Origin of the sequence: Crossiella sp. S99.2 (assembly GCF_023094165.1) — a bacterium.
In the GTDB taxonomy this organism is placed as follows: Bacteria; Actinomycetota; Actinomycetes; order Mycobacteriales; family Pseudonocardiaceae; genus Crossiella.
On the sequence record NZ_JALMDK010000009.1, the window covers coordinates 313,846 to 405,922 of the forward strand.

Sequence of the window (92,077 nt, forward strand, 5' to 3'; positions counted from 1 at the left end):
TCGATCGTGGCCGCCGCCGTCACCGGTGTCGCCCTGCTGTTGGTCCATCGGGACCCCCCGTTCGGCGTAGGTCCGCTGACCGAGGTCACCGTCGGACTGGTCGTGCTGTCGGTGATGCCCAACGCCTTCCGCAGGCTCGCCCCGGTCCCGGTGCTGCTGCTGACCAGCGCCGGTTTCTCGGTCTACGTGGTCTGCGGGTACCCCGATGTGATCAGTCCGTTCGGGGTGTGGCTGGCCCTCTACACGGTGGCCGTGCACCGCCCGGCCCGGTTGTCCGTGCCGGTGATCCTGACCGTGATCCCGCTGATGGTGGTGGTGCTCGCGCTGGCCAGGGACTCCTGGGTCACCCTGTTGCAGGGGATGTTGCACGCCAGCGTGGCCTGGTTGCTCGGCGCGAGCAGGCACAGCCTGACCCAGCGCAACCGGCAGCTGGCCGAGCTGGCCGTGGAGATGCACGCCGACCGGGAGCGGCAGGCCCAGCGCGCGGTCACCGAGGAACGGGTGCGCATCGCCCGCGAACTGCACGACGTGGTCGCGCACCACATGTCGGTGATCTCGGTGCAGGCCGGGCTGGCCCGCTACGTCTTCGACACCGACCCGGCCACCGCGAGCACCGCGCTGGGCACCATCGCCGACACCAGCCGGGAGGCCCTGGACGAGATGCGCCGGGTACTGGCCGTGCTGCGGTTGCCCGCCGACGACGACGCGCCGGAACCGGAGTTCGACCCGCAGCCCGGCCTGGACCAGATCGAGACCCTGCTGGAGCGGGTGCGTGCCGCCGGGGTGTCGGCCGAACTGGTGGTCACCGGCCTGCGCCGCTCGCTGCCGCCCGGCCCGGACCTGTGCGCCTACCGGGTGGTGCAGGAATCGCTGACCAACGTCATCAAGCACGCCCTGCCCGCCTCGGCCACCGTGCACCTGGAGTACCGGCCGCGGGAGCTGACCGTGCGGATCGCCGACGACGGCGACGGTGCGGCGGCCGTCGCGTCGGGGTCGCCGGGCCATGGCCTTGCCGGAATGCGGGAACGGGCCCGGCTCTACGAAGGTAGCCTCTCCGCTGGCGTGCGCGCGCACGGCGGGTTCGAGGTGGAGCTGCGACTGCCGCTCACGCCGCTGGAGTAGCCACCGGGGCGACTGGGATGAGGTGCGCAGTGACGACCACCGTCCTCGTCGTGGACGACCAGGTGCTGGTGCGCGCCGGTTTCGTCGCCCTGATCACCGCCGCCCCCGGACTGGAGGTGGTCGGCGAGGCGGCCAACGGCCAGGAGGCGATCGAGCTGACCGCCGCGGCCACCCCCGACGTGGTGCTGATGGACCTGCGCATGCCAGGGATGAGCGGGGCCGCCGCCACCGGGCGGATCCTGGCCGAGCAGTCGGGGCCCAAGCCGAAGGTGCTGGTGCTGACCACCTTCGACCTGGACGAGTACGTCTACGCCGCGCTGCGCGCCGGGGCGTCGGGCTTCCTGCTCAAGGACACCCCGCCGGAACGCCTGCTCGCCGCCATCCACACCATCGCGGGCGGGGACATGCTGTTCTCGCCCAACATCACCCGCAAATTGGTCGAGTCCTACGCCCACCGCGGCGCCCAGAGCTGGGAGCCGATCCCCGAGCTGTCCCCGCTGACCAGCCGCGAGGTCGAGGTGCTGCGCCTGGTCGGGCGCGGGCTGACCAACGGCGGCATCGCCGAGGAACTCGCGGTCAGCGAGGCCACCGTGAAGACCCACCTCAACCGGGCGATGGCCAAGCTCAACCTGTCCAGCCGGGCCCAGGCCGTGGTGGTCGCCTACGAGACCGGATTGGTCACCCCAGGTCAGCGGCGCTGAGGGCGGGCTTCATCCTGGGCAGACACGGGTGCGCGGCATACTGGCCGCCGTGTCCGCTCACCGGGTCGTCAGCGTCACCGCCTCGCTCCTCCTCGTGCTCCCGGTCGCCGGTTGCGGCCTGTTCGGCGCCGAACCCAAACCCGAGGACTCGGCCAAGACCTTCCTGTCCGCCTTCGCCGGTGGCGACACCACCACCGCCGCGAACAGCACGGACGAGCCCAAACCGGCCAAGGAACTGCTGGACCGGGTGCGCGCCGCGCTGAAGCCGACCGCGGTCAGCACCACCGTGCAGCAGACGCTGGTAGCCGCGGACGACTCCACCACGGCGAGTGCCACTTACGACGTGAAATGGGATCTCGGCGCCGGTCGCACCTGGGCCTACCAGGGCAAACTGGAGCTGCGCCGCACCGAGAAGACCTGGCGGGTGCACTGGGCGCCCAACGTGATCCACCCGAAGCTGCAACCGCAGCAGACCCTCGCGCTGCGCGAGCAGCAGCCGCAGCTGGCGCCGATCCTGGACCGGGACGGCGGCGCGCTGCTCAACCCGGAGAAGGTCGTCGCGGTGCTGCTGGACCGCAAGGCCGCCGGTGACCTGCCCAAGGCCGCGGGCGCGCTGGCCGCCGCGGTGTCCCGCTTCGACAAGTCGATCACCCAGCAGAGCGTGACCGACGGCGCGAACAAGGTGCCGGAGGGCCAGGCCTACACCGTGGTCAGCCTGCGCGACGCGGACTACCAGCAGGTCAAGGGCGCCATCTACGACCTGCCAGGGGTCCGCTTCAGCAGCCAGTCGCGGCTGCTGCCCCCCGCGGGCAAGGAGTTCGCCTCCCAGGTGCTGCCCGGGGTGCGCAAGACGGTGGAGGACCAGGTCGCGGGCACCGCGGGCTGGCGGGTGGTCACCCTCAACGCGGGCGGCACCGAGGTCGAGGCCCTGCAGGAGCAGCAGGCCCAGCCGGCCAAGGCGGTCACCCTGACGCTGAGCCGGGGCGTGCAGGCCGCGGCCGAGGACGCGCTGGAGCCGATCAAGAACCAGGCCATGCTGGTCGCCTTCCAGCCCTCCACCGGCGATGTGCTCGCGGTGGCCCAGAACGCCGAGGCGGACAAGGGCGGCTCGCTGGCGCTGACCGGCAACTACCCGCCGGGCTCCACCTTCAAGGTGGTCACCGCGGCGGCCGCGTTGCAGGCGGGGGCGGCCACCCCGGACACGGTGCTGCCCTGCCCCGGCACCTGGACCCTGCAGGGCCGCAAGATCCCCAACAACGACGAGTTCGACCTGGGCAACGTGCCGCTGCACCAGGCATTCGCCGCCTCCTGCAACACCACCTTCGCCGAACTGGCCAGCAAACTGCCGGCCGACTCGCTGACCAACGCGGCCAAGCAGTTCGGCGTCGGCGTGGACTTCGACCTGGCCGGGGTGCGCACCCTGACCGGCAAGGTCCCGCCGGCCGAGCCGGTGGTGGAGCGGGCCGAGGACGGCTTCGGCCAGGGCAAGGTGGTCACCACCCCGTTCGGCATGGCCCTGGTCGCGGCCACCGCGGCCCGCGGCGCCATGCCCACCCCGAACCTGCTGCGCGGCACCGAGACCAAGGTGGTCGGCGGCCTGCCCGCCCCGCCGCCCGCGATCGCCGACCAGCTCCGGCCGATGATGCGCGAGGTCGTCCTCAGCGGCACCGCGAAGAAGCTGAACCGGCTCGGCGAGGTGCACGGCAAGACCGGCACCGCGCAGTTCGGCGACGGCACCCACTCGCACGGCTGGTTCATCGGCTTCCGCGGTGACCTGGCCTTCGCGGTGCTGGTGGTGGACGCGGGCGCGTCCGGCCCGGCGGTGGACGCGGCGGCCCGATTCCTGGGCGCGGTGCGCTAGCCACGCCAACTCCGCCTTCGGCCGGACGAACGTTCGACTGTTGGGCCACTTGGGTGAACTTGGGATTCTGACGGATATCCATCCGATTGACCCTTGCGGGCGCTTCTCATGGCTTCTGCTTCTTGTGTGTGATGACGAGGCGGGCATTCGGGTTGGTGCCTTCGTCAAAACAGCGGTTCCGCGGCTCGCTGGCCATGCCTGACGTGTCGGTGGCGTCCACCTGCCGAGGTGCAGGTGTCGACGGTCACGGTGGGCGGGGAGCAGGCCGCCGGTGGCGCGATCAATACGGCTTGGTGTGCGAGGACTGGCATGCTGGGGTTCGAGCTGATCGCGGCGCGGGTTGAGGTGGCGTCAATTTCCTTCAGTCTGAAATTGGGTAGAGCCGGAAATTGACGTGCGGCTACTTTCGTGAACCTGTGAAATCACGTGTTTCCGCGTAGCTGGGGCGAGTTGACCCCGGTTGTGTTGTCTGTGAGCGGAGCGCACAGTGGCACCACGTCGACCAGTCAGCGAGGAGTCCCGGAATGAAAAATCGAAATGCGGCAGACCTGGAAATTCAAGTGAAGTTCTCCGCCGGTCGAGCCTGGCGGAAATGTGTTCCGGCCGTGCGTCGAGGGCTGTTGCCCGCGGTGTGCGTCCTGTACGTCCTGTTCGGGGACTTCGGAGTCTCGGTCGAGTTCCTAGTCAAATAGGACAACAGTGCGCGGGTGCTGCGGCCAGCTCCTTTGGGGGCTCGGTCGCAGCATTTTTTTGTCAGGTCGAGAGAACTCGGGTGAAGGTGTCGATGTGCGGCGCCGGTGAGCGCGTAACCGCGATGCCGTCAGTTTCCACCCAGGCGTGGAAACGGCATGGGTCCTCGGCGACCCCGATGACCCAGCGCAGTCCTTGCCGGGACAGTGCCGCCGTGATGACGCAGCCCAGCGACCGTTCCAGGCAGGCGGCCCGGCCGGGGTACCGGTCAGCTGCCGCCTCCACCGCCGCGACCGTCACCAGGGCTTCTGACTGGGACGTGGCGCGTGCGCACCACCTGCTGGTAAGGGCACCGACGATCCGGAAGGTCAGGTGGAACGGGAGCCGCAACAGGCAGAACGCCGCGAGGAGTCCGATATGCGCTAGGAACAGCATCCACCGGGACGGCCTCGCCGCCGCGGCTGCCATGGACCCGAGCGGCTTGCTCTGGGCGATCATGGGCAGGTGTTCCGCAGTGGGCACGCCGCTCCGGAGTGAGAGGAGGCCCTGTTCGGTCAGGTCGGTGAACAGGAGCCGGGCATTGCGCCGGAATTCCTCCGGAGTGAGGCGCGGATGCTGGTTCGCCAGGGTATCGGCGGCTCGATCGCTGTCACCTGTGCGCAGTATTTCCTGCCACAGTGTGGTGGCCAAGTGATTCAGCACGTACCAATGCCCGGACCTCAGGTTGAGTGCGAATGTCGCGCCACTGGCACTGCTGGTGATGCGTATATGGCGGGGAACGCAGAGATGCGTTGCGCCGGATCGGGTCACATCAAGCTCCTGAGCCAGAGGTCGTAGGCGATCAGTCGATTCAGCGCCGGAAAGGGCGTGCCGATCCCCATAACCGCCCGATCGATCGATTGGACGATTGATCCCGGCTCGATCAATCCCATATCCGCGAGCGGGGACTCGGCGAGTCGTTTTCGCAGTCCGGCGGCCTCGGCTCGTACGCCCCGGTAGTCCTCGCCCAGGTAGTTGCCCTTGGAACCGCGATCCAGCGCGGCCGAGGGCACCACGTCGCGCATTGCTGCGCGGATCAAGGGCTTGAACACCGTTCCGGTCGCGCGCCGGTACGCGGGCAACGCGGTGCAGGCGCGGATGACGTCATTGTCCAGGAACGGCGCCTGGGGCCACACCTCGTACGGACGGGCCATTTCGCTCAGCTGCTGTTGGACTGCCCCGGACCGCCGCAGGTCGTGCCGCGCGGTGAAGTCGGCGACTCCACCGTTCTGCACGACCTGCACCGCGTGGTCCGCGTGATCATGCACGAACTCCACCAGCGCGCGGCGCGCGCCGGTGGTGAGCCATGAGGACTCCAGACCTGGCGGAGGCCACCAGGAGATCGCGTCCACCCAGCTCGGGTGGTGGGCATCCGAGCGGCCCAGCCGGCGGGCGTACCCGCGTAGTGCTCGGTGCATCGGCGTCCTCGACAACCGGATCGCCCGGGACAACACCCGAGCCGGGGATTCGTTCCGCAGCCGGGCCCACGCGCCCGAATCCGCGAGCAACTGGCGCAGCCGTCCCGCGCTGGCGAGATCGCCCAGATAGGAGGGTGGCGCGACCACCAGCGCATCGGCCCCCTCCCCGCCGAGGTGCACCCTCCCGCCGGTGGCCGCCACCGCCCGTAGGCGGAGGTGGTTTCGTTCGTGCGTGGCCGCCGCGAAGTCAGGCAGTCCGGTGGGGGGCGGCGCGCCGAGATTCCGGTACGGCAGGCTCGCGCTCGTTCCCGGCACGATTTCCAGGCGGATCGTCGAGTTCAGGCCCGCGTTGCGCACCGCGTGGCAGAGGTCGTCAGCAGGCGCGTCGGGATAGTGGTAGACGAAAGCGGTCAACGGGGCCGACAAGTGCCGGGCCGCGAGAAAGGCGATCGAGGTGGAGTCCAGTCCGCCACTGAAGTCGGTGCTCACCTGTTCGATCGCGGTCCGGCTCGAGACGGCGATCTCCAGCGACTCGCGTAACGCCACCGCTCCCGCACGCGGTGCGAGCCGCCGATCCGGCGAGAGATCCGCATAGGTCCAGCGCGAGACCGCTCCGGCGGCCGTCACCTGGAGCGCTTCGCCCGCCTCCAGCCGGTGCAGCCCATGAACCGGTGTCGCGCCATGCGTGAGCATCGGCACCGCACCGCAGAAGATCTCCGCGCTGGTGACGAGCGGATCGGCCTTGAGTTTGACGCCCGAAGCCACCGCGGTGGGCAACGGGCTCGTGCCGAAGACCAGCCGCTCGCCTGGGTGGTAGTACAACGGGTACTGGCCGGCGAGATCGACGAACGCGACGAGTTTCTCCGCGGTGAGCACGATCGCGAGGAAGCTGCCCGGCCACCGGGTGAGGAGTTCCAACCGATCCCTCCGCACGGCTGTGTCCAGGTCGGCGCGTAGCCGGGCGTCGTCAGCGGTGCAGTGCCCGATGAGCAGCAAGCGCGCCTCGGGGCAGGTGAGTGCGAGGAACTCACGGGGGCGCCAGCTACCCCAGGTGACCGCGGCGGACAGACCTGGCCAGACCGGTGTCGCGCCGATCGGGGCTGTCCCGGTGACGCTGCCCGGTGCCGCGGGGAAAGAGCCCAGAACGCACGGTGCGTGGCCGCCCATGGACATGGATGCCATGAATCTGTTACCAGTAGTATTGCGAGTTTGCGTCCGCGTTTCCGCTGGACGAACTGCCCAGCGTTATGTGCCGGACATGGCCGAGATCGATCACCAGTGGCAGTTCGCTGTGTTGCTCGGTTTCGTTCGTCGCAGTGTTCGCTGTTGGCCGATCCGGTGTTGTGTCCTGTCTCGCGCGAGCTTGCCGGAAGAATCTCATGATCATACCTTCGATCGGAGCGTGCTGGAATTCGCTGGCGGCACCATGTGAGCAGATTTGCCTGGTTGTTGGCAAGTCCGGCCGGCGGGTGGCCCCGATCGAGTGGCGAGCTTTTCGGCAGATCTACGATGCAATTGATGAGACCGATTTTTCGGTATGAACGGTCATGGTCGAATCCGGTCCACCGGAACGTTCATTTTGACGATCTGGACTGGAGTCCGAGTATGAGCGCGCCCTGAGCCTCGGCGAACGGGCTCAACGCGCTGGTGCGCAGCTCGAAATCACCGTCCTGGTGCACCGTGCCCGTGAGGGCGTACCGCGTCAGTTCCTGGCGGCAGGTGTCCAGCACCAGGTGTCCCGCCTCCGCGAGTTCGCCGCCGAGGATGATGTGCCGCGGGTTGATGAGGTTGCACAGCTGGGCCAGCGCGAAGCCGAGCACCCGGCCGGCGTCGTTGAGGATGCGGCCGCACACGGCGTCACCGTTCTGCGCGTTGTGCACGAGTGCGCTCAGGGTGGACGGGATGTCCCGCGAGCTGCCCCGCTGAGCCTGCTTGGCCTTAGCCACGAGCGATTCGGCGCCCACGATGGTGTCCAGACAACCGCGTCCGCCGCACAGGCACATCTCGCCATCGGGCTCGATGGTCAGGTGTCCGAGTTCGCCGGCCATGCCGCGCTGCCCGCGCAGGAGGATCGAGCCGATCATGATGCCCACGCCGACGCCGGTGGACGCCTTCACGTAGGCGACATGCTCGATAGCCTCGTCGGAGCCGTATGTCTGCTCGGCCAGCGCGCCGAGATTCGCGTCGTTGTCCATGGCCACGGGCACCCCGAGCTTCGCGCTGAGTTCCTGCGCTGGCCGGTCCTCCGCCCGCCACGGCGCGAGCACGGGAGGGGTGAACGTGCCGGTCAGCGGATCGACCATCCGAGGTACGGCCAAGCCGGTGGTCACCACGTCCGTCATCTTCTGGCCGGTCTCCTCGACCGCGTCCTGGATGAGGTTCAGCACATCGGGCAGCAGCAGGCGCAGACCCCGGTTCATGCCGGGCGTCTCCCTGCGCTGGACCACCTGGTCGAACGAACTGGTCACCGGCCTGGCCACCACCGAGATGTGGTTGAACCCCAGATCCACCCCGACCACGACACCGCGTAGCTGCCGCAGCTGGACTTTTCCGCCACGCGACTTGCCTGAACTTCCACTCCCTTTTTCGGTCTCCACCAGGCCCTTGTTGGTCAACTCCTTTATCGCCGCGGAAACAGAAGCCGCCGACAAGTCGGTTCGCCGGGCGAGGTCTGCCTGCCGGTCAGGCTTGACCATGATTTCGATGATCATCTTTTTGAGTTTCGAATCACTGCCTTGAGAGGGGAGATCAAGTATTGCGCGTGCGTCGCCCATGGCGCCGACCTCTCCGCAAAATTGCGGTTCCTGAAATTGATCTCGATGCCCGAAGGCTAGCATCGAATCGTTCAATCTGAAGAGCGTCACCGTTCAGATGTCTGCCTGATGCGGGATCGACGTCTGGTGGCTAACGGAAGGCGGTCCTAGGGAGATCGGTTGAATTCTACCCGGATGGCCGAATCCGGAGAGAGGAGATTGCCGATCGGCCGGGGTTCGGCTGAGGCGACCTCCGGTCCCGGACCGGCCGGTCCGGTCCGCGCGCGAAGCCCGGCGTCGTAGGCTGGAGGGCATGCCCGTCCGTGCCCCACTGAAGCCCGGCCAGCTCTCGCCGCGGCGTCCCGTGCCCGCTCACATCGATCGTCCCGAGTACGTGGACAAGCCGGCGCCCCAGCGCAACACCGATCCGTGGGTGCAGCCGCCGGAGATCATCGAGGCCATGCGGGTGGCCGGGCGGCTCGCGGCGCAGGCACTGGCCGAGGCGGGCAAGGTGTGCGTGCCGGGCGCGACCACCGACGAGGTCGACGCGGTGGTGCACGAGTTCCTCTGCGACAACGGGGCCTACCCGTCCACGCTGGGCTACCGGAACTACCCGAAGTCCTGCTGCACCTCGCTCAACGAGGTCATCTGCCACGGCATCCCGGACACCACGGTGATCGAGGACGGGGACATCGTCAACGTCGACGTCACCGCGTTCATCGGCGGCGTGCACGGCGACACCAACGGCACCTTCCTGGCAGGCAACGTCGCCGAAGAGGCCCAGTTGCTGGTCGAGCGGACCAGGGAGGCCACCCACCGGGCGATCAAGGCGGTCAAGCCGGGCCGCCAGATCAACGTGATCGGCCGGGTCATCGAGGCCTACGCCAACCGGTTCGGCTACGGCGTGGTGCGCGACTTCACCGGGCACGGCATCGGCCGCTCCTTCCACAGCGGCCTGGTCGTGCTGCACTACGACGAGCCCAGCATGGACACCGTGCTGGAGCCGGGCATGACCTTCACCATCGAGCCGATGATCACCCTGGGCACCATCGACTACGACATGTGGGCCGACGGCTGGACGGTGACCACCAAGGACAAGAAGTTCACCGCGCAGTTCGAGCACACCGTGCTGGTCACCACCGACGGTGTCGAGATCCTGACCCTGCCTTGACCGGCGGTGGCCTGCTGATCGCGGGCACCACCTCCGACGCGGGCAAGAGCGTGCTCGTCGCCGGGCTGTGCCGCTGGCTGGCCCGGCGCGGGGTGCGGGTGGCGCCGTTCAAGGCGCAGAACATGTCCAACAACTCGGTGGTCACCGCCGACGGCGGCGAGATCGGCCGGGCCCAGGCGGTGCAGGCCGCCGCGGCCGGGCTGGCGCCCTCGGTGCGGTTCAACCCGGTGCTGCTCAAACCGGGCAGCGACCGCAGTTCGCAGGTGGTGTTGCTGGGCAAGGTGATCGGCGAGGTCACCGCGCTGTCCTACCGCGAGCGCAAGACACACCTGGCCGCCACCGTGCTGGCCACCCTGGACGGCCTGCGCGCCGAGTACGAGGCGGTGATCTGCGAGGGCGCCGGGTCGCCGACCGAGATCAACCTGCGCGCCAACGACATCGCCAACATGGGCCTGGCCCGTGCGGCGAACCTGCCGGTGCTGGTGGTCGGCGACATCGACCGCGGCGGCGTCTTCGCGCACCTGTTCGGCACCCTGGCCCTGCTCGACCCGGCGGACCAGGCCCTGGTCAGCGGCTTCGTCATCAACAAGTTCCGCGGCGACCCCGCCCTGCTGGACCCGGGTCTGCGCCAGCTCACCGCGCTCACCGGCCGCCCGGTGCACGGTGTGCTGCCCTGGCGGGAGGAGCTGTGGCTGGACGCCGAGGACTCGCTCTCCTACGCCGCCGACGGGGTGGTCGGCCGTCCGGCCGCGCCGGTCGGCGAGCAGTGGCTGCGCGTCGCCGTGCCGCGCCTGCCCCGGATCTCCAACGCCACCGACGTCGAGGCGCTGGCCGGTGAACCCGGTGTCTCGGTCCGCTTCGTCACCGAGCCCTCCCGCCTGGCCGACGCCGACCTGGTCGTCCTGCCCGGCTCCAAGTCCACCGTCGCCGACCTGGACTGGCTGCGCCGCACCGGCCTGGCCGCGGCCATCACCCGGCACGCGGCCGCCGGCCTGCCGGTCACCGGCATCTGCGGCGGCTACCAGATGCTGGCCGCCACCTTGCACGATCCGGTCGAGTCCAGGGCGGGCACCGTCGACGGCCTCGGCCTGCTCGACCTGGACATCGAGTTCCACCCGGACAAAACCCTGGCCAACCCGGCCGGCGCCGCGCTCGGGCACCCGGTGCGCGGCTACGAGATCCACCACGGCCGCCCGGCCCGCCGCGCCGAGCACCTCGCCCCGCTGATCACCCTGCCCGACGGCACGGGGGAGGGCGCGCTGCACGGACCGATCGCGGGCACGCACTGGCACGGCCTGTTCGAGAACGACGGGTTCCGCCGCGACTTCCTGACCTGGGCCGCGACCAGGGCAGGCCGCACCGGCTTCACCCCGGCCCCGGACACCGATTTCGCCGCCGCCCGCGCCGCCCAGCTGGACCTGCTGGGCGACCTGGTCGCCGACCACCTGGACACCGACGCGGTGCAACGCCTGCTGGAATCCGGCGCACCGCGAGGACTCCCGGCCATCCCACCCGGCGCACCGCCCAGTTGCTGACCCGAAGGCGCGAGCGAGCGCCCCGGCTTCGCCCGCCGGGGGCGTAGAGTGCGGGTACCGGAGGCAGGCCGAATTCAGCGCTCTCGCTGAGCAAACCTCGGGCGTACGCCGAACCCGGCGCCTGAGCGCTGCCGGAGATGGGATGACCGACATGACGTCGGGATCCACGCAACGCCAGGACTTCCAGCCCCCCGCCGCCGGCGCCGTCCAGCACGAGCCACGAGTCCAGGTGAAGCCGGTGGACGCGAGTCCCGGTTTCCTCGACGGCGGCTGGTGGCCCAACAGCATGGACCTCGGCCGGGCCCTGCCCGCACTGCTGTCCGCGCTGCGGGAACGGCTCGGACCGGTCAGCCGGGTCACCTACCACCTGGAGCACTGGCTGCCCGCGCCCCGGCGGCTCACCGTCGGCGGCCGGGTGGTGCGGCTGGAGGGCTATCGCTCGCCCGATCCGCGCACCATCACGGTGACCGGCCAGTCCGGGCAACGGCTTGTGCTGCTGGTGGTGCCGCCGGAGACGACCGAGTCCGAGGCCCGCCGCGTGCTGGACCTGACGGCCGGGGCGGACAACCGGGACAGCGCCGCGAGCCTGCTCGGGGTGATCAGCCCGGCGGAGCAGGACTGACCACCGCCGCGCGGGGACGGCCCGGGGTCAGCCCAGTCGCTCGTGCAGGAACGCCACCACCTGGTCTCTGGCCGCCATCGCGGCGTTGCCTTCCCGCACTTCCCTGGTCAGCACCGAATGCGCGTTCGACTTGAACCCGTCCGCGTTGCCCGGCCGCGAGTCCAGTTCCACCACCCGGAACGCCTCGCCCAGCCGGTCGGTCAACGTCCGGAACCGCTCGCCCGGGACCAGCCGGTCCGCGCTGAACCGCAACCCCATCAGGCACAGCCCGGACTCCACCGTGCGCGCCGCGATCCGGGACAGTTCCGCCTCCGACATGCCCGGATCCGCCTTGCGCCGGGCCCCCAGCGGCAGCGGCAGTGACGGCTGACTGCCCACCGGGGCCAGCACCACCTCATCCACCGCCGCGGCCAGCGCGAAACCGCCGGTGAAGCACATGCCGATCACGCCGACGCCGGGTCCTGGGGTGCGCTCGTTCAGGTCCCGCGCGACCGCGCGCAGGTAGTCGCTGAACGGCCGTTTCGCGTTGGTGGCGAAGGCCCGGAACTCCGCGGACACACACGCCTTGGCCGCCACCGGCAGCCCGGTGCGGGTGCTCTCCGGCGCGCCCGGCGTGCCGAAGGCGGACACGATCAGCACGGTGAACCCGTTGTCCACCAGGTGATCGGCGAAGCCCAGCACCGAGGGCGTCATGCCGGGGATCTCCGGCAGCACCACCACACCGGGGCCGCTGCCCTTCTCGAAGCAGTCATAGGTGGAACCGGCCGCGGTGAACGGCGCGCGCCGCCACCCGGTCAGGTCCGTCTCGGGCGCCCCGGCGGTCATGGCAACTCCTCGGTGTGGTCGGACCCGGCTTGGCCGCAGTCTGGCCAGCTTGATCACGGTTGTACACCAGCGGCGGGGCGGCCGTTCGCGCACACCGCGGGCACCCCCGCTGCTCCATTCGGCGGTTTGCTGTCACGTTCCAGAACCAAGCCCCGCCGAGCCGTTGACGCGGCCGTAGCCCGTCTGTAACTCTTGCCTCCCGCCGCGCAAAAATCTGACATTGCACCGGTAATTCCGTACAGAGTCCCGTGAATTCCTGCGCAACGCCGCGCATGACCTCCTCCCTGGCTGCCCTGCCGTGGGGATGAGAAACAAGAGGACCGCAATGAGAGTGCAGCGCTCCCTGTCCCGACCCGTCGCCTTCCTAGCCACGTTGTGCCTGGTCATCCTGGGTGGTCCCGTAGTGGCCACCGCCGCCCCCGCAACGGATCTCGCGGTCCGGCAGCCGGTGGCGGCCAGCAGCGCCGAGGCCGCGCACACCGCCCGCGCCCTCACCGACGGCGACCAGGGCACCTACTGGCAGAGCGCGGGCGCCGCGCTCCCGCAGTGGGCCCAGGTGGACCTCGGCGGTGCGTCGGTGATCGACCAGGTCAAGCTGAAACTGCCCGCGGGCTGGGCGAAACGCACCCAGCGACTGGCCGTGCAGGGCAGCAGGGACGGGGTCGGCTTCGACACCCTGCTCACCTCCCGGGCGCACACCTTCGACCCGGCCGCCGGCAACACGGTGAGCATCGACCTGCCCGCGACCACCACCCGCTACCTGCGCCTGGAGGTCAGCGCGAACTCCGGCGACCGGGCCGCGCAGCTGGCCGAGGTCGAGGTCCGCCGGGCCACACCGTCCACAGTGGACATCGCAGCGGCGGCCACCTTCACCGCGAGCAGCCAGAACCAGAACTACACCGCGGCCAACGCGGGCGACGGTAATCCGGGCAGCTACTGGGAAAGCGTCAACAACGCCTTCCCACAATGGATCCAGGCCGATCTGGGCGCCTCGATCAGCGTCAACCGGCTGGTGCTCAAGCTCCCGGCGAACTGGGAGACCCGCGCGCAGACCCTCACCGTGCGCGGCAGCGAGAACGGCGACACCTTCACCGAACTGCTCGCCGGCCGGGCGCACACCTTCAGCCCGCAGGCACAGAACACGGTGACCATCACCTTCAACGCCACCACCACCCGGTACCTGCGGCTGGAGATCACCGCGAACACCGCCTGGCCCGCCGCGCAGCTGGCCGAGTTCGAGATCTACGGCCCCACCACCGGCGACACCCAGGCCCCCACCGCGCCCGGCGGGCTCGCGCACACCCAGCCCGGCGTGGACCAGATCCGGCTGACCTGGACCGCGGCCACCGACAACGTGGGCGTCACCGGCTACGACATCTACGCCAACAACACCCTGCGCAGCAGCGTGGCCGGGAACGTGCTGACCTACACCGACACCCAGCCGGTGAACGCGACCGTCACCTACCACGTGCGGGCGCGCGACGCCGCCGGCAACGCCTCACCCAACAGCAACACGGTCACCCGCACCGGCTCGGACGCGGGCACCAACCTGGCCCAGGGCAAGCCGATCACCGCCTCCTCGCACGTGCACACCTTCGTCGCGGGCAACGCCAACGACAACGACGTGCGCACCTACTGGGAGGGCGGCGCCGGCTACCCGAACACACTCACCGTGTCGTTGGGCGCCAACGCCGACCTCAGCTCGGTGGTGCTCAAGCTCGACCCCAGCACCGCCTGGGGCCGCCGCACCCAGACCCTGGAAGTCCTTGGCCGGGACCAAAGTGGCGGTGCGTTCACCTCGCTCGCCGCCTCCGCTCAGCACGTCTTCGACCCCGCAGCCGGCAACACGGTGACCATCGGGGCCCGCGGCCGGGCCGCGGACATCCAGCTCCGCTTCACCGGCAACACCGGCGCGCCCGCCGGTCAGGTGGCCGAATTCCAGGTGCTCGGCGTGCCCGCGCCGAACCCGAACCTGACCGTCACCGGCAGCTCCTGGACCCCGGCCACCCCGGTGGAAACCGATCCGGTGCGCCTGAGCGCCACCGTGCGCAACGCGGGCAGCGCCGCCGCGGGCGCCACCAGCGTCGGCTTCTACCTGGGCGACACCAAGGTCGGCACCGCCGCCGTGGGCGCACTGGCCGCGGGGGCGAGCAGCACCGTCACCGCCGACCTCGGTCCGCGCGACGCGGGCAGCTACCCGGTGACCGCCAAGGTCGACGAGGACAACAAGGTCCTCGAACAGAACGAGACCGACAACAGCCACACCAACGCCAGCCACCTAGTAGTGAACCCGGTGTCCAGCTCGGACCTGGTCGCCGCCGCGGTGAGCTGGACCCCGAACAACCCGTCCCCCGGCGCCGCGGTGAACTTCGCGGTGTCCATCCGCAACCAGGGCAGCATCGCCTCGGCCGCGGGCGCGCACGGCATCACGCTGAACGTGCTGGACGCCAACGGGACCGTGGTGCGCACGCTCACCGGCACGCACAACGGCGTCATCACCCCGGACAGCACCACCGCCCCGGTGAACCTGGGCAGCTGGCCGTCCGCGGCCGGACGGCACTCGGTCCGGGTCGTGCTCGCCGATGACGCGAACGAGCTGCCGGTCAAGCGCGCCAACAACACCAGCACCCAGGCCCTGTTCGTCGGCCGCGGCGCGAACATGCCGTATGACATGTATGAGGCCGAGGACGCGGTCACCGGCGGCGGCGCGTCCGTGGTCGGCCCGAACCGCACCATCGGCGACCTCGCCGGCGAGGCATCCGGCCGCCGCGCGGTCACCCTCAACAGCACCGGCAGCTTCGTCGAGTTCACCACCAGGGCCGCCACCAACACCCTGGTGACTCGCTTCTCCATCCCGGACTCCGCCGGTGGTGGCGGTATCGACGCCACGCTCAACGTCTACGTCAACGGCCAGCCACACCAGCCGCTGAACCTGACCTCCAAGTACTCCTGGCTCTACGGCGCGGAGGCCAGCCCCGGCAACTCGCCGGGCGCGGGCGCGCCCCGGCACATCTACGACGAGGCGCACCTCAAGCTCAGCGGCACCATCCCGGCCGGCAGCAAGATCAGGCTGCAGAAGGACAGCGGCAACAGCACCAACTACGCGATCGACTTCATCAACACCGAGCAGGTCGCGCCGATCGCCAACCCGGACCCGGCCAAGTACACCGTGCCCACCGGGTTTGGCCACCAGGACGTGCAGAACGCGCTGGACAAGGTCCGGATGGACACCACAGGGAATCTCGTCGGGGTGTACCTGCCCGCCGGTGACTACCAGACCAGCAGCAAGTTCCAGGTCTACGGCAAGGCGGTCAAGGTCACCGGCGCCGGACCCTGGTTCACCAGGTTCCACGCACCCTCCACTCAGGACAACACCGATATCGGCTTCCGCGCCGAGGGCACCGCGGGCGGCTCCTCCTTCGCCAACTTCGCCTACCTCGGCAACTACACCTCGCGGATCGACGGTCCCGGCAAGGTGTTCGACTTCAGCAATGTCGCCGACATCGTCATCGACAACATCTGGAACGAGCACATGGTGTGCCTGTACTGGGGCGCCAACACCGACCGGATCACCATCAAGAACTCCCGGATCCGGAACATGTTCGCCGACGCGATCAACATGACCAACGGCAGCACCGACAACCACGTGGTCAACAACGATTCCCGGGCCAGCGGCGACGACAGCTTCGCGTTGTTCTCCGCGATCGACGCCGGTGGCGCGGACATCAAGAACAACGTCTACGAGAACCTGACCTCCACGCTGACCTGGCGGGCGGCCGGCATCGCGGTCTACGGCGGCTACGACAACGTCTTCCGCAACATCTACGTGGCCGACACCCTCGTTTACTCCGGGATCACCATCTCCTCGCTGGACTTCGGCTATCCGATGAACGGGTTCGGGCCGGGACCGACGAAGTTCGAGAACATCTCCATCGTCCGGGCGGGCGGCCACTTCTGGAACGGCCAAACCTTCCCCGGCATCTGGGTGTTCTCCGCCTCCAAGGTCTTCCGCAACATCCGGGTGTCCGATGTGGACATCATCGACCCGACCTACAGCGGGATCATGTTCCAGACCAAGTACACCGGCAGCTCCCCGGAGAACCCGATCACCGACACGGTGTTCACCAACGTCTCCATCTCCGGGGCGCGCAAGAGCGGTGACGCCTTCGACGCCAAGTCCGGCTTCGCCCTGTGGGCCAACGAGCTGCCCGAACCCGGTCAGGGTCCGGCGGTCGGCTCGGTCACCTTCACCAACCTGCGGCTGTCCGGCAACCACACCGACATCCGCAACACCACCTCCACCTTCACCATCAACCGCAACTGAGCAACCCAGTCAAACGGGCGCGGCCGTGCGTACTCCGGCCGCGCCCGTTCTCCTGTGCGGCAACAACTTCAGCGCAACAGGGCGGTGAACACCGCGCGGATCCGGGGCAGGTTCTCCCGGCCGCGCCGGGTGGCCAGGTGGATCGAGTTGGTCACCGGCTTGGCCGGGTGGTGCAGCACAGTGAGCACGCCGGCGGCCAGGTCGTCCTCGACGAAGTACCGCGGCAGCACCGCGAGTCCGGCCCCGGCGCGCACCGCCGCGGCCACCGCGCGCACATCCGGCACGGTCAGCACCGGCGTGGGCGGGCGTTGTCCCCAGCACTCCCGGAAGTACCGGCGCGCCATCGGCATCTCCTCGGCGTACCCGGCGAAGGGCCTGCTGTCCCGCCGCGGGTCATACGGCGGCTCCCCGGCCCGGCCCACCAGCACGAACTCCTCGTCCACGAAGTGCACCAGGTACAGCTTGCGGGTGGGTGCGCCGCCGACCTGGGTGAGCACCGCGATGTCCAGCTCGTCCCGCAGCACCGCGGGCACCAGCTCGGCGGCCAGCCCGGTCCGGCAGCGCACCAGCAGCCCACTGGCCAGCACCGGCGGCAGCGCGGGCACCACCAGCGCGGCCAGCGCGTCATGCGGGGCGCCCAGGAACACCATCGCCGCCTGCCCGTCGCCGGCTGGGCGCAACGCGTCCACCGCGCGCTCCAGGGCGTCGATGTGGTCGGCGATCTCCGCTGCCAGGGCGTGCCCCGCCTCGGTGGGCTCGATGCCCCGACCGGCTTTCATGAACAGTGGCCGTCCCGCCACCGCCTCCACCGTGCGCAGGTGCTGCGAGACCGAGGGCTGGGACAGCGTCAGCGCGTCCGCGGCCTTGGACACCCCGCCGGTGCGGTAGACGGCGAGGAAGGAGCGCAGCGCCACAAGTTCGGCCCGGGTGGACATGGCAACAGCGTAGATGGGTGACCCGCGACACCATAGATTTTCTGATGGGTTGACCGACGCATCGAGATGGCCCGGCGGGTGCGGGGACGATTGACTCGGAGGCACAGAACTTCCTGTCCCCCAAGGAGATTCGATGCTTCGCCGGACCATCGCAGCCCTGCTTGTCGGTTCCCTGTCGATGCTCACGCCGACGGCCTCGGCCGCGCCACCGCGCAGTACCCTGACCGCCCTGCCCGGCAACGAGGTCTTCCCGGAGAGCATCGCGGTCGACCACCGCACCGGCGTCTACTACGTCGGCTCGGTCAAGGACGGCACCCTCTTCCGCGGCAAGGTCGGCAGCCCCGACGTCACCGTGTTCTCCCCGGCCGGCGCGGACGGCCGGACCATCGCCAACGGCCTGGCCCTGGACGGCGACCGGCTGATCGTGCTCGGCCGCCAGAGCGGCAAGGCGCACGTCTACGACACCCGGACCGCCCGCCTGGTGATCACCCTGCACAACGGTGAGGCCAGCACCTTCCTCAACGACCTCACCGTGCACCCCGGCGGCGGCTACTACGTCACCGACTCGATCAACCCGTGGCTGTACCGGATCCAGCGCACCGGCGACAGCTACCGGCTGGAGAAGTTCCTCGACTTCACCGGCACCCCGCTGACCTACACCACCGGCGCGGGCGCGGCCGGGATCAACGTCAACGGCATCGTGTCCACTTCGGACGGTCGCTACCTGATTGTCTCCAAGCGCAACGAGAACGCCCTCTACCGGATCACCCTGGCCACCAAGCAGGTAGTGAAGATCGCCACGCCGCCGGGCGCGCTGGAAACCCAGGACGGCCTGCACCTGACCGGCCGCACCCTCTACGCCGCGCAGAACCTGCCGCGCAACGTCGCCGTGCTGCACTTCGCCGCCGACTTCGCCTCGGCCGCCCTGACCGGCCACCTCAGCGACCCGAGTTTCCGCTTCCCGACCGGCGTCGCCCGGCACGGCAACCGGCTCCTGGTCGTCAACGCCCAGTTCGACTCCAAGGGCAGCCCCGCCGCCGTGACCGGCCCGAACCCGCCGGTCCTGCCCTTCGGCGTCACCACCCTGCCCCTCTCCTGAGCCGAGGAAACCCCTGTGTCCGAACACGAATTCACCCGCCGCCAAGCCCTCACCGCCGGACTCGGTGCGGCCGCGGCAGCCACCCTCGGCTCCGCCCCCGCCAACGCCCAGCCCGGCGCGACCGCGCTCGGCTCAGCCGCCACCGCGCCCCGCCCCACTCCCGATGCCCCCGCCGACCTGGTGCTGCACAACGGAAAAATCACCACCCTCGACCCGAACCACCCCCGCGCCACCGCCCTGGCCATCCGCGACGGCCGCATCCTGGCCGTCGGCGAGGACGCCACCACCCACCTCGGCCCGCACACCCGGGTGCTCGACCTCCGCGGCCGCCGGGTGGTGCCCGGCCTCAACGACTCGCACACCCACCTCACCCGCCAGGGCCTGAGCTACACCAACGAACTCTCCCTGGCCGGGGTCCGCTCGGTCACCGACGCGCTGCGCGTCCTGCGCGCCGAGGCGGCCCGCACCCCGGCGGGCCAGTGGATCCGGGTGGTCGGCGGGTTCAGCCAGTTCCAGTTCGCCGAGCAACGGCTGCCCACCCTGGCCGAACTCAACGCCGCCGTGCCGGACACCCCGGTGTTCCTGCTACACCTCTACGACCGCGCCCTGCTTAACCAGACCGCGCTGCGCGTGCTCGGCTTCGACAAGAACACCCCGGAACCACCCGGCTCGCAGATCCAACGCGACGCCGCGGGCAACCCGACCGGCCTGCTCATCGCCAAACCCAACGCCACCCTGCTCTACTCGACCCTGGCCAAGCTGTCCAAGCTCGACCCGGACAGCCAGTACCGCTCCACCCGCGCCTACCTGCGTCACCTCAACGCCCGCGGCGTGACCAGCGCGAACGACGCCGGCGGTGGCGGGCAACGGTTTCCCGAGGACTATTCGGTCATCGACCGGCTGCACGCCGAGCACAAACTCACCGTCCGGATCGGCTACCACGTCTTCACCCAGCAGCCCGGCGGCGAACTCGCCGACTACCAGCGGATGGCCACACTCACCCACCCCGGCGCGGGCGACGACTTCCTGCGAATGATCGGCGCCGGCGAGCTGCTCGTCTACTCCGCCGGCGACTACGAGACCTTCTTCCAGCCCCGCCCCGACCTGCCGGTGACCATGGAATCCGACCTGGCCAAGGTCCTGGAGTTCCTGGCCGGGCAACGCTGGCCGTTCCGGCTGCACGCCACCTACGACGAGTCGATCAGCCGGTTCCTGGACGTCATCGAACGCGTGCACACCCCCGGCACCAGGTTCGTCCTGGACCACGCCGAGACCATCTCGCCACGCAACATCGACCGGGTGGCCGCGCTCGGCGGCGGCATCGCCATCCAGCACCGGCTGGCCTTCCAGGGCGAGGCGTTCGCCCAGCGCTACGGACCCGCCGCCACCCGGAACGCGTTGCCGGTCAACCGGATGCTGCGGGCCGGGATTCCGGTCGGCCTCGGCACCGACGCCACCAGGGTGGCCAGCGACAACGTCTGGCAGGCCCTGCACTGGCTGCACACCGGCCGCACCGTCGGCGGCCACACCGTGCTCGGCCCCGACTCCCGGCTCTCTCGCGAGGAAGCCCTGCGCAGGCTGACCGTGGGCAGCGCCTGGTTCAACGGCGAACAGCAGGTCAAGGGCAGCCTCGCCCCCGGCAAGTTCGCCGACCTCGCGGTGCTGTCCGAGGACTACCTCACCGTGCCAGCGCCGCGCATCCCGGCGATCACCTCGGTGCTCACCGTGGTGGGCGGCCGGATCGTCTACGGCGCGGCCGAACACGCCGCCTTCGACCCGGGTCCGGGCTGACTCCCAGCAACGGCGGCCAGATCGCCTGGCTGCTCCCGGTCTCCCTCGCCCGGACCGGCTTCCGGGCCGCGACCCTGCTCGGCCGCACCCCCGCCCACCCGACGAGTTGGCCCAACTCGTACGCCACGTTGGCCCAACCGGGCGTACGAGTTGGCCCAAGTCGGCGTGCGGTAGCTACACCGCCAGCCGGACGTCGTAGTCCAGGATCCACCGGTTCAGGCCCAGCAGTGATTCCACTGTGCGCCGGGTCGCCGAGTCCGAGCCCACCGCGTTCAGCGGCGAGTCGAGGAGCTGCTGGATGTCCTTGCGTGGCACCAGTTCGCACACCGGCGCGGCCGAATCGGTGAGCACCGTGGCCAGCTCCTCGCGCAGCGCCTTCTCATACCCGGCGTCCTGGGTGGAGGGGTACGGGCTCTTCTTGCGCTGCACCACCGACTGCGGCAGCACGTCCGCGGTGGCCGCGCGCAGCAGGCTCTTCTCCTTGCCGTCGAAGGTCTTCATCGCCCACGGCGCGTTGAACACGTACTGCACCAGGCGGTGATCGCAGAAGGGCACCCGCACCTCAAGCCCGACCGCCATGCTCATCCGGTCCTTGCGGTCCAGCAGGATGTTCACGAACCGGGTCAGGTTCAGGTAGCTCAGCTCCCGCATCCGCGCTTCCAGGCCGGTTTCCCCGGCCAGTCGCGGCACCTCGGTCAGGGCCTCCTGGTAGCGCTGTTGCACGTAGTCGCGTAGCTGAAGCCGTTGCGCCAGCCCGGAATAGACCGATTCGGTCTGGCTGTGCGCCCGCGCGGCGATCCACGGGAAGGTGCCGCCGTTGACCGCGGCGGGGTCGTGGAACCACTTGTAGCCGCCGAAGACCTCATCCGCGGACTCCCCGGACAGCGCCACCGTCGACCGGCCGCGGATCGCCTGGAACAGCAGGTACAGCGAGAAGTCCATCTCGCCCATGCCGGTGGGCAGATCGCGGGCGTGCAGGGCGGCCGCGCGCACCGCCGGGTCCATCAGATCGTCGTTGTCCAGCACGATGTTGGTGTGGTCGGCGGCCACGTGCGCGGCCACCTCGGCCACGAACGGCGCGTCCGGGCTGTCCCGGAAGGCGTCGGCGTGGAAGTTGTCGGTGTATCCGGCGAAATCGATCGAGAACGAGCGCACCGGCCCGGCGCCCTGCGCGGTCAACGCCTTGGCGGCCAAGGCGGTCAGCGCGCTGGAGTCCAGGCCGCCGGAGAGCAGCGTGCACAGCGGCACATCCGCGATGAGCTGCCGCTCGACGATGTCCTCCAGCAACTCGCGCACGGTGCCGACGGTGGTGTCCAGGTCGTCGGTGTGCTCGGTGGCCTCCAGCTGCCAGTACCGGGACTTGCCGATTCCCTTGCGGGACACCGTGACCACCGACCCCGGCCGCACCTCGAACAGGCCGCGCAGGATGCCCAGCTCAGGGGTCTTGACGAAGGCGAGCGCCTCGCGCAGCCCATCCGCGTCCAGCACCGCCTCGGCCAGGGGATTGGCCAGGATGGCCTTGGGTTCGGAGCCGAAGAGCACGCCGTCGGCGGTGGGGTAGTAGTAGAGCGGCTTGATGCCCATCCGGTCCCGTACCAGCAGCAACTCCTCGCTGCGCGCGTCCCAGATCGCGAAGGCGTACATGCCGTTGAGCCGGTCGACCAGCGCCGGGCCCCATTCCAGGTAGGCGGTGAGCACCACCTCGGTGTCGCTGGCGGTGCGGAAGTGGTGGCCGCGGCGCTGGAGTTCGGCGCGCAGTTCGCGGAAGTTGTAGACCTCGCCGCTGTAGCTGAGCACCGCGGCGGTGCGGCCGTCCTGTTCGGCCACCATCGGCTGGCGGCCGCCTTCGAGGTCGATGATGGCCAGCCTGCGCTGGCCGATCGCGGCGTGCCGATCCAGCCAGAGGCCGGAGTCATCGGGGCCGCGGCAGGCCATGGTCTCGGTCATCGCGGCGGCGGTGTCCTGCTCCTGGGTCAGGTCGCGCTGGTAGCCGACCCAGCCGGCGATTCCACACATGAGATCCCCCTTCATCGCTGAAATTGGTGGGATGTCTCCGACGGTAAACCAGATGGTTGCGCCGCGCAACTGTCTGTCTGGTGTTCCGGACCTACAGGTGGAAGGGTGGTTTCGTGACGAACCGGGCCGAACCGACGACACCGGACAGCGCGCTGACCACCGCGCTGGAACACGAGCTGACCGTGTTCACCCGCAAGGCCTTCTGGCGGTTCTGGACCACCAGGTATCCCGAGGTCGTAGGCCTGGATCAGACCACGTACCCGTACCTCGCGGTGATCACCGCGCGCCCCGAGCTGACCGTGGGCGAGCTGTCCCGGATGTTCAACGTGGACAAGTCCACGGCCAGTCGGCATGTGGCCAAGCTCACCGGCGGTGGTCTGGTCCGGGTGGTGGACAACCCGCCGAACGCGCGCACCCAGCCGCTGCAGGTCACCGATGAGGGCAGGCGCCGGGTCGCCATCGTGCAGGCCGACCGCGCCGCCTGGCTGCACGGTGTGCTGGCCGACTGGCCCGAACAGGACCAGCGCGATCTGGCCCGCCTGGTCGCCCGGCTCAACGCCGATCTGGACGCCCGCGAGGCCCGCCTGCGCACCCGGTAGGCCCGAATCGCCCCCTCGGTGACCCGGCCCCGTCCCGGACCCGGATCGCCGAAGGGGCGCTCAACCTCAGTGCTCGGCAGAACCGAGGGTGGAGAGCAGTTCCTCGATGAAGCCGCCCGCCTCGCGGGCCGCCCGGTCGGGGTCCCGGTCCCGGACCGCCGCCAGCAGGTCCTGGTGGGAGATGTGCCGGTCGCTCTCGGCCTCGGAATCAACCGTGGTCGCGACGCTGGCCTTCACCGCCTCGGTGAACCCGCGGTACAGCTCGGTGAGCACCGGGTTCTGCGAGCATTCGACGAGCATCAGGTGGAAGGCGGTGTCGGTGACCACCATCCGATCCCATTCCCCGGCGGCCAGCGCCGCATCGCGTTCGGCCAGGGCCTCGGTCAGCCTGCGCAGGTCTTCCTCGCTGCGGCGGACCGCCGCCAGCCGAGCGCCCTCGACCTCCAGGGCGTGCCGCACCTCCAGCACATCGCGGAGTTCGGCGTCGCACAGCCTGCGCACCGCGCCCGACAGTTCACTGGTCGCGCGCACGAACGTGCCGTCGCCCTGCCGCACCTCCAGCAATCCCGCGTGCGCCAGCGCCCGGACCGCCTCCCGGACGGTGTTCCTGCCCACGCCCAGCGCCGTCACAAGCTCGGGCTCGGCGGGAATCCGCCGCCCGATCGGCCATTCGCCGCTGGTCACCAGCGTGCGCATCTGGTCGATCACCTGCTCGACGAGGCCGGTGCGTCGGGTAGTGGCCAACGGCACAGTCTCATCCTTTCATCCGGACATCCCATGTTTGCCTATAGTACTTGCGTGACCGTGACGCCGACCCTCCCTGACGACATCCGGTCAACGGATCAGACTGCCAGCTCCGACCGCTCTCGTGCAGCTACGGTCGTCGGCGGCAGCCTGCTGTTGATTGTCGGAATCGTGCTCGCCGCGCTGAACCTCCGTCCCGCCGTGACCAGCCTCGCCGCCGTGCTGGCGGAGGTGCGTGATTCTCTGGGCGTCTCGGCAGTCTGGGTCAGCGCGGTCACGGCTGTGCCTACGGTGTGTTTCGGTTTCGCCGGTCTCGTCGCGCCAACGCTTGCGCGGCGATTCGGCGCCCTCCGCGTGGTCGGTTTCGCCCTTGCCCTGCTCGGCCTGGGACTCGCGTTGCGGGTGCTGGACGGACCAGCGGTGCTGCTCGGCGGCACGCTCGCCGCCTGCTCCTCGATCGCGGTGGCCAACGTGCTGATCCCGGTGGTCGTCAAGGAGTCCTTCCCCGGCCGCCTCGGTTTTGTCATGGGCGTCTACAGCGCCGCGCTCTCCGCCGGTGGCGCCGCCGCCGCTGCCTTCACCGCCCCACTGGAACGCTGGGTCGGCGGCTGGCGGCTCGCGGTCGGCCTGTGGGCTGGCCTCGCGGTGATCGCGGTGATCGTCTGGGCGGTGGCCCGCCGCCGCGCCCAGCCCCTGGAACAGGCCGCCCTGGCCCACGACGCCGAGGAACAGGCAGCCCAGGCCACCGCCCCGGCCGCCGCCGCGACCCCGGACGTCATCGCCCCGGCCACCATCGCCCGCCCCACTGACTCCCCGGCCGTCGCGGCCACGTCCGCGACTGTCCAGGCCGCCACCGACCAGGCCGCTCCCGCCCCGGCGGCCGCCGCCCCGGCCGCCGCGTCCACCACCGCGGCCGCCGGGCGCACCACCAGCCTGTTCCGCAACCCGCTGGCCTGGGCCGTCACCGGCTTCTTCGGCATCCAGTCGCTGGTCGCCTACACCTGGATGGGCTGGCTGCCCGAGATCCTGCGCGATGTCGCCGGCGTCGACCCGACCACCGCCGGCGTCATGCTCGGCGCGCTGATGGTCATCGGCGTGCCCGCCGCGCTGATCATCCCGCCGCTGGTCACCCGCCGCCGCGCGCAGTCCGGCTGGGCGGTCGCGATGACCGCGACCTCGCTGCTCGGTGTGCTGGGCCTGCTGTTGCTGCCCACACTGTCCCCGGTGCTGTGGGTGGTGCTGCTCGGCGTCGGCATGGGCGGACTGTTCCCGCTCGCGCTGACCTTCATCACGCTGCGCTCGCGCACCGTGGCCGACACCGCCGAGCTGTCCGCGATGGCGCAGAGCCTGGGCTACCTGATCGCCGCGATCGGCCCGTTCGGCGTCGGCATGCTGCACGGCTGGACCGGCGGCTGGACCGCCTCGCTGCTGCTGGTCCTGCTCGCCATGACCATCCAGCTGCTGATCGGCTACCTGGCCGGCCGCCCCCGCTACGTCTGAGCCCACCCGCGACCGCGGCGCACGCGGTCGCGGGTGGCCCGGCTCAGATCTTGAGCAGCGCGTTCTCGATCAGCTCCGGCATGGCCGGGTGGATCCAGTACTGCCCGCGCGCCATGGTCCGCGCGTCCAGCCCGAAGTGCATGGCCTGGATCAGCGGCTGGATCAGCGTGGAGGCCTGCGGGCCGATGATGTGCGCGCCCAGCAGCTGCCCGGTGACCGGGTCCGCGATCAGCTTGCAGAACCCGGTGGTGTCCTCCATCGCCCAGCCGTAGGCGATGCCCGCGTACTCCTGGGTGACCGCCACGTGCGCCAGCCCGGCCGCCTTGGCCTGGTCCTCGGTCAGCCCGACCGAGGCCACCTGCGGCGAGGAGAACACCGCGTGCGGCACGAACCGGTGATCGGTGGTCCGCGGCGACTCCGGGTGCAGCAGGTTGTGCTGGACGATCTTCGCCTCGTGGTTGGCCACGTGCTTGAGCTGGTGCGGCGAGCTGACATCGCCGAGGGCGAAGATGCCCTCGACCTCGGTGCGCTGGTGCTGGTCCACCACGATCCGGCCGTCCGCGTGCGTGCGCACCCCGGTCGCCTCGACCTCCAGCAGCTGCGCGTTCGGGATCCGCCCGGCCGCCACCAGCAGCTCCTCGGCCTCCACCACCTCGGCGCCCTCGGGACCCTCCAGGTGCAGCCGGACCACGCCGTCCACCCGCTCCGCGCGCAGTGCCTTGCGGTTGAGCCGCACGTCCCAGCGCTGGCTGACCAGCTCGGTGAACCGCGCGGACACGTCGGCGTCCTCGGCCCGCAGCAGTGCCCCGGACCGGTTGACCACGGTCACCTGCACGCCGAAGGAGCTGAACACGTGCGCGAACTCGGTGGCCACGAACCCACCGCCGAGGATCACCATCCGTGCCGGCAGCTCTGCCAGCCGCATCACGGTCTCGTTGGTGTGGTAGCCGACCTCGTCGATCCCGGCCACCGACGGCACCACCGGACGGCTGCCCGCCGCGATGACGAAGCGGTCCGCGGTGATCGTCACCCCGGTGCCGGTGTCCAGCTGCTTGGGCCCGGTGAACTTCGCCTCGCCGCTGTAGACGGTGACGTTGGGGCACTCCTGCGCGCGATAGCGCTGACCACCGGCCGCGATCGGGTCGATCCGGCCGAAGACGCGATCGCGCACCTCGGCCCAGCGCACGCCGTGCAGTTCGAGGTCCACGCCCAGCTTGGCCGCGGCCTTCGGGCTGCTGGCGAGTTCGGCGGGGTGCACGAACATCTTGGTCGGGATGCATCCGACGTTGAGGCAGGTGCCGCCGAAGACGCCCTTCTCCACGATCGCGATGTTCCAGTCGTCGAACCGCTCGTCGATGATCGAGTTGCCCGAGCCGCTGCCGATGATGACCAGGTCGTAATGAGGCACGCTATCCATCCTGCCTGTCGCTGCTTCGCCGCCGGTCATCGGCGGGGTCGGGGAGTGCCGCGGACACCCGGGCGTCGATCACCTGCAACCCGGACAGCCGTCCGGAGATTCCCCGCTGATCCCGGCCGAGGACCGCGGACACACCGTGCACCAGCAACAATCCCAGCGCCACCCACCAGGCGATCTCTGCCCCCGGGACCTCGGTAGGCGTCACCGCGAGCCCCAGCAACCCGGCCACCCCACCCAGCCCGACCAGCCACCGGACCAGCATCGCCACCACACCCGGCCGCCGCTCCGCTTCCTCCCCGGCCGCCACCGGCCGCAGCCGCACGATCACCTGCCCCGGACTCGCCCCGCGCGCCGCCACCGTCAGCACCAGCAACCCCACCCCGGGCGCCCACCACTCCGCCCACGCCGGCACCCACGGCCCCGCGAACCCGGCCACCCCCGCGAGCAGCGCGCACACCTGCCCGGCCCACCACACCAGCAGCAGATCGCACACCATCGCCAGCAACCGCCGCCAGCGCGTCACCGGCCGCGGCAACCCCGCGTCCGCCACCGCCCGCTGCCCCGGCACCAGCCGCAGCAACGGCGCGAACAACACCCCGATCGCCGCGCCGCTGGTGTTGGAGATCAGATCGTCCACGTCGAAGATCCGGAACGGGCAGGGGTAGATCCACCAGATCCCGGTCAGCTGGGTCAGCTCGACCAGCAGCGACACCCCGAACCCGATCAGCACGGTGCCGACGAACCCGCGCCGGAACAGGTGCCGCAGGAACATGCCCAGTGGCACGAAGAAGGCCACGTTCAGCGCGAAGGAACGGAAACTGCCGTCCGCGGCCACCCTGGGCAGATCCCGCCAGGTGCGCACCGCCGGCCACTCGGTCAGCACGTGCAGCGGCTGCCACTGCGGCCGCACCCAGCCGTAGTACTGACAGAAGTCCGGGCCCACCGGCGGCATCGGCACCATCACATAGGCGATCAGCGCCAGCAGATACAGCAGGAACCCGAAGGCCAGCGCCACATCCCCGGCGCCGAGGTCGCCGCGCCTGCGGTAGCGCACGGCGACGTAGGGCACGAACAGCACCAGCGCCAGCGTGACCGCGGAGATCGCCGCGACCCAGGCCGGTAAGACCCGGACTCCCACCGGTCAGTGCGCGAAGACCGGGCTGATCACGGCCCGGGCCAGGGTGTGGAACACCAGGTTGAAGCTGACCACCGCAGGGGTCGCCGAGGCGTCCACGCCGAGGGTCTGCACATCCAGCGCGTGCACCGCGAACATGTACCGGTGCGGGCGGTCCCCGGCAGGCGGCGCGGCCCCGCCGTACCCCTCGGCACCGAAGTCGGTGCGCACGTGGAAGGCGCCGGCCGGCAGTCCGGAGCCGTCGGCCCGGCCCGCGTCCGCGGCCAGCTCGGTGACCGAACCGGGCACGTCGACGACCAGCCAGTGCCAGAACCCGGACGGGGTCGGCGCGTCCGGATCGAAGCAGGTCACCGCGAAACTCTTGGTCTCGGCGGGGAAATCACGCCAGCTCAGCTGTGGGGAGCGGTTCTCGCCGGAGACGCCCATCCCGTTGAACACCTGCGCGCTGGGCAGCTGCTCGCCGTCGGTCACCTCGGTGGAGGTGACGGTGAACGAGCCGACCTTGGGCAGCAGGCTGTACGGGTCGGGGGCGACGGGACGTTCGAGGCTCATCGGCACTCCAGAAGGGGATGTCACGGGTCACGGTCACCGCGGCTGCGGTCACCCTATCGACCCCTGCACTACCCCGTCGCAGGCTAGGATCATCCTGTCGCGACTGGCGTGTTCGGGTGGACTCAACCACCGGGGAGCGGCACGGTTCGGTGTGCGCCGTACGCCTGGGCGCAGCCGGTATTCGTTGCCGTGCCGCGAGGAGGAACCGTTCATGCATCAGCCCGCCCTTCCCCACCTCAGCCACGCCGATCCGGTGCTCGCCGAACTCGTGCAGGCCGAGGCCGGTCGCCAGTTCGAGAAGCTCCGCATGATCGCCTCGGAGAACTACGTCTCCGAAGCCGTGCTGGAGGCCACCGGCACCGTGCTGACCAACAAGTACTCCGAGGGCTACGCAGGCCGCCGCTACTACGAGGGCCAGCAGCTCATCGACCCGATCGAGACCATGGCCGTGGACCGGGCCAAGGCGCTGTTCGGCGTGGACCACGCCAACGTGCAGCCCTACTCCGGTTCCCCGGCCAACCTCGCCGTCTACCTGGCCTTCGCCAGCCCGGGTGACACGGTGATGGGCATGGCGCTGCCCTCCGGCGGCCACCTCACCCACGGCTGGAGCGTCTCGGCCACCGGCAAGTGGTTCCGCAGCGTGCAGTACGGCGTGCGCAAGGAAACCGGCGTGGTGGACCTGGACCAGGTGCGTGACCTGGCCCGCGCCGAACGCCCGAAGTTGATCTTCTGTGGCGGCACCGCGATCCCGCGCACCATCGACTTCCCGGCCTTCGCCGAGATCGCCAACGAGGTCGGCGCGATCCTGGTCGCCGACATCGCGCACATCGCCGGCCTGATCGCCGGCGGCGCGCACCCCAGCCCGGTCGGGCACGCCCAGGTCATCACCACCACCACGCACAAGACCCTGCGCGGCCCGCGCGGCGCGATGCTGCTCTCCGACGCCGAACACGCCAAGGCCCTGGACAAGGCGGTCTTCCCCGGTCTGCAGGGCGGTCCGCACAACCACACCACCGCGGCCATCGCGGTCGCCCTGGGCGAGGCGTCCGGCCCGGCCTTCCGCGACTACGCGCACGCCGTGGTCGCCAACGCCAAGGCGCTGGCCGCGGCGCTGACCGAACGCGGATTCGAGCTGGTCTCCGGCGGCACCGACAACCACCTGATCCTGGCCGACCTGACCGGCAAGGGCATCGGCGGCAAGCCCGCGGCCAAGGCACTGGACCGGGCGGGCGTGGAGCTGAACTACAACACCGTGCCGTTCGACCCGCGCAAGCCGTTCGACCCCTCCGGCATCCGGCTGGGCACCGCGGGCATCACCACCCGCGGGCTGGGCGTGGCGCAGATGCCGCAGGTCGCGGAGTGGATGGACCGCGCGGTCACCGCGGCGGGCAACGGAGACGAGCAGGCCATCGAGGCGATCGCGGCCGAGGTCGCCGAGCTGATGGCCGGCTACCCGATGCCGGGCTGGGCCCCGCAGGTCTGAGCCGACACAGGAAGCGGGGCCCCACCAACACTCTGGTGGGGCCCCGCTTCAGGTCAGCTCAGTGCCGGTCAGTACTTCTCCGGGGAGCGCATGAACAGTGCGAGCAGCAGATAGAGCAGGAACTGCGGTCCAGGCAGCACGCACGAGATCACGAACGCCAACCGCACCGTGCCGGGCTTCCAGCCGAAGCGCTCGGCGATCCCGCCGGCCACGCCGAAGAACACACTGTTGCGCGACCGGGCCAAGCGTCGCGACCTGATCGGGGCGGACATCGTGAGTACCTCCTGGAGTCGGGCCGCTCGCTGCGGCCGCTTCCCCATTCACTTTCCCCGTTTCCCGGCGTCTGCACCTCGGGGTACACCCCTGATATTCGACTCCGGGTGACCGCGGCCACATCCGCCCAGGTCAGAGCGAGGTGCGCGAGGTCAGCCAGTCCCTGGCCGCGGCCAGCGCCCGCTCCCGCACCGTGGGCGCGGACAGGAACACGTCGTGCAGCGCGTCCGGCACCGGCGTCACCGTCACCTCGCCGGCCAGCTTCGGCGCCCACCGGGCGATCTGCTCGACATCCAGCACGGTGTCCGCGTGCCCGGCCGCTTCCTCCCACGCCTTGCGGTGCAGCAGGCTCTTGTCCGAGCACAGCACCAGCACCGGCGCGCCGACGTCGATCCCGGCGTGCACCCGCGCGTGCCCGCGGCGCACCGCGCGCAGCCAGCCCGCGCGCACCGGGAAGTGCTCGATCGGCTTCCAGGCCAGGTTGTAGTCCCATTCGCCGTGGTGGGCGGCCAGCAGGCTGTGCGCGTAGGTCGGCGGCAGCGAGGGCTTGATCACCAGCTTCGGCAGCCAGCGGCCGATCAGCCGGACCAGCGCGGTGCCGATGACCCGGTTGAACCAGCCCTCGGCCAGGTCCAGCCACGGGCTGTTCAGGATCAGCGCGTCCAGCGGCAGGCGGCCCCGGCGGGCCTGCGCCCACAGCGGGGTGATCAGCCCGCCGGTGGAATGCGCCAGCACGACCAGCCGCTCGTGCCCGTCGGCGCGGATCAGCTCGGCGGCGGCGTCCAGCTCCTCGAAGTGCTGGGCCAGGTCGGTGACGAAGTTCGGTAGCTGACCTGGGCGCAAGGACCGGCCGTAGCCGCGTAGATCCAGCGCGTAGAAGTCGTAACCGAGTTCACTGAAGAACTCGGCGACGTGCGTCTGGAAGAAGTAGTCGCAGAATCCGTGCACGTAGAGCAGCGCGCCCTTGCCCGGCGACTTCGCCGGGTAGTGCACCAAGGTGGCCACCGTGTCCACATTCCGGACCGCGGCCAGCTTGATCGTTCGCGCGGTATAGGGATTCCCCAGCAGGTCCGCTGTCACGATCACAGTCTGCACCACAAACTCCAATGTGGACTGGCCGCCGGTCCACCCCGCTTCCTAGTCTTCCTCCATTCAGATTTCGCACCGCCGCGAAGCCCGAAGTGGCCTTCGAGGAGCAGCCGATGACGCGCCAGCGACCATGGATGCCCGAGCGCGACACCCGGCTGACCGGGCGGTCCGCCGAGCTGGCGATGGTCCGCGACCTGCTGGACGACGTGCGTGGCGGGCTGCCGCGGGCGGTGCTGGTGACCGGCACCGCGGGCATGGGCAAGTCCAACCTGCTGCGCGCGGTGGCCGAACTGGCCGAGGAAGCCGGGCTGCTGGTGCTCAGCGCGCAGGCCGCGCCGGTGGAACGCGATTTCGCCTTCGGCGTGGTCCGGCAGCTGCTGGAGCCGGTGCTGCTCACCGCGCCGGCGGAGTGCCGGGAGCGGCTGCTGGCCGGACCGGCGGTGCTGGCCGAACGGGTGCTCGGCTGGGAGGGCCTGCCCGGCGCCGCGGAACGCCCGGCACTGGACACCTACGCCGCCCTGCACGGACTGTTCCGCTTCACCGCCAACCTGGCCGCGACCGCGCCGCTGGTCATCGCGGTGGACGACGTCGAGTCCACCGACCCGCCCTCGCTGCGCTGGCTGGCCTATCTGCGTCGTCGCCTGCACGGCCTGCCGGTGCTGCTGGCCATGGCCAGGGGCGCCGGCCGCGAGGTCGCCGACCCGGTCGCGCTCAACGACCTGACCACCGCCAGCCTGCCGCTCGCGCTGACCGGCCTGGCCGGAGCGGACTGCGCCGATCTGGTCGCCGCCGTCTTCGGTGAGCCGGTCGCGCCCGAGTTCGCCGCCGCCTGCGCCGCGGCCACCGGCGGCAACCCGTACCTGCTCGGCGAGCTGGCGCACTCGATGTATGCCGCCGGTATACCGCCGACCGCCGAGTATGCCGCCGGTATACCGGAGTTCAGCGAACGGCACCTGGCCCAGCTCCTGCTGCCCCGGGTGCACGCCCAGCCCGCCGAGGTGACCCGGCTGGCCCGCGCGGTCGCCGTGCTCGGCGCGGCCGAACTGGACCTGGCTGCCGCGGTGGCCGGCCTCAGCCCGGCCGAGGCGGCCGAGGCCGCCCGCGAGCTGACCGGCCTGGGCATCCTCGCCGACGGCAAACCGCTGACCTTCGCGCACGGCCTGGTCGCCACCGCCCTCGGCGCGGAGGCCGGCCCGGCCGACCGGGAGACCGCGCACGCCAGGGCCGCCGCGCACCTGCACGCCACCGCCGCACCGGCCGAGCAGATCGCCGCCCACCTGGCCGCCACCCCGCCCGGCGCGCTGGCCGGCGACTGGATCACCGACACCCTGGTCAGGGCCGCCCGTGGCGCCGCCGCCAACGGCGCCCCCGACCTGGCCGTGCGCTGCCTGCGCCGGGCCCTGGCCGAACCCCAGCCCACCACCCAGCGGGACGAACTCCGGCTCGAACTCGCCCTCACCGAACTCCAGATCGACCCGGAACCCGGCATCCGCCGCCTGACCCAGCTCACCGGCGAGGACCTCGACCCGGTGCTCGGCGCCAGGGCCGCGCACGCGCTGGCCCAGGAACTCGGCGAGGCCGACCGGCACACCGAGGCCATCGCCCTGCTGGAGGCCGCCGTGCCCAGGGTCGAACCGCACGACCCCGAACTGGCCAGGCAACTCCGGCTGTCCGTGCTGTGCCTGCAGGTCGACGACTGCCACGTCCAGCCCGACCTGCCGCACCGCCTGGCCGGCCTGCGCGGGGCGCCCGGATCCATGCGGGCCAGCCGGTTCGCCGACACCATGCTCGCCTTCCAGGCCGCCATCGGCGGGCCCAGCGCCGCCGAGGCCGACCAGCTGGTGCTGCGCGCCTGGGCTCAGCGCGGCCTCGCCCCGGCCACCGGACCGAGCGCCGAGCTGGCCGAACGCTGGGAGTTCGCCTACCTGATCGCCGCCCTGTTCGTGCTGGAACGACTGGACCTGGCCGAGGCGCACTGCACCGAACTGCTCACCCAGGCCCGCAGCCTCGGCTACTCGCTGCGCGCCGCCGCCGCACTCGGCCTGCGCGCCCAGGTCCGCTGCCGCCGCGGCGCGCTGGCCGAGGCCGAGACCGACGCCCGCGCCGCGCTGGCCGTGCTCGACGAACTGCGCAGCGGCACCCGCAGCTCCACCATCTTCGCCGTCTCCACCCTGGTCGAGATCCTCCTGGAACGCGGCCAGATCCCGGCCGCGGCCGAACTGCTGCACGCCCGCGGCCTGGCCGACGAACTGCCCACGGGCTGGCGCTACAACTACCTGCTGCTGGTCCGCGGCCTGCTGCGGGCCGCCATGGGCGACCTCAGCGGCGGCCTGGCCGACCTGGAACAATGCGGAAAGCGCTTTCAGGACCGGGGCGTGACCGACCGCGCGGTGCTGGTGTGGCGCTCCTGCGCGGTCCCGCTCTACCTGATCACCGGCCGGCGCGAACGCGCAGAGCAACTCGCGGCCGAGGAACTGGCACTGGCCCGGCGCTGGGGTGGCGCAGGCCCGCTCGGCGTGGCACTGCGCACCGCCGCGCTGACCGCGCCCGAGGCCGAGCGCCTCGACCTGCTCACCGAGTCGGTGCGCCTGCTGGAGACCTCCCCGGCCCGCGCGCAGCTGGCCCGCTCACTGGCCGAACTCGCCCTGCACCTGGGCGCGCGCGGCAAGACCACCCAGGCCGGCGCGCTGTTCCGGCGCGCGCTGCGGCTGGCCGAGGACTGCGGGGCGGAGGTGCTGGCCGACGCGGTGCGCGCACAGGCGGCCGGACTGACCGAAGCCCGCCGCGGCGGCGAGCCGGTCGACGGCGGCGAACTGACCCCGCACGAGCTGCGGATCGCCGAACAGGTGGTGAGTGGGCGGACCAACCGGGAGATCGCGCAGGGTTTCCTGGTCACCTCGCGGGCGGTGGAACAGCACCTCACCCGCATCTACCGGAAGCTGGGCATCGCCCGCCGCTCGCAACTGGCCGCCGCCCTGCTGAGCAGGAGCGGCGGCCAGTCGTGGGTTCGGCGCGCGCCAGGTGGCGATTAACCGATCGAGATCAATCCGGCCAGGCCGCGAATCTTGATCTTGATGCCCAGGATGTTGATGCTCAGCGCGAGGCCGATGTTGACCCGCGCGCCGATCTTGATGGAACCGAGGCTGACCCGCACGCCGCCCTTGAGGATCGTGCAGCCGGACCCGACCCTCAGTGTGACGATGGCTCCGGTCTTGAGCTTGACCTTGATCCCGGCCTTGAGGACCGCGACCACCTCTGCGTCCTCGTAGTCGTAGTCATCGTGGTCGCCCGCGACGGCCGTGCTCGTGGCCGGTGCGGTGGGGGTGGCTGCCATCGCCGGTGCGGCGATGAGGAACAATCCGGCGGACATCGCTGTGGCGGCAACGACGGCGACGGTTCGTCTGGTGAAGGATCGCATTGTCCTGGCTCCCTCGGTTCCTAACGTGAGTCCTGATCGGGCTCAACTGCCAGTGAACATTCATCACTAGGGAGATGGCAGGGTGGATGGGGCATTCTCACCATATTCGTCATTACCGACAGGTATGCAAACGGCTGAGAGTGACCGAGGTCCACCAAATCGGTTGACCACGGTCACTCTCAGCGGTGGTTCGGTTGCGATATTTGGGTCAGCGGCCGATCACCAAGCTGGCCAGCAGTGTGCCGGCGATGCTGATGCCCTTGACGTTGACCTTGCCGCCGACGGCCACGGTGCCCTCGATCCTGGTGTTCTTGCCCAGCGTCACGTCCACGGTGGAGCCGGAGGTCAGCTTCAGCTTGAGCTTCTTGGTGGTCGCCTCCAGCACGGTGGCGCCGCTGAAGCTGAACTCGGCGGACTGCGCGGTGGCGGTGCCGGCCGGGGCGGCCGAGGCGATGCCGCCGGTGAGCAGCAGGCCGGCGGACAGGGCGAGGGCGGAGGTGCCTGCGGCCAGAATCCGGGTGACGTTGCGCATTGTTACCACTCCCATTCCTGGTGTTTCACATGAGCTTTGTCTTTGGCTTTGTCGGGTCGCGGTCCGACAAGAGGAATGAGATCAGCACTCGGCAATGAGCGGCAAGACTGATCACCGAAGCGGCAAAGAACCGGAATGGCACTTCGGGATGGGCGTAGTTCGCGGTATCAGGAAAACAAACGCGCACTTCGGTTTACCGTAGTGAACTGCGCCGTCCAGCGCCGCCGGTTGCGCCACGTGGTCGATTCGGACTTCCGAAGTTCCCGACCCTGAGTTTCCCCTGAGTTGTCCCTGAGACCACGGCGAGGTCGCGTGCGCGTCTGTACGCTCGAATCCAGTACCGCTTATTTCACCGACTAACGGGGGTTGACGATGGCGGACGACGCGGCCCAGGTGCCTGTGGCGACGGGGCGCACCCGGTTCCCACAGATCAGCCCGAGGGCCTACGAACACCCGGCCGATCGGGGCGCCCTGGCCACCGCACGCGCGGTGCCCGGCTTCCCCGCGGTCCTCAAGGCGATCTACGGCGCCATTCCGGAGCGCAGTGAGCGCCTGCTCGCCCTGGCGACCTCGATCAAGGTCTCCGAGACCCAGTATCCAGAGCTGCACCGGCTCCGGGCGGAATGCGCCACCGTGCTCGACCTCGAGCAGGTGCCCGACCTCTTCATCACCCGCGACCCGCACCCGAACAGCTACGCGATGGGGATGGACGAGCCGTTCATCGTCATCACCACCGGGCTGGTCGAGCTGCTCGATGAGGAAGGGCTCCGGTTCGTCCTCGGCCACGAGATGGGCCACATCCTGTCCGGGCACGTCCTGTACTACACGATCCTGCGCCGGCTGATCGGCCTGGCCGCGGGCATGTCCTGGATGCCGGTCGGGTACTGGGGCCTGCGCGCGATCATCCTCGCGCTGCAGGACTGGCACCGCCGCTCCCAGCTCTCCGCCGACCGCGCCGGCCTGCTGTGTGTGCAGGACCCGGCCGTGGCGCTGCGGGTGCACATGATCCTCTCCGGGGTCACCGATCCCTCCAAGATCGACACCGCCGAATACCTCAAGCAGGCCGCCGACTACGACGGCGTCGAGGACGTGCGCGACAGCGTGCTCAAGCTCATCCACCTGGACGGGCTCACCCACCCGCTGCCCGTGGTGCGCGCCGCCGACCTGCAGCAGTGGGCGGCGACCGATCAGTACCGCGACATCCTGGCCGGGGAGTACCCGCGCCGGGAGGACGACAGCACGACCTCGAACTGGAAAGACGACGTCAAGGGCGCGGCCAAGTCCTACAAGGAGGCCATCGTCTCCTCGGCGGACCCCCTGGCCAAGGTCCTCAGCGAGGTCGGCAGCATGGTCTCGGACACCGCGGGCAAGGTGTGGAACTCCTTCACCGGCGGCAACCGCGGCGACAGCGACAGCTCCGGCGGCGGCTCGGACAAGGGCTCCGGCCCCTCGGCAAACTGACCGGTTAATCCGGCAAGTCGCGAACCGCCCGCCAGGCCCCAGGCCCGGCGGGCGGTTCGCTGTGTCCAGTTTCCAGCCGCCCCGCGCGCACTCGCACCTGGCCCTCGGCCACCGCTTGTCAGCCGCCCCGCCGCCCCGCGACCGCCCTCAGTCTCCGGTCGCCGAGAAATGCATCAGGTCCTTCGGTGAGCGCCAGGTCCCGCCCCAGGTCCAGCCGATCGCGCCGAACGCCTGCACCACCGCGTCGCCGGAGTGGATCATGCCGGGCTTGCGCTGCCGCCGGTCCACATAGGCCGAGGCCAGCTCCGGCAGCACCAGATCCCCGCGCAGGTACGGGTTGGCGAACGGGTTCACATCCACCGCCAGCCCCTTGGCGTGCGCCGACCACCGGGTCTGGCCGCGGGCAGGCCGGCAGACGAAGCCGTTGGTGTTGTTGCCGTCCCCGGTCGGCGCGGCGTCCAGTTCGGGCTTGGCCGTCACTCGCATCTCCTCGATCGGGAACCGCGCCGCGTACAGCCGCTCGAACACCTTGCGCACGTTCTCCGCGACCCCCGCCGCCACGATCAGCTCGCCGGTGTGCGGCCGGTCGTCGAAACCCCAGAAGGACAGCGTCAGGTACCGCAACCCGTCCGCGCCGACCGGGCAGGCCGGTTGCCAGGTGCTGCGCGCGAGCACCTCCGCGGGCACCGGGCCCAGCGTCGCCGCGAACTGCCCGTCCCTGGGCGGCGCCAGCCGGTCCGCGGTCGGCAACCGGCGCTGGGCCAGTTCCGGCGGGGTCGGCAGCACCTGCCCGAAACCGTCCGGCCTGCGCGGCAGCGGCCGGGCGCCGACTGTCCACACTGGCGGCGGGGGAGCGGTGCGCGCCTCGCCACTGGGCGGCGGGCTGCTCGGTGGCGACGTGCTCGGCTGCTCGAACCGGAAGGTCACCGGCGGCCCCGCACTGCTCGGGCTCACCGGCGCCGCCGCGCCCTGGCAGGCGGTCAGCGTCGCCGCGAGCACGAGTGCCACCACCGGTCCGATCCAGCTTCTGCTCCCCACCCGTTCAGGATGGCACGTTCACCGAATGCACCCGTTTGGCGTAGTAATCGATCGACCGAACGACCGAGTATGCTCTCCCGTGCGTGCGCTGGGTGTCCGACTCGTCGCACTGCGTTCATCTCCCGGCGGTGCGGCCGGGGCCACCCGTCGTGAGAGGTAAGCCGATGACGAACACCGAACCGCCGCGCAACCGGTGGTGGCTGCTGGCGCCCGCGGCGGCGCTGGTGCTCCTCGGCGGACTGGTCTACTCGGCGCTGAGCCCGGCGGCCGAGCCGTCGGCCCAGGCCGGGGACGTCCGGCCGCTCTCGGCCCGGATCGTCGGCGGCACCACCACGGCCAGCGAGAACCACCCGTGGGCGGTCTACCTGGTCGGCCGCGCGGGCAACCAGTACTGCGGCGGCACCCTGGTCACCCCGACCAAGGTGCTCACCGCCGCGCACTGCGTGGTCAATCGCGCCCCGGCCGACGTGCGGGTGGTCGCGGGCCGCACCGACACGCAGAGCCGCACCACCGGCGAGGTGCTGGCGGTCAACCGGATCTGGACGCACGAGAAGTTCGAGTCGGTGTTCAACGGCGACGACGTCGGCGTGCTCACCCTGGCCGCGCCGGTCTCCTACCCGACCCTGCCGCTGGCCGAGTTCGGCGACCCGCGCTACCGGCCGGGCACCAAGGCCACCGTGGTCGGCTGGGGCGCCACCCGGGAAGCGGGGCCGACCTCGCGCTACCTGGTGCAGGCGCAGGTGCCGGTGCTGCCGGACGCCAAGTGTCAGACGCCCTACCGCACCTACACCCCGGCCAAGATGTTCTGCGCCGGGTACGAGGAGGGCGGCATCGACGCCTGCCAGGGCGATTCGGGTGGTCCGCTGGTCGCCGAGGGGCGGCTGATCGGCATCACGTCCTGGGGCGAGGGCTGCGCGCAGAAGGGCAAGCCGGGCGTGTACACCAAGATCGGCAACTACCTGGACAAGATCAACGCTCAGCTCGGTCAGCGCCGCGCCACCCGCTGAGTTTCAGTTCAGTCCGTTACCAGCGGGTTTCCGATCATTACGGGTTTCCGCAACAACAGATTAACGCCGCCTTCCTGAGCTGGATTCCGCCTGCTCACAGGTGGCCCGGACGGTCACTAACTGTTTAGGCCGAATGGGTCACGACGAAGGAAGGTTGTCGCCGCAAACACTCCTCGCGTTGCCTACAGCGCACCCGGCCACCGTGGGCCGGGACCTCGTACGAGGGCACGAGGAAGGAGTGACCGTTGGCGACCACCCTGCATCGCCTGGTCAAGTTCATCGGGGTCGCGGCAGCCGCCGTGACCCTCGGCCTGGCGCCCGGCGCCATGGCCAGCGCGGCGCCGCCGCCGGAGCCGACCATGGATCCGTTGATCGTCGGCGGCACCGCGGCGACCACCCAGCAGTACCCGTGGACCGTCGCACTGCTGCTCGACGGCACCCAGTGGTGCGGCGGCACGCTCGCCGCGCCGAACAAGGTCGTCACCGCCGCGCACTGCACGTCCGGCAAGGCCGTCTCGCGCTGGCAGATCGTGGCCGGCCGCACCGACCTGCGCACCAGCGAAGGCCACACCGCCAAGGTGACCAAGGTCTGGCAGCACCCGAACTACCGCAGCGTGACCCAGGGCGATGACGTCGCGGTCATGACGCTGGACCGCAACCTCAACTACACCACCCTGCCGCTGGCCAAGTCCACGGACTCGGCGCTGTACCAGGCGGGCACCCAGGCCCGCGCGCTCGGCTGGGGCGACACCACCGGCAACGGCGACTACTCCGACACGCTCCGGCAGGTCGTCGTACCGCTGACCTCCGATCAGACCTGTTCGACCGCGTACTCGGAGTACAAGAACGCGTCCATGGTCTGCGCGGGCTTCCCGCAGGGCGGCAAGGACACCTGCCAGGCCGACTCCGGTGGTCCGCTTGTGGTCAGCGGCAAGTTGGTCGGAATCACCTCTTGGGGTGAAGGCTGCGCCCAGGCCGGCAAGCCCGGTGTGTACGCCAGGGTGTCCAGCTACTACACCCAGCTCACCACGCAAATCAGCTCCTAACAGGCACGGAGTGGCTCGCCGCCCGAACGGTCCACATCGAACGGCCGTTGTGTGGCGGGTCACTCCTCTGTTGCTCTTGGTATGCGTCTCCCACTCGTTCGAGGGCACGAGAAAAGGAGCCCCACCATGGCGGTAACCCTGCGTCGCCTTGGCCGAATGCTCGGCGTCGTCGCCGCGGTCGCGGCGGTCACGCTGACCTCCGCGGCAGCTGTGAACGCCTCCCCGGCCCCGTCGACCTCCGATGTCGACCCGTTGATCGTCGGCGGCACCCGGGCAACGATCAGCCAGCACCTGTACACGGTGTACCTGGCCTCCGGCAGCACCGGATCCGGCCAGTTCTGCGGCGGCACCCTGGTCGCGGCGAACAAGGTCGTGACCGCGGCGCACTGCACGAAGGGCCGTTCGCCGGCCAGCACCTTCGTGGTGCACGGCCGAGAGGACAAGCAGAGCACCGCCGGCACCGTCGCCAAGGTCACCAAGATCTGGGTGCACCCCAGCTACACCAGCGCCACCGCTGGTTTCGACGTCTCGGTGCTGACCCTGGACCGCAACATCAGCAGCCCGACCGTGCCGCTGGCCACCCCGTCGGACACCGCGCTCTACGCCGCGGGCCAGAGCGCGCTGATCCTGGGCTGGGGCACCACCAGCTCCGGCGGCTCCGCCTCGCGCTACCTGCTCAAGGCGAACGTGCCGGTGACCTCGGACCAGACCTGCAAGACCGCGTACCCGCAGTACAGCAACACCTCGATGGTGTGCGCGGGCCTGCCCCAGGGCGGCGTGGACACCTGCCAGGGTGACTCCGGCGGCCCGCTGATCGTCGGCGGCAAGCTCATCGGCGCCACCTCCTGGGGCCGCGGCTGCGCGATGGCCAACTACCCCGGCGTCTACGCCCGGATCGCCCCCTACCACGCGGTGCTGACCCAGCAGATCACTTCCTAGCCCTGCCGCGAGGCCACAACTGAATATCCCTGCACCCCGATGGGGCGGTCCGTTCGCGGGCCGCCCCATCGGGCTGTGCCCGGCTTGTCCGGACCCGGTCACTCACGTGGGTTGCGTTCGCCGACTCGACTTGTCCACCCGGTCGGCCGGGGCTGTCCTGGACACGGGGCGGCGAGCAGACGGGAGCGGACAATGTGGTCTGGCACGCGTATACGGCTCGGCGAATTCCTCCAACGCGCTCTGGCCCAGCGCGGTCCCGCCTGGCCTGGGTCTTCAGGTCGCCGCGCACCCCTCGGCGTCGTCTTCGCCGCGCTCCTGCTCACCCTCGCCGCACCGGCCCCCGCGCTGGCCGAGCCACCCGCCGCACCCGGCCCCACCGACTCCCGAGTCGTCGGCGGCATCCGCGCCTCGATCCTCGAGTTCCCGTGGACGGTCGCGATCACCAAGTCCGACGGCACGCCCCTGTGCGGTGGCACCCTGGTCGCCCCGGCCATGGTCCTCACCGCCGCACACTGCGCGGTCGGCCGACAGCCGAAAGATCTCCTGGTCATCGCCGGCCGCGAGGACCTGCTCACCCTGGGCGGCGAGATCCGCGCGCTCACCGGGATCTGGATCCACCCGTTCTACACCGACGTGCGCGCGGGCGACGACGTCGCCGTGCTCCGCCTCGCGCTGCCGCTGTCCCAGCCGCCCCTGCCGCTGGCCACTCCGGCGGACACCCTGCTCTACGGCCCCGGCACCTACACCCTCGCGCTCGGCTGGGGCCGCACCGCCGAGGGCGGTTTCCCGTCCCGCTACCTGCTCAAGGCCGCGCTGCCGATCGTCGGCGACCCGCTCTGCCAGGCGGTGCTGGCCGGGTTCGAGGCGAGTTCGATGGTGTGCGCCGGGTACGCCAACGGCGGTGTGGACACCTGTCAGGGCGACTCGGGCGGTCCACTGATCGCCGGCGGCAAACTGGTCGGCGTGACCTCCTGGGGCATCGGCTGCGCGCGGCCGTACCAGCCAGGGGTGTACGTGCGGGTCAGCACGTACCAGCCGCTGCTGGACCTGGTGCTCAGGTCCTAGCAGCGGCCGGCGGGTCGTGCTCAGTCGTCCAGCGCCTCACGTGCCTGGAGAACCGCGTTCAGCACCCAGCTCACGAAGGCCACGATGATCGCGCCGAAGAACGCGGGCCAGAACCCGGTCACCTGGAACGGCAGGTCCAGCTTGTCCGCCAGCCAGCCGGTCAGCATGAACAGCAGGCCGTTGACCACCAGGCCGATCAGCCCGAGGGTCAACAGGTAGAACACGCAGCCAACCAGCTTCACCACCGGCTTGATGACCGCGTTGACCAGACCGAAGACCAGGCCGACCAGCAACAGCGTGCCGATCTTCTCACCGACCGAGACCGGACCTGGTCCGATGTCGATGCCGGGCAACGCTGTGGACACCCACAGCGCCACGGCGGTGATGACTACCTGGAGGATGAAGAACACGGGCGGCTCCCTGGGTCGGACGGCGGCGGGCCGTGCGGCTCAGCTGCCGAGCACCAGCCCGACCGACATGCTCAAGAAGGCTACCGCGCAGAAGGCGTCCAGCCCGTTCAGCACCACCGGTCGCGCGAGCCGTTCCTGCAACCGGCTCGCCGCCAGCACGATCGCCAGCTCCCAGCCGAAGGCCAGCACCATGAACACCGCGGCGAGCACGCCGAGCTGGAGCACCGGGTTGCCCGCGGCGCCGATGAACTGCGGCAGGAAGGCCAGGCAGAACAGCAGCATCTTCGGGTTGGTGATGTTGCACAGGAACCCGCGCAGGAACGGCCCGTTGCCCGGCCGCTCGTCCGCCCGCTCACCCGCGGTCGCGGTGCGCAGTTCGCCACGGGCCAGCCACAGCCCGCGCGCGATGGAGAAGGCCAGGTAGCCGAGGTAGGCCGCGCCCAGCCAGCGCAGCGCGGTGAGCACACCCGGCGAGTGGCTGATCAGCAGGCCGAGCCCGGAGACCACCAGCGCGACGTGCACCAGGGCGGCGGAGTGGATGCCGGCCAGGGCGAGCAGTCCGGGGCGGGTGCCCTGCCGCAGCGAGGTGCGCAGCAACAGGAACGCGTCCACCCCCGGCGTCAGCACCACGACGGCACAGGCGATCAGGAACGCAGGCAGTTGGGTCAGGTCCAGAGACATGTCGCCTCCCTCGCGGCAGCAGGACGAACCATGGGTTCAGAGCAGAGTCAACGGGCAATCTTTCGCCTTGATGGGATATTAACAGGAAGACTTGCGGTCATTGACGCGGAAACTACGTGTGTTCCCTCACCCCGGCCGATCTTGGGAACTTTCCGCGAGGTGATAGGAACGGCAGGTGAGCACCCTGTACCGAGCCACCGGTGACCAACTGGACGCGAGCACCCTCTACGCCCTGCTGCGCCTGCGCGTGGACGTCTTCGTCGTCGAACAGGAAAGCCCCTACCCGGACCTGGACGGCCGTGACCTGGACCCGGTCACCCGGCACCTGTGGTTCGCCGAGGCCGACGGCACGCCACTGTCCTACCTGCGCCTGCTGGTCGAGCCCGACGGCGCGACCATCCGGGTCGGCCGCGTGGTCACCAGGGCGGACGTCCGCGGCAAGGGCCTGTCCCGCGAGCTGATGCGCGAGGCGCTGACCGACATCGGCGAGGCCCCGTCCGTGCTGGACGCGCAGACCACGGTGACCCGCTTCTACGCAGGTTTCGGCTACCGGATCACCGGCCCGGAGTTCCTCGACGGCGGCGTCGCGCACGTCCAGATGTCCCGCCCCTGACCACGAGAACGGCGCCCTGACCACCCCCTCGATGGTCAGGACGCCGTTCGTCTTGTCGGCTGGGTCTAGAGCCCGCGGGCCAGGAAACCGCCGGTGGAAGGCGCGAAGAAGGGTGTGAATCCCTGGCAGTCCAGCACCGGAGCAGACCCGGGCACACCCCACAGCCAGCCGATCCGGTCCCCGCGCGCCCTGTCGTAGACGGAGAAGGACACCTTGAGCCCGACGTGCGCGGGATCCGCGCTCGCCTCCACCACCCCGGTGGCCATGCCCACCCGCCCGCCGACCGCCAGGCAGGTGATGCGACCGCTGAAGTCGGCGACCAGGCCGCCGTCCGGCTTGTGGTGGGTGACGTGGAACCGCCCGCTCGCGGTGTCCGGCGTGGCCCCCGGCTCGACCCGGGCCGCCACCGAGAACATCAGCGGATCGCCGAGGAACTCGGGGTCCTTGCTGGTGCCGCGCACCGTGCCCGCGAGCAGGTGACCGCGATCCCGCTCCGCCGCGACCGCCAGCCCGGAACCCCCGGCAGCCGACTTCTCAGCACCGTCGCCCGCTGCCACCGCGGTCTTGTCCGCACCCCCGGCAGCCGACCTGCCTGCCGCGTCCGCCCCGGGTACCGGCCCCCGCACTGACAGATCTCCATCGCTGAGCCGCAACACCGGCGCCGTGCCCTGCAGCGGACTCACCGGCTGCCCGAAGAACCCCCACACCCAGCCGATCCGGTCCCCGTGCCGCCCCTCGTCCTGCACGGTCAGCGACACCGGCTTGCCCACGAACTCCAGCTGCGGCGCCCCCGGGTGCTCGGCCCAGGTGATCTTCCCGTTCACCACGCCGACCTGGCCGACCGCGTGCAGTCCGGTCACCTCGCCGGAGAACCGGGCCAGCAGCGACCCATCCGGCTTGTGGTGAGTGACCTTGAACGTCCCGCTCGGCTTCATCGGGTCGGTGGCACTGGCCTGGATCTCGAACCGCACCGGATCACCGGCCATCGGACCGAACTCGGGTCCGAGCTGCCCGCCCGCCGACCCGCGCACACTCATCGGCGCCTCGGCCGCGAACGCCGGCGCGGCGACTCCGCTGACAACTGCCGTGGCGGCCAGTCCGGCCACCAGGAATCTGCGTGCTGTCCTTGTCATGCCCCGAGAATCGCGGCCCGGCCGCGTCCCCGGGTCCCGCCGCGGCGTGATGGTGCTCCCCCGCCCGAGGGAGCACCATCAGCCCGGATCTCCGGGGCCGATTCCGGGTCGGCCCTGAGACCCTGGTCCGTTGCCGCTGGTCAGCCGCCGTTGCTGGGCTGGTAGGCGGGCTGGTGGTGGCTGCGCGCGGTGCTGGCGGTGATGCGGGAGACCGCGTCGACCATCTTGCGGCCCAGCGCGACCCTGGCCCGCAGCGCCGGGTGGGTGGTGCTGAAGTCGTTCAGGTTGGCCGCAGGGTCACCGCGGAACTCGCCGGAGGCGAACAGCGAGTAGGTAACCATCGGTTTACCCGCGGTGTCGAAGACGATGCCCGCCTCGTTGCGCCCGTCGTTGAACCAGCCGGCCTTGGTCGCCACCCGGCCGCGTTCGGCGGAGTTCAGCTCCAGCCGGACGCCGTCGGTGAAGGCGGCCATCGAGCGCAGCAGGGTCAGCACGTACTCGGTCGAGGCGGCCGAGAGCAGCGTGCCGTCGACCAGCTTGCGCAGCAGCGTGTGCGTCTCGCGCGGGGTGGTCTTGCCCAGGAAGAACCGGTTCGGGTTGGCCACCGGCTTCACCTGGGTGTGCGTGAAGCCCTTGGCGCGCAGGATCTCGTTCAGCTCGGCCGCCGGGCACACCAGCCCGCACAGCCGGACCGCGGTGTTGTCGGAGACGGTGAGCAGGTTGGCCATGGCATGGCCCAGGGTCACCGAACTCGGGTAGGCCCCGTCGAAACCGAAAATGCCGTCGCCGTCCTTGCTGACGATCGCGCTGGTGACCTCCACCCGCTGGTCCAGCGTCAGCAACCCGCGGTCGATCTTGTCCAGCACCGCCGCGGCGACCGCGATCTTGTTGACGCTGTAGGCCTCGACCACGCGGTCCGCCTCGGCCTCCACCGCAGGGACCGGGGTGCCGTCGGGATCGGTGACGCTGATGAACGAGGACCAGGTGCCACCGGCCCGCAGCGACTCCCGCCGGTACACCCGCTCGATCCGCCTGCGCGCGTGCGCCGCGGAAGTGGGAATGACGCTCTCGTCGTCGACGGGCTCGTTCTGCGCCGCCGCGATCGTGGTGGAACCCAGCATGGCGCCCGCCGCTGCCACAGTCCCCAGACCGAGCGCGCGCCTCCGGTTGATGGTCATGCGCGGCAGCCTAGGGCCATTCGAGTGACAAGCAAGGAAAACATCAGTCCTGTGCCGGACTCAGCCCTCGCGGACACACCGGACGGAGCAGCGCGGGCGGATGTTCGCCTCCCGGCGCTTGCGGCAACTGTCGTCAGCGGCCCGCCGCACCTGGTGGCAGCGGTCCCGCCGTCGCGCCGGCCGCTCCTGTCCTCAACGGGCCTGCCGCGCGGCGGCCGGAGCGTTGCGCGTGATGATCTCCACCGCCCGGTCCAGGTCCGCCGCGGACAGATCCGCCCGCGCGGTGAGCCGCAGTCGCGACACCTGGTCCGGCACCGACGGCGGCCGGAAACAGCCGACCGCGACCCCGTCCGCCCGGCACCGGCCCGCCCACTCCACCGCCTCGGCGGGCGAGGGCGCGCGCACCGACACCACCGCCGCGGTCGGCGAACTCACCGCGAACCCGGCCGCCGCGAACCGCCCGGCCAGCTCCCGCGCAACAACCCGGGCCCGCGTGGCCAGTTCAGGCTCGGCCCGCAGCACCCGCAACGCGGCCAGCGCCCCGCCCGTGCAGGCCGGGGCCAGTCCGGTGTCGAAGATGAACCCGCGCGCGGTGTCCACCAGGTGCGCGATCACCCGTCGCGGCCCGAGCACCGCCCCGCCCTGACTGCCCAGCGATTTGGACAGCGTGGTGGTCACCACGACATCCGCCGCCCCGGCCAGCCCCGCCGCGTGCACCCCGCCGCGCCCGCCGTCGCCGAGCACGCCGAGCCCGTGCGCGTCGTCCACGATCAGCGCCGCGCCGTGCGCCCGGCAGGCGTCGGCCAGCTCGGGCAGCGGCGCGAGATCGCCGTCCACCGAGAACACCGAATCGGTCACCACCAGGGCACGCTTCTTCACGCGTTCGGACAGCAGCCTGGTCACCGCCGCCGGATCGCGATGCCCGGCGCCGGCCACCTCGGCGCGGGACAACCGGCAGCCGTCGATCAGCGAGGCGTGGTTGTGCGCGTCGGTGACGATCAGCGTGCCCGGCCCGGACAACGCGGTGAGCGCGCCCAGGTTGGCCAGGAACCCGGAGGAGAAGACCAGCGCCGCCTCCGCGCCGCAGTGCTCGGCCAGCTCGTGCTCCAGCTCCGCGTGCAACTCGGTCGACCCGGTGACCAGCCGCGATCCGGTCGCCCCCGCGCCCCAGCGGCGGGCCGCGGCCGCCGCGGCCTCGGTGACCCGCGGATCGCGGGTGAGGCCGAGGTAGTCGTTGGAGGCCAGGTCCAGCGCGGCGGCCTCGGCGGCGCGCGGCCGCAGCGAGCGGGTCAGGCCCGCCCGGGAGCGAGCCTGGGAGCGGGTGTCCAGCCAGGCGAAGACGTCCGGGGTGGTCGAGGTCACCGCCGGAGTGTCGCATTGGCCGGGCTACCGTTTTGGACGTGCGGGCGACGACGGGTTCTCTGGACGAGCTGGACCTGTTCGGTCCGCGGTTCGTCGGCGACCCATGGCCGAGCTTCGCCGAACTCCGCGAACGCGCACCCGTGCACCACGACCAGCGCACCGGCTTGTGGCTGGTCAGCAGGCACGCCGACGTCCGCGCGGTGCTGGCCGATCCGGACGGGTTCATCCCGGACAACGCGCTCACCGCGATCACCCCGATCCCGCCGCCGCAGCTGCGCGTGCTGGCCAGGGCCCGCTTCTCGCTGCCGCCGACCCTGGCCAACAACGGCACCGACAGCCACACCGGCCTGCGCCGCCTGGTCGCCTCCTACTTCACCCCCGGCCGGGTCCGCGACGCCGAACCCCGCATCCGCGCCCTCGCCAACTACTACCTAGACCGCCTCCCGGCCACCGGCTCGTTCGACCTGGTCAGCGGCCTGGCCGCGGAGCTGCCCTGCCGGGTGCTGCTCGAACTGCTCGGCCTCGACGAGGTGGACCTGCCGGTGCTCAAGGCGTGGAGCGCGGCCTCCCTCGAACTGTTCTGGGGCCGCCCCGACCCGGACCGCCACCAGGCCCTGGCCGAGGCTGCGGGGGAGTTCCACCAGTGGCTGGCCGCCCGCATCCGCGCCGCCACCCCCGGCAGCCCGGATCTGTTCGGTCAGCTCGCCGCGCACCGCGCGCCCGGCGACCGCCCACTGCGTGTCGCCGAGGCGGTCGGGGTCTGCTATTTCCTGCTCATCGCCGGTCAGGAGACCACCAGCCAGCTGCTCAGCACGCTGCTGCACCGCCTCATCCCGCGCGCCGACCTGTGGCCCCGGTTGGCCGCGGGCGAGCCCGGCTTGGCCGCGGCCTGCGTGGAGGAGGTGCTGCGTCACGAACCACCGGTGAACACCTGGCGCCGCATCGCCGCCCGCCCGGCCACCCTGTCCGGCGTCCCGGTGCCCCGCGGCGCGCACCTGCTGCTCCTGCTCGCCGGCTCCGGCGCGGACCCGGACGTCTTCCCCGACCCCGAGCAGTTCTGCCCGGCCCGCCCCGAGGTCCGCCGGCACCTGGCCTTCGGCCACGGCCGCCACTTCTGCCTGGGCGCGGGACTGGCCAGGGCGGAGGCGAGCGTGGTGCTCACCGAGGTCGCCCGCCGCCTGCCCCGCCTGGAACTCCTCGAAGCCGAACCGCCCATGCTCGGCCTGCTCTCCTTCCGCGCCCCGCTGCGCGTGCTCGCCCGCCGCGCCTGACCACGCGGATGCCCTCTCGCCACGTAACCAGACGGTTAATCGGCGTCTGATCGCTAGAATGCGGACCGCCAGTCCGGTTACCGCAAGGAGTAGTTCCGTGGCCGAGCGCGCCGACGCCGCCCGCAACCGCCAGGCGATCCTCGCCGCGGCCGAGCGGCTCATCATCGAGCGCGGCCCGGACGCGGTCACCATGGACGAGATCGCGCTGGCGGCCGGGGTCGGCAAGGGCACGTTGTTCCGCCGCTTCGGCGACCGCAGCGGACTCATCCACGAACTCCTCGACCAGTACCGGGACGAGGTAACCAACCAGGTGGATACGGCCTGCGCGGCCGCGGCGGATCCGGTGCACCGGCTGCTGGCCTGCCTCGGCGTCCTCTTCGACGAGAGCAGGCGACTGCGCCCGCTGATCGCCGCCCTGGAAGCGCAGTCCGCGCCCGGCGCCTGCTGCCGCCCCGGCGATGGCCGGCACGGCCTGCTCGCCGAGCTGATCACCCAGGCCAACCCGGCGCGCGCGGGCTCCGCGGACTTCCTCGCGCACGCGCTGCTCGCCGCGATGCGCGCCGAGCTGGTGCGGCATGTCACCGAGGACCTGGGCACGCCGATCGAGCAGGTGCGCGCCGACCTGCTCGCGCTGGCCAGGGCAAGCGTGATCAGCGAGACGGTCGCGACCACCTGATCGTGTGCGACGATGCGAACTGCTTTGTCAGCGAGGGGTGAGCGAGGAACCCGGTGCGAATCCGGGACGGTCCCGCCACTGTGACCGGAGCCCGCCTCCGGGAGTCAGGAGACTCGGCCCCTCGATCCTCCGGACCCGGGCGTGGACACCCGAGGAAGGACCGCGCGCATGACCGTCGGCTACCCGTTCTCCGCAGTGGTCGGACACCCCGATCTCCGGCTCGCCCTGTTGCTCAACGCGGTGCACCCGGGCATCGGCGGGGTGCTGGTCCGCGGCGAGAAGGGCACCGCCAAGTCGACCATCGTGCGTGGCCTGGCCGCGCTGCTGCCCGCGGTCGCCGTGGTCGAGCACTGCCGCTTCGCCTGCGACCCGGCCCGCCCCGACCTGAACTGCCCGGACGCCCCGCACGACGGCGCGGCCACCAGCCGCCCGGCCCGGCTGGTCGAACTCCCGGTCGGCGCCACCGAGGACCGCCTGGTCGGCTCACTCGACCTGGAACGCGCGCTCACCGAGGGCGTGCGCGCCTACCAGCCCGGCCTGCTCGCCGGCGCGCACCGCGGCGTGCTGTACGTGGACGAGGTCAACCTGCTGCACGACCACCTGGTCGACCTGCTGCTGGACGCTGCCGCCATGGGTCGCGCGCACGTCGAGCGCGAGGGCGTGTCCATCTCACACGCGGCGAGCTTCCTGCTGGTCGGCACGATGAACCCGGAGGAGGGCGAACTGCGGCCGCAGCTGCTCGACCGGTTCGGCCTGACCGTCACCGTGCTCGCCGCCCGCGACACCGACACCCGCACCGAGGTCGTCCGCCGCCGCCTGGCCTACGAGGCCGACCCGGCGGGCTTCGCCGCCCGCTGGACCCCGGACGACGCCGACCTGGCCGCGCGCATCGCCACCGCCCGCACCGCCCTGGCCGCGGTGACACTGCCCGAGGTCGAACTGCGCCGGATCGCCGCGCTGTGCGCCGCCTTCGAGGTCGACGGCATGCGCGCCGACCTGGTGGTGGCCCGCACCGCGCTCGCGCACGCCGCCTGGCGCGGCGCCGCGGCGGTGGACGCCGGCGATGTCGAGGTCGCCGCCCGGCTCGCGTTGCCGCACCGCAAGCGCCGCGACCCCTTCGACGAGCCCGGCCTGGAGGAGGAGCAGCTCCAGCAGGCCCTCTCCGCCGCCGCTGACGAGGCCGAACCACCGCGGCCCGAGCCCGAGGACGACCCGGACGGCCCCGGCGGCGGCCAGGACCACGGCGAGAACTCCGCCCCGCCGCAGGGCGAGCAACAGTCCACTTCGGACGGTGAGCGGTCCGGGCCGGACACCTCGCGGCCGAGCGGCTCCGGTGGCGGCGAACAAGCCCCCGCCACCCCCGCACCCGCCTTCCGCGCCCGGCTGCTCCAGGTCCCCGGCCTGGGCGAAGGCGCGCCCGGACGACGTTCCCGGTCCCGCTCGGAGTTCGGCCGGGTGGTCCGCGCGTCCACAGTGGACGGGCACGGGCTGCACCTGTCGGCCACCGTCGCCGCGGCCGCCCCGCACCAGTCCACCCGCGGCCGCACCGGCCCCGGCCTGCTGCTGCGCGGGGAGGACGTGCGACGCGCGGTCCGCGAGGGCAAGGAGGGCAACCTGGTGCTCTTCGCGGTGGACGCCTCCGGCTCGATGGCCGCCCGCAAACGCATGTCCGCGGTCAGCGGCGCGGTGCTGTCCCTGCTGCGCGACGCCTACCAGCGGCGGGACAAGGTCGGCCTGGTCACTTTCCGCGGCAACTCCGCCGAGCTGACCCTGCCGCCGACCTCCTCGGTGGACGCGGCCGCCGCCCGGCTCAAGCGGCTGCGCACCGGCGGCCGCACCCCCCTCGCCGACGGCCTGCTGCGCGCCCGCAAGACCCTGGCCGCCGAACGCCTGCGCGATCCGCGACGCCGCCCGCTGCTGGTCGTGGTCACCGACGGCCGCGCCACCGTCGGCGTGCACGGCGACCCGGTCCGCGACGCCCTGCGCGCCGCCGCCCTGCTCGCCGCCGATGGCGTGGCCGCGATCGTGGTGGACTGCGAACACGGCCTGGTCCGCCTCGGCCTGGCCGCCCGGCTCGCCCACGCCCTGGGCGCGAACTGCCTGACCCTGGACGAGTTGTCAGCCGACCGGGTGGCCGGCGTCGTGCGCGCCGCCCGCGCGGCCTGAGCCGGGAGGACATCCGATGCCGCAAGGACAACCGACCAGTGTGCCCGCCGACGGGATGACCACCCGGCAGCGCCGCAACCGGCCGCTGCTGGTGGTGCACACCGGCGAGATGAAGGGCAAGTCCACCGCAGCCTTCGGCATGGCGCTGCGCGGCTGGAACCAGGGCTGGTCCATCGGCGTGTTCCAGTTCGTCAAGTCCGCCAAGTGGAAGGTCGGCGAGGAGGAGGCCTTCCGCGCGCTCGGCAGGCTGCACGAGCAGACCGGCGAGGGCGGCGAGGTCGAATGGCACAAGATGGGCGAGGGCTGGTCCTGGAGCCGGAAGAAGGGCACCGAGACCGACCACGCCGAGGCCGCCCGCGAGGGCTGGCGGGAGATCGCCCGCCGCCTCGGCGAAGCCCGGCACGGCATGTACGTGCTGGACGAGTTCACCTATCCGATGCACTGGGGCTGGATCGACGTCGAGGAGGTCGTGGCCACCCTGCGCGACCGCCCCGGCCACCAGCACGTGATCATCACCGGCCGCTACGCCCCGCCCGCGCTGCTGGAAGCCGCCGACCTGGTCGCTGAGATGACCAAGGTCAAGCACCCGATGGACGCCGGGCAGAAGGGCCAGCGGGGGATCGAGTGGTAGCCCGGCTGGTCATCGCCGCCCCCGGCTCCGGCGCGGGCAAGACCACGGTCGCCACCGGCCTGATGGCCGCGCTGCGCCGCCGCGGACTCCGGGTGGCCCCCGGCAAGGTCGGCCCCGACTACATCGACCCCGGCTACCACGCGCTGGCCACCGGCCGCCCCGGCCGCAACCTGGACCCGGTGCTCTGCGGCGAGGACCGGGTGCGCCCGCTGTTCGCCCACGGCGCGCGCGATGCCGACATCGCGATCATCGAGGGCGTGATGGGCCTGTTCGACGGCCGCCTGGGCACGCCAGGCCACGGCTCCACCGCGCACGTGGCCACCCTGCTGGACGCGCCGGTCGCGCTGGTCGTGGACGCCCGCGGCCAGAGCCGCAGCCTGGCCGCGCTGCTGCACGGCTTCCGCAGCTACGACCCGGCCGTGCGGATCGCCGGGGTGCTGCTCAACAAGGTCGGCTCCGACCGGCACACCCAGGTACTCACCGAGGCCTGCGCCGAGGTCGGCCTGGACGTGCTCGGCAGCCTGCCGCGGGACCCGGCCTTCGAGTTGCCCTCCCGGCACCTCGGCCTGGTCACCGCGGCCGAACACGGGCGCGCGGCCACCGAGGTGGTGGACGCGCTCGCGGACAAGGTCGCCGGCGCGGTCGACCTGGACGCGGTGCTCCGCCTCGCCCGCTCCGCCCCGCCCCTGCCCCCTGCGGCCTGGGAACACGGCCTGGAACCCGGCCCGAGCCGGCCGGTGATCGCCATCGCGGGCGGCTCCGCGTTCACCTTCGGCTACACCGAGCACGCCGAACTGCTCACCGCCGCCGGCGCCCAGGTCGAGGTGTTCGACCCGCTCCGCGACGAGGCCCTGCCCGCGGGCACCACCGGACTCGTGCTGCCCGGCGGCTTCCCGGAACAGCACGCCGAGCAGCTGTCCGCCAACGCCCCGCTGCGCGCCGCGGTCGCCGCCCTGGCCACCGCGGGCGCGCCCGTGCACGCCGAATGCGGCGGGCTGCTCTACCTGGCCCGCGAACTCGACGGCCGCCCGATGTGCGGGGTGCTGCCCGCCGCCGCCCGGATGACCCCGCGCCTGACCCTCGGCTACCGGGACGCGGTCGCGATCGGCGATTCGGCGCTGCAGCAGGCCGGAACGCGCCGCACCGCGCACGAGTTCCACCGCACCGAGTTGATCCCCGCATCGGGTGCCCCCGCGGCCTGGGCCTGGCGAGCGGACGAGGGCCCCCGCGCCGAGGGTTTTGTGCTCGACGGCGTGCACGCGTCCTATCTGCACACCCACCCGGCCGAGGATCCAGGCTCGATCGCCCGGTTCGTCAGCCGCGCCGCGACCTTCGCCGCACGCCAACCCTGAACGCCGGATCGAGGGTCTGGCCTCCAGTCCATTCGCGCGCGGCTATCGATTGCCCGACACACACAGTCACCACTGTCCTAGGTGGACCGTCACAGGTCCGGCGATTCGGCGCAGCGGCGGCTACGTGACGTGGCGATCTTGGTCTAGCGGGTACCGGGCTGCACGGGCCGGGGATCGCAGGCGGTAACGTCGTCGCCTACTCGCCGGACGCTCGGAGCACACCGACTCGCGACACCGGCGCCAAGTCCGAAGTGGACAGAGAAGTCCTTCCGCCTGCCGCGGGAGAGGGGAACTGCTGTGAGTGGTCGGATCTCGTTCATCGGCGCGGGGCCCGGTGCCGCCGACCTGATCACGCTGCGGGGCGCGCGGCGGATCGCCGAGGCGGACATCGTGGTGTGGTCGCCCGCGGTCGTCGACGCCGACTGCGTGCGCGAACACGCCGCCGCCGAGGCCGAGCTGATCGACTGCTCCCGGGTGAGCCACGAACAGGTTCTCGACGTCTACCGCCGGGCCGCGGTGAAGAAGCTGTCCGTGGTGCGCCTGCACTCCGGCGACGCCACGCTCTGGGGCGCGGTGCAGGAGCAGTACGACGCCGCGCAGAAGATCGGCCTGGAGGTCGAGATCGTCCCCGGCGTCTCGACCCTCTCCGCCGCCGCGGCCGCCGCGGGCCGGGAACTCGGCCCGGTCTCGGCCGCCGCGCCGGTCGTGCTGACCAGGCCCGAGGGCGATACCGGCGCGCTGCCCGACGGCGCGAAGCTGCGTGAACTGGCCGCGCACGGCGGCACCATGGCGGTCGCGTTGTCCGCGGCCCGCACCGAACAGCTCGTCGAGGAGCTGCGCGCGGGCGGGTACGCCGAGGACACCCCGGTCGTGGTGGCGTACAAGACGAGCTGGCCGGACGAGCTGCTCGTGCAGACCACGCTCGGCGAACTGCTGGGCACGGTCAAGGAGCACAAGCTCTGGCGGCAGACGCTGTTCCTGATCGGCCAGGTGCTGCGCGCCGGTGGTCAGCGGTCCCGGCTGTACCAGCCCGGGGCCCGCCCGGCGAGCTACCGCCGCAGTGATTTCACCGCCCGCCGCGCCGAACGCCTGGCCGCCGGGCAGCCACCCGAAGCCGTGGTCGAGGCCGAGGCCCCCGCCACCCCGAACACCTGGTGGTCCGGCCGCGACCAGCTCGAGTCCACCCGGTCCTCCCGGGCAGGCGCGCGCTACCGCACCGGCGCGTCCAAGCGCGCCGCCGCCGCGGCCGCCACCCGCTCCGGCCAGGTCACCCTGGCCCTGCACGACGAGCAGAACCGCGCCGCCAAGTCTGGTGCTTCCAGATCCGGCGCGGGAACGAACGGCGCGGCCACGAACGGCGTGAGCCCGAATGGTTCGGCCACGAACGGCGCGGCCACGGCCGCCACGAGCGCGCACGCCGCGCACCCGACCGGTGCGGGCCAGACCGGAGCCGGCTTCACCAGCGCGCCCGCGCCCGCCGCGAAAACCACTGCGGCACAGCAGGTTCCGGCCCACCACGGCACCGCCCCCGCGATCCAGCGACCCCAGGCCGACAACCCGGCCGGGACCCCGCGGATCGAGACGGTCAAGGTCGCGGTCGAGGTCGAAGCCCCCAAGACCGAATCGCGGGCGGCCACCCCGGCCCAGCCCGCGGTGAAGGCGCCGACGGCGGGCAAATCCGCCGCAGGCAAGAGCAAGGCGAAGTCCACCGCCGCCCGGCGGACCAAACGGACTCCGCGAAGCAGCTGACCCGATGACGGCGGACGAGGACTTAGCGGAACGCACGGCGTTGTCGCCGCGCGCCCGCCGCCACTCGGGTACTTCAACGGTTCATCGGCGAGCCGCGCCAGCGGATCCGGCCCGGCGTTGCCATGATCGACTTCAGGTCGGCCGGTGGTGGCCGTAACCGAGGCGGAGTGGGTGGCGACATGACGGTCACTGTGGTCGGCGTCGACGGCGGTCCCCTGGTCCCCGACGCGCAGAAGGCCCTTGCCGACGCGCGGCTGGTCATCGGCAGGCGTCGGCTGCTGGAACTCCACGCGCCCGAAGGGGCGCGCCGGATCGAACTCGGTCCGCTCGGGCCCGCGCTGACCGCGCTCGGCTCGCTCACCGACGAGGACGGCCCCGCCGTGGTGCTCGACCACGGCGACCCCGGGTATTTCGGGATCCTGCGGGAGATCCGGGCCCGCAACATCCGCGCCCAGGTGGTGCCCGCGCTCTCCACCGTGCAGCGCCTGCTCGCCCGCATCGGCCGTTCCAGCGACGACGTCACCGTGGTCAACGCCCAGGGCCGCGAACTGCGCAAGGCGCTCAACGTCTGCCGCGCCCGCCCGGCGGTCGCGGTGTTCACCGAGGGCGTGGCCGGTCCGGCCGAGATCGGCGCGGGCCTGCTGGGCTGGCGGCGCACGCTGATCGTGGCCGAGGACCTGGGCGGCCCGGACGAGAACGTCACCTCGATTTCCCCGGCCAAGGCCGCGAAACGGCGTTGGAAGGACCCGAACCTGGTGCTGTGCCTCACCGATCCCGGCCTGGTGCCGGAGCCGGGCTGGTACCTCGGCGGCGAGCCGGTGCCCGCGGTCGGCGGCTGGGCGCTGCCCGAGGAGGCATTCGCCCACCGCGACGGCATGGTCGCCTCCGCCGAGGTCCGCGCCCTCGCCCTGGCCCGGCTCGCGCCGCGGCCCGGGATGCTGGTGTGGGACGTCGGCGCGGGTTCGGGCGCGCTGGGTGTCGAATGTGGACGGTTGGGCGCCGCGGTGATCGCGGTGGAGCGCAATCCGGTGCACACCATGCGGATCGTGGCCAACGCGGTCAACCACGGCGTGGACGTCCGGATGGTCGAGGGCGAGGCCCCCGCGGTGCTCTCCGGCCTGCCCACCCCGGACGCGGTCTACGTCGGCGGCGGCGGTCCCAAGGTCGTCGAGGCTTGCGCCGCGGTCGGCGCGGAACGCGTGGTCGTCGGCCTCAACGCGCTGGACGAGGTCGCCGCCTGCCGCAACGCGCTGCGCGGCGGCGGTTACCAGGTCGACGGTTGCCAGCTCAGCGCCGCCCGGCTGGGCACCCTGGCCGACGGATCGAGCACCCTCACCGCGGTCAACCCGACGACCCTGCTGTTCGGCCGCCGCGAGGACGCCGGATAGCGTTGCCGTGTGATCGGGCTGTTCGCGGCGAGCGCCGCCGGAAGGCAAGCCGCCGCCGAACTCGCGGGCCGCCTCGGCCCGGCCGCCGTGCTCGCCGACGGCCCGATCCGCCCCGCGCTGGAACGCCTGTGGCCCCAGCTGGACGCCGCGGTGTTCCTGCTCGCCACCGACTCCACCATCCGCCTGCTCGCCCCACTGCTGCGCGAACGCCACAACGACCCGGCCGTGGTCTGCGTCGACGAGGCGGAACGATTCGCCGTAGCCCTCATCGACGGCCCGGCGGGCAACGCCCGCGACCTCGCCGAGCAGGTCGCCGAGATCCTCGGCGGCACCGCAGTCGTCACCGCCGCCGAACACGCCACCGGCACCACGCCACTGGACGACCTGGTCGAACTCCTCGACGCCGCCGTCGACGGCGACCTCACCGCCTGCGGCGCCGCCGTGCTGGCCGGCGAACGCGTCCGGCTGGCCAACCCCCTCGGCTTCCCGCTGCCCGCCCTGCCGGCCAACGTCCTGCTCTCCGACACCCCGCTCGGCGATGAAAGTCCACAGTGGACAGTCCTGCTGGACGACCGCCTGCCCAACCCGGAACCCGAAGGCCACGTCCTGCGCCTGGTACCCAGGACCCTGGTCGTCGGCATCGGCGCCGGCAGCGGCGTGTCCACCACCGCCGTCACCACCGCGGTGGCCGCGCTGACCGACGAACACCGCCTGGACCACCGCGCCGTGCTCGCCTTCGCCACCGTCGAGACCAAGGCTGCCGAACCTGGCATCGTCGAAGCGGTCGAGGACCACGGCTTCTGGACCGCCCGAACCGCCCGCCTGCTGCGCTACCCCGCCCCCACCCTGGCCACCATCCAGGTCCCCAACCCCAGCCCCCAGGTGCACGCCACCACCGGCACCCCCAGCGTCGCCGAAGCCGCCGCCCTGCACGCCGCCACCACCCTCGCCCAGGGCGCCCCCACCGAACTCGCCGCCGAGAAAACCCCGCGCGGCAACGTCACCGTCGCCGCCGCCCGCATCCGCCCGCGAGGCCGCCTGGCCGTCATCGACCTCGGCCCCGGTCACCCCGACCTACGCGTCCCCCGAGCCGAAGCGGAACTCCGCAAAGCCGCCGTGGTGGTCGGCACCGAACAAGACCTCGCCCAGGTCCGCACCCTGGTCCGCCCCGGCACCGAACTGTGGTCCAGCGGCAACCCATACGAAGCAGCCACCCAGGCAGTGGACCTGGCCACCGCCGGCCGCGCCGTGGCCCTGCTGAGCCCAACCTCCCCCGCCACCGGCCCGGAAATCACCCTGGTGGCCGTCCCCGGCCTGTCTCCAATGGCAGTCGCGGCCACAGCCTTGCGAAGTGCCCCAACCCTCGCCGCCCCACACCCGAATCCGGCCGTGCAGCCGAGCACGCCACACCAGCCACCCGAGGCATCGCACTCGCCCGCAGACCCCGATGCCGCCGCAGCACCGCATAGCGGCACCACCGCACCAGGCGGCCACATCGAGCTGCTGCTGTCCGCGGCCCAGCCCTGGCCCGAACAAGAACAGCGTCTGCGTGGACTCGCCGCGAGCGACCTGCCGCTCTGGCTGAGCCCCACGACCGCCTGGCAAACCCTGGCGACCGAGGTCCGCACCGTGTTGCTGGAATCCCGCGGACCGGACACCCCAGCCGGTGTGGTCCGCAACCCGGGCCGGCCAGATCAGACCGCCCGGTGGATCCCGCTGGCCGAGCTGGACCCGGCCGAGTTCGACGCTAGCACCGCCGTCGTGATCGGTGTCGCGACTATCCACAGGGCCCCCGGACACTGAGAAATCCGGCCCGAAGTGAACCGGCCGCGTGCACGAGTTCAACCGAATGTGTACCCAGGACAGTCGAACTCGCTGGTTCGGTCAATTCTGTGGCCGTGACCGTCCGGTAATCGTCGCGGATCGTGTTTCCACAGGTCCCGGAAAATCCAACTTCCGTGCAGTTGACCAGCCTGTTGGCCGCGTGTTGGCATTGACTTAGCACCGGGACGTAGTCGGGCCAGACTCGGGGAGGTCGAGAAACGGGCCTGTCACGGCAGGCAAGTGGTGGCCACTACAGCACGAGTGGTGGCGAAGGGATTATCCGAAGCCCCCCGACGCCGCGGTGCCAGAGAACGGAGTACGAAGCACGAAGTGGTAGTTCCGCGAGAAGTTCGCGGCGGGCGGTCAAATCCGCATCCAGTGTGCTGATCGCGCCGAAGAGAGACTGCTCTGCCTGCCCCATCCGCCGCCCGGGGCAGGCAGAGCTTTTTCTGTTTCCGAATTCGTTTCAGGTCTGATTGATCGGCTCCGCGGTGGCGGATTCGGCCGGTCTCGCCGCCGCGGCGCCAGCCGCGCTCGCCGCCTGGGCCGCCTTCATCGCGGCGTACTGGGCCTGCGCCTCCGGCGGGGCGTGCCGGTGCGCCCAGTCGCCGAGCAGGATCACCACGTCGGCCAGCTCGCGGCCCTTGTCCGTCAGCCGGTACTCGATGCGCACCGGCCGGGTCGGCTCCACGTGCCGGGTGACGATGCCCTCGCTCTCCAGCTCCTTGAGCCGGATCGACAGCAGCCGGTCGGTCAGGTCGGGGATGGTCTCGGTCAGCTCGGAGAACCTGGTCCGGCCGGCCAGCATGGCGCGCACGATCGCCCCGGTCCACCGGCGACCGAGCACCTCCATGGCGTCCTGGAACTGCGGACAGTAGGGGGTGATCTGGTCCATTTGTGCAGCTTACCTCCGATTAGCGCCTTCCGCTTGACAAGCTAACCTTCGATCAGGAAGCTTATGGAAAGTAAGTCAGTCGGGAAAAACTTGTGGAGGACGCACGTGAGCACCCTGTTCGACGAGGCGAAGATCGGCGGCCTTGGACTGGCCAACCGCATCGTCCTGTCCCCGATGACGCGTAACCGTGCCGACCGGGACGGGGTGCCGACCGACCTCATGGCGACCTACTACGCCCAGCGGGCCGGCGCCGGCCTGATCGTCACCGAGGGCACCCAGCCGTCGGCGATCGGCCAGGGCTACGTGACCACGCCTGGGCTGCACACCGACGAGCAGGTCGCGGGCTGGCGCAAGGTCACCGACGCGGTGCACGCCGAGGGCGGCCGCATCTTCATCCAGATCATGCACACCGGCCGCATCGGCCACTCCTCGCTGCACGACGGCGAACTTCAGGTGGCACCGTCGCCGGTGCTCGCCGAGGGGCAGACCTTCACCTATGAGGGCCTGGTGGACAACGAGACGCCGCGTGAGCTGACCACCGCCGAGGTCGAGCAGACCGTGGCCGAGTACGTCCAGGCCGCGCGCAACGCGATTCGCGCCGGCGCCGACGGCGTCGAGCTGCACGGGGCGAACGGCTACCTGATCCACCAGTTCCTGGCCAGCGGCAGCAACCAGCGCGCGGACAAGTACGGCGGCTCGGTGGCCAACCGAATTCGGTTCGCCGTCGAGGTGGCCACCGAGGTCGCCAAGGCGATCGGCCCGGAGCGCGTCGGCCTGCGCATCTCGCCGGCGAACACCTTCAACGGGATCAGCGAGACCGAGACCGAGGAGCTGTACCCGGCGCTGCTGCGCGAGATCGCGCCGCTGGGCCTGGCCTACCTGCACATCGTGGAGAGCGCGGGCCGCGAGTTCACCCGCACGCTGCGCGCGCAGTGGCCGGGCGTGGTCATCCTCTCCCCGAACAACGACGGCGCGCCGACCGGCAAGGAACACGGCGAGCAGGCGATCGCCGACGGCGCCTGCGACCTGGTCGCCTTCGGCAGGCAGTTCCTGGCCAACCCGGACCTGCCCGCGCGGTTCCGCGCCGGCGCTGACCTGAACGAGGCCGACCCGGCCACCTTCTACGGCGGCGACCACCGCGGCTACACCGACTACCCGGCCCTGACTGCCTGACCGGGCGAACAACGAGAGCGGGGCGGTGGTGAGGGTCGCCCCGCTCTCACCGTTTCCTGCTGAGGAATATTCCAATCAATGATCGATATGGTCATCACCACAGCTCGGTGACGTCATCGTGGACTTCACCGCGGCCCGGGGCATGCTGTTTCCCATGCACGCAGAGCACCACTATCTGGCCGGACTCGACCTCACCGGCCGCCGGGTCGTCGTCATCGGAGCCGGCACCGTCGCCCAGCGCCGCCTGCCCCGGCTGGTCGCGGTCGGCGCGGCGGTGGAGGTCATCGCCCCCGAGGCGACGCCCGCGGTGGATGCCATGGCCCAGGCCGGCGAGATCACCTGGACCCGCCGCCGCTACGCCGAGGGCGATCTTGACACCGCCTGGTACGTCTTGGCTTGCGCGGACGACCCGGAGGTCAACGCCGCGGTGGTCGCCGAGGCCGAGACGCGACGGGTGTTCTGCGTGCGCGCCGACATCGGTGTCAAGGGCACCGCGGTCACACCCGCGATGGGGGAGCACGACGGACTGCTGTTCGGGGTCTTGTCAGGTGGCAGGCCACTGCGCTCGGCCGCGGTGCGCGACACCGTGCTGGACGCGCTGCGCACCGGCCAGCTCGACGACGCGCACGCGGGCACCGACCCGCGGGTGAGTGCCGGTGAACTGCCCGGCGTGGCGCTGGTCGGCGGCGGCCCCGGCGATCCGGAGCTGATCACCGTGCGCGGCCGCAGACTGCTGGCCAGGGCCGACGTCGTGGTCGCCGACCGGCTCGCGCCACGCGAGTTGCTGGAGGACCTGCCGCCACAGACCGAGGTCGTGGACGCGGCCAAGATCCCCTACGGCCGTGCAGCCAGCCAGGAGTTCATCAACAAGACACTGATCGACAACGCCCTGGCCGGGAAGTTCGTCGTCCGTCTCAAAGGCGGTGACTCCTACGTCTTCGGCCGCGGCTTCGAGGAACTGATCGCCTGCGCCGAAGCAGGCGTGCCGGTCACCGTCGTCCCCGGGGTGACCAGCGCCTTCGCCGTGCCCGCCCTGGCCGAGGTGCCCGTGACGCATCGCGGGGTGGCGCATGAGGTGGTCGTGGTGTCCGGGCACGTCGCGCCGGACGACCCGCGCTCCCTGGTCGACTGGTCGTTGCTGGCGCGGCTGCGCGGCACCCTCGTGCTGCTGATGGCGGTGGAACGGGCCGAGGTCTTCGCCACCGCGCTGATCGAACACGGCCGCCCCGCGGACACCCCGGTCGCGGTGATCCAGGAGGGCGCGACCCGGAGCCAGCGCGTGCTGCGCTGCACGCTGGACGGCCTGGGCGCGACGATCCGGGACGAGGGCATCCGACCGCCGGCGATCATCGTGGTCGGGCCGGTCGCGGGCCTGGCCGCGGAGCTGCCGGGCCGGTCGAGCTGATCGCTGTCGTGCCGGGGCTGCTGGGAGGCTGAGGGCGCGGCCGGGCCTGGGGGAGTGCCGGGGCGGGTCTCGGGAGTGGGCCGAGGTTGGTGCGTGGGGACGCGACGGGTGGCTCCGCGCATGCTCGGCGACCGTGCGACCGTGCGACCGTGCGATTCAGCGACGGAAGGACTGCGCGACCTGACGACCGCGCGACCTGACAACTCGGCGATGGGACGGCTCGGCGATTGCGTGCGGTGGCTTGGCGCTCTACCGCAGGACGTGACTCGGCGCTCCGCGACCGCGCGAACCAGTCGACCGCGCTGGTACGACGTGAGCCAGCCCCGTCCCAGGCACCCACCTCTCGGGCGAGAGCACCCGCAGTACCGGAAGCCGAAAAACGGGGCGGCCCCGGCACCATCGATCTGGTGCCGGGGCCGCCCCGTTCGTGCTGTTGCTACTTGTCAGCGACCCGCGCTCGGGCGGTGGGTGGCACCGCCGGTGTGGCGGCGCTGCTGCCAGCCGCCGCTGCTGCTGCTGCTGCGGTTGCCGCTCGGGCGACCGTCGCCGCCGCGCCAGCCTTCGCCGCCCGCGCGCCGGTTGTCGCCGCCGGAGCGGTAGCGGTTCTCGCCGGTGCTGCCGGAGCCCGCGCTGTGCCGGTTGTCCGAGCGAGGAGTGTCGTAACGACCCTCACCGCGGTTGTCGGCGCGGTAGCGGTTGCCCTCGCTGCGGTAGCGGTCGCCGCCGCCGGCGGTGCGCTCGCCCGCGGTGCGGTTCTCGCCGTAGCCGCGGTTCTCGCCGTAGGAGCCGCTGCCTGCGCGGTTCTCCGAATAACGGTTACCTGGGTAACGGTTCTCCCGGTAGCCGCCCTCGCGGGGGGCGCTGTCCCGGGAGGCGTTGTCGCGGTAGCCGCCCTGGCGGGGGCCACGGGTGTCGTCGGTGCGGCGGAAGTCGCCGCCCCGGCTGTCGGTGCTCCGGTTGTCACTGCCGCGGTAGCCGCCGCGGTCGTTGGACCGGTACTCGCCACCGCCGCGGTACTCGCCGCGGTTGGCCGAGTCGGACCGGCCCTCGCCACTGTCGCGGAAGTCGCGCCGGGCCTCGGTGTAGTCCCGCCGGGACGCGCCACCGCGCTCGTCGGTGCTCGGCTTGAAGCGGTTCGGCCGGCCACCCTGGCCACGGTCGTTCCAGTTGCTCCGGCCGCGGTAACCGCCGCCGCCCTCGCCGCGCTCCGGCCGGTCGCCGAACTTGCGGCGGCCCACGGGACGCTCCGGCTCGTCCGGGATCGGCTCGCCGCTGGGCTCGCGGGCGCCGGTCAGTTCGATCAGCGCCTGGTCGCCGGGGCGGACCTTGGTGGTCACCGGGCTGACGCCGGCCTTGCCGGTCATCGCCTGCACCGAGCGGCGCTGGTTGTGCAGCACCAGGGTGACCACGGTGCCCGACTCGCCGGCCCGCGCGGTGCGGCCCGCGCGGTGCAGGTAGTCCTTGGGGTCGGCAGGCGGGTCCACGTGCAGGACCAGGCTGACACCGTCGACGTGGATGCCGCGGGCGGCGACGTCGGTGGCGACCAGCACCGGGGCGATGCCCTCGCGGAACTCGGCCAGCGTCCGGGTGCGGGCGCCCTGGGTCTTGCCGCCGTGCAGCGCGCCGGCGCGAACGCCCAGGCTGCGCAGCTTCTTGGTCAGGCGGTCCACGGTGTGCTTGGTGCGCACGAACATGATCGTGCGACCGTCCCGCGCGCCGACCTCGGCCACGATGGTGTTCTTGTCCTCGGCGGAGATCAGGAGCACGTGGTGGTCCATGGTCGTCACGCTGGCCGAGGAGGGCGCGGTCGAGTGCGTGACCGGGTTCTTCAGGTACTGGCGGACCAGCTTGTCCACGTCACCGTCGAGGGTCGCGGAGAACAGCAGGCGCTGACCATCGGCGGCGACCAGGTCGAGCAGCTCGCGGACCTGGGGCAGGAAGCCCATGTCGGCCATCTGGTCGGCCTCGTCCAGTGCGGTCACGGTGACCTCGGACAGGTCCGCGGTGCCCTGGCGCACGTGGTCGGCCAGCCGGCCGGGGGTGGCGATCAGCAGGTCGACGCCGCGGCGCAGCGCGCTGATCTGCTTCGGGAACGAGGTGCCACCGACGACCATGCGGCAGGTCAGGCCGAGCGCGTCGGCGTAGTCGGTGAGCGAGTCCTGGACCTGCATCGCGAGTTCGCGGGTCGGCACCAGCACCAGGCCACGCGGCTGGCGCGGCTTGGCGTGCGAGCCGGCCAGGCGGGTCAGCATCGGCAGGCCGAACGCGAGGGTCTTGCCGGAACCGGTCTGACCCCGTCCGAGCACGTCCTTGCCGGCGAGCGCGTCGGGCATCGCGGCGGCCTGGATCGGGAACGGGGTGGTGATGCCCTTGCGCGTCAGCGCCTGCACGACCGGGAGCGGCAGCCCAAGCTCGCTGAAGGAAGGAACCGCCTGCTCGACGACGCCCTCGGCGTCCTCAGGGCGAACGGGACTGACAGATGTGTCAACGGACACAGATGACCTCCGAGACATGGCACGTCTCGGGGATGCCCCACGCCATGGATGGCGTTTCGGGAGCTGATCGCAAGGACGAGCCCGGCGCGTTGCGCGCCTCTGGTGGGTGGTGTGGCACCACGGGCCGTTCAGTATGGCTGGGCGGCGACCAGTGGTCGTCCGCCCGATCGCGGTACCTGATCAGTGTAGCTGGTGTCCGGAGAAGCTCCGCACCGATCCAGCTCCTAGTGAGCGAGCTAACGTCCGCACAGGTCAGCGCGGGGGTGGACCGGTGGGCGCGCGGAGTCCACGAAGCGGACCGCGGCGCCCACCGGTTGGACTCCGGTGCCGCGCGGGTCAGCGGATGCCGGCCTCCCTGGCCAGCAGGTCGGACAGCCAGTCCGGATCGGCCACGCCAGGGGACATGCCGCGGCTGACGAACCAGTCGCACACCCCGCGCACATCGCGATCCAGGTAGCCGCCCGCCGCCGGGTTGGCGACCAGGTCCACCGCCTGGGGCAGGTCGATCAGCATCAACCGCCCGCGGTGCACGAGCAGGTTGAACGCGGACAGGTCGCCGTGGGTCAGGCCCTGGGCGGCCAGGTCCAGCAGCGCCTGCACCAGTTGCCGCCACAGGCCGCGCAGCTCGTCCGGGTCCGGGCGGAGCTGGGCCAGCCGGGGCGCTGCGGTGCCGTCGGGTTCGCCGAGGAACTCCAGCAGCAATTCGGTGTTGGCCAGCTGCACCGGATACGGCACCGGCGCCCCGGCCAGCCACAACCGGCTGAGCACGGCGAACTCGGCGACCGCCCACTGTTGGCTGATCACATCGCGGCCGAAGGAGGTGCGCTGCGCCATCGCGCGCATCTGCCGGGACTCGGCGACCTTGCGACCGTCCAGGTAGCCGGCGTCGCGGTGGAACATGCGGTGCTCGCGGGCGCGATACCGCTTGGCGGCCAGCAGACAGGAGGTCCCGTCCGCGCCGGTCCGCTCGATCAGGTGCACATCGGCTTCCTTGCCGGTCTTGAGCACACCCAGCTCGACGTCGGTGGTGTCCGGGTCGGTGACCAGCCAGTCCGGCACGGGGCCGGGGCCGCGTTCGGAGCGGGACAGCTCCTCGAAGCGCCGCCGCCGGGTCGCGTCGCGCGGTTCCTCGTCGTCGAAGCGCTTCTTGCGGCGCGGGGTGCGGGATGAACTGAAGGCGTTGTCGTACTCGTGCCTGCGCACGCTGGGTCTCCTAGGTGACTACACCCCAGCCGTGCGCGAGCGAAAGCGTCAGCGACCGGCGGGGAGAACGGGCGGGCAGCGGCGAACCGCGCCCAGGGCGATGGCAAGTTCCATCGATCCCACCTCCTCGACCCAGCCGGTATGACCACCGGCGCCGGTGCGTGCGACAGCAGCATGACGACCACAACGGTGGCGCACAACCGAATTTCCGCGGCGGCGGATCAGCCGCTGACCACCACGTCCAGGGCCAGCTCCCCAGCCCGCTCCACCCGCAGGCCCGCGGCCGCCGCGACCTTGCGCACACCGTCCACAGTGGACGGTTCGGACCTGGTCACCGCCAGCGCCCGCGCCAGCCTGCCCTTGTGCGACTTGTTGTGGTGGCTGACCACGGTCCGCTTGCCGCGCGCGGCCTCGGTCAGCACCCGCACCGTCACCGCGTCCGGGATCTTCGCCAGGTTCGCGTACACACCCGACCGCAGATCCACCACCAGCCCGGACACCGTGGTCAACGCAGGCTCCAGCGCGGGCCGCCACAGCGCGCCCAGCGGTCCGATCGCGGGCAGCACACTGCCCCCGGACAACCGGTAGGCCGGAATCCGGTCGTCCGCGGCGAGCACGCCGAACAACGCCGAGGCCACCGCCAGCCGCGCGTTCGCCCGCGCCAGCTCCGCCTTGCCGAACCCGGGCACGTCCAGCGCGTCGTAGAGCACCCCGGTGTAGCGGGACAGCGCGGGCATGGTCGGCGCCCGCCGCAGTTCGGCGTTGCGCTCCACCTCGGCGGACTGCCGCGCGGAAATGCCGAGCGCGGCCAGGCTCGCGGGCACGTCGGCGGCCAGTTCCACCAGCGCGTCCAGCAGCTTCTCCCGCACCGGGTTCAGCTCGGGCGCGAACAGCCCGTCCACCGCGAGCGCGGGTCCGTCGCCGCCGGGGGCCTTGGTTTCCGAAGGAGGGAGCAGCACCAGCACGAACGCACCCTATCCGGGCCGGGGCCCGGCGAAATTCAGTCGTCACCTCCTTGGGTGGTCCCTACCTTCCTTACTCATGCAGACCTTCGGCGCGGACCTCAGCCATCGCCCGCTGACCGAGGCCGACACCCCGGCCTGGGCCGCGCTGACCGCCGCCACGCAGAAGGCCGACCCCGGCGGCGAGGAATACTCCGCGAGCGAACTCGCCGAGGAACTGGCCGTGCCCGGCTTCGACCCGGCCACCGACTCCCTCGGCGTCTTCCACGGCGAGACGCTCGTCGCCGTCGGCTCGGTCTATCGCAAGCCCACCGGTGAGCCCAAACTCTGGTACCGCCTCGATTGCGCCGTGCACCCCGGACACCGCCGCCGCGGCATCGGCACCGCCTTGCTGCGCTGGCAGCGCGACCGTGCCCGGCGGATGCACGGGGACGGCGGCAGCGCCCTGCCTGGCTTTGTCACCGCGGGCCGCCACGCCGACGACGCCGACCACGAGAAGATCCTCACCGCCGCCGGGATGGAACCGGTGCGCTGGTTCTTCGACATGGCGTGCGACCTCACCACACCCCTGGTCACCGCGCCGGTGCCCGAGGGCCTGCGCTTCGAGGACCATTCGGTCAGCGCGGACGAGGCGGTCCGGCTCGCCTACGTGGAGACCTTCGGCGACCACTGGGGCAGCCCCGAAGCCGACCCCGGCTACTGGCAGCACAACTTCGTCGGATCCGGCATCTTCCGCCGCGACCTGTCCCGCCTGGCCTACGACGGCGACCAGATCGCCGGATACGTGCTCTGCTTCCGCGGCGAGCACGACCGCGACGACCAGGGCCGGGAACGGGTCTGGCTCGGCGACATCGGCGTGCGACGGCCCTGGCGCCGCCGCGGCCTGGCCGCCGCGCTGATCGCCGACGTGCTCGCCCGCTGCGCCGCCGCCGGATTCCCACGCGCCGCGCTCGGCGTGGACACGGACAACCCGACCGGCGCGCTCGGCGTGTACCGGCGCGCCGGTTTCGAGGTCGTGCACCGCTGGGTCACCCACGGCGAACGGCTGCCCGCCCCGGCTGACCACACGCGACCGACCGAGGGCTGACGACCGCGAAGCCGGTCCTCAGCCCAGTTCGGCCGGGTCGCCGTGGTTGGCGATGCAGAACTCGTTGCCCTCCGGATCGGCCAGCACCGTCCAGGTCAGCCCCGGCACCTCGTGTGTGGCCAGCACCCGGGCGCCCAGCCCCACCACCCGCTCGATCTGCGCGTCCGGATCGGGTCCGGTGAGGTCGATGTGCACCCGGTTCTTGCCGGCCCGCTCCTCGGGGACCCGCTGCAACCCGATCCCAGTGGCGCCCGGACCCGGTGGCGCGAGCACCACGTAATCGCCGTAGTCCGCGGCGACCGAGGCGCCCAGCACCTGAGTCCAGAAACCGGCCTGCGCCTGCGGATCCGCGCAGTCGATGGTCACCATGCCGATGCTCAAACCCACTGTCCGCTCTGTCATGGCGCGCACGCTAGACCCTGCCACCGACAACCCGCCTGCGCTGCGCGGATACCCTTCACTACGCTTTCCCGCGCGTCTTGTCAGCGCACGTCCACCCGATCCCGAAACCCCAGGAGTCCCGTCGTGATCACCAGGATGTCGTCGTTGTTCCTGCGCACGCTGCGCGAGGATCCGGCGGACGCCGAGGTGCCGAGCCACAAGCTGCTCGTGCGCGCCGGCTACGTCCGCAGGGTCGCGCCGGGCATGTTCTCCTGGCTGCCGCTGGGCTACCGGGTGCTGCGCAACATCGAGAAGGTCGTGCGCGAGGAGATGGACGCCATCGGCGGCCAGGAGGTGCACTTCCCCGCGCTGCTGCCCCGGGAGCCCTACGAGGCCACCGGCCGCTGGACCGAGTACGGCGACAGCCTGTTCCGGCTCCAGGACCGCAAGAAGGCGGACTACCTGCTCGGGCCCACCCACGAGGAGCTGTTCACCCTCATGGTCAAGGGCGAGTACGGCTCCTACAAGGACTACCCGGCCGTGCTCTACCAGATCCAGAACAAGTACCGGGACGAGGCGCGGCCCCGCGCGGGCATCCTGCGCGGCCGCGAGTTCGTCATGAAGGACTCCTACTCCTTCGACCTGGACGACGAGGGCCTCAAGCGCTCCTACGAGCTGCACCGCGAGGCCTACATCCGGATCTTCGACCGGCTCGGCCTCAAGTACGTGGTCGTCTCCGCGGTCTCCGGCGCGATGGGCGGCTCGGCCTCCGAGGAGTTCCTCGCCGAGAGCGAGACCGGTGAGGACACCTTCGTGCGGTGCCTGGAGTCCGGGTACGCGGCCAACGTCGAGGCCGTCACCACGCCGGTGCCGCCCGCTCGCGCGCTTGAGGGACTGCCCGCGGCGCAGGTCCACCACACGCCGAACACGCCGACCATCGAGACCCTGGTCGACTTCCTCAACGGCGCCTCCCTCGGCCGCGAGTTCACCGCCGCGGACACGCTGAAGAACGTCATGGTCAAGGTGCGCAAGCCCGGCGACGCCGACTGGGACCTGCTCGCCGTGGGCGTGCCCGGCGACCGTGAGGTCGACTTCAAGCGCCTGGAGGCCTCGGTCTCGCCGCTTGAGGTCGCGCTGCTCGAAGAGGCCGACTTCAAGGCCAACCCCTGGCTGATCAAGGGCTACATCGGTCCGAAGGCCATCCAGGACAACGGGGTCCGCTACCTCGCCGACCCGCGCATCGTCACCGGCACCGCCTGGGTCACCGGCGCGGACCAGGCCGACCACCACGTGATCGACCTGGTGGCCGGCCGCGACTTCACCCCCGACGGCGTGATCGAGGCCGCCGAGATCCGCGAGGGCGACCCCTCGCCGGACGGCGCCGGCGTGCTGGTCGCCGCGCGCGGCATCGAGATCGGCCACATCTTCCAGCTCGGCCGCAAGTACGCCGACGCCTTCGGGCTGGACGCGCTCGGCCCGGACAGCAAGCCGGTCCGGATCACCATGGGCTCCTACGGCATCGGCGTCTCCCGCGCGGTCGCCGCGGTGGCCGAACAGCACTACGACGGTCGCGGGCTGATCTGGCCGCGCGAGATCGCGCCCGCCGACGTGCACGTGGTCATCGCGGGCAAGGACGAGACTCTGCGCGAGGGCGGCGAATCGCTGGCCGCCGAGCTGGACGCGCAGGGCGTGCGGGTGATCCTGGACGACCGCACCGCCTCGCCCGGGGTGAAGTTCGCCGACGCGGAACTCGTCGGCGTGCCCACCATCGTGGTGGTCGGGCGCGGGCTGGCCAACGGCGTGGTCGAGGTCAAGGACCGGCGCACCGGCGAGCGCGAGGACGTGCCGCGGGACGAGGTCGTGGCCACGCTGGTCGCCCTGGTACGCGGGTGAACCTGGCGTGACACCCGGGCACCAGGTAGACCTGCGTAGGTGACTGCGCAGCTACCCCTGGACGCCAACGGCGTGGACGAACTGGCGGCCCGTCTGCGAGCGGGGGGCATCGACCTGATCGCACTGTCCTTTGTGGACAATGCGGGCATTGTCCGGGTCAAGGCGGTGCCCTCCCGCAAGCTGGCCGCGGCCGTCCGGCACGGGGTCGGCGCCTCGCCCTGCTTCGAGACCTTCACCTGTGACGACCGGCCGCTGGTCGGCAAGTACCTGGGTGGGCCGGACGGCGACCTCCGGCTCATCCCGGACCTGAACCGGCTGGTGCCGCTGGCCGCGCAGACCGGGTGGGCGCTGGCCCCGGCCACCAAGTTCACCCAGGACGGTGAGGTCTTCACCGCGTGTCAGCGCAGCTTCGCCGCCCGGCAGGTCGCCGCGGCGGCCGAGCTTGGCCTGGAACTGCGGATGGCCTTCGAGACCGAGTGGCAGGTCGGACTGCCCGACACCGGCGCGGAGTTCGTGCCCGCCTTCGAGGGGCCGGGCTACGGGCTGGCCCGGTTGTCGGCGGTCGCCGACTACGCGCGTGACCTGGTGCAGGTGCTCGGCCGGCAGGAGATCGAGGTCGAGCAGTTCCACCCCGAGTACGCACTTGGACAGCTGGAGCTGTCCATCGAGCCGAACGATCCGGTGGCCGCCGCCGACGACGTGCTGCTGGTCCGGCACACCATCCGCCGGATCACCGCGGCGCGCGGCTGGCGGGCCAGTTTCGCGCCGACCGCGGTCGCCGGCCGGTCCGGCTCCGGCGCGCATGTTCACCTGTCCGTGCACACCAAGGGTGGACCGGCGTTCGCGGGCGGGTCCGGCCGACACGGTCTGCGACCGGTGGGCGAGGCGTTCCTGGCCGGGGTGCTGCGCGAACTGCCCGGACTGATCGCGATCGGCGCCGGGAACCCGGCCAGCTTCCTGCGGCTGCAGCCCTCGTTCTGGGCCGGCGCCTGGCAGTGCTGGGGCCGGGAGACCAGGGAGGCGGCGCTGCGGTTCATCACGCCCTCGGCCGGTCAGCGGCCGAGCGCGGCCAACGCCGAGATCAAGTGCTTCGACGCCACCGCCAACCCGTACCTGGTGGTCGGCGGCATCATCGCGGCCGGCCTGGCCGGGGTCCGGGCCGAACTGACCCTGCCGCCGGAGATCACCGGCGATCCGGTCACCATGACCGAGGACCAGCGCGCGGCGGCGGGCGTGCACCGGCTGCCGACCTCGGTGCTGGAGGCCGCGGACGCGCTCGAAGGCTCCGAGGTGCTGGCCGAGGCACTCGGCGCGCCACTGCACGACGCGATCCTCACCGTGCGCCGCGGCGAGGCGGAACGCTTCGCCGACGCCGACGCGGAGGAGATCGTCACGCGCACCCGCTGGCTGTTCTGAATGATCACCGACGAGGTGCCGCTGCTCGACCACCACTGCCACGGCGTGGTCGACGCCGACCTGGACCGCCCCGCCTTCGAGGCGCTGCTCACCGAGGCGCCCACCGCGCACCCGGGACGCAGCGGGTTCGACTCGCTGCTGGGCGCGGCCGTGCTGCGCTGGTGCGCGCCGCTGCTCGACCTCGAACCGCACTGCGATCCCGAGCGTTACCTGGCCCGGCGCTGGGAACTGGGCTGGTCGGAGGTCAGCAGTCGGCTGCTGCGCGCCGCCGGGGTCGGCACCTGGCTGGTCGACACCGGCTACAGCTCGGTATCGCTGACCACCCCCACTGAGCTGGCCGGACTCGGCGGCGGCGTGGCACACGAGATCCTGCGGCTGGAACAGGTCTTCGAAGAGGTCTCCCGCACCGCCGACGCCGCCGGACTCGCCGCGGCGGTGGAGGCGGCGGTGCGCACCCGCGGCGCGCACGCGGTCGGCCTGAAGAGCATCGTCGCCTACCGCACTGGCCTCGAACTGCCCGCCCAGCCACCCACCGCGGCCGAGTTCACCCGGGCCGCGGACACCTGGCTGCGCGAGGGCGACGGCCGGCTCGCCGACCCCGTGCTGCTCAGCTGGCTGGCGCACCTGGGCGTGCGGGTCGGCGCCGAACTGGGCCTGCCGCTGCAACTGCACACCGGCTTCGGCGACCCCGACCTGCGGCTGCAGCGCGCCGACCCGCTGCTGCTCAGCGACTTCCTGTCCGCGACCCGGCACGGCAGCGCCACGGTGATGCTGCTGCACTGCTGGCCGTTCCACCGCAACGCCGGCTTCCTCGCGCACGTCTACGGGCAGGTTCGGGTTGACGTCGGACTCGCCGTGCCCTACGTGGGCGAGCGCGCGCACGAGGTGCTCGCCGAACTGCTGGAGCTGGCCCCGTTCAGCTCGGTCTGCTACTCCTCCGACGGCTACGGCCTGCCTGAGCTGCTGTTCCTGGGCGCCAAGCTGTGGCGGCGCGGACTGGGCAGGCTGGTGGACACCTGGGTCGCCGCCGACGCGCTGCCGGTCCGCGCCGCCGAACGCCTGGTGCACGGCATCGCCGCGGGCAACGCCGCCAAGGTCTACATCCACGCTCGGCCGAATGGACTAACCGGTTAGGCGGAACCGCCCACGTCGCTTATGTATCTGTTGAAACGCACCTCCTTTAGTTCGTATCTGCTGGTCACAGCGATCTTGTGTGCTGGACCACATGCGCCCTGCACGCACCACCCTGACCCTGCTGACCGCGGTGACCGCCGCGTTCGCGGGCACTCTGGCCGTCCTGCCGGCCAGTGCCGCCCCCGCGCCCGCGGGGATGTCCGTCGTCGCCGACGAGACCCAGCCGATCTACTCCCACGCCGAGGCCATCCGCGAGACCGTCTACATCGAGTCCAAGATCGACAGTGACGGTGACGGCAAGCTCGACCGCATCGCCGCCGACGTCATGCGCCCCAAGGAGACCAACACCGCCGGCCTGAAGTCGCCGGTGGTCATGGAGGCCAGCCCGTACTACCGCGGCACCACCGCGCGCGAACGCGCCGTCGACGCCGACCGCCAGATCCCCGGCACCGCGCCGCGTGGCTTCGGCCGCTGGTACGACGAGTTCTTCGTGCCGCGCGGTTACGCCGTGGTCGAGGTGGAGATGCAGGGCACCTCCCGCTCGGCGGGCTGCCCGACCACCGGCGGCAAGGAGGACACCGCCTCGATCGTGGCCTCCATCGACTGGCTCAACGGCCGCACCAAGGCCTACTACGCCGACGGCAAGCCCGCGGTCGCCTCCTGGAGCACCGGCAAGGTCGGCATGCTCGGCGTCTCCTACAACGGCACCCTGCCCAACGCGGTGGCCACCGCCGGCATCGAGGGCCTCAAGACCATCGTGCCGATCGCGGCCATCTCCAGCTGGTACGACTACACCCGCGACCAGGGCATCGGCTACAGCGGCGGCTGGGACCGGCGCTACCCGGAGTACCTGGCCAACTACGTCATCAGCGCCGACGCCAAGACCAAGTGCGCCGCCAAGGTGAAGGCCCTCGGCGACAACGCCGGCGACGACACCTTCGACTACACCCCGTTCTGGCAGGAACGCGACTACCGCCCCAGCGCCGCCAACATCAAGGCGTCGGTATTCGTCGTGCACGGCCAGGAGGACTGGAACGTCAAGCCCGGCCACTACTCCAAGCTCTGGTACGAGCTGGTCAAGAACAACACCCCGCGCAAGATCTGGCTGCACCGCGGCGCCCACCTCGACCCGATCGGCTTCCGCCAGGCCGAGTGGCAGCGCGTGATGCACAAGTGGATGGACCACTGGCTGGTCGGCCTGCAGAACGGGATCATGAACGAGCCGCAGGCTGACATCCAGCGCCCCAACGGCGCCTGGGAGACCCACTCCAGCTGGCCGCAGGCCGGCACCGCCAACGCCAAGCTGTACTTCGGCCCGGCCACCTCCGGCGCGGTCGGCTCGCTGAACAAGACCGCGGCCACTGGCACCCAGTCCTTCACCAACAACAGCAGCCAGACCGAGACCACCGCGGTGTCCACCCCGGAAACCGCCAAGGCCAACCGGCTCGCCTACCTGACCGCGCCGCTGACCAAGAACACCACGCTGTCGGGCACCACCAAGCTCGACGTCTCGGTCACCCCGGACAGCGCCAGCACCCCGCTGACCGCGGTCCTGGTCGACTACGGCCCGGCGACCACCACCACGCTGTCCGACAAGACTCCGGAACAGCTGCTCACCGAGTCCTGTGAGGCCGCTGACCTGGCCCTGCGCACCGGTTGCGCGGCGCCGCCGCTGGAAAGCCAGGCCGCGGTCACCTACCAGGTGGTCACCAAGGGCTCGATCGACGTCAAGAACCACGCGTCGCTGCAGCGCGGCACCCCGCTGACGCCGGGCACCGCCTACCGGGTCCGTTTCGAGCTGCACCCGAAGGACTACGTGTTCCCGGCCGGGCACCGCATCGGCGTGGTGCTCGTGGCCAACCTGAGCAGCTACGCCTCGGTGGACGCCGCGGCCCGCGGTCTGCGGGTGTCGCTGGCCGCCAGCAGCGTGGACCTGCCGCTGGTCGGCGGCAGCACCGCGCTCGGCGGCTGACAACTCGACCGTCCCACCGAACAACACCGGTAATAGCGGTGGTCCCGCCCGGCAGCACCCCGGGCGGGACCACCGCTCGTTTCGGCCCGAACGGCCTGGTTTCAAGCATTCGAAGCAGGTCAGAGCGCACAAGGTTGCGCCATTAGGTCGATCCGCCAGGCCCATTCGTCCTGTGAGCTGTCAGCGGTCGCGCCTCGGTGAGGCAGGCGCGACCGGAGGAGGATTCATGGAACACGCGCGCAGACCAGTCGCGCTGCTCGCCGGTCTGGTGGCTGTGGTCACCGGCTCGGCGTTGCTGATGCCGCTTTCCGCCGCGGCGACCCCGCAGGGGCCGGTGGTCGGCAACGAGACCAAGCCGATCTACTCCCACGCCGACGCGGTGAAGGAAACCGTCTACATCGAGTCCAAGATCGACAGTGACTCGGACGGCAAGCTCGACCGGATCGCCGCGGACGTCATGCGTCCCAAGGAGACCAACTCCGGCCTGAAGGTCCCGATCGTGATGGAGGCCAGCCCGTATTACCAGCTGGCCCCGCTGCTGACCCGCGATCGCCTGGACCGGCAGATCCCGATGCTGCCGAAGGACTTCCGTCGCTGGTACGACGAGTTCTTCGTGCCGCGCGGCTACGCCGTGGTCGAGGTCGAGATGCAGGGCACCGCCCGCTCCGACGGCTGCCCGACCACCGGCGGCAAGGAGGACACCCGGTCCATCGCCGCCTCCATCGACTGGCTCAACGGTCGCGCGAAGGCCTTCTACGCCGACGGCACCCCCGCTGTCGCCTCCTGGAGCACCGGCGCCGTGGGCATGCTCGGCGGCTCCTACAACGGCACCCTGCCGACCGCGGTCGCCGCGACCGGCATCAAGGGCCTCAAGACGATCGTGCCCATGTCGGCGATCTCCAGCTGGTACGACTACACCCGCGACCAGGGCATCGGCTACAGCAACGGCTGGGACGAGCGCTACGCCCAGTGGCTGGCCAGCTACGTCGCCAGCCCCGCTGCCCGCGAGCGTTGCAAGGAGCAGCTCAAGGCGCTGGGTGACAACTCCGGCGATGACACGTTCAACTACACCTCGTTCTGGCGGGAACGCGACTACAAGCCGGACGTGGACAACATCCGCGCCTCGGTGTTCGTCGTGCACGGCCAGGAGGACTGGAACGTCAAGCCGGCCCACTACTCCAAGCTGTGGGACCTGCTGGCCAAGAACCATGTCCCACGCAAGCTGTGGCTGCTGCGCGGCGGGCACATCGACCCGAACGGCGTGCGCCAGGCCGAGTGGCAGGCCGCGATGCACCGGTGGATGGACCACTGGCTGTACGGCCTGGACAACGGCGTGATGAAGGAGCCGATCGCCGACATCCAGCGCCCGGACGGCAAGTGGGAGACCCAGACCAGCTGGCCGGACAAGAAGGCGCAGGACACCCGCCTGTTCTTCGGCCCGGCCACCGACGGCGTCGCGGGCACCCTGCGCTCGCTGCCGAGCTGGCCGGCCGGGAACCAGTCGTTCACCGACGACCCGCAGCAGACCGAGGTCAACGCGATCGGCGGCCCGGAAGCGGCCAAGGCCAACCGCCTCGCCTACCTGACCCCCGAGCTGAAGCAGCCCACCAGGATCTCGGGCACTTCCGAGGTCACCGTCCGGGTCACCCCGGAGACCACCAGCACTCCGCTGACCGGTCTCCTGGTCGACTACGGCCCGGCCAGCGACCCGGCCTTCCGCCCGGTCGTGGTCACCCGTGGCGCGATCGACGTGAAGAACCACCTGTCGCTGAGCTGGGAACACGACCTCAAGCCCGGCCAGTCCTACTACGTGCGCTGGAAGCTGCACCCGAAGGACTACATCTTCGCCGCCGGTCACCGCATCGGCCTGGTGGTCGTGGCCAACGACGCGAGCTACGTCTCGGTCGACGCCAAGGCAGGCAAGAACTCGATCTCGCTGCTGACCAGCCACATCGAGCTTCCGGTTGTCGGCGGCCGCAAGGCCCTCGGCTTCTGACCAGCTGCCAGGGACCACTCAGCTCCCAGGGGCCGAGCACCCCTGACAGCCCGCACCACCAGCACTGACCGCAGCGCCCCGGCGACCAACCGCCGGGGCGCTGTCACGTCCGCACCAGCTCACTCGGTCACCAGCGCGAGACAGCGGCACTCAGCCGATCCACACACCATCCCCGCTGACAAGACCCGCACCCGGCCCCGCCGACAAGACCATCGTCAGCCAGCCCGAATCCGCCAAATCCACCTAGCCACGACGCACCGGTCCCCGGCCCTCGCCGCAGCCCCGCAGCGCCCGAGCGCCGCAGCCACGAGCGCTGCGGAGCACCATCGCCGCAGCTCAGCGCACCAGCGCCGCCAACACCCCCGCCGTATCCACCAGATCCGGCAACACCACATGCGCCCCCGCCGCCCGCAACTCGGCCGCGTCACACCGCCCAGTCGCCACCCCGACCGCGGTCGCCCCGTGGTGCAACGCCGCCGCCACGTCATGCGGCGTGTCGCCCACCACGACCACCCGCTCAGCCGGGAACGCCACCCCGTACTTGCGTCCGGCCAGCGTCACCGCCGTACTCACCAGCGGATGCCGCTCCACCGACTCGTGCCCGTACCCGCCGACCTCGAAGTCCACGTGCTCATCCAGCCCGAACGCGTCCAGCTTGAACCGCGCGACCTCCGGCAGATTCCCGGTGACCAGGCTCTGCACCACTCCTGGCGTGTCCGCCAGCGCCCGCAGCACCGCCGCCGCCCCCGGTAACGCGCTGCCACGTTCGTGCAGCACCTCGCGGTCCTCGGCCACCACGTCGACCAGCGCGGCGAACACCCGCCGCACCTCGTCCTCGGTGTCCGGGATGCCATGCCGGTTCAGTAGCTCGGTGGTGATCGCCCGCTCAGTCCGCCCCTGCATCGACGGCACATGCCGGATCGCCTGCCCAGCCAGCCGCCGCAGCACGGTCCCGTACCAGTCAGCGCCGGTTCCGCGCAGGTCAACCAGGGTCAGATCGATATCCCAGAGCACCAGCGTGTGCGGCGTCATCACTCCACCACCCGCAAGCTGGAGATCATCTTCTCCATGTCGGCCGCGCTCAACGAGTCCGGCGTGTCCTGGTCGGCCTGGATGACGAACACCGCCCCGGTCTCCACCGTCGCACCCTTCACCGCCACCACGTGCACCACACCTGCGGGCGGATCGCACTCGTGCTTGGCGGACACCTTCACCTTCGCCGAGACCCGCGAGGCCTCCCGGGCGCCCACCATCATCGGCGTCGCCTTGCCCAGCTCAACCTGCGGCTGCACGCCCTCGGCCTCGCCATACCGGCCGTCGGCCCACAGCTTCGCTCCTTCTCCCGCGGTGCTCGCCGCGTCCGACACCTTCGCGCCACCGATCCCGACCAGCGCACGTCGCGCGGTGCGCCGCTTCGGATCAGCGGTGCAGTAGCCCTCCTTGAAGGTGGACACGCCGCTCATCGCGACCTTCGGCCCGTTCGCGTCCTCGAACCCGACGATCGTGGCCGGACTCAGCACCTTCCACTCGCGCGGCACGTCATAGGCCAGCCCACGCTTCGTCCAGACCGCCTGCCACCCGGCGACCTGCGGCGTCACCGACTTGCTCGGCAGCGTCGTGGTCGGCGCGGGAGTGCGCGAGGTGGTGCCGCGCGTGGTCCGCCCGGTAGTGCCCGAGGCGGCCGCCGCGCTCGTCTCACTCGGCCCGGACCCGCCCGAGCCGCTGACCAGGAACACGATCGACACCAGCCCGATGAGGATCACCGCGCTCAGCGCCACCACGGCGATCCGGCGACCACGCTGCTGCGGCGGAGGGGGTGGCTGCGGCGGAACCGGACCGTCGGTCCGATACACCCCCAGCCCGCCGTACTCCGGACCCGAGCCGTAGAACTCGGTGTTCTGATACCGCTCCCAGTAGGCCGGATCCTGTCCGTTGCCGGGTCCTGACGATGTCACCCCGCGACCGTACCGGTCCTGGCCCGGGGAGTTCGGTCACTTGGCCAGCCGCACCGAGTCGAGGATCTGTTTCATCTCGTCCTCGGTCGGCGTGAACTGCGCGTTCTTGCCCTCGTAGGACACGTCGAGCATGAACACCGAGGTGCCTTTCGCCCCCTTGACCGCCAGCCCGATCACCTGTCCACGCGGCGCGTTGCACTCACTGGTCTTGGCCGTCGTGGCGTTCGCGACCACCAGTACCCCGGTCGTCCCGCTGTTGTCGAAGGTCTTCGGCTCGTTCAACACCACTTTCGGCTCGACCTTGTCGACCGTGTAGCCCTGGGTGGCCACGTATTTGGCCAGGTCGCTGGCCGCGCGAGTGAGGTTGGTGTCATCGGTGCGACCGGAGCCGACCTCGGCGCGGGTGAACTGCCCGTTGCCGCAGTCATACGGGTAGCGCGCCGCCATGCCCTTCAGGATCGGCCCGGCCGTCGTGCGCGACATCCCGTCACCGCCCTTCTGCCAGGACGCGGGCACCTTGTAGGTCAGCCCGGACTCGGTGTTGGTGATGGTCTGCGCCGCCGCCGACTTCGTGCTGCTCGAACTGCTGCCCGCCGCGGCCGACGAGGTCGGGGAAGTGCTCTGCGCCACGGGAGGCGGTGTCTCATCCCGGACCAACAACACGACCACAAACGCCAGACCAACCACGATGACCAGGCTCAACGCGGCGATGATCGCCGTCCGCCGGCGGTTCTTCGGCGGCTCGGGCTGACCCTCGCCGAACACGCCCAGGCCCCCGTAAGCCCCGGTGAACTCGCCGCCGCCCCTGTTGCCCTGATCCCCAGACCACGTCACGGCTGGACACCGTACCTAACGCAGCTGAGACCGTCGGGTCTCCGGCACGATCAACATGCCGACCACCGTCAAACCCAGGCACGCCGCGAGCAACCACGCCACCGGCGCCGGCGACCCGGTGCTCCGCAACAGCTGCGTCCCGACCAGCGGCGCCGCCGCTCCAGCCAGCATCGTCGCCGCCTGGTAGCCAACCGACACACCCGAGTACCGCACTGTCGTGTCGAACAGTTCCGCGTAGAAGGCGGCCTGCGCCCCGGTGAGCAACCCGTGCAGGAGCAACCCCACCCCCACCGCGAGCAACACCCACACCTGGTCCTTGGTCGCGACCAGGGGGAAGAACGCTGCCGTCCACCCGGCGGCCAGCACCGCGGCGACCACCGCCACCGGCCGCCGCCCCAACCGATCCGACAAGGCCCCACCAGCGAGCATCGCCAGCACCTGCACCACAGAACCCACCGTCACCGCCACCGTGGCCGCTCCCGCGGGCAACCCGATGTGGTTCGCGTAGACGAGCAAAAAGATCGTGAAGACGTAAAACGCCGCGTTCTCCCCAACCCGCGCCGCGAACACGCTGAACAACTCCCGCGGATGCCGCCGAAACGCCGTCACCAGCGGCGCCCGCTCCGGTCGAGCCTCCCGCTTCACCTCGGCGAACAACGGCGACTCGGCCACCCGCAACCGAACCCACAATCCGACCAGCACCAGCACCACGGACGCCAGGAACGGAATCCGCCAGCCCCAGGAGGTGTAGTCAGCGCTGCTCATCGAGTACGCGGTCGCCGCCAGCGCGGCGGTGGCCAGCAGGTTTCCCAACGGCCCACCAGTCTGCGGCGTAGCCGTCCAGAATCCTCGCTGCCGAGCCGGCCCGTGCTCGGCGACAAGCAGCACGGCCCCACCGAACTCACCACCCAGCGCGAACCCCTGCACCAGCCGCAGCAACGTCAGCAGCACCGGTGCCACGACCCCGATCTCGGCATACCCGGGCAGCACCCCGATCAGGAACGAGGACACCCCCATGAGCAGCAGGCTCACCGCGAGCAGCTTCTTCCGCCCAACCCGGTCGCCGAAGTGCCCGAACACCACGCCGCCCAACGGCCGTGCGACAAACCCAACGGCATAGGTGACCAGCGCGAGCAACACCCCGACCAAGCCGTCGGCCTGCGGAAAGAACACCGGCCCGAAGATCGTCGCCGCGGCCGCGCCGTACAAGAAGAAGTCGTAGAACTCGACCGTGGTGCCAATGACGCCCGCACTCACCACCCGGATGAGCGGCCCACGCCCCACGGCGTCGCCAGACCCCTCCCGAACCCCGTCACCCATGCGCCGCAGCCTCACCCGCACCCAGCGCGGAGTCAAGATTCTCGGACGATTCCGTCCGCTATCCGGACACTCACCCGTGATGTGCCTTGCCCACCAAACCAAGCGTCCTCAACTCACCCCGCCAGCAAGCTGAGCCGCACCTTCCGCACCGGATTGTCCACATTGGTGTCCACCAAACACACCGACTGCCACGTCCCGAGCGCCATCCGCCCACCAATCACCGGCACCGTCGCATAGGGCGGCAACAACGCCGGCAGCACGTGATCCCGCCCATGCCCCCGTGAACCATGCCGATGCCGCCACCGATCATCCTTCGGCAACAGATCCCGCAACGCGGCCAACAGGTCGTCATCACTGCCCGCGCCGGTCTCCAGCACCGCAAGTCCCGCCGTCGCGTGGGGCACCCACACATGTAGCAGGCCGTCGCGCCCACCCGCATCCGCCAGGAACCGTTCACACTCGGCCGTGAGGTCGTAGACCACCTCGACCGATCCGGTCCGGACCTCGATCTCCTCGGTCAACACCCCACGCACGGTACCGATCCCAACCTAGGGTCGTACTCGTGCGCCTCACCCACGGACACAACTTCGATGCCCCAATCGGCTACCTGAACACCGCCAGCATCGGTATTCCGCCCGCCTTCGTGGCCGACGCCCTCTCTGACTCAATCGCCCGCTGGCGAACCGGCGCCGACACCGCCCCAGACTTCGACGCACAGGTCACCCGTGCCCGAGCAGGCTTCGCTGCCCTGGTCGGCGTACCACCGGGTCAGGTCGCCAGCGGCGCCAGTGTGTCCCAACTGATAGCGCTGGTCGCAGGCAGCATCCCAGACGGCACCCGCGTCCTCACCCTGTCCGACGACTTCACCAGCGTGACATTTCCCTTTGCCGCCCAAGCACATCGCGGCATCACAGTCACCGAGGTCGAACCAGACAGGCTCCTGTCCACTGTGGAGCATGTCGACCTGGTCGCGGTCAGCCTCGTGCAGTCGGCCACCGGCTTCGTGCTCGACGCGGACGCGCTCCGCGAGGCAACCACTGCCGCAGGCGTCCCAGTGCTGCTCGACGTCAGCCAAGCGGCCGGGTGGATGCCGCTCTCGCTTGGCTGGGCCGACTGGGTCGTCGGCGCCGCCTACAAATGGCTGCTGTCACCGCGTGGCGCCGCCTGGCTCGCTGTCCGGCCAGACGCGCTTGAACGCACGCTCCCCCTCGCCGCCAACTGGTACGCCGGAGAGGACCCGTGGGCCTCGATCTACGGCCTGCCGTTGCGCTTGGCGAACGATGCTCGACGCCTTGACCTGTCACCGGCGTGGTTTGCGCAGGTGGGTGCCGCGGCAGCGATTCCGTGGCTGGCAGGGCTGGACCTGGGGGCGGTTCGCGACCACTGCGTGGGACTGGTCGACGCTGTGCGCGGGGGACTTGGACTTCAGGGGAACGGGTCAGCGATCACCTCTCTCGAATTGACGACAGAACAGATCGGGCAACTGCGGGCCGCGGGGGTCCGGTTCAGCGTGCGGGCAGGTAGAGCGCGTTTGTCCTTCCACCTCTACAACACCGCCGCGGACGTCGACCTTGTGTTGGGTGCACTCACGTAGTCGTGGCACCAGACATGTTGACGCCCAGACGTCTTTCGACGCCGGACAGGACAGGTGGGAATCTGCTGTCGGGGGTGGCGCGAAGGCCGGACACGTGGCCCTGACGTGGCAAGGGGATGGGGCTGGCGGCGTTGATGGCGGGGATGTGGGTGGCCGCCGCATGAATCGGCCGAAGGTTGGGCGAGGACACCGTGGTGCTGGCTGGGCGGTGCGTGCCGGCGAGATGGCGATATGGATGACGGGGGCGCATTCGGCCAACCGGCCAACTCGGGATCCGACGTGACGTGTTCTGCCGCAACGAAGTGAGTTGGCGCTTGCACAAGGTGATCAGCGCCTCGGCGCGGCGCACGGACTTCGGGGTCGGGGCTTCACCGGTCGGGGTGGGCAGGACTGTGTTCAGCGCCTCCTGCAGGGTTGCGCCGCCAGCCTGATTCAGCCGGCCATGCAGAGTGACTGTGCCGTCCTCGTGGGTTCGGATGGCCAGTCGACCGTGGCCTGACCGGTCTGTCGTTGTGCCGCGCCGGGGAGTGGTGTGTTCTTGACGGACCTGTCTGACGTGCTCGCGGAAGCGGCCCGCGTCGAGGGCTTTGGCTGTGGCCAGGAGGTCTGGCAGGGCCGCGGTGAACGCGGTGGCGCCGATGCCGACGCGGGTGCGGGCGAGCAGGCTGACATGTGGGTAGGGGAGGTCGCCGCCGGTGAACAATGCGGTCACCCTGGGCAGTTCGCGGAGTTGCCGGGCGACGCAAACCCGTTGGGACGCTTCGGATCCGGTCATGTGCAATTCGCGGACCAGCCAGGAGCGCATCGAGGTGTGCCGGTCCAGTTTGTAGTCGCCGCGCGCGTCGGCTTCGCCGATGGTTCGGCTGAACTCGGCCTGGAGTCTGGTGAGGTTCCGCCATTGGTCGCGGAGGCGTTTCCGCTGGTCGTTAGACATGCCATCGACGCTAGGCGGAGGGACTGACATTTTTCGAGCCGGGGAGTTGTCGGGTTTCTGGGAATCACCCGGGACGGTGAACGTTGAGGTGGTGGCTTTCGGTTGGCCGGGGTCGACCACAATGGTGGGGACATGCTCGTGCGCCGTGTGGCCGTTGTCGTTGCCCTTGTCAGTGCTCTTGTTCCGGTCGGATCCGCGCAGTCACAGCAACAACCTGTCGAGCTTGTCGAGGCGCGGACCGAGTACTCCTCGACGTTCGCCAATCCGGATGGCTCCCGCACCTTGATGCTGCATACCGGGCCGGTGCATGTGCGGGACGGTGGCGGCTGGCGACCGGTTGATCTCACGCTGCGGGCGGTCGTGAGTGGGCGGATCGAGCCGGTTGCCCATCCTCGGGCGTTGAGTCTTGGCGGGGCGGGAAGCACGGAGTTGGCGCGGATGGTGGACGGGCCCGCTCGGGTCAGTCGGCAGTGGCCGACGCCGTTGCCCGCGCCGGTGTTGGCGGGCAATCGTGCGACCTATCCGGAGGCACGGTCTGGGCAGGACCTGGTGGTGACGGTGACCCGCAATGGGTTCGCGCAGCGGCTGGTGCCCAGTGGCGGTGAGGTTGGGACGCCGATGGCTGGGAACGGGGTTGACTGGAGTAGTGGGTCGGATTTCGCAGCTGAGCCGGCGGGTGTGTCGCTGGGGCCGGTGCTGGACACCTACGTGCAGAGCAACATCCTGACCGCGCCGATGGGGGATCAGCCGGACGTTCGGGTCGGGACATTTGACGGGGCAATCGTCGCGCGGTCGTTTCTTGGCTGGCAGCTGGCAGGGCTGCGGGGGAAGCAGGTCCGGCGGGCTGAGTTGAAGCTCTGGAACTGGCATTCGTGGTCTTGTCAGCCGCGAGGCTGGCAGGTGTGGGAGACCGGGGTGGCTGACGGGAAGACCGCCTGGAGCCTGCAGCCTGCGTGGTTGCGACAGGTGGCCGGGTCGACGAAGACCCTGGGGTACTCGGCGAACTGTCCGGACGGCACGGTCGGGGTGGAGTTGACCGGGCTGGTGCGGGAGTGGGCTGGTGGCGCCGCCGCCTTGGGTGGGCTGGGGTTGCGGGCTGAGAACGAGGGCGATGTGTTCGCGTGGAAGAAGTGGTCGGCCAGTGAAGGTGCCGAGGGGCATCCGCCGCGGCTGGAAGTGACCTACCAGGAGGGATAATCACAATTGACCACTCGGTTCGTGGTCCTGGCCGGATGCGATTACGGTGAGAAACCGTGTCGGAGCATCTTTCATCCGGACCGGTGAGGGAACTGTCGGATCCCTGGCGGGGGAGCGGCACCTCGCAGTTGCCGGCTGTGTCCATCGGGGTGGACGAGGGTCACCCGGTCGCGGGGGAGCCCTCGCTGGTCGAGCGGCCGGCGGTCAACTACGCGGTCAAGGGTTTGGGACTGGTGGGGGTGGCCATCCTGTCCGGGTTGTTGTGGGTTGCCTTCCAGCCTTCGCTGGTGGTGGGCACGCCGACAACTCCGCCGGGGGTTCCGGCCTACCAGTTCCAGGCGCATGCCGAGCACCGGGACACGGACTGCCGGAAGCGGGCCTACGGGGTCGTCGCCGAGTTCCTGTCGAGTTCGAAGTGCCAGCAGGTGGCGCGTTCACTGCACACCACGAGCACCGCGGACGGGGCGAAGGTGGTTGTGTCCATCTCGGTGGTGCGGATGGCGGACAGCAAGAGCGCCGTTGAGCTGAACCAACTGGCCTCGCGGGACAAGACCGGCAACATCACCGATCTGCTCCGCGACGGCTACACCGTGCCGGATGGGCCTCGGAAGCTGACCGGGGCGGGGTATGCCTCCACGGTCACCGGGTCCGTGGTCACCATCGTCGAGTCTGACTTCTTCACCGAGGGGCGGGCGGATCTGGACTTGCTCAAGGCGATCAGCACCGACGCGTTGCGGTTCGGCGCGATCATGAGCTGAGCGACGAGGTCGCTGGCCCCCGGCTGCGGGCGCGGGTTCGGGTCGCGTTGTGTGTACGTCGCGTTGTGTGGACGGACCGGGCAGGTTGTGGGGTTGGGGGCAGGGCAAGACCGGGCGGACCGTGGTGGTTGGACTGGTTTTGCGCGCACCCATTGCGCACATCCCGGAGTCGCGTCATCGACCGCGGGTGCCGGTTAGCGCAGCGCCTGGTTGGCGGCCGTGCGTCAGGTTCCTCCGTCGGCCATCAGGGCTGGCCGGGGAACGGCACCGTGAGCGGTGTCGCGCCCCCTGCCTTGCGCCACCGGGTCGCGCGGACCGCGGCCGAGGTCAGGGCGTCCAGGCTGGATCTGCGCAGGTTCGCGTCCGCGGTGCGTTCCAGCACCGCGCGCCAGGCGGCCGCGGCGTCGGTTTCCGCGGTGACCAGCAGGGTGATCGCCGTCGGCTGGTCGGTGACCGGCTGTGGTGGGGCGTAGCCGGGCTCGGCGGCGACCGGGGTGGCGCCCGCGTCGCGGAGCAGGCGTTCGGTGCCGTCGCGGCGGGCCCGGTGCAGGGTGGCGCCCTCGCGGAGCGCGTTCTGCAGCGAGTCCTTCACGAACGCCGTGGCCAGGCCGTATGCCCAGTCCGCGGCGTGTTCGGCGGCCAGTGCGCGTTGCACGGCGGCGAGGGCTTCCGGCTCCATCGTGGCGGTCGTGGTGCTGGGCTGAGGCGAGGTCATGCCAGCACCTCCCGCAGGCTCGCGCAGCAGGCGGCGACCGAGCCGACCAGGCCGGCGCGGTACGTCGGCAGGCCCGCGACCAGGCCTGCCGCCTCCTTCTCCGCGGCGGCCACGGCCTCGCGCAGCGCGGTCAGCGCGGCGGTCTGCTGACCGACGACCGGCGGCGGGGCGGGGTCGCCGGTCGGTGCGCCCGAAGCCGAGGTCGAGGGACGGGCGGGGCGGACCCGGTCGATCTCCTTCCGCAGGGCCTCGGCGTGCTGCTGACGGTCACCGGCGACGGCCCCGGCCTGGGCGGCCAGGCCCTGGTGTGTGGTCGCGGTGGCCTTGGCCAGGGCGATGTCCGTCCTGGCCCGGCTGAGCAGCGCCTCCAGGGGGTCGGCTTGCTCAGGGGCCGGTTCGGGAGTGCACGCGCTGGCCAGCGGCAGCGCCGTCACGGCGAGTGCGCCGGCGACGAGCACCCGGCGGCGGCCGATACGCGGGAGGACGGTGGTCACACCGAGTCATCCTGCCAGGCCGCCCGGCGGGCCCGCCGAACCGCACAGTCGGCGACTCAACCGAACGAGCGGTGATCGTCGGGACCCGGGCACCTCCTCCGACGAGATACGCTGAGCAACCTCGGCCGGTGAAGTGCAGCACCGGACGCGGGACGGCCCTTGCCATCTGCGGGCGCCGCCGCAACCCCCTGCACCGCAGACAAGGAGTGACCACGTGTCCAGCGCGCCGCGCGACGAGCTCGTCGCCCAGCTCGAACCTCTAGTGCGGGAGACCGTGCACCAGGAGGGTTTCGAGCTGGAGGAGCTCGACATCCGGCAGGCGGGACGGCGTCGGCTGGTCAGGGTGGTCGTCGACTCCGACGACGGCATCGGACTGGACGAGATCGCCAAGGTGTCCCGGTCGGTGTCGGCCACTCTCGACGCCAACGACGCGATCCTGGCCAGCGCCTACACCCTCGAGGTCACCTCGCCGGGCATCGACCGGCCGCTCACCCACCCCCGCCACTGGCGGCGCAACCGGCTCCGGCTGGTGAAGGTGCGGCCGCTCGAGGGCGCCGAGTACATCGGCCGGGTCGGCCCGGCCGACGAGCACGAGACCGGCGGCGTGGTGCTGCTGGTGAACGACGAGCTGCGCACGGTCGCCTACCGCGAGATGGCCAAGGCCATCGTCGAGGTGGAGTTCCGCCAGCCGCCCGCCGAAGAACTGATCAAGCTGGACCGTTGCCAGGGCACGGACGGATCGAAGGAGGAGTCGAAGTGAACGTCGATATCGCCGCACTCCGGGCAATCGAACGGGACAAGGACATCCCTTTCGAGACTGTCCTGGAAGCCATCGAGACCGCGCTGCTCACCGCGTACAAGCACACCGAGGGCCACGCCCCGCACGCCAGGGTCGACATCGACCGCAAGTCCGGCCTGGTGCGGGTGCTGGCGCAGGATCTAGCGCACGACGGGGCCATCGCCCAGGAGTGGGACGACACCCCGGAGGGCTTTGGCCGGATCGCGGCGACCACCGCGCGCCAGGTCATCCTGCAGCGGCTGCGTGACGCCGAGCACGAGAAGACCTTCGGCGAGTTCGCGGCCAAGGAGAACGAACTCATCGCAGGGGTGGTGCAGCGCGACGCGCGGGCCAACTCCCGCGGCATGGTCGTGGTGCAGATCGGCGACACCGAGGGCGTGCTGCCCCCGGCCGAGCAGGTGCCCGGCGAGGACTACCAGCACGGCAACCGGATCAAGTGCTACGTGGTCGGTGTCTCCCGCGGCATGCGCGGACCGCAGATCACTCTCTCCCGCACCCACCCGCACCTGGTGCGGCGGCTGTTCGCGCTGGAGGTCCCGGAGATCGCCGACGGCACCGTCGAGATCGCCGCGGTCGCCCGCGAGGCCGGGCACCGTTCCAAGATCGCGGTGCGCTCCACCGTGTCCGGGGTCAACGCCAAGGGCGCGTGCATCGGGCCGATGGGCGCCCGGGTGCGCAACGTGATGAGCGAGCTGTTCGGCGAGAAGATCGACATCGTCGACTACTCCGAGGACCCGGCCACCTTCGTCGGCAACGCGCTCTCGCCGGCCAAGGTCGTCGCGGTGCACGTGGTCGACGAACGGGCGAAGACCGCCCGGGTGATCGTGCCGGACTTCCAGCTCTCGCTGGCTATCGGCAAGGAAGGCCAGAACGCCAGACTGGCCGCCCGGCTCACCGGCTGGCGGATCGACATCCGCAGTGACGCGGACCCCGCTGGACCTGGGGCGGGAGCGGCGGCGGCCGGTGCTACGGCATCCGGTTCGGCTGACTGAGCTGGAAGCGTTAGACTCTAACTTGGCGCAACGCTGGGGAGCGGTTTTCGTGCACGAAGGTCCGGTACGGACGTGTGTCGGATGCCGGTCCCGGGCGTTGGCCACTGAACTGCTGCGATTGGTGGTCGAGGACGATTCGCTCGTTCTCGATCTTCGCCGTAGGTTGCCCGGTAGGGGGGCCTGGTTGCACCCCGATCCGGAATGCCTACGCCTGGCCGAGCGGCGTCGGGCGTTTCCGCGAGCGTTGCGCGTTCCGGGACCGTTGGACGCAGTAGAGGTCAGGGATCACCTCGACCAGCGAGCTTGAGAATCTTCACCGATGCGAGGACCTCTCGCGTCATGTCCGGAACAAGGAAGCAGGTCGACCCGTCATGAGTCAGCCGTGAAGCTGAAGCCATGAGCGCGTTTCGACGGTAGGCGAGGTCGAGCGGGACTGCCGCTTGGCCTCCAGATAAGGAGACCAGTGCCAGGCAAGGCCCGCGTGCACGAGCTCGCCAAGGAGCTCGGAGTCACCAGCAAGGAAGTACTGAACAAGCTCAAGGAGCTTGGCGAGTTCGTCAAGTCCGCGTCGTCCACCGTGGAAGCCCCCGTCGCCCGCAGGCTTCGGGACTCCCTGGGTGCCAGCGACTCCCCGAAGCGCGCCGCTCCGCGACCCACGCCGCCCGCTTCCCGTCCGTCGCCGACCGAGGTGAAGCCCAAGGCCGCCGGCGAGCAGGCCCGGCCGTCCGCGCCGGTGCCCGGCCCGGCCGCGATGCCGGGTCGTCCCGGCCCGGGCCCCAAGCCCGGCCCGCGTCCGCCGGCTCCCAAGCCGGTCGAGCAGGCTCCGGCTCCCGCGGCGGCGGCCGCACCGGCGGCGGCTCCCGCCCCGTCGGCCCCCAAGCCCCCGCAGCCCAAGCCGGCCCCCAAGGTCGAGCAGCCGCGGATGGAACAGCCCAAGGTCGAGCAGCCCAAGGCCGACGCGCCCCGGACCGAGCAGCCCAAGGCCGATCGGCCCGCGGGGTCTCGCCCCGGCCCCGGCCCGCGCCCCGGCCCCAAGCCGGCGCCGGACGCCGGTGTCGTGCCGCCGAAGCCGCAGTCCCCGAAGCCCGGTCCGCGCGCGCCGCGTCCCGGCAACAACCCGTTCGGTGTCGGCGCCGGTGCGCCGCCCGCACGTCCTTCCGGCCCGCGTCCCGGCACGCCGGGCGCCATGCCGCCCCGGCCGAGCGACTCGCGGCCCGGCGACGGGCGTCCTTCGCCCGCGCCGCGCGGTGACCGGCCCGCACCGGGCAGCGGTGGCCCGCGCCCGACCCCGGGCAACATGCCGCCTCGGCCCAACCCGGGCATGATGCCGCCCCGGCCGGCTCGTCCGGCTGGTCCCGGCGGCGGTGGCCGTGGTGGCCAGGGTGGTCCCGGTGGTGGCCGTGGCGGCCCCGGCGGCGGCGCTGGCCGTCCCGGTGGTGGCGGCGGTGCCGGTGGCGGCTTCCGTGGCGGCCCCGGTGGTGGCGGCGGCGCTGGTCGTCCCGGTGGTGGCGGCGGTGGCGGTGGCTTCCGTGGTGGCCCCGGTGGTGGCGGTGGCGGCGGCGGTTTCCGCGGCGGTCCCGGTGGCGCCCCTGGTGGCGCGCCCGCCGGTGGTGGCGGTGGCTTCCGCGGTCGTCCGGGTGGTCCCGGTGGCCGTGGCGGCGCCGCGGGTGCCTTCGGCCGTCCCGGTGGCCCGGCTCGCCGTGGTCGCAAGTCCAAGCGCCAGAAGCGCCAGGAATTCGACAACATGCAGGCCCCGTCCATCGGCGGCGTGCGTCTGCCGAAGGGCAGCGGCGAGGCCATCCGGCTTCCCCGCGGCGCCTCGCTGACGGACTTCGCCGAGAAGATCGGCGCCAACCCGGCCGCGCTGGTGCAGGTGCTCTTCCACCTCGGTGAGATGGTCACCGCGACCCAGTCCGTCTCCGACGAGGTGCTCGAGCTCCTCGGCTCGGAGATGAACTACCAGGTCCAGGTCGTCAGCCCGGAGGAAGAGGACCGCGAACTGCTGTCCTCCTTCGCGATCACCTACGGCGAGAACGCCGGTGACGAGGAAGACCTCGTCATCCGTCCGCCGGTGGTGACCGTCATGGGTCACGTCGACCACGGTAAGACCCGACTGCTGGACACGATCCGCAAGACCAACGTCCACGAGGGCGAGGCCGGCGGCATCACCCAGCACATCGGCGCCTACCAGGTGATGACGCAGCTGGACGGCAACGAGCGGCTCATCACCTTCATCGACACCCCCGGTCACGAGGCGTTCACCGCCATGCGTGCCCGTGGTGCGAACTCCACCGACATCGCGGTGATCGTGGTCGCCGCCGACGACGGTGTGATGCCGCAGACGGTGGAGGCGATCAACCACGCCCAGGCGGCCAACGCGCCGATCGTGGTCGCGGTGAACAAGATCGACAAGGAGGGGGCGAACCCCGACAAGATCCGCCAGCAGCTCACCGAATACGGGCTGGTCGCCGAGGAGTACGGCGGCGAGACCATGTTCGTGGACATCTCGGCGCGGCAGGGCATCAACATCGACGGCCTGCTCGAGGCGATCCTGCTCACCGCGGACGCCTCGCTGGACCTGCGGGCCAACCCGGCCATGGAGGCCCAGGGTGTCGCGATCGAGGCGCACCTCGACCGCGGCCGCGGCCCGGTGGCCACGGTCCTCGTCCAGCGCGGCACGCTGCGCGTGGGTGACTCGATCGTCGCCGGTGACGCCTACGGCCGAGTGCGCCGCATGGTGGATGAGCACAACGAGGACGTCACCGAGGCGACTCCGTCGCGTCCGGTGCTGGTCATCGGTCTGACCTCGGTGCCGGGTGCGGGTGACACCTTCCTGGTGGTCGACGAGGACCGCGTCGCCCGGCAGATCGCCGAGCGTCGCCAGGCCCGGATCCGCAACGCGCAGAACGCGGCGAAGCGGAAGCGGATCAGCCTGGAGGACCTGGACTCCGCGCTGAAGGAGACCAACCAGCTCAACCTGATCATCAAGGGCGACAACTCCGGTACCGTCGAGGCGCTGGAAGCCGCTCTGATGAAGATCGAGGTCGGCGACGACGTCCAGCTGCACGTGGTGCACCGCGGTGTCGGTGGTGTCACCGAGAGCGACATCAACCTCGCCACGGCGGAGAACACCATCGTCCTGGGCTTCAACGTCCGGGCCGAGGGTCGCGCCACCGAGCTGGCCAACCGCGAGGGCGTGGAGATCCGGTACTACACCGTGATCTACCAGGCGATCGACGAGATCGAGCAGGCGCTCAAGGGCATGCTCAAGCCGGAGTACGAAGAGGTCCAGCTCGGCCGCGCCGAGATCCGCGACGTCTTCAAGTCCTCCAAGGTCGGCACCATCGCGGGTTGCATGGTGCTCTCCGGTGAGATCAAGCGGAACACCAAGGCCCGGCTCCTCCGCGACAACAACGTCATCGCGGAGAACCTGCCGATCTCGACGCTGCGCCGGTTCAAGGACGACGTCACCGAGGTCCGCGAGGGCTTCGAGTGTGGTCTGACGCTCGGCAACTACTCCGATCTCAAGGTCGAGGACATCATCGAGACCTATGAGATGCGGGAGAAGCCGCGCAACTGAGGTTGTGGCGGGGCCCGGCCCCCCCCCCCGGGGGGGGGGGCCCCCCCCCCCCCCACCAAGGGTGGGGCCGTGTTGGGACGGGGGGAGGGAGACGCCCAACACACAAGGGGGGGGGGGGGGGGGGGGGGGGGGGGGGGGGGGGGGCGCGGGGGGGGGGGGGGGGGGGGGGGGGGGGGCCGGGGGGGGGGGGGGGGGGGTGTGGATAAGTGGGGTTATGTGGATAAGTCGCGATCTTGGGGAGGGTGGATTCGGAGTTCGG

Annotated in this window: 75 protein-coding genes and 2 riboswitches (1 of these 77 cut by a window edge); of the genes, 42 read left to right on the top strand and 33 right to left on the bottom strand. The window is 71.1% G+C overall.

Annotation, left to right across the window (positions count from 1 at the left end):
• The 3 genes in view from MZC64_RS32155 to MZC64_RS32165 are tightly spaced (at most 49 nt apart) and all read left to right on the top strand, a layout consistent with a single transcriptional unit that may run on beyond the window.
• Positions 1 to 1,122 carry the 3' portion of a sensor histidine kinase gene (locus MZC64_RS32155; protein ID WP_247760891.1) on the top strand. Its footprint begins 54 nt before the window's first position, so the window shows 1,122 of its 1,176 coding nt (coding positions 55–1,176); its start codon lies off the left edge, out of view; the stop codon is at positions 1,120 to 1,122.
• A gap of 17 nt (positions 1,123 to 1,139) precedes the next feature.
• Positions 1,140 to 1,823 carry a response regulator gene (locus MZC64_RS32160; protein WP_374205810.1) on the top strand — a complete coding sequence of 228 codons (684 nt, stop codon included), beginning with the start codon at positions 1,140 to 1,142 and terminating at the stop codon, positions 1,821 to 1,823.
• A gap of 49 nt (positions 1,824 to 1,872) precedes the next feature.
• Positions 1,873 to 3,684, top strand: a complete 1,812-nt coding sequence (locus MZC64_RS32165; RefSeq protein WP_247760495.1) for a penicillin-binding transpeptidase domain-containing protein — start codon at positions 1,873 to 1,875, stop codon at positions 3,682 to 3,684.
• A 753-nt stretch (positions 3,685 to 4,437) separates the two neighbouring features.
• Here the strand turns inward: MZC64_RS32165 and MZC64_RS32170 are convergent.
• The 3 genes from MZC64_RS32170 to MZC64_RS32180 form a co-directional block, all read right to left on the bottom strand.
• Positions 4,438 to 5,184 (bottom strand): lasso peptide biosynthesis B2 protein, encoded by a 747-nt coding sequence (locus MZC64_RS32170; protein ID WP_247760494.1) that lies wholly within the window; start codon positions 5,182 to 5,184, stop codon positions 4,438 to 4,440.
• Positions 5,181 to 7,013 (bottom strand): asparagine synthase-related protein, encoded by a 1,833-nt coding sequence (locus MZC64_RS32175; RefSeq protein WP_247760493.1) that lies wholly within the window; start codon positions 7,011 to 7,013, stop codon positions 5,181 to 5,183. The genes MZC64_RS32170 and MZC64_RS32175 overlap by 4 nt, the downstream gene beginning before the upstream one ends.
• Before the next feature lie 392 nt (positions 7,014 to 7,405).
• Positions 7,406 to 8,605: an ROK family transcriptional regulator gene (locus tag MZC64_RS32180; protein WP_247760492.1), complete on the bottom strand. Its 1,200-nt coding sequence runs from the start codon at positions 8,603 to 8,605 to the stop codon at positions 7,406 to 7,408.
• A gap of 292 nt (positions 8,606 to 8,897) precedes the next feature.
• Here MZC64_RS32180 and map point away from each other — a divergent pair, with 292 nt between their 5' ends.
• From map to MZC64_RS32195, 3 genes are all read left to right on the top strand, one after another.
• The gene (gene map, locus MZC64_RS32185; RefSeq protein WP_247760491.1) at positions 8,898 to 9,755 is read left to right on the top strand and encodes a type I methionyl aminopeptidase; all 858 of its coding nucleotides are present in this window, start codon (positions 8,898 to 8,900) and stop codon (positions 9,753 to 9,755) included.
• A complete protein-coding gene (locus tag MZC64_RS32190; RefSeq protein ID WP_247760490.1) occupies positions 9,752 to 11,290 on the top strand; it encodes a cobyric acid synthase in 1,539 nt (512 codons plus the stop codon). Before map ends, MZC64_RS32190 begins: the two co-directional genes overlap by 4 nt.
• Before the next feature lie 142 nt (positions 11,291 to 11,432).
• A complete protein-coding gene (locus MZC64_RS32195; RefSeq protein ID WP_247760489.1) occupies positions 11,433 to 11,912 on the top strand; it encodes a DUF5994 family protein in 480 nt (159 codons plus the stop codon).
• 27 nt (positions 11,913 to 11,939) lie between these two features.
• On the opposite strand, the gene MZC64_RS32200 is transcribed toward MZC64_RS32195, so the two are convergent.
• Positions 11,940 to 12,737 carry a dienelactone hydrolase family protein gene (locus MZC64_RS32200; protein WP_247760488.1) on the bottom strand — a complete coding sequence of 266 codons (798 nt, stop codon included), beginning with the start codon at positions 12,735 to 12,737 and terminating at the stop codon, positions 11,940 to 11,942.
• Between the two features lie 325 nt (positions 12,738 to 13,062).
• Between MZC64_RS32200 and MZC64_RS32205 the strand changes: the two genes are divergently transcribed.
• On the top strand, positions 13,063 to 17,061 hold the full coding sequence (locus MZC64_RS32205; RefSeq protein ID WP_247760487.1) for a discoidin domain-containing protein: 3,999 nt from the start codon (positions 13,063 to 13,065) through the stop codon (positions 17,059 to 17,061).
• 68 nt (positions 17,062 to 17,129) lie between these two features.
• On the opposite strand, the gene MZC64_RS32210 is transcribed toward MZC64_RS32205, so the two are convergent.
• Complete coding sequence (locus MZC64_RS32210; RefSeq protein ID WP_247760486.1) at positions 17,130 to 17,996, bottom strand: LysR family transcriptional regulator; 867 nt, start codon at positions 17,994 to 17,996, stop codon at positions 17,130 to 17,132.
• Between the two features lie 133 nt (positions 17,997 to 18,129).
• Between MZC64_RS32210 and MZC64_RS32215 the strand changes: the two genes are divergently transcribed.
• Together MZC64_RS32215 and MZC64_RS32220 are read left to right on the top strand one after the other, a co-directional pair.
• Positions 18,130 to 19,095: an SMP-30/gluconolactonase/LRE family protein gene (locus tag MZC64_RS32215; RefSeq protein ID WP_247760485.1), complete on the top strand. Its 966-nt coding sequence runs from the start codon at positions 18,130 to 18,132 to the stop codon at positions 19,093 to 19,095.
• Between the two features lie 15 nt (positions 19,096 to 19,110).
• Positions 19,111 to 20,886, top strand: coding sequence for an amidohydrolase (locus MZC64_RS32220; RefSeq protein ID WP_308301090.1), 1,776 nt, complete (start codon positions 19,111 to 19,113; stop codon positions 20,884 to 20,886).
• A 174-nt stretch (positions 20,887 to 21,060) separates the two neighbouring features.
• On the opposite strand, the gene asnB is transcribed toward MZC64_RS32220, so the two are convergent.
• Positions 21,061 to 22,902, bottom strand: coding sequence for an asparagine synthase (glutamine-hydrolyzing) (gene asnB / locus MZC64_RS32225; protein WP_247760484.1), 1,842 nt, complete (start codon positions 22,900 to 22,902; stop codon positions 21,061 to 21,063).
• Between the two features lie 113 nt (positions 22,903 to 23,015).
• Between asnB and MZC64_RS32230 the strand changes: the two genes are divergently transcribed.
• Positions 23,016 to 23,501: a MarR family winged helix-turn-helix transcriptional regulator gene (locus MZC64_RS32230; RefSeq protein WP_247760483.1), complete on the top strand. Its 486-nt coding sequence runs from the start codon at positions 23,016 to 23,018 to the stop codon at positions 23,499 to 23,501.
• A 66-nt stretch (positions 23,502 to 23,567) separates the two neighbouring features.
• Here MZC64_RS32230 and MZC64_RS32235 read toward each other — a convergent pair whose 3' ends face one another.
• Entirely contained in the window at positions 23,568 to 24,251 is a 684-nt protein-coding gene (locus MZC64_RS32235; protein WP_247760482.1) for a FadR/GntR family transcriptional regulator, read from the bottom strand.
• Between the two features lie 150 nt (positions 24,252 to 24,401).
• On the opposite strand from MZC64_RS32235, the gene MZC64_RS32240 reads away from it, so the two are divergent.
• Positions 24,402 to 25,745, top strand: coding sequence for an MFS transporter (locus MZC64_RS32240; RefSeq protein ID WP_247760481.1), 1,344 nt, complete (start codon positions 24,402 to 24,404; stop codon positions 25,743 to 25,745).
• A gap of 43 nt (positions 25,746 to 25,788) precedes the next feature.
• On the opposite strand, the gene MZC64_RS32245 is transcribed toward MZC64_RS32240, so the two are convergent.
• From MZC64_RS32245 to MZC64_RS32255, 3 genes are read right to left on the bottom strand one after another with little or no spacing between them, the layout of a single operon-like run.
• On the bottom strand, positions 25,789 to 27,153 hold the full coding sequence (locus MZC64_RS32245; protein WP_247760480.1) for a mycothione reductase: 1,365 nt from the start codon (positions 27,151 to 27,153) through the stop codon (positions 25,789 to 25,791).
• 1 nt (position 27,154) lies between these two features.
• Positions 27,155 to 28,300 carry a VanZ family protein gene (locus MZC64_RS32250; protein ID WP_247760479.1) on the bottom strand — a complete coding sequence of 382 codons (1,146 nt, stop codon included), beginning with the start codon at positions 28,298 to 28,300 and terminating at the stop codon, positions 27,155 to 27,157.
• A 3-nt stretch (positions 28,301 to 28,303) separates the two neighbouring features.
• Entirely contained in the window at positions 28,304 to 28,849 is a 546-nt protein-coding gene (locus MZC64_RS32255; protein WP_247760478.1) for a YbhB/YbcL family Raf kinase inhibitor-like protein, read from the bottom strand.
• Positions 28,850 to 28,938: 89 nt separating this feature from the next.
• Positions 28,939 to 29,026: riboswitch (ZMP/ZTP riboswitch) on the top strand.
• A 34-nt stretch (positions 29,027 to 29,060) separates the two neighbouring features.
• Between MZC64_RS32255 and glyA the strand changes: the two genes are divergently transcribed.
• A complete protein-coding gene (gene glyA / locus MZC64_RS32260; protein ID WP_247760477.1) occupies positions 29,061 to 30,332 on the top strand; it encodes a serine hydroxymethyltransferase in 1,272 nt (423 codons plus the stop codon).
• A gap of 68 nt (positions 30,333 to 30,400) precedes the next feature.
• Here the strand turns inward: glyA and MZC64_RS32265 are convergent, their stop codons facing one another.
• Both MZC64_RS32265 and MZC64_RS32270 read right to left on the bottom strand, forming a co-directional pair.
• A complete protein-coding gene (locus MZC64_RS32265) occupies positions 30,401 to 30,604 on the bottom strand; it encodes a PspC domain-containing protein (RefSeq protein ID WP_185008910.1) in 204 nt (67 codons plus the stop codon).
• 133 nt (positions 30,605 to 30,737) lie between these two features.
• Positions 30,738 to 31,685, bottom strand: a complete 948-nt coding sequence (locus tag MZC64_RS32270; RefSeq protein WP_247760476.1) for an alpha/beta hydrolase — start codon at positions 31,683 to 31,685, stop codon at positions 30,738 to 30,740.
• A gap of 122 nt (positions 31,686 to 31,807) precedes the next feature.
• On the opposite strand from MZC64_RS32270, the gene MZC64_RS32275 reads away from it, so the two are divergent.
• Positions 31,808 to 34,726, top strand: coding sequence for an AAA family ATPase (locus MZC64_RS32275; protein WP_247760475.1), 2,919 nt, complete (start codon positions 31,808 to 31,810; stop codon positions 34,724 to 34,726).
• Here the strand turns inward: MZC64_RS32275 and MZC64_RS32280 are convergent.
• Together MZC64_RS32280 and MZC64_RS32285 are read right to left on the bottom strand one after the other, a co-directional pair.
• Positions 34,723 to 35,112: a hypothetical protein gene (locus tag MZC64_RS32280; protein WP_247760474.1), complete on the bottom strand. Its 390-nt coding sequence runs from the start codon at positions 35,110 to 35,112 to the stop codon at positions 34,723 to 34,725. The genes MZC64_RS32275 and MZC64_RS32280 overlap by 4 nt on opposite strands.
• A 208-nt stretch (positions 35,113 to 35,320) precedes the next feature.
• On the bottom strand, positions 35,321 to 35,644 hold the full coding sequence (locus tag MZC64_RS32285; RefSeq protein ID WP_247760473.1) for a hypothetical protein: 324 nt from the start codon (positions 35,642 to 35,644) through the stop codon (positions 35,321 to 35,323).
• 372 nt (positions 35,645 to 36,016) lie between these two features.
• Here MZC64_RS32285 and MZC64_RS32290 point away from each other — a divergent pair, with 372 nt between their 5' ends.
• Positions 36,017 to 37,105, top strand: a complete 1,089-nt coding sequence (locus tag MZC64_RS32290) for a M48 family metallopeptidase (protein WP_247760472.1) — start codon at positions 36,017 to 36,019, stop codon at positions 37,103 to 37,105.
• Positions 37,106 to 37,252: 147 nt separating this feature from the next.
• On the opposite strand, the gene MZC64_RS32295 is transcribed toward MZC64_RS32290, so the two are convergent.
• Complete coding sequence (locus tag MZC64_RS32295; RefSeq protein ID WP_247760471.1) at positions 37,253 to 38,143, bottom strand: M15 family metallopeptidase; 891 nt, start codon at positions 38,141 to 38,143, stop codon at positions 37,253 to 37,255.
• Between the two features lie 164 nt (positions 38,144 to 38,307).
• Here MZC64_RS32295 and MZC64_RS32300 point away from each other — a divergent pair, with 164 nt between their 5' ends.
• The 4 genes from MZC64_RS32300 to MZC64_RS32315 all read left to right on the top strand — a co-directional run bounded on the left by MZC64_RS32300 (position 38,308) and on the right by MZC64_RS32315 (position 42,200).
• A complete protein-coding gene (locus MZC64_RS32300) occupies positions 38,308 to 39,150 on the top strand; it encodes a trypsin-like serine protease (RefSeq protein WP_247760470.1) in 843 nt (280 codons plus the stop codon).
• Between the two features lie 245 nt (positions 39,151 to 39,395).
• Positions 39,396 to 40,196, top strand: coding sequence for a trypsin-like serine protease (locus MZC64_RS32305; RefSeq protein ID WP_247760469.1), 801 nt, complete (start codon positions 39,396 to 39,398; stop codon positions 40,194 to 40,196).
• 126 nt (positions 40,197 to 40,322) lie between these two features.
• Positions 40,323 to 41,135 carry a trypsin-like serine protease gene (locus MZC64_RS32310; RefSeq protein WP_247760468.1) on the top strand — a complete coding sequence of 271 codons (813 nt, stop codon included), beginning with the start codon at positions 40,323 to 40,325 and terminating at the stop codon, positions 41,133 to 41,135.
• A gap of 192 nt (positions 41,136 to 41,327) precedes the next feature.
• Positions 41,328 to 42,200 (top strand): trypsin-like serine protease, encoded by an 873-nt coding sequence (locus MZC64_RS32315; protein WP_247760467.1) that lies wholly within the window; start codon positions 41,328 to 41,330, stop codon positions 42,198 to 42,200.
• A gap of 20 nt (positions 42,201 to 42,220) precedes the next feature.
• On the opposite strand, the gene MZC64_RS32320 is transcribed toward MZC64_RS32315, so the two are convergent.
• Positions 42,221 to 42,610 carry a phage holin family protein gene (locus tag MZC64_RS32320; protein WP_247760466.1) on the bottom strand — a complete coding sequence of 130 codons (390 nt, stop codon included), beginning with the start codon at positions 42,608 to 42,610 and terminating at the stop codon, positions 42,221 to 42,223.
• Positions 42,611 to 42,649: 39 nt separating this feature from the next.
• Positions 42,650 to 43,291, bottom strand: coding sequence for a LysE family translocator (locus tag MZC64_RS32325; RefSeq protein ID WP_247760465.1), 642 nt, complete (start codon positions 43,289 to 43,291; stop codon positions 42,650 to 42,652).
• A gap of 175 nt (positions 43,292 to 43,466) precedes the next feature.
• On the opposite strand from MZC64_RS32325, the gene MZC64_RS32330 reads away from it, so the two are divergent.
• On the top strand, positions 43,467 to 43,904 hold the full coding sequence (locus MZC64_RS32330) for a GNAT family N-acetyltransferase (protein WP_247760464.1): 438 nt from the start codon (positions 43,467 to 43,469) through the stop codon (positions 43,902 to 43,904).
• Between the two features lie 65 nt (positions 43,905 to 43,969).
• Here MZC64_RS32330 and MZC64_RS32335 read toward each other — a convergent pair whose 3' ends face one another.
• The 3 genes from MZC64_RS32335 to MZC64_RS32345 form a co-directional block, all read right to left on the bottom strand.
• Positions 43,970 to 45,037, bottom strand: a complete 1,068-nt coding sequence (locus MZC64_RS32335; protein WP_247760463.1) for a hypothetical protein — start codon at positions 45,035 to 45,037, stop codon at positions 43,970 to 43,972.
• A 140-nt stretch (positions 45,038 to 45,177) separates the two neighbouring features.
• Positions 45,178 to 46,215: a serine hydrolase gene (locus tag MZC64_RS32340; protein ID WP_247760462.1), complete on the bottom strand. Its 1,038-nt coding sequence runs from the start codon at positions 46,213 to 46,215 to the stop codon at positions 45,178 to 45,180.
• A gap of 192 nt (positions 46,216 to 46,407) precedes the next feature.
• Entirely contained in the window at positions 46,408 to 47,577 is a 1,170-nt protein-coding gene (locus MZC64_RS32345; RefSeq protein WP_247760461.1) for an 8-amino-7-oxononanoate synthase, read from the bottom strand.
• A gap of 38 nt (positions 47,578 to 47,615) precedes the next feature.
• Between MZC64_RS32345 and MZC64_RS48900 the strand changes: the two genes are divergently transcribed.
• The 8 genes from MZC64_RS48900 (at position 47,616) to MZC64_RS32385 (ending at position 58,613) form a co-directional block, all read left to right on the top strand.
• Positions 47,616 to 48,848: a cytochrome P450 gene (locus MZC64_RS48900; RefSeq protein ID WP_247760460.1), complete on the top strand. Its 1,233-nt coding sequence runs from the start codon at positions 47,616 to 47,618 to the stop codon at positions 48,846 to 48,848.
• Positions 48,849 to 48,945: 97 nt separating this feature from the next.
• The gene (locus tag MZC64_RS32355) at positions 48,946 to 49,524 is read left to right on the top strand and encodes a TetR/AcrR family transcriptional regulator (RefSeq protein ID WP_247760459.1); all 579 of its coding nucleotides are present in this window, start codon (positions 48,946 to 48,948) and stop codon (positions 49,522 to 49,524) included.
• Positions 49,524 to 49,660: riboswitch (cobalamin riboswitch) on the top strand. (Overlaps the previous gene by 1 nt.)
• Positions 49,661 to 49,692: 32 nt before the next feature.
• The gene (locus tag MZC64_RS32360) at positions 49,693 to 51,690 is read left to right on the top strand and encodes a putative cobaltochelatase (protein ID WP_247760458.1); all 1,998 of its coding nucleotides are present in this window, start codon (positions 49,693 to 49,695) and stop codon (positions 51,688 to 51,690) included.
• Between the two features lie 16 nt (positions 51,691 to 51,706).
• Entirely contained in the window at positions 51,707 to 52,321 is a 615-nt protein-coding gene (gene cobO / locus MZC64_RS32365) for a cob(I)yrinic acid a,c-diamide adenosyltransferase (RefSeq protein ID WP_247760457.1), read from the top strand.
• On the top strand, positions 52,315 to 53,673 hold the full coding sequence (locus tag MZC64_RS32370; RefSeq protein ID WP_247760456.1) for a cobyrinate a,c-diamide synthase: 1,359 nt from the start codon (positions 52,315 to 52,317) through the stop codon (positions 53,671 to 53,673). The genes cobO and MZC64_RS32370 overlap by 7 nt, the downstream gene beginning before the upstream one ends.
• 297 nt (positions 53,674 to 53,970) lie before the next feature.
• Positions 53,971 to 55,422 (top strand): cobalt-precorrin-4/precorrin-4 C(11)-methyltransferase, encoded by a 1,452-nt coding sequence (locus MZC64_RS48195; RefSeq protein WP_308301091.1) that lies wholly within the window; start codon positions 53,971 to 53,973, stop codon positions 55,420 to 55,422.
• Between the two features lie 179 nt (positions 55,423 to 55,601).
• Positions 55,602 to 56,810, top strand: coding sequence for a precorrin-6y C5,15-methyltransferase (decarboxylating) subunit CbiE (gene cbiE, locus MZC64_RS32380; RefSeq protein ID WP_247760455.1), 1,209 nt, complete (start codon positions 55,602 to 55,604; stop codon positions 56,808 to 56,810).
• Positions 56,811 to 56,819: 9 nt separating this feature from the next.
• Positions 56,820 to 58,613, top strand: coding sequence for a cobalamin biosynthesis protein (locus MZC64_RS32385; RefSeq protein ID WP_247760454.1), 1,794 nt, complete (start codon positions 56,820 to 56,822; stop codon positions 58,611 to 58,613).
• A gap of 487 nt (positions 58,614 to 59,100) precedes the next feature.
• Here the strand turns inward: MZC64_RS32385 and MZC64_RS32390 are convergent, their stop codons facing one another.
• Complete coding sequence (locus MZC64_RS32390; RefSeq protein WP_247760453.1) at positions 59,101 to 59,529, bottom strand: helix-turn-helix domain-containing protein; 429 nt, start codon at positions 59,527 to 59,529, stop codon at positions 59,101 to 59,103.
• A gap of 105 nt (positions 59,530 to 59,634) precedes the next feature.
• On the opposite strand from MZC64_RS32390, the gene MZC64_RS32395 reads away from it, so the two are divergent.
• Positions 59,635 to 60,702, top strand: coding sequence for an alkene reductase (locus MZC64_RS32395; RefSeq protein WP_247760452.1), 1,068 nt, complete (start codon positions 59,635 to 59,637; stop codon positions 60,700 to 60,702).
• A gap of 154 nt (positions 60,703 to 60,856) precedes the next feature.
• The gene (cobA, locus tag MZC64_RS32400) at positions 60,857 to 62,107 is read left to right on the top strand and encodes a uroporphyrinogen-III C-methyltransferase (protein ID WP_247760451.1); all 1,251 of its coding nucleotides are present in this window, start codon (positions 60,857 to 60,859) and stop codon (positions 62,105 to 62,107) included.
• Between the two features lie 443 nt (positions 62,108 to 62,550).
• On the opposite strand, the gene MZC64_RS32405 is transcribed toward cobA, so the two are convergent.
• The 3 genes from MZC64_RS32405 to yaaA all read right to left on the bottom strand — a co-directional run bounded on the left by MZC64_RS32405 (position 62,551) and on the right by yaaA (position 66,770).
• Positions 62,551 to 64,620, bottom strand: coding sequence for a DEAD/DEAH box helicase (locus MZC64_RS32405; RefSeq protein WP_374205811.1), 2,070 nt, complete (start codon positions 64,618 to 64,620; stop codon positions 62,551 to 62,553).
• Positions 64,621 to 64,938: 318 nt separating this feature from the next.
• Positions 64,939 to 65,805 (bottom strand): serine protein kinase RIO, encoded by an 867-nt coding sequence (locus MZC64_RS32410; RefSeq protein ID WP_247760449.1) that lies wholly within the window; start codon positions 65,803 to 65,805, stop codon positions 64,939 to 64,941.
• Between the two features lie 221 nt (positions 65,806 to 66,026).
• Complete coding sequence (gene yaaA / locus MZC64_RS32415) at positions 66,027 to 66,770, bottom strand: peroxide stress protein YaaA (RefSeq protein ID WP_247760448.1); 744 nt, start codon at positions 66,768 to 66,770, stop codon at positions 66,027 to 66,029.
• A 76-nt stretch (positions 66,771 to 66,846) separates the two neighbouring features.
• Here yaaA and MZC64_RS32420 point away from each other — a divergent pair, with 76 nt between their 5' ends.
• Positions 66,847 to 67,854, top strand: coding sequence for a GNAT family N-acetyltransferase (locus MZC64_RS32420; protein WP_247760447.1), 1,008 nt, complete (start codon positions 66,847 to 66,849; stop codon positions 67,852 to 67,854).
• Positions 67,855 to 67,872: 18 nt separating this feature from the next.
• Here the strand turns inward: MZC64_RS32420 and MZC64_RS32425 are convergent, their stop codons facing one another.
• The gene (locus MZC64_RS32425; protein WP_247760887.1) at positions 67,873 to 68,241 is read right to left on the bottom strand and encodes a VOC family protein; all 369 of its coding nucleotides are present in this window, start codon (positions 68,239 to 68,241) and stop codon (positions 67,873 to 67,875) included.
• Positions 68,242 to 68,379: 138 nt separating this feature from the next.
• Between MZC64_RS32425 and MZC64_RS32430 the strand changes: the two genes are divergently transcribed.
• The 5 genes from MZC64_RS32430 (at position 68,380) to MZC64_RS32450 (ending at position 76,646) form a co-directional block, all read left to right on the top strand.
• Positions 68,380 to 70,128, top strand: a complete 1,749-nt coding sequence (locus tag MZC64_RS32430; RefSeq protein WP_247760446.1) for a proline--tRNA ligase — start codon at positions 68,380 to 68,382, stop codon at positions 70,126 to 70,128.
• A gap of 39 nt (positions 70,129 to 70,167) precedes the next feature.
• Positions 70,168 to 71,544, top strand: a complete 1,377-nt coding sequence (locus MZC64_RS32435; protein ID WP_247760445.1) for a glutamine synthetase family protein — start codon at positions 70,168 to 70,170, stop codon at positions 71,542 to 71,544.
• On the top strand, positions 71,545 to 72,678 hold the full coding sequence (locus MZC64_RS32440; protein ID WP_247760444.1) for an amidohydrolase family protein: 1,134 nt from the start codon (positions 71,545 to 71,547) through the stop codon (positions 72,676 to 72,678). It begins immediately after the preceding gene.
• Positions 72,679 to 72,769: 91 nt separating this feature from the next.
• Positions 72,770 to 74,650: a Xaa-Pro dipeptidyl-peptidase gene (locus MZC64_RS32445; protein ID WP_247760443.1), complete on the top strand. Its 1,881-nt coding sequence runs from the start codon at positions 72,770 to 72,772 to the stop codon at positions 74,648 to 74,650.
• 226 nt (positions 74,651 to 74,876) lie between these two features.
• Entirely contained in the window at positions 74,877 to 76,646 is a 1,770-nt protein-coding gene (locus MZC64_RS32450; protein WP_247760442.1) for a Xaa-Pro dipeptidyl-peptidase, read from the top strand.
• 336 nt (positions 76,647 to 76,982) lie between these two features.
• Here the strand turns inward: MZC64_RS32450 and MZC64_RS32455 are convergent, their stop codons facing one another.
• From MZC64_RS32455 to MZC64_RS32475, 5 genes are all read right to left on the bottom strand, one after another.
• Positions 76,983 to 77,678 carry a haloacid dehalogenase-like hydrolase gene (locus MZC64_RS32455; RefSeq protein WP_247760441.1) on the bottom strand — a complete coding sequence of 232 codons (696 nt, stop codon included), beginning with the start codon at positions 77,676 to 77,678 and terminating at the stop codon, positions 76,983 to 76,985.
• Positions 77,678 to 78,601, bottom strand: a complete 924-nt coding sequence (locus MZC64_RS32460) for a hypothetical protein (protein ID WP_247760440.1) — start codon at positions 78,599 to 78,601, stop codon at positions 77,678 to 77,680. Before MZC64_RS32460 ends, MZC64_RS32455 begins: the two co-directional genes overlap by 1 nt.
• A 36-nt stretch (positions 78,602 to 78,637) precedes the next feature.
• Positions 78,638 to 79,366 (bottom strand): hypothetical protein, encoded by a 729-nt coding sequence (locus tag MZC64_RS32465; protein ID WP_247760439.1) that lies wholly within the window; start codon positions 79,364 to 79,366, stop codon positions 78,638 to 78,640.
• Between the two features lie 84 nt (positions 79,367 to 79,450).
• Entirely contained in the window at positions 79,451 to 80,755 is a 1,305-nt protein-coding gene (locus MZC64_RS32470; RefSeq protein ID WP_247760438.1) for an MFS transporter, read from the bottom strand.
• Positions 80,756 to 80,868: 113 nt separating this feature from the next.
• On the bottom strand, positions 80,869 to 81,279 hold the full coding sequence (locus MZC64_RS32475; protein ID WP_247760437.1) for a secondary thiamine-phosphate synthase enzyme YjbQ: 411 nt from the start codon (positions 81,277 to 81,279) through the stop codon (positions 80,869 to 80,871).
• Positions 81,280 to 81,317: 38 nt separating this feature from the next.
• On the opposite strand from MZC64_RS32475, the gene MZC64_RS32480 reads away from it, so the two are divergent.
• Positions 81,318 to 82,349, top strand: a complete 1,032-nt coding sequence (locus MZC64_RS32480) for an aminotransferase class V-fold PLP-dependent enzyme (protein WP_247760436.1) — start codon at positions 81,318 to 81,320, stop codon at positions 82,347 to 82,349.
• On the opposite strand, the gene MZC64_RS32485 is transcribed toward MZC64_RS32480, so the two are convergent.
• On the bottom strand, positions 82,342 to 83,283 hold the full coding sequence (locus tag MZC64_RS32485; protein ID WP_247760435.1) for a DUF222 domain-containing protein: 942 nt from the start codon (positions 83,281 to 83,283) through the stop codon (positions 82,342 to 82,344). The two genes, MZC64_RS32480 and MZC64_RS32485, sit on opposite strands and share 8 nt — an antisense overlap.
• 132 nt (positions 83,284 to 83,415) lie before the next feature.
• Between MZC64_RS32485 and MZC64_RS32490 the strand changes: the two genes are divergently transcribed.
• Positions 83,416 to 84,480: a DNRLRE domain-containing protein gene (locus MZC64_RS32490; RefSeq protein ID WP_247760434.1), complete on the top strand. Its 1,065-nt coding sequence runs from the start codon at positions 83,416 to 83,418 to the stop codon at positions 84,478 to 84,480.
• Positions 84,481 to 84,617: 137 nt separating this feature from the next.
• Complete coding sequence (locus MZC64_RS32495; protein WP_247797767.1) at positions 84,618 to 85,238, top strand: hypothetical protein; 621 nt, start codon at positions 84,618 to 84,620, stop codon at positions 85,236 to 85,238.
• Between the two features lie 244 nt (positions 85,239 to 85,482).
• On the opposite strand, the gene MZC64_RS32500 is transcribed toward MZC64_RS32495, so the two are convergent.
• On the bottom strand, positions 85,483 to 85,953 hold the full coding sequence (locus MZC64_RS32500; RefSeq protein ID WP_247760432.1) for a ferritin-like domain-containing protein: 471 nt from the start codon (positions 85,951 to 85,953) through the stop codon (positions 85,483 to 85,485).
• Complete coding sequence (locus MZC64_RS32505) at positions 85,950 to 86,447, bottom strand: hypothetical protein (RefSeq protein WP_247760431.1); 498 nt, start codon at positions 86,445 to 86,447, stop codon at positions 85,950 to 85,952. The genes MZC64_RS32500 and MZC64_RS32505 overlap by 4 nt, the downstream gene beginning before the upstream one ends.
• Before the next feature lie 214 nt (positions 86,448 to 86,661).
• On the opposite strand from MZC64_RS32505, the gene rimP reads away from it, so the two are divergent.
• From rimP to infB, 4 genes are all read left to right on the top strand, one after another.
• A complete protein-coding gene (gene rimP, locus MZC64_RS32510; protein WP_185008830.1) occupies positions 86,662 to 87,207 on the top strand; it encodes a ribosome maturation factor RimP in 546 nt (181 codons plus the stop codon).
• Complete coding sequence (gene nusA / locus MZC64_RS32515) at positions 87,204 to 88,238, top strand: transcription termination factor NusA (RefSeq protein ID WP_247760430.1); 1,035 nt, start codon at positions 87,204 to 87,206, stop codon at positions 88,236 to 88,238. The genes rimP and nusA overlap by 4 nt, the downstream gene beginning before the upstream one ends.
• Positions 88,239 to 88,359: 121 nt before the next feature.
• A complete protein-coding gene (locus MZC64_RS32520) occupies positions 88,360 to 88,545 on the top strand; it encodes a YlxR family protein (protein ID WP_247760885.1) in 186 nt (61 codons plus the stop codon).
• A 156-nt stretch (positions 88,546 to 88,701) separates the two neighbouring features.
• Entirely contained in the window at positions 88,702 to 91,818 is a 3,117-nt protein-coding gene (gene infB / locus MZC64_RS32525; RefSeq protein WP_247760429.1) for a translation initiation factor IF-2, read from the top strand.
• Positions 91,819 to 92,077 lie beyond the last annotated feature (259 nt).

Coding starts and splice junctions, on each gene's coding strand:
- MZC64_RS32160 (WP_374205810.1), top strand. CDS start 1,140: ATGAGGTGCGCAGTGACGACCACCGTCCTCGTCGTGGACGACCAGGTG.
- MZC64_RS32175 (WP_247760493.1), bottom strand. CDS start 7,013: ATGGCATCCATGTCCATGGGCGGCCACGCACCGTGCGTTCTGGGCTCT.
- MZC64_RS32180 (WP_247760492.1), bottom strand. CDS start 8,605: ATGGGCGACGCACGCGCAATACTTGATCTCCCCTCTCAAGGCAGTGAT.
- map (WP_247760491.1), top strand. CDS start 8,898: ATGCCCGTCCGTGCCCCACTGAAGCCCGGCCAGCTCTCGCCGCGGCGT.
- MZC64_RS32195 (WP_247760489.1), top strand. CDS start 11,433: ATGACCGACATGACGTCGGGATCCACGCAACGCCAGGACTTCCAGCCC.
- MZC64_RS32200 (WP_247760488.1), bottom strand. CDS start 12,737: ATGACCGCCGGGGCGCCCGAGACGGACCTGACCGGGTGGCGGCGCGCG.
- MZC64_RS32205 (WP_247760487.1), top strand. CDS start 13,063: ATGAGAGTGCAGCGCTCCCTGTCCCGACCCGTCGCCTTCCTAGCCACG.
- MZC64_RS32210 (WP_247760486.1), bottom strand. CDS start 17,996: ATGTCCACCCGGGCCGAACTTGTGGCGCTGCGCTCCTTCCTCGCCGTC.
- MZC64_RS32215 (WP_247760485.1), top strand. CDS start 18,130: ATGCTTCGCCGGACCATCGCAGCCCTGCTTGTCGGTTCCCTGTCGATG.
- asnB (WP_247760484.1), bottom strand. CDS start 22,902: ATGTGTGGAATCGCCGGCTGGGTCGGCTACCAGCGCGACCTGACCCAG.
- MZC64_RS32255 (WP_247760478.1), bottom strand. CDS start 28,849: ATGAGCCTCGAACGTCCCGTCGCCCCCGACCCGTACAGCCTGCTGCCC.
- glyA (WP_247760477.1), top strand. CDS start 29,061: ATGCATCAGCCCGCCCTTCCCCACCTCAGCCACGCCGATCCGGTGCTC.
- MZC64_RS32265 (WP_185008910.1), bottom strand. CDS start 30,604: ATGTCCGCCCCGATCAGGTCGCGACGCTTGGCCCGGTCGCGCAACAGT.
- MZC64_RS32275 (WP_247760475.1), top strand. CDS start 31,808: ATGACGCGCCAGCGACCATGGATGCCCGAGCGCGACACCCGGCTGACC.
- MZC64_RS32280 (WP_247760474.1), bottom strand. CDS start 35,112: ATGCGATCCTTCACCAGACGAACCGTCGCCGTCGTTGCCGCCACAGCG.
- MZC64_RS32285 (WP_247760473.1), bottom strand. CDS start 35,644: ATGCGCAACGTCACCCGGATTCTGGCCGCAGGCACCTCCGCCCTCGCC.
- MZC64_RS32290 (WP_247760472.1), top strand. CDS start 36,017: ATGGCGGACGACGCGGCCCAGGTGCCTGTGGCGACGGGGCGCACCCGG.
- MZC64_RS32300 (WP_247760470.1), top strand. CDS start 38,308: ATGACGAACACCGAACCGCCGCGCAACCGGTGGTGGCTGCTGGCGCCC.
- MZC64_RS32310 (WP_247760468.1), top strand. CDS start 40,323: ATGGCGGTAACCCTGCGTCGCCTTGGCCGAATGCTCGGCGTCGTCGCC.
- MZC64_RS32315 (WP_247760467.1), top strand. CDS start 41,328: ATGTGGTCTGGCACGCGTATACGGCTCGGCGAATTCCTCCAACGCGCT.
- MZC64_RS32325 (WP_247760465.1), bottom strand. CDS start 43,291: ATGTCTCTGGACCTGACCCAACTGCCTGCGTTCCTGATCGCCTGTGCC.
- MZC64_RS32335 (WP_247760463.1), bottom strand. CDS start 45,037: ATGACAAGGACAGCACGCAGATTCCTGGTGGCCGGACTGGCCGCCACG.
- MZC64_RS32340 (WP_247760462.1), bottom strand. CDS start 46,215: ATGACCATCAACCGGAGGCGCGCGCTCGGTCTGGGGACTGTGGCAGCG.
- MZC64_RS32360 (WP_247760458.1), top strand. CDS start 49,693: ATGACCGTCGGCTACCCGTTCTCCGCAGTGGTCGGACACCCCGATCTC.
- cobO (WP_247760457.1), top strand. CDS start 51,707: ATGCCGCAAGGACAACCGACCAGTGTGCCCGCCGACGGGATGACCACC.
- cbiE (WP_247760455.1), top strand. CDS start 55,602: ATGACGGTCACTGTGGTCGGCGTCGACGGCGGTCCCCTGGTCCCCGAC.
- MZC64_RS32390 (WP_247760453.1), bottom strand. CDS start 59,529: ATGGACCAGATCACCCCCTACTGTCCGCAGTTCCAGGACGCCATGGAG.
- cobA (WP_247760451.1), top strand. CDS start 60,857: ATGCACGCAGAGCACCACTATCTGGCCGGACTCGACCTCACCGGCCGC.
- MZC64_RS32405 (WP_374205811.1), bottom strand. CDS start 64,620: ATGTCTCGGAGGTCATCTGTGTCCGTTGACACATCTGTCAGTCCCGTT.
- MZC64_RS32420 (WP_247760447.1), top strand. CDS start 66,847: ATGCAGACCTTCGGCGCGGACCTCAGCCATCGCCCGCTGACCGAGGCC.
- MZC64_RS32440 (WP_247760444.1), top strand. CDS start 71,545: ATGATCACCGACGAGGTGCCGCTGCTCGACCACCACTGCCACGGCGTG.
- MZC64_RS32445 (WP_247760443.1), top strand. CDS start 72,770: ATGCGCCCTGCACGCACCACCCTGACCCTGCTGACCGCGGTGACCGCC.
- MZC64_RS32450 (WP_247760442.1), top strand. CDS start 74,877: ATGGAACACGCGCGCAGACCAGTCGCGCTGCTCGCCGGTCTGGTGGCT.
- MZC64_RS32455 (WP_247760441.1), bottom strand. CDS start 77,678: ATGACGCCGCACACGCTGGTGCTCTGGGATATCGATCTGACCCTGGTT.
- MZC64_RS32470 (WP_247760438.1), bottom strand. CDS start 80,755: ATGGGTGACGGGGTTCGGGAGGGGTCTGGCGACGCCGTGGGGCGTGGG.
- MZC64_RS32485 (WP_247760435.1), bottom strand. CDS start 83,283: ATGTCTAACGACCAGCGGAAACGCCTCCGCGACCAATGGCGGAACCTC.
- MZC64_RS32490 (WP_247760434.1), top strand. CDS start 83,416: ATGCTCGTGCGCCGTGTGGCCGTTGTCGTTGCCCTTGTCAGTGCTCTT.
- MZC64_RS32500 (WP_247760432.1), bottom strand. CDS start 85,953: ATGACCTCGCCTCAGCCCAGCACCACGACCGCCACGATGGAGCCGGAA.